An 89,897-nucleotide genomic window follows, 5' to 3' on the forward strand; every position below is an offset into this window, starting at 1 on the left:
GGAGCGGGAAACGAGATTCGAACTCGCGACCCCGACCTTGGCAAGGTCGTGCTCTACCAACTGAGCTATTCCCGCATGTCTTAATCGACCATTTCGTTTGGTTGATGTCCTCTCGAAATGTGGGATGCATTCTACCTACCCATTCAAAACTGTCAACACAAAAAAGCGTTTAAATTGAGATAAATGCAGCTTTTTATGATCGTTTGCTATATTTTTATTCACTTTGATTAATGTACGATCAATTTCACTTAATTGCGCCGGTGCGAAGGTGTGGCCATGCCGCTTTTGTATAAACAAACATTGACCAAATTGACAGCACTGCTGAGAAATATAAAAGAATATAACCTAAAGAAACCCAATAAATAGTTACACCCATAAAAGTTTCTAAGCCCGAAAGCAGGCCAATTAAGGCTAACATTTGCGCAGTTGTTTTTGCTTTGCCTATAAAAGACACTTTTACTGCGTCTCTTACCCCATTTGAACCCATCCATTCGCGTAGCGCTGACACATAAATTTCACGTACTAAAAGTGCAATGGATGGCAAGGTGATCCATAGATTCGCATAACTATGTGTAATCATGAGCAAGGCAGCGCCTACTATGAGTTTATCTGCCACAGGGTCTAAAAAGGCACCAAAAGGCGTAGATTGCTGAAGTTTTCTTGCTAAATAGCCATCGAACCAATCGGTTATAGCGGCAAGCCAGAAAATAAAAGCACCCGCTTCATGTGCCCAACGCCAATCAAGAAAATAAACAACTACAAAAACAGGAATAAGGATTACTCGGAATAAAGTAATACAGTTTGGAACAGTCCACATAAAAAGTACGTCTCGGTGTTATGCCTTTAAGGGCGTTTTAGCGCGTTAGCTTTGAAGCTCTGCATCTTTCATTTTTGTAACACATTACCTCAATTTGTAATGTATTGCTTGTTACTCATTCATTTATTGGTGAAGATGGTCATAAATAGTATCGGCTAATTCAGCGCTAATACCTGGCACACTGGCTATCTCATCTTTACTGGCTTTTTTAAGGCCCTGCAAGCCTCCCATAAATTTAAGCAGCGTTTGTCTTCGTTTTGCACCAATGCCAGGAATACTTTCCAAACTTGAGGTGGTTTTCACTTTCTGACGTCGGTTTCGATGTCCAGTTATAGCAAAACGGTGTGACTCGTCACGAATATGCTGAATAAGGTGGAGACCGGGCGAATGGCTGTCCATTGGAAGCACTTGGTGACTGCCTGCTAAAATGAGTGTTTCTAACCCCGGCTTACGAGTAGTGCCCTTTGCCACACCTAGCAGCATAGGTTTTTTATCATGCGGCCAATCTTCAAAAAAAGCTTCTGCCTGTGCAAGTTGTCCCTTTCCGCCATCTATTAGTAGAAGATCAGGAATTTTTTGCACCTCTTTCACAGATTTATAGCGCCGCTTTAGTGCTTGAGCCATGGCTGCGTAATCATCACCTGGCGTAATGCCCTCTATATTGTAACGGCGATAGTCGCTTTTATGAGGCCCCTCTCGATTAAATACCACACACGATGCAACCGTTTGTTGACCCGACGTGTGAGAAATATCAAAACACTCCATACGCTGTATTGGCGCATCTACTTCTAGCGCCGATTCTAAATCGAGGTAACGTGCGAAGACAGATTTCTGCTGACTGTATTGTGCATCAAGTGCATTTTGTGCATTTGACTGGGCAAGCTGCAAATACTTACGCTTCTCTTCCCTTGCCCCTTTGAAGAATTGCACTTTGTGTCCAGCTTCAGTGGCAAGCACATCAGCAATGGCTTCCTCATCACTTAACGTATTACTTAACACAATTTGTTTCGGTATAACTTTGTTGCCCGCCAAATAGAATTGTAAAAAGAATGACTCGAAAACTTCTTGCTCATCTGCGGTATTGGGCACTTTAGGGAAGTAAGCCTTACTGCCCAACAGTTGCCCCTCGCGAATAAACATCACCTGAATGCACGCCATATTGCCTTTGAACGCAAAACCAAACACATCCATTTCGTCTTGGGTACCTGCAACCCATTGGCGTTCTTGTACTTTCCTTAAGGCGTTTATTTGATCGCGATACCGCGCGGCGGCTTCAAAGTTTAATGCTTCGCTGGCCTTTTCCATTTTTTCCACCAGCCCACCAATCACCTGTTGGTTTTTGCCCTTTAAAAACAAACGAGCGAAATTGACCTGCTCTTTGTATTCTTCGTCACTCACATAACCTTCAACACAGGGGGCGCTGCATCGCTGCATCTGGTATTGAAGACACGGCCTACTTCGAGCGCGATAGTAGCTATCTTCACATTGACGGACCGGGAAAATACGCTGCATAGAGCGCAAGCTTTCTCGCACTGACCATGCGCTAGGATAAGGGCCGAAGTATTCGCCTTTCTTTTTTTGTGGGCCACGATGAAAAGACAACCGTGGATGCTCGTGGTCTGACAGAAAAATAAAGGGATAAGATTTATCGTCACGCATAACCACGTTGTAACGTGGCTTGTATTTTTTGATGAAGTTGTTTTCTAGTAAGAACGCTTCGGTCTCACTGTTTACAACAGTGACGTCCATGTTCGCAATCTGGCTGACTAACGAACGGGTTTTAGCATTATCTACGTTAGTTCGAAAATAACTCGATACGCGCTTTTTTAGGTTTTTGGCTTTTCCTACGTAAATCACCTCTTCCTGGCTATTGTACATTCGGTACACACCAGGTTGAGAGGTTAGATTTTTAAGAAATGCTGCTGAATCAAATGCAGACATAATCACTTTGACGTTGTGCGTCTAGTGACGCTTAAAAGGTATTAGGATTAATTAGCTTATGACGATAGGCTAAATGCGTTAACTCTACGTCAGAATTCACGCCTAACTTTTGAAACATTCGATAACGATAGGTATTAACGGTTTTCGAGTTAATACTAAGTTCACGAGCTATATCAGGCACTTTATGGCCTTCAGTTAAACGCATAGCAATAGTAAGTTCTCTACTTGAAAGCTCGTCAAATGGATTATCCGAACTAGGTAATAATTTACCAATGGCAATACTGTTAGCCACTTCGCTATCGATATACTTTTGCCCTGCGGCCACTTTGTGAATGGCAAGTATCACTTCTTCAGGCTCTGCGTCTTTGGTCAAAAAGCCGTAAGCGCCCGCATCCATTACTTGCATAGGTATAGGGCTTTCTTTGTGCATTGAAACACAAATAACGCGTGTATTTTCAGACATGCGAACAATTTTTTTCGTCGCTTCTAGTCCACCAATACCGGGCATGTTCACGTCCATGAGTACCACATCTGGCGCATTTTTGCGGCACAATTGTACCGCGTCTTCACCATTTTTCGCCTCTGCGAGAATGGTGAAATCACTTACATCTTCCAGAATCCGGCGTATCCCTGTTCTGACCAAATCATGATCATCTGCTAGGATTATTTTTATCACTCTAGTATCTCACTGACTTCGGTTTTATATACAACAGGATCTAAAGCTGCTTAACTCTTACAAATTGTAAATATAAACAGCTTTAAACCTCAACCAAGTCATCATACCACGAGATACGCTTTCGTGAAGTGAAGATACACACTTTGTAAATAAATTATTGATATAGATTACTTTTAGCTAATTTATTTTGGCAAATCAAACCATAGTGCAATCACATCTTCTGTTGCAGTTACGTGTATGCCATCCTGCTCGAAAATGCCAACTGCATCGCCTCTACTAAGTTGCACGCTACCGTCTTCGCTTTGCACCGTAATTTCAGCATTGCCCGAAATAATATGAAGATAGCCTTTTCTCTCACGAGTTAAATGCTGCCAAGTATCATCTGCGTTCAACGTTAATCGGCCAATTGACGCATTTTGCTTGATTTGTAACGAACCATCTCTACAATCATCGCTTACCAGTAGCTCTAACTGATGGCTTTCATTACGTCCGCCAGCGTTACCACCAAACGTTTTTTGCGCATAACTTGGCAGCCCGCCTGTTTCATTAGGCACAATCCATATTTGCAAAAAATTTACGGGCTCTTCTGTTGATGGGTTAAATTCTGAATGCATGATGCCCTTGCCTGCACTCATAACTTGCACGTCACCCGCTGGCACTACATACTCATTGCCAGTACTGTCTTTATGTTTCAGTGCACCACTCACAACGTAAGATATGATCTCCATATCTCGGTGCCCGTGGGTTTCAAAGCCTCTTCCTGCTTGCACCACGTCGTCGTTTATCACACGTAGCGCAGAAAATCCCATGTGCTTCGCGTCATAGTAGTGTCCGAACGAAAAGCTGTGTTGGCTTTCTAACCAGCCCAAATTAACCTTTCCACGTTCGTCTGCTTTTCTCAAATACATCATATTGCTCTCCTAAATTTAGGTAGCCAGGCCTTTTGCTATGAACGTTGTTTCATTCACGCGTTGTTAGTGACGTTGGCAAATTTCAATGATGTCTATTTTAATTCTCTTTATTAGAAATAAAATGTCAGATATTTGAGCTTAACGTTCTATTAATTAGATTAAATAAAAAGACAAGTTTAAGGGCAAGAAACAAAACACAAGCGTTGTAACGCACTTTCAATAACTGCAGGATGGCAAGCCAAATTCAGCCTAATATGATGTGCAGCACCAAATGGCGCGCCGTCGTTTCCAATGACGCCCCGTTCTATGCACTCTTCTACGCTTTTAACGGGGGAGTATTGCTGTGAATCTAATTGTGACTGATTTGACGTGCTTTGCTTGTTAGGTTTTTCTGACAAGCGGCGTTGTGTCAGTTTATCTTTGACAGCATTTTGCAACCTTGACGTCGGAATTTGTGACGGAAACGATTGAAGATCTAACCAAAGAAAATACCCAGCATTTCCCATGGTATAAGTAGCCGTAATACCGTAGTACTCAAAAAAACGAGAAACCAGTTTTCGGTTAAAACCAAGAGCACTTTTAACGTCATCTAGCCATGTGCTGCCCTGCTCATAAGCAGCAATCAACGCCACCTTTCCTACATTACTAGCATATAAGTGCCGTGCGTTAATGGCCTCTCTAAATTTTTCCCTTGTTTGCTTGTCTTTAATAATTGCGTAAGACGCACCGGGAACACTTGCTAAATTAAACGCTTTCGACACACTGTTGATATGAATGATTCGAGGGAGAGAGTGCAAACCTGGCTGTCGTTCATCTTTTCGATTCCCGCTTAGAGCCCCAACACCAAACAGAGGAATAAGCGTTGGCTCGTTAAACGTATTAAACGCAAATTCGCTATGCACTTCATCAGTGATAAGCAAAATATTATGACGAGCGCAAAAATCAGTAATAGCAATCTGCTCTTCTGTGCTTAACACGGTTCCTGTTGGATTGTTAGGATGGCAAATAACAAACGCGGCAGCAGATTCATCTAACGCCGACATGTCGAAACGAGCATTTGATGACTCAACACTTTTTAATTGCTTTGAGGCAGAATTACTCGCGCTTTCACAAGGCACCGTTGCTTCAAACAGAGTGTGCTGTTTTAAAGGAATAAAAACCGGTATTAATGCATTATTTGTAATAGCTTCTGTTAATGGCGCATAAGTAGGAGTAAATACCATTACTTTTTGTTTCGGCCGACAAAAAGTTCTCAACGCCACGTCTACTGCACCAATAACACTGGTAACATCAACAATGTCACTGGCTTCTACTGTAAAACGACTATTCTTAGGCAAGCTTCTTTCATACCACTGAGCTACCGCATCACCAATATAAAGCGACTGATACCCGTATGTTGTACGAAGGTTGTGAGTGATGACACTTAATATGTGTTCGCAAGGCGGAATATCTATATCCGCAATCCACATCGCAATGGGGTTTTGCTCATGCTTTACCACTGTTGCTTGGCTAGACGAAGCCCCTTGAAAGCGACGAAAAATTGCAGAGTATTTCAAACGGGTTTGATCAAGCTTTAGGCAAGACGGGGCCTGCCATACATTCTTGTATGGCATAAATTCACTTTGAAGCGACGAAAACAGAGGAAGTTGATTTTCACTTAAACTCACTCTTTCTTTCCTTATTTTTCCTCAACGCTTTCTCTGACCATTTATTTACGACGATACAAATATTGACATTTGCCTTTAGTTGCACAAGAAAAGTACCACCTTGTATAGTTCAAGGTGTACTTCATGTAAGTTGCTAATCTAACTTTTCAAAAACATTAAACTCAGACAGAGTATGCTGATATTTGCGTTTTGTTTCGCGAATAACAAAAGGTATTTCTGTAGGATTACCTACCCGATTGAAACTATCGCCTAAGGCAGCTTCTAATGCTTGGGTAGAGCTTAACGTTTCGCCATTTTCATCTTTGTAGCCACCCAGCCATTCGCTTCTGTCGGTATACTCCTCAAGCCAAGTAAATGGGCTCGCTACAACTAAAAGGCCTCCCTTATTTAAACGCTTTGCCATATCGTTTAATACTTTTCGAGGGCTGTATACACGGTCAATTAAATTACCCATAAAGATGAGGTCATACCCCGTAAACTGCGGCTTTAAGTTACACGCATCTCCTTGTGCAAACGCCACTTTCTCAGCGCTATTTTCTAAGCCCAGAGCAGACAGCTTTCGCGCTTTAAATGAGGTTAATTCACCCTCTTCAATAAGGTTATAGCGTATTTCACCGCGCTCCTGCATATCAAATGCGGTTTTGATAAAGCGTGCAGAAAAGTCGATACCATCTACATGATCAAAGTGTTTTGCTAATTCAAAAGTTGAACGGCCAACTGCGCACCCTAAATCCAGCGCTTTGGTATGGTTACGCCCTTGCATAGCGTCAATACAGAACTGCGCACTGGCTTTAGCAAAATTGGGCACATTGTAGTATTCATCGCCGTAGTGAAATTCACTGTATTGTGAAACTTGTGTATCACTTTCATAATCAAAATCGTTCACAGCAATTACTCGCTTTCCTTGTACGTATCTAAACCCAGCATGTTGAAAAAAGTGTCGTCTAAACGCATAGCGACTATCTTTCATTGCTTCGTTACCCGTTGAAATCCAGCTTCCGCCTTTAATTAAGTTGTGCTTATTATCGAACGTTGGCGTGGTAAAGTCGTCATAAAGCGGGTGAACCTTAAACCCTTCAAAAGGGTAAATGGGTGTTTCGGTCCACTGCCATACATTCCCCACCACATCGAAAAACTCGCCCGATTGGTTAGCGGTAACAGGCTCACTAGAGGCAAACTTTTGAAGTGCTATATTAAATCCGCTGGCATAAACGGTTTGTGTAACACCTGCTTGCTGGCGAATAGCCAACCATTCGTTTTCGGTGGGAAGACGAATAAGCTCGCCTGTTTTTTCACTTTTGTAATTACAAAAGGCTTTGGCTTCATGGTAATTAACATCAACAGGCCAATCTAGTGGCAGTGGATGCTCTTCAAGCATACTACGGTATGCATAGTCGTCGGCCTTCTTAATCCAAAAAACGGGATGCTGCGTTTTCGTGTATTCGCGCCACTTGTTTCCTTCAGCTTCCCAATACTTTGCATTTTTATAGCCGCCATCCTTAACAAAAGAGAGAAATTCCCCATTGCTTACAAGAAAGGAAGACGCACTAAAATCACTTACTGTATCTTTTTGATAACCATACTCGTTATCCCAACCGTAGTAGTCGCTATCCCACTTCTTGTCGTGAACCACTTCTTGTGCTGGCACACGAATAAGCGAATTAGCCTGTAGTTTATCAAAGTGCTTCACCATAGATTGGCAAGCAGGCCATTCTGCACTGGGCCTTACAGAAGAAATGGGCAACTGCCTAATCAACACAGACGATGTTTCCAAATGAATGCGCTCGTGCTCTATCCCCATCACTACGGGCCACATTGGGCTTTCCCAATCAACAGGCATAGTGAATGACATTGTATCTATCAAATCACAAACTAGGGTGCGCACCTGATTGCGATAATGGCGCACAGCCTCTACTTCAGGCCAGTCGTAATTCGCATCATTTAAGTCATCCCAACTCATCTCATCTACACCAATGGCAAAGAGCGACTCAAATTTCGGGTTAATACGCTCGTTTATGGCTTTAGACAATACCAGCTTGTTTATGAAGAAGGTGGCCGTGTGACCAAAATAAAAAATAAGAGGATGGCGAAGTTTTTCTGGGCGCTGATAAAAGACCTCGTCAGTCGCCAGACAAGAAAATAGAGACTCATAAGTATCAAAAGAATCCAGGAAATAAGCCTTTATCTCCTGCCTTTTTTGGTCAACGGTTCCTTCCCTTAAATTAAGTGTGGGCATTGCCTGCATAATGTCCTCTCGAATTCTTGTTATTACTACCAACTGCGTAGGACCAGCGCTGCGCGTGCAAACGCAAACACCCTTTAATGCCGTAATGAATTCAGTTGATCGTTCACCCTGTTAGTTGTATCAAGCTTTTATGAAGAAAGCGCGACACTTCAGGGCTTGTATGGAATATTCAGTATTTACAAGATACAGACAGGATGAGATCAGAAAATCTTTCGGCGTACTTAAGATGATATTTAACATTCCCTTTTTCATTTCAACTCCCTCTTATGAAACGTTCGACAATAATTGCTAGTGTCTTTTAACGTTAAACTACGCGTTTTGCTGAACTTGTTCAACCTCTGGTAATAAACGGTTGTAGCATTGCCTTGCGCATAGCGGTAGTCGAAACGGAGCAAACGTATTTCGCAGGTGGATTTTAACTAAGATGAGCATGACGGAAATATTGTAGGCATAAAAAAACCCGCAACAATGTGCGGGTTTTCGTAATGTGGCGGAGAGTGAGGGATTCGAACCCCCGGTGGGTGTGACCCCACGTCTGATTTCAAGTCAGGTGCATTAAACCGGGCTCTGCCAACTCTCCTGAAGTGACGCTTATCTTAATGATTTAATTGCCGCTGTAAAGCACTAATTTCAATTAAATCAATCAACTGGTGAAATATTCATCTTTTCGCAAGCGCTATAATTATGTTTGCTTAAAATAAAATCAATTTTCGCGTTATTCGGGTTATCTTTAGTTCAAGTAAAGATAACCCAGTAAGTAATGCGATTTCGGTCGGCTTTTTCTAGATATGACGAAATGTTTTATTTAAGCCATAAAAAAACCCGCAACAATGTGCGTGTTTTCGTAATGTGGCGGAGAGTGAGGGATTCGAACCCCCGGTGGGTTTGACCCCACGTCTGATTTCAAGTCAGGTGCATTAAACCGGGCTCTGCCAACTCTCCTGAAGTGCTGCGTATCTTAATGATTTAACCAAGACTGTAAAGCACTAATTTACACTTTCACGTTTAACCGACTAATAGATAAACAAAGTGTTTAAAATTTGAATGTTAATGTGTAGGTTTGCTTATCTGGAAGTAACCGATCGCACTTTGATTTCGGTGTTTTTTAAACAAACTTAGGAATGTAGAAAAAGCCTGTACTTTAATCGTAGTAAATATTGAGTAAAGTACAGGCCCCTTCTACTAATGCAATTTCCATGTAGCGTTTATTTTGTTTCTGGCGAAAGCTTTTCACTAATTAGTGTATCTACCGAAAGCTTACCTCCACCTTGAATAGCCAGTGCACTCGTTGCCGCAAGCAGTGTTAAAGCAAACTCATAACCGTTGTTACTCATAAACAGTCCATTTGCTGCATGCACACTAAAGATAGCGATTACCATAGTGAAAGCACTGACAAGAGCGGCTGGACGCGTAAGTAAGCCAAGTATTAGTGCAATACCTCCGAAGAACTCTGCACTTCCCGCTAGCAATGCCATTAGGAAGCCAGGTGCTAATCCAATACTTTCCATCCATTGTCCTGTGCCTTCTAAACCGTATCCACCAAACCACCCGAAGAGCTTTTGTGCGCCATGAGCAGCTAAGATAATACCTACTGGCACGCGCAGAACTAAGCTTGAAAGGCTACGGTTTGAAGTAAAGATGTTTTTTAAAAATTGATTGTTCATTGTCATATCCTCTAAATATTTACATTAAAACGATTCGCGCCTGAGCTACGTTTTGCTCTACATCGTTAGCGCTAACCTGATGGATATAGAATAGTTACCAACAAGCATTGAATAAAGACGGAATTTATTGAATGATTAACAACATAATGTTGTTAATTAATTAGAGAGCTTGCTCAAAATGGACAGACTAACGTTGTTAAAAACCTTTATTGTTGTTGCCAATGAAGGAAGCTTTACAAAAGCTGCAGATAAATTAGATACGTCAAATCAGCTGGTAAGTAAATACGTAGCGGAATTGGAAAGGCAGTTAGACACGCGGTTATTCAATCGTACAACGCGAAAAATTCATTTAACCGAGGCAGGGCAACAGTGTTTACAACACGCAAACCATATTATTGAAAGCATCAACGACATGGAAAGCCAGCTTGGTCTTTTTAATACCGAGGCTAAAGGCGTTCTTCACGTAAGCGCGCCTGTCTCTTTTTCTACGCTGCACTTAGCAGATGCGATAGGCGCATTCCAACAAGCACACCCGCAGGTGTCGATCAATTTGCAGCTTAACGACAGAAAAATTGATGTTATTGATGAAGGGTTTGATGTGGCAATACGTGCGGGACACCTTGCAAACAGCACACTGGTGGCAAAAAAAATAACCACAATAAACTTAGCGCTTTTTGCGTCTCCGACATATTTAAAAAAATATGGTACGCCAAGCCGCCCTAGCGAACTTAACCCTGAGCACTATCTTGAATACTCATATATAAATTACGACGGTGACAAATCAGAACTTGTTTGTGCGCTCAAAGCGAACGCACAAAAAAGAACACCAAAACTCACGGCTAATAACGGAGAGGTACTCACTAATGTGGCAAAGCAAGGAGAAGGATATGTTTTACAACCTACTTTTATTGCTGGCGAAGCGCTTAAAAAAGGAGAGCTGGTTTCTTTTCTCGATGAATACCTACCTCAACCCATAACGTTATACGCTGTGTATCCTCACCGTAAGCTTATATCTAGCAAACTAAGAGTCTTTATCGACTTTTTATCTGAATATTTTGAAGGCACACCCCGTTGGGATAGGTAGTAATACGAGAAAGGGCCTAAAGTAAACGCTTTACGCCCACACCTAATGAACCCTTATAAGTAACCCGTGCTAAACAATAAGCACCAAGTTCCTGCTGATGTTGCTATTTGCTCATACATTGCCAGCGCTTTAGCTATACCCTAAATGCTTCCATAATAGCGGGCACACCCGGGAACATCCCAATTAGCGCCATTACTGTGCACAATACTAAAAACGTGATACCAGGAATTAGCCAGCGCCCTGCCTTACCTAGCTCTCCTGCTCTATCTTTACAACCCACTAAGCCCAAGTTATCTAACAGCATGGTAAACGACCAACCAAATACTGGATTAACCAGTACCGATGAAATCACAACTAATGCGATAGCCCTAGCGGCGCAGCAAACGCCCCCACTACGGCGGCAACCATAACAATTTTTCCTATGGTAGCAGCCATTCCAGGCACAAAGTCTTCCCACTCAATGCGGTAATCTTTTCCCGGCATATTAATACGCCAGCGTTTAGGTGAGAGTATTTGTAGCTCGTGATTTAAATAGTCTTCTCGAGTTTTGAAACTAGAGCTTGGCTTGTGGAGATTTTGATAAGAGGCACTTTCTTGTGACACATAACACCTTTAGATTACGCGAAGAAGACGCAAGCCTAAACATGAGAACGGAATGTAACAATGCGACTGTGGTCTTATACTCAGGTAGGAATTGAACAAAAGGCATAAAAAAACCCGCAACAATGTGCGGGTTTTCGTAATATGGCGGAGAGTGAGGGATTCGAACCCCCGGTGGGTTTGACCCCACGTCTGATTTCAAGTCAGGTGCATTAAACCGGGCTCTGCCAACTCTCCTGAAGTGCTGCGTATCTTAATGATATTTTGATAACTGTAAAGCGAAAAATTAAAAAAGTTGTTTAAGTGTCGAGAATTCAAACAAATACGTGATTTTCGGCGTATCAACGATGTTTTTATATCCACCTGACATCATTTTCATTTGAAACTACTTGAAAATGGGAACTAAAAGCCATACAACATACACTAAATAATTGTGTACCATTTTGGTCATATTATAAGTCCTATTGGAGGAAACAATGGATCAACGTTCGATGTATTCAAGTGCATCTCAACCATCGGTATTGCAGACGAACAAGGTTCTACGCAACACCTACATGCTGCTTGCGATGACACTAGCGTTTAGTGCAGTTTGTGCTGGTATAGCAATGGCAGTAGGCATTTCTCCTATGATGTCTCTTGTTATGACTATCGGCGCTTTTATCACGCTGTTTGTCGTTCAGAAAAAAGCAGATTCAGCATCAGGCATTTACTGGGTATTTGCTTTCACCGGCTTGCTGGGAGCCTCTTTAGGTTACACGCTTAATTTTTACTTAGGCGTTGCTGGCCCAGGGTTGATAATGGAAGCACTAGGCGCAACTGCGCTTGTATTCTTCGCGTTGTCTGGCTATGCCCTAACCACTAAGAAAGACTTCTCGTTTATGGGCGGTTTCCTAGTAGTGGGTTTGGTTGTTGTTTTAGTAGCGGCTATTGCAAACATCTTCTTTGCTGTACCTGCGGTAAGCCTAGCAATCAGCGCTGCGATTGTGTTCATCATGTCAGGTTTTATCCTGTTTGACACAAGCCGTATTATTCACGGTGGTGAAACAAACTACATTCGCGCCACAGTTTCGCTATACTTGAACATATACAACTTGTTCACGTCTATCCTTCACCTACTAGGTGCATTCGGTGGCGACGATTAATTTAGCGTTTAAGGTTTAAGAAGAAACACCCCTTAACCGGGGTGTTTTTATTTGTATGGCAGAATATTCAATCCTTATCACATCTTCACCTTTTCAAGGTGATTCAGCGTTACGCGCCCTATCCTTCGTGCAGGCTGCAATCGAAAACGGTGATACAGTAAACAACGTTTTCTTTTACAGCGAAGGTGTGCACCACACTAACAGTTTGATGCTTCATACAGGCGATGAACTGTTTGCGTATGACGCTTGGAAAGCGCTCGCCGTTAGTCATAATGTTAAACTGTTAGTCTGCATTACTGCCGCCGTGAAGCGCGGTATTGTGAGTGAACTAGAAGCGAAGGAGAATGGTTTAGCCCATGCCAACTTAGCGCCCCCCTTTGAACAAGCAGGGTTGGGTGAGTTTTTTACTGCGCTTCACGATTGTAACAGACTGGTACAATTTTAATGGCTACCTTATTAATAAGATTTACCCACGCCCCCTACGCAAATGCCAAAGGCCAAGACGGTTTAGACTTTGCGCTTGCTGCAACTAACTATGGTCACGACATTAAAGTGCTGTTCGAAAACGAAGGCGTTCTGCAATTGGTAAAGGCAGCTTCAACTAAAGGTTTGAAGAACCACACAAAACGTTTAGCCAGTATGCCGTTTTTTGATATTGAGGATTGCTTTGTGTGCCAAGACAGTGCGGACGCTCATAATTTAGAAGGTACACTTAACAACATAAAGGTTGCTGAAGAACTGGCGTGTCAGTGGGTGAATGCAAAGGAAAAAGTAGCGCTATTAGCCAGCGCTGATCATGTGGTGAGTTTTTAATGCTTATCAATATAACATCGTCAAACCTAAGCCATGCTGATAAAGCGTTTCTAACTGCGGCGTTTGAACAGTCTGATAGCACATATGCCGTATACGCGGTGTGCACTGGAGATGGCGTTTACGCTCCAGCACTTAACCCTGACCTTTTTGTTACACTTGCTCGGCTAGCAAAACCCAAAACAACATTACGCGTGGCCGTTGTAGACGGCGATGCTGCATCAAGGGGCGCTCGGCTACCTGAACACATTACATCAATAACTTTGAACGAATTTGCTGCGCTGTCAGCGAATTGCACGCAGTGGGTAACGCTTTAATGACACAAGAAACATACAGCTTCACTTACAACGGACAAGAAATCCCGACTGATAAAGCTGGCTATCTACTCGACTACACCCTTTGGGAAGAAGGCATGGTCGAATTGCTCGCTCAAGAAGAAAATATAGAACTTACCGAAGCGCATTGGGAAGTGGTTCGATTTGTACGAGCATTTTACGAAGAATACGAAACTAGCCCAGCTATTCGCGCTTTGGTAAAAGCAATGGCAAATAAATTCGGGCCAGAAAAAGGTAACAGTCGCTACCTACAACGACTTTTTAAGAAAGGCCCAGCTAAACAAGCAACCAAGCTTGCGGGCTTGCCGAAACCGGCTAAGTGTCTTTAAGCATTTAGCGATGCACCATTAATCACGTTTTCTGGTGTCAATATTGCAGCCACTTTCTCACATACGCGCTGAAGCGAAGTTTTACGCCCACTTTTCGTGTAAATAATGAAATCTCTTCGGTAAGCGTGAAAGTTTTACATACATGGGAACAGGAGGCTGTATGACAGTTCAACGAAACTACGTGTTAGTTGCAAACCACGATGAAGCTGTGGCATACACATATGCTAATCACGGGTCAGAACTTGATGAAGTCAATACGTGGAACAACGAGTTTAGCGACGCACGAGATCAAGACATTTACACCGACAGACCAGGCCGACAGTCTGCACCAGCAACACAGGTGCAAGGTGTTGATAGTATGAACCGAAAGGATGCTGCAGAGCTAGAGGACGAGCGCTTTGCTCACGATATCGCAGACTGGTTCGATGACCAGCGAAAGAAAGGTGTTGTCGCTTCAATTGACATTATTAGTGGCCCGGGCTTTCTCGGTAAGCTTAGAAATGTGATGACATCTCAATGTGCCGATCTGATTGACAAAGAAGTTAATAAAAACGTTTTGGGTTCGGATAAAGAAACGCTTTTAGGTTATCTTAAGTAGTACAGCGTTCTCTATAAGCGTTATAACCAGCCTAATCTATCTTTGAAGCGCAGCATTCACTTGAGCTGCGCTTTTTGTTGGGCAACCTCTACGTTTATACGCACTTGGCCATCACCTTGCTTTTAAGATGGCCGGTGCACCCATACTTTGTGCATTTTTAAATGTCTTCACTTGCGTAACTTCAAGGTCAGTATAAAGCTGCGGATTTTCCAACATATAGGCTACCTCTGGGTTAAGGCTTCCTTGTGTGTCAGTTGAAAGCCATACGTCAATCGCGTGTTTATTGTGAGGTAGAAAGCACGGTATAGACTTTTCGTGGTATTGGCTAAAACCTTCAATGGGTGGCCGCGTAACGACGGCACATGAATACTTTCCGTTGCTGAATCGACGGTACACTGCACCAATTAAAAGGGCTCCCGTTACCGGTTTCATGAGGTAATGCGCCTTACCCTTGCCTACCGGATTCGATTCCCCAACCGCGGTTGCAATAACAATGGCTCTTCTTTGGTGAATGAATTTCTTCCAGTAAGGGCTATCAAGGTTTCGTGCATTAAACGTGGTTCTGTCACCAATTCTAAGGGATTCACCCTCGGGCTTCGCATCGAACCACCATGTCGCATCCACGGTTTCTTTGCTGGAAATGATTAAATTAGATATTTGCCGTTCAGGCGCTCTGCCAAAGGCTGGATAAAAGTTAAGCACATTGCTGTGCGAAGACTCTTGCACGAAAAGGTCGATAGTTTGAGTAAGCCCTACCTCTTCTAACAGGGCAATGACATCAGGTGAGTCGGTTATACGTTGAATAAAGCCACAAATGATGAGTCTCCTCAACACTTTGGAAAATTAAAAAACAAATCCGGTACTTCGCAGCACCGGATCCTACTTACTTATTGCATAGCGCGTTAACAAACAGCGACACACTTTTTCATGTGTGCCAGTAAACTGCTTTTATGCGCTAGCTTTAATGATTTCTTGGCCAGCCATATAAGGCACCAGCGCTTTTGGAATAGTTACACTACCATCAGCTTGCTGATTATTTTCTAGAATGGCAACAAGCGTGCGTCCGACTGCCAAACCCGAACCGTTCAGAGTGTGAAGCAATTCTGGCTTATTGGTTTCTGGGCTGCGGAATCTTGCTTGCATACGTCTAGCTTGGAAATCCAACATGTTTGAACATGAAGAAATTTCGCGGTACGTGTTTTGCGCAGGAAGCCACACTTCAAGGTCATACGTTTTACATGCACCAAAGCCCATATCGCCCGTACAAAGCAGTACTTTACGGTACGGTAACTCTAGCTTTTGCAGAATAACTTCAGCGTGGCCTGTTAGCGCTTCTAGCGCATCAAAACTATCTTCCGGCTTTACTAGCTGTACAAGTTCAATTTTATCGAACTGATGCTGACGAATAAGACCACGTGTATCACGACCGTAAGACCCCGCTTCTGAACGGAAACACGGTGTATGCGCCGTCATTTTCACTGGCAACGTTTTCGCATCTAAGATTTCATCACGCGCAATATTCGTTAGCGGCACTTCTGCCGTTGGAATAAGGCTAAGCCCTTGACCTTCTTCGGTTGCTGGCTGAGTGTGAAACAAATCTTCACCGAACTTAGGTAATTGTCCTGTTCCGTACAAGCTATCTGCATTCACCAAATAAGGCACATACATTTCCTGATACCCATGCTCTTGAGTATGAGTATCAAGCATAAACTGAGCAATAGCACGATTGAGGCGCGCAATATCGCCGCGCATCACTACAAAGCGGCTTCCGGTAAGCTTACTTGCCGTGGCAAAATCCAGACCGTTGTTAAGGCCTTCTGCTAAATCGACGTGATCTTTAACGTCAAAGTCAAAAGTGCGCGGCTCACCCCAACGAGAAATCTCGACGTTGTCGTCCTCGTCTTTGCCTTCTGGAACAGATTCGTGAGGGAGATTCGGAATGCCCTGAGTAAGAATATTAATTTCTTCTAACAGTTCGCTAAGCTCTGCTTTAGCGGCATCAAGCTCATCGCCAAGCTTACCCACTTCAGCAAGTAAAGGCGCAATGTCTTGACCCTGTGCTTTTGCTTTACCAATGGATTTACTTCGTACGTTACGCTCGTTTTGCAGATCCTGTGTTCTGGACTGAAGTGTTTTTCTTTTTTCTTCAAGCGAACTAAAAGCTGCTACATCGAGGTTAAAACCACGGGCAGCCAATCGCTTAGCTGTTTGTTCTATATCGCTTCGCAAACACTTTGGATCTAACATGTGTTTCTAATTATCCTTTCATTAGTTCAATTGCCAGCCAACCCGCTAATAAACAGGCGCCAACATTAAGAAGTACATTTGCTGCAGCTTTATGCCACAGCCCATTTTCTAGCAAAGTTAACGTTTCAACAGAAAATGTTGAAAATGTGGTAAAAGCACCTAACAGCCCAACACCGATGAGCGCACGGTAGGGAGAATCGCTCAGCTCGTTACGCTCAATAAAGCCGTAAAGCAATGCGAGAGCAAACGACCCAACCACATTCACCGTTAGTGTACCAAACGGCATGTGTTTTCCAAATAAGGAATCGACACTTGTGGTAACAAAATAGCGTAAACAAGCGCCAGTCGCACCGCCTGCGGCAATAAAACAATATAAAGCTAACCCTTGAGGCACGAAAAACTCCCTAGCGCGTTCTTTTTGTAAACTAATCTATACTTTTTTGATTAAGTCACTGTATACGCTTGCAACTTTACCTTTTATTGGGGCTTCTCGCATTAAGTGAATCGAGAAATTCTCGTTTTGCTTTAAGGGCTTTTTCCAAACCGCGCTCATTGGGGTTGTATAAGCGCGTTCCGGTAAGGCTTTCGGGGAAATATGACTCACCTGCGGCGAACGCATTTGGCTCGTTGTGCGCATAGCGATATCCATTACCATGACCTAACTCTTTCATCAGCGACGTAGGTGCATTGCGCAGATGCATGGGAACAGGCGCATCTGAGGTTTTTCGCGCTAGTGCTTTGGCTTCACTAAACGCCATATATACGGCGTTACTTTTTGCTGCTAGTGCGCAATACACCGCAGCTTGTGCGATAGCGCGCTCGCCTTCAGCAGGACCTACCCGATGAAACGTATCCCAAGCGTTGATGCACAGCTGCATGGCGCGTGGATCGGCATTACCGATATCTTCCGATGCAATCGCTAAAAGGCGTCTACCTACATAAAGTGCGTCGCCGCCTCCATCTAGAATTCTTGCATACCAATATAAAGCTGCATCGGGGTCTGAACCCCTAACCGATTTGTGAAATGCAGAAATTAAATCGTAGAAGGTATCGCCTTTGTTATCATAACTGGCAACTTTTTCACCTACAGCGTGTTCAATGTCGCTTACCGTGATTTCTTTAGTACTAGTAAAATCAGCGGCAAGCTCTAAATACGTTAAAAGACGTCGTGCGTCGCCACCACTTAAGTCAATCAGCGCATTTCTTGCCGTTTCATCAATACCCAGCAGTCTTTCACCAAGGCCTTTTTCGGTATCACTTAATGCTCTGTCAATAAGTTCAGATAGCGCGTGTTGTTCTAGTGTCTTTAGTACGTACACACGAACACGTGATAATAACGCTTTATTTAATTCAAACGACGGATTTTCTGTCGTAGCCCCAATAAACGTTACTACGCCAGATTCTACAAAGGGAAGAAACGCGTCCTGCTGACTTTTGTTAAATCGATGTACCTCGTCAACAAACAACAAGGTTCGCTGCTTAAAACGGGCGTTCTCTTCAGCTGTATCCATTGCCGCTCTGATGTCTTTTATCCCAGAAGTCACGGCTGAAATGCGTAAAACAGACGCATTGGTATACTGTGCGATAAGCTCTGCAAGTGTAGTTTTACCGGTGCCAGGTGGGCCCCATAAAATCATGGAGTGGCAATGACCCGCTTCTACCATTTTACGAAGTGGTTTGCCCTCGCCTAATAAATGATCTTGCCCACTGTACTGTTCAATAGTTACAGGGCGCATGCGCGCCGCTAAAGGAACAAATTCTTGATTAACGCTGGTCATCAATTATGAAGCTATCTGGAATTTCAACTGAGAAGGTGTCGGCAGGCACAGGAAAACGTGTCTCAATATTGTTGAAGACTAGGGTGCTTACTTGCTGCTGAGCATCAAGCATATCAAGCGACGTAAGCTCGTTTTCTTGATTGAACGTCAGGGTTAGCGCAACAATTTGTCCCCCTGCTTCCTTTGGCGAAATTTGATAGCGTTCTTCACTATCACTTATTGTGTTGCCAGCTGCTGACGCATGTTTTGTTTTATTGATTGAAAATGAAGACCATGTCGCCTCGTCGGTAGAAGTAAGCAAAACAATGGGGTTATCTTTAATTGCGTTTGCTTGCGACAGCACAGTCACTTGTTCTACAAACGTATCGACGTTCCAAACCGCTTCGCCATCTGCGACCAACAGTGTTTCGTCAGGAAAGGTGGTCTCCCAGCGCAATTTGTTAGGACGTGTCATGGTAAGTGTACCCTGCGCTTCGTGAACTACGTTTTGCTGGGCATCAACCACGGTTTGAGCGAAACCTGCTCTAAACTGCTTCATATTGCTAAGCAAAGCTTGCAGCGATGCGCTGGCTGCAGCACTTGAGTCCTGTTCAGCACTTGGATCCGCAAGCGCGTTATCTTCATGTTTTTTTAGATTGTTGGTATCTTGGTCTGAAAATGAAACTAACGTTGCTTCATTTGGGTTGTGCGCATCATTTTGTGCTGCATTAGCAACGTGCAAACTGTCGCCCAACATACTTACGCCAGCAATGGCACTTACTAAATAAACCGAAACTGCTTTATTCATTTATTCAATCCGTTCGTTATTCTTTGTGAGGCGGAGGTGCAAGTACCTCACGGTTACCGTTGTGCCCCTGTGCACTTACGACCCCACTCATTTCCATTTGTTCAACTAATCGCGCGGCGCGGTTGTAACCAATTCTAAATTTGCGTTGCACGCTAGACACACTTGCGCGACGTGTTTCAGTCACAAACGCCACAGCCTCATCGTAAAACGCATCGAACTCTTGGTCTTCGCCTTCAGGTTGTTCGCCTGGCAATAGTACTTCGGCTGTTGCTTCGCCATTTAGAATTTCATCAATATAATCCGGCTTGCCTCGCTTCTGCCAATCGGCAACAACGGCGTGAACTTCATGGTCATCAACAAACGCACCATGAACCCGCGTAGGTACAGGGCTACCCGGCGGTAAATACAGCATGTCACCCATACCAAGTAAGGTTTCGGCACCTTGTTGGTCCAAAATAGTTCTTGAATCAATTTTACTTGAAACTTGGAATGCACAACGGGTTGGAATATTAGCTTTAATAAGGCCGGTAATTACGTCTACAGATGGGCGCTGAGTGGCAAGAATAAGGTGAATTCCGGCGGCACGGGCTTTTTGCGCAATACGCGCAATAAGTTCTTCTACTTTTTTACCCACAATCATCATCATGTCGGCAAATTCGTCAACTACCACTACTATCGCAGGAAGTTTTTCTAGGTCCGGTGCCTCTGCATCCATACTCTCTTCATTCTTCCAAAGTGGGTCTTTAATTGGCGTACCATTTGCAATGGCTTCGGTAACTTTGGCGTTATAGCCCTTAAGATTACGCACCCCTAAAGCGCTCATTAAGCGATAGCGGCGCTCCATCTCACCCACACACCAACGAAGCGCATTCGCGGCTTCTTTCATGTCTGTCACCACTTCAGCGAGCAAGTGAGGAATACCTTCATACACTGAAAGCTCAAGCATTTTGGGGTCGATCATGATCATGCGCACGTCTTCAGGCGTGCTCTTGTAAAGCAAGCTAAGAATCATGACGTTTACACCCACTGACTTACCCGAGCCCGTTGTACCCGCTACAAGTAAGTGAGGCATTTTCGCCAAATCAACAACCACTGGCTTGCCTGATATATCTGCGCCCAGCACCATGGTAAGAGGTGACTTGTTCGACTGGAATGTGTCGCAACTTATTACTTCACTTAAGCGTACCATTTCGCGCTTTTTGTTAGGAAGTTCAAGGCCGATAACTGACTTGCCAGGAATTACTTCTACCACACGTACTGAAATTGCTGACATGGCACGTGCTAAATCTTTAGAAAGCCCAGTAATTTTGCTTACTTTTACGCCAGGCGCCAAATCAAGCTCAAATCGGGTGATTACAGGCCCAGGGAAAACTCCCACCACAGTCGCTTCAATATTAAAGTCAGCAAGCTTTTCTTCTACAAGGCGAGAAATACCGTCTATTTCTTCTTGCGTTAGCGGGTTCTCGTGTTTATCAGCACGTTCCAATAAATCAAATGAAGGCATAGGGGGAAGGTCGTGATCAATCTCCCCTGCCCTCGCTTTTACGGGTTTTGCCCCTAACGCGGCTGAAGTAAATGTTTGAGCTGCTTGTGTTTGCGCTGGTGGCGTAGCCGAAGATGTTTGCTGCACTTCGCTTTTTTCGTAAGCATATTCAGCGTTGCTTGTATCGCTAACGTCTATCTTGTTAGAAGCGGCTGGGGGCTTACTTCCCGTTTCATACGGTAAGTCTTCGTCAAACTCTTCGAAGTCGTCAAAATTGATGTGGGGGCTTTGTTGAACCTGACTGCTTGGCTCTTCGTCTTGATGACTATCGCTTTGTAAAGGCGCAGGCTCTTCTTGATTAGATTTGCCAAACCCGACTTTGTCTTTCAAACTGCCTGTAACCGCATCACGCATTCCAGATAAAGAAAAGCCCGCCTTCTTTGTATCAGGCTCTGTGTCACTGATATCAGTCTGAACTTCACTTTCTGGCAAATGCGTAGATGCATTTTCAGGTGCTGTAGCATTACTTGCTGAATCGTATGTGTAGAACGGTGGCTCATCATTCAGATCATCAATACCAAACGTTGGTTCATTACGGGTATTAACAACGTTTTGAGCATGTGGCTGCTGAACATCTGTGGTCGATGCTAAAGGCTCCGCTCGCATGCTTGTTATATCAAGCTCGGCGCTATCGCTACCTTCTTGGACCGTAGACTTGTTAGACAATGCCAAACGAGGCATTTCCAGGGCTAAAAGATTTTGTGGTGCAGATAAGGTCTTACGGCCTAACCACAACGCTCCTTCACCCAATCGATCTATAATGGTTAACCAGCTAATGCCGGTGAGTAAAGTGAAGCCTGTACAAAAAAAGCAAAGCAGCAATAATATTGTGCCTGCAGTGTTGAAGTACGGCACTAGCGCTGAACTAATGACGTCTCCAACGAAGCCGCCAGCGGAAAAGTTGTAAATGTCATCAAAATTAATGCTAGCGATTCCCGAGGCTCCAAGCGCCATTAGCAAGCCACCGATTATACGCAAACCAATTGTAAGGTAGTCGAACTCATCTAACTCTTTAATATGCTGAAATAAAAACCAGCCCAAAAACGCTGAGCCAAACGGCAGCAAAAATGCCAAAAATCCGAATGAAAAGAGCAATAGGTCGGCTACCCATGCGCCGGTTGCACCAACCCAGTTGTGTACGTCAAGTTGCAGGCCAGCTTGGCTCCAACCTGGATCCCCTGGATGAAAAGATACTAGTGCCAGCAATAAGAAAAAGGCGAAAACACAGGCGATAATCATACCTGCTTCCCACACTCGCTGAACCCCTGTTAATCGCGCCATAACCCTAAAAAACCTTCAAAATTCCATCGCATGTGCTATCACATTAAACGATGTGCTAAAAGCAACAAAGAGCTTAGCGAACTCTTTGCTATTCCTACATAATTGTTATTATTTGTTTAATTTTTCAATGAGTGAATGAGCACTATGAGCAATAACTCACTCATCTAAACTGTATTTATGCTAGCTGTATTTTCCTAAGCCAAACACAAACACTGTATTTTTGCACAGCCTACCACAAAAACACGCTAATGAGCCATGCTTTCATTACTTCAAATTAATGCGTAACGACGACGTACTTTTTACTTCTTCCATCACCACGTAGGTACGAGACTCACTTACGCCTGGCAGTCGCAACAGAGTATCACCGAGCAGTTTTCGATAACTTCCCATATCTGCCACGCGCGCCTTCAATAGAAAATCAAAGTCGCCAGACACCAAATGGCATTCTTGTATATCGTCATGCAACTTCACCGCAGCAGAAAATTCTGCAAAGATATCTACAGAAGTTTTTGTAAGTGTTATCTCTACAAATACCAACATAGCCGCACCCAGTTTTTCGGGGTCAACAACAGCATGATAACCTTTAATATATCCCTGAGCCTCTAGTCTCTTCACTCTTTCAAGGCAAGGGCTTGGGCTTAAACCAACTTCTTTCGCAAGTTCAACGTTTGAAATACGGCCATTCTTCTGCAGCTGTACCAAGATATTCCTGTCTATACGGTCAAGGTGCTTGGGGGTCTTTACCAACATATTTAATATTTCATAAATGACATTTTAAAGAATTATATTCTACAAATGCCTTTTCTTCAGCAGATAGTTCGTTTTTTAATGGCGTATACTCCGCGAATATGTTTATGGGTTGTAAAAAATCTAAAACAAAGTTCAACCAGAGCCGTTTAGAAGCTCGCGATAAAATTGAGGACTATGCATGTTAGTTGGTGTACCTAAAGAGATTAAGAACCACGAGTACCGCGTTGGCTTGACGCCAGCAGCGGTAAAAGAATTCGTTAGCCATGGTCACAGCGTTTTAGTAGAAACTAAAGCTGGCGACGCTATTGGTTTCACCGACGAAATGTATGTAGAAGCAGGCGCAGCGATCGCTTCAAATGCTGAGCAGGTATTTGCCGACGCTGAAATGATTGTGAAAGTGAAAGAGCCGCAGCCTAACGAATGTAAAATGCTTCGCAAAGGCCAAACGCTTTACACTTACCTGCACCTTGCTCCAGACCCAACGCAAACCAAGCTGCTTGTTGAATCTGGTGCTACTTGTATCGCGTATGAAACGGTAACCGACGATCGCGGCGGCCTTCCATTACTAGCGCCAATGAGTGAAGTAGCGGGTCGTATGTCTGTTCAAGCAGGTGCGCACTACTTAGAAAAGGCTCACGGTGGTAGCGGCACCCTTCTAGGCGGCGTACCAGGTGTAGCCCCAGGCAAAGTACTGGTAATTGGTGGTGGTGTTGTTGGTATTAATGCAGCGAAGATGGCACTTGGCCTTGGCGCTGATGTGACACTTCTAGACCGTTCACTACCTCGCCTTCGTCAATTAGACGATATATTTAATGGCCAAGTAAAGACCGTTTACTCGACAGTGGACGCCATTGAACACTACTCGTCGAAAGCTGATCTTGTTATAGGTGCAGTACTTATTCCTGGCGCAGCAGCGCCTAAATTGCTAACCCGTGAGCACATTGTCGCAATGAAACCAGGCTCAGTTCTTGTTGATGTCGCAATTGACCAAGGCGGTTGTTTTGAAACGTCTAAAGCCACAACGCACCAAGACCCAGTTTATATGGTTGACGATGTAGTACATTACTGTGTTGCTAACATGCCAGGTGGCGTTGCTCGCACGTCTACTATGGCGCTTAACAACGCAACGTTACCATTTGGACTAGCGCTTGCTAACAAAGGCCCAGCTAAAGCTATGCTTGAAGACAAGCACTTGCTTAATGGTCTAAACGTTCATGAAGGTAAAGTAACGTACAAAGCGGTTGTAGACGCGCTAGGTGAAGAGTTAGGTCTAACTTATACTCCAGCAGAAGTCGCGCTTAAGGGCGAATAATCTCGGACTGAGATAATGTAACCTATAATCTGAATGCACAAAAAAAGCTCGGTATGTGAGAACCACATCCGAGCTTTTTTGTACGTGAGGCTTTTTTTGGCCACTATTCCCTGCTAAAAGGCTTAGCCATTAATTGACGCGTTTACGTCTTTTAATACTGCAATTGGGTCGTCAGCTTTAGTGATAGGACGGCCCATTACTAAGTAACTTACACCCGCTTTCATGGCATCTGGCGGTGTCATTACACGTTTTTGATCGCCTGCATCTACCCCTACAGGACGAATCCCTGGGGTTACCAATAAGAAATCGTCATTGTGTCTTTCACGCAACGCAATGGCTTCTTGTGCAGAACACACAATACCGTCTAGCCCCGCTTTTTCCGTTAGTGCAGCAAGGCGCAGCACTTGCTGTTCTGGCGTTACGCCGCTTACAACATCTGCTAGCTGAGATTCATCCATGCTAGTTAACACAGTAACAGCAATTAGCTTGGTTTGAGGGTTACTGCTGTTTGCAATTGCCTCTTTGGCAGCTTGCATCATTGGCAAACCGCCAGAGGCATGTACATTTACCATCCAAACACCTAACTCTGCCGCTGCTTTGCAGGCTTTAGCTACAGTATTTGGAATATCGTGAAATTTAAGGTCTAAGAAAACGTCAAAACCTTTTTCAATTAGCGCTTTGACAAATTCTGGACCAAACAAGGTGAACATCTCTTTGCCCACTTTTAGCTTGCACAAGCTTGAGTCTAATCTGTCTACAAACGCCAATGCAGCGTCTTTATTGTCATAGTCTAAAGCAACAATAACGCGTGGGTCATGCATGTTCTTTTATTCTCCGTCTAGCCCTTTGATAGGTTTCACTACGCCCCACTTTTTACAGCTCGGACATAACCAATATAATTTTCGGCCTGAAAAGCCACAGCTGCCGCAGCGGTATTTAGGGCGCTGTAACATCTGCTTTTCAACTAATTCTTTTAATAGGCGTAAACTGTCTGCCGTGGTTTTATCTGACAATTGATCGATATAAAGCCCCATCAGGGTTTTAAAACCGCGCATTGTCGGGCGTTTACGCAATTGCTCTAGCAGATATTCTGCTGCTTGCGCTGTTTCACCACGCTTCATTAACACATCGACCATGGCGAGATAAGATGTCGCACACTCTTGCCAATGCGCTTCCAAGTTTTTTTGGAAGCTTTCCCAGTCGCCCGTTTCTTCTGCTATTTTTTCAAGACTCGGCACAGCTTCGCTAAACCAGTTAATGTCACGCTCGGCTACTTGGGTGAAATAAGCGTTGGCGTCGGTAAAACGTTTTTGATTCAGTGCAATATCGCCTAGCATCAACCACGGTCTCACCGCATGTTCATCAGCATTAACGGCTTTCTGAAGTAAGGTTAGTGCAGCGCCTTGGCTATCATTTTTTAACTCAACCGAAGCTTGTTCACAATAAAAATGCGCCAAACGTTCACACACATCGTCGTTGTCACCATGACACTGTACCATGCGCTCTGCCAGCTCTATGGCCCTGTCCCACTCTTTGGTCGTTTGGTAAATACTGAAAAGTTGTTGTTGTGCAACTAGGTAATGCTTTTCGCTGTTTAATAATTGAAGAAAAGCGTTCTCGGCTCGCTCTAAAAAACCAGCCTGGGTGTAGTCGTGACCGAGTTCTCTTAGCGCGTTTTCACGTTGGGCAGGTTGAAGTTCATCACGGCTAACTAAGTTTTGATGCACTTTAATCGCGCGGTCTATTTCACCGCGATGACGAAAAAAGCTACCCATCGCAATGTGTGTCTCTACCGTATCGCTGTTCACGTTGATCATCTTTATTAACGTGTCGACCGCCTTGTCGGGCTGATCTGAAAGGAGAAAATTAAGGCCCTTATAATAGTGCTTAGAAAGGATGCTGGACTGTTTTCGCTGCGCTTGGCGGACACTATTACGGCCCATTATCCAACCGTATCCTGCCGCAACAGGCAAAAGGAGAAACAGCAGTTCGAGCATTAGTGTTCTTGTTCCAATCTCTGTATTTTAGATTGCGCAGACATAAGCTGAACGCGTAAGCGTAGCCAACTCATCAGCATGATTAGGATTCCAATCCCAACGCCAATAGACAGTGTAATAGCAATTAGTGTTGATAAGCGTATGTTTGCCTGCGCTATCAGATAATTAACTGTGATTTGCATTTCATTTTGCGAACCCACAACAAAAGCGATGGCAAGCAACAATAAAACGATAAGAAAAACTAAGATCCCTTTCAACACTAAGCCCTTTTTATTGATTTATTTACAAGAATAGCAAAATGCGAAAAGAGATAACACAAAAAGCGTGTGCGATTTGATGTTATGCGGACTGGTATTAAGCCGCGCCTTCGCCATCTAGGTCTTTTCGTTCGGCTTTGGCGATTAAATTGTCTATCACCAAGTCGTGATGTAGGGCAGACATGTTGGTAATGAATATGCAGTGGGTGTAGCCAGCTTGCATCGTTTCTAACTTGTCATACATGGCTTTATCTAGTTTTGACAACTGAGCTAAGCGTTTTTTTGTTAAAGGCGTCGTTGCACCGTGGCATCGAACAGCAGTCACATCAGTAGCGCTTAACTGAATTTTTTCATCGTCTAGCTGGCTTTTAATCTGTGTGCGTAGTTTAGAAAATAAAAAATCCCGCTCTTTAATATACACTAATCTGCTGTCGCTTTTTCTCACGCAGTGAATCACTAACGCTTGTTCGGATGTTTCTTTAAACATCGCTTCTAAAATTTGAGATTTGGGCTTAGCCTGCCCTTTATCGGCAAAAAAACCATGAAGCGGAATTATGTTTTGTGTACGGGAAAAAGGGTATAGGTCGTCTGACGTTTCACTTTGATATACTGTTTTTAGCCTGTCTAACGTGAAACGATTCATCACACAAAGTACCGACAATGACGGCATATGTCGCACCGCTAATTCCCATATATACCTATGCGTCGAGCGTTGGATACGAGCAATATCTCTCACTTTAAAATAAGCGGTATTCTCTTCCACCATATGATCGACATTAGAGCTCACCTTTGCTTTTCGTGTATCTTCGACAAGACAAAGCCTTACAACACCGGTTTCTGCTTGGTAGTTTACTACTTTGTACTTTTCGCCCTTAATCCTAAGGTCTGGCACTGAAACGCGAATTTCGTTTTGTAAATCGCTATGCGGTGGCACGAGCAATTTCATCCCGCTTGCGCTTAAATCCGATACTCGTGCATCAATAGATGTTAGCAGACCAACTCTTATCGAAGCAGGTTTATCTATGACGTAGCGCGTTTCACAACGTCTATCTAAATCCTCCTCCATCACGTAATCGATATGCCAGTTGTTACCGCTCGCCTTTAACGTTTTCGATAGAGGTTTAAAATCGCACTTTGCTGAGAGCGTTAAATTTGTTAAATACGCCGAGACATCTTTGCAGTAAAGTACGTGAGAAATTTGCGCAAGCTGCTCAAATTCCTTACTGGCAATATCGTGAATAGCAAAGGCCTTTTGTTTATCTTCACGCGTAACGGCATCTAAACGGCAATGCGTGCAAATAAAATCGCCACTTTTTGCAAGTAAGTAAACCAGCGCATTGAGCTGTTTTAAACCAAGAAGCTGTCTATGGGTTGCGGTTATTTGCACGTTACCATTTTTGGTTTTGATAATACCGTGAAATACGTACGCTTCGTTGTATTTGCGCAATTCATCTGCAAGTGTCGCAAATATTGGCTTGTCTTGCAGACTCTTTAATAGCTTTTCAGTGTCATTGTGTTCAACGTTTGCTTTAGTAAAGAGTGCAATAACAGGCTTTAGAGACTTTTTCTCAGGGGCAAGAAAAACGGGTAACCATGGGCTGTTTTCGAGAATTCGATCGCGTTCAAGCTCTTGCATGGCACGCTCTATTTCCAAATCTCTTTGTAGCGGCTGTTTATGGGCTGTAATTGCTACGTAGCGCTTTAGCGTTGCAATAAACGCTTCGTCAATATCATCTTGGAATACAAATGATGTCTCATATTTCCCTAGATGCTTATTATACTTTACCGATTCAAGCTCTAACGTAATTTCAGTGGGCTCTTTTGTTAAGCCTTTCACTTCAGGAAAAGTAAACGTAATGATATCGCCCGTTGAAGCATTGGGCGGCCTTTTTGTTTCAAGCGCAATGCCTCTATTCGACATAGAGCTTATGGAGCAATGTCGGCCTTTCTCAAAATCTGGCGAAGAAATGGTGAAATTGGGGCGTATGGCAATGTCATCCCCAAAGTCAATGTCGGTGAAAGATTGACTCTCTACATTAAATGCATCGACTATCTTTTTGAATTGTTCTTTCTTGATTTGATTTTGATAGAAGTCTGAGTTCATAACTGACTCAAACACCCCGACGGTATATCTATCTTGATAAAGTGACGTTTCGTTTTTAAGTATTTGAGCACCCACTTTATCAAGGCGCATTTGAACCCCGAAATGTTTAAATTTCATCACGGGAAATTGGGCGAAGGCAGAATTATCAGCAGGAGCGTCCGTTAGAGAAGTCAATCGGACGACCTCTTCTTTCACTATTTTACGGACACTACTAGGGAGGCGCTTCGAAAACTTATTAATTCCTTCTAGCAGCTTATTTTGCTGTTCGTAAGGAATCAACGCGCGAATGAGCGGCTGGTACTGTTTAATTATTGCTTGGTCATCGCCGGCTGACATTACTTCTGTGAATACCGTTTTTTATTATTTGAACAATATATAACCCTATTTAAGCCGGGGTCAACAGGTATTAAAAATTAAACTAAAGTATAGTGAAATTTTTACTGAGTTTTTATCACACCAAGGTGAGGTCACTTCGCGCGTTCAATGGAGAGCTTTATATTTCAGACACAAAAAAGCCGCTTTGCAGCGGCTTTTAAAAATGCATTATGCGATTGAGGCGTCTACCCTCTCGCGAAGCTCTTTACCTGGTTTGAAGTGCGGTACATATTTACCGTCTAGCTTAACCGTTTCACCCGTCTTAGGGTTTCTACCAACGCGCGGAGCGCGGTAGTGAAGAGAAAAGCTACCGAACCCTCTAATTTCAATACGCTCGCCTTTTTGAAGGGTTTGCGCCATTTGTTCAAGAAGTTCTTTTATCGCCAGTTCGAGTTCTTTCGCCGGAATGTGACGCGCTTGATCCGCGAGCCGTTCAATTAATTCAGACTTGGTCATGTTTAACCTCATTGTCAATATTATTGTTTAAACAGCTATCGCGAATTGGGTGTGCAATTGCACACCCACAAAAGCATTATTCGCCTTTAGCAGCTTTGAATGCTTCTGCCATCGCGTTAGCGAAACCAACATCTTCTTGTTGGTTAACTTTATCGATAGCTTCTTTTTCGTCAGCCTGATCTTTCGCTTTAACAGATAGGTTAACAGTGCGGTTCTTACGGTCAACGCCCATGAACTTCGCTTCAATGCTATCACCAACGCTTGCTACTTCAGTTGCGTCTTCAACACGCTCAACAGCAAGATCTGCAACGCGGATGTAGCCGTCAACTTCTTCAGCTAGGTTTACAGTAACGCCTTTCGCATCAACTGCTGTTACTGTACCAGTAACGATAGCACCTTTCTTGTTATCTGTCAGATACTTGTTGAAAGGATCTTCTTCAATTTGCTTAACGCCAAGAGAGATACGCTCACGCTCTGGGTCGACTTGTAGTACAACTGCAGAGATTTCATCGCCTTTCTTGTAGTCGCGAACTGCGTCTTCACCAGACTTGTTCCAGCTGATGTCAGAAAGGTGAACTAGACCGTCGATGCCGCCGTCAAGACCGATGAAGATACCGAAGTCAGTGATTGACTTGATCTTACCAGACACTTTGTCACCTTTTTCGTGTGACTCAGCAAATGTTTCCCAAGGGTTAGCAATGCACTGCTTAAGACCTAGAGAAATACGACGACGCTCTTCGTCAATTTCAAGAACCATTACATCTACAGTGTCACCTAGGTTAACAACTTTAGATGGGTGGATGTTCTTGTTAGTCCAATCCATTTCAGAAACGTGTACAAGACCTTCAACGCCGTCTTCGATTTCAACGAAGCAGCCGTAATCAGTAAGGTTAGTAACCTGACCGTTGATCTTAGTACCTTCTGGGTAACGAGACGCAATTTCTTGCCATGGATCGTTGCCCATTTGCTTCATTCCAAGAGAAACACGTTGCTTCTCTTTGTCGAACTTAAGTACTTTAACGTTGATTTCGTCACCAACATTCACGATTTCACTTGGGTGCTTAACGCGCTTCCAAGCCATATCTGTGATGTGTAGAAGACCGTCTACGCCACCAAGGTCAACGAACGCACCGTAATCGGTAAGGTTCTTAACGATACCCTTGATTTCATGACCTTCTTCAAGGTTAGCAAGAAGCGTTTCGCGCTCTGCGCTGCTTTCTGCTTCGATAACTGCACGACGAGAAACAACAACGTTGTTACGCTTAGCGTCTAGCTTGATAACTTTGAACTCAAGCTCTTTGCCTTCAAGGTGCGTAGTGTCACGTACTGGACGTACGTCAACAAGAGAACCAGGTAGGAACGCGCGTACACTGTTAACTTCAACAGTGAAACCGCCTTTAACTTTACCGTTGATAACGCCTTTAATAGTAGCTTTATCTTCGTAAGCTTTTTCCAGCTCAACCCACGCTTCGTGACGCTTCGCTTTTTCGCGAGAAAGGATAGTTTCACCGAAACCATCTTCAACTGCATCTAGTGCAACGTCTACTTGGTCACCGATAGCGATTTCTAGTTCGCCTTCAGCGTTTTTGAATTGGTCAGCTGGGATAGCACTTTCTGATTTCAAGCCTGCGTCAACAAGAACGATGTCTTTGTCGATAGAAACAACAGTACCTTTTACAATTGAACCAGGACGTGTTTCTAGTTCTTGTAAGCTTTCTTCAAAAAGTTGTGCAAAATTTTCAGTCATAAGTCTCAAATAACTTTTAAGTTGATATCCACGCTTCTTATCCGGATAACGCGGGGTTATTAAAATTAGTCGCCACTTCCTGTAGCAACACTGCTTTGGATGCGATCAGCTCTCGTCATTAAAGGCGTGAGGAAATAATATCCATCGCTTTTTCAAAGACTTGGTCAATATCCAAGTCTGTTGAATCTATAATTACTGCATCTTCAGCCGGTACCAAAGGAGCAACCGCACGTTGTGTATCGCGCTCGTCTCTCGCCTTAATATCGGTTAAAAGGCGCGCAATATTAACATCCATGCCCTTTGCTTTCAACTGGCTATACCGGCGTTCAGCACGAGCTTCTGCGCTTGCCGTTAGGAAAATCTTAACGGGCGCATCTGTAAATACCACTGTCCCCATGTCGCGACCATCGGCAACAAGACCGGGGTCCTGTTGGAAAGCGCGTTGTCTACGAAGCAATGCTTCACGAACACGAGGTAGGGCTGCAACTTTTGACGCTACCGCGCCAACTTCTTCAGTGCGAATATCGTCAGTAACGTCTTCGCCTTCCAATATTATACGCGTGGTATCGCCATTCGTCTCAAAGCTAACGTCGAGACCGGTTGCTAGAGGAACAACACATTCTTCATCATCACACGGGAGGTCGTGGTGAAGTGCAGCAACTGCTAAAACGCGGTAAATTGCGCCGCTATCTAGAAAGTGCCACCCTAATTTCTTTGCCAGCAAACTACTCAATGTACCTTTGCCTGCACCACTAGGACCGTCAACCGTGACTACGGGTGTGGAATGCATACCTGCTCCATCATTTAAATTACTAAAAATCGCGCGCAATTATACGCTTTAGTTCAAGATAAGCAATGCCACCGCTAATTGGTGGCATCGTACGTTAAGATAATTATATCGCGCATCAACGTTCATTCAGCGATAAGTTAACGCCGTATTTCATTGACTTCCACTAAGTTTATTGTGCGTCGTAAAGTGTTTTAAAGCGCGTAAAATAGTCTGGAAATGTTTTACGTGTGCAGCCGGGATCGTTGATGGTAACTGGGGTGTCGCTTAGTGCAACAAGCGAGAAACACATCGCAATGCGGTGGTCGTTATACGTATCTATTTCAGCATGTCTAAGCGAATCCGTAGGCCACACCTTAATGTAGTCATGCCCCTCTTCCACTTTGGCCCCTAGCTTTTGAAGCTCAGCCGCCATTGCTGCAAGTCGGTCTGTTTCTTTAACACGCCAGTTGTAGATGTTAGTCATGGTCGTTGGACCGTCGGCAAATAACGCGGTGGTCGCAATAGTCATAGCTGCATCAGGGATATGGTTCATATCCATGTCCACGCCTTTAAGCGGTGCACCCGTCACTTCCACATATTCATCACTCCACACTACTTTCGCGCCCATGGCTTCGAGCACGTCAGCAAAGCGAATGTCGCCTTGAATACTGTTTTTTCCAATTCCGGTTACGCGTACCGTACCACCTTTAATGGCGCCGGCTGCAAGGAAGTAAGAAGCTGATGATGCATCGCCTTCTACCATAAATTTACTCGGTGCCACGTACTTTGCGTCACCAGAAACCGTAAAGGTTTGGTAGTTGTCGTTATCGACCGTCACACCAAACTTCGCCATGGTGTCTAGCGTAATATCGATATATGGCTTAGAGACCAATTCGCCTTTAATACGAATAGTCACATCACCTGAAAATAGCGGTGCAGCCATTAAAAGTGCAGTTAAGAACTGGCTAGAAACACTGCCATCTACCGATATTTCACCGCCATTTAAGGTCTTACCCTTAATTTGAAGCGGCGGGAAGCCATCGTTTTTCAGATAGGTAACTTCTGCATCGGCTTCGCGCAGTGCATCTACCAAATCGCCAATTGGGCGCTCTTCCATACGTGGCTCACCCGTTAGCACAGTATCCACATTGCTGGCAGCAAGTGCCGCACATAATGGGCGCATAGCGGTACCGGCATTCCCTAGGAAAAGCTCTAGTGGCTCTGCCACTTCAAATGCACCGCCGTTACCTTGCACAACGCACTGGGTTTTATCTTCGCTAAGGCGATAGCTAATGCCTAACTTCGTTAGTGCGTTTAGCATATGCTCAATGTCTTCGCTGTCTAACAAGTTTGTAAGTTCAGTTTCACCTTCTGCTAACGCAGCAAGTAGTAATGCACGGTTAGACAGACTTTTTGAGCCAGGTACATTGACCTCTCCCGATACTTTTGCAATCGGGTCTAATGTTAACTGCTCCATTTTATCCATTCACTCTTTCAAATTCGCGCATAAACTCAACTAGCGCAACAATGCCTTCTATCGGCATTGCGTTATAAATACTGGCACGCATGCCCCCAACCGAACGATGCCCTTTCAATGCAAGCAATCCTGCGTCTTGTGACTGCTGAAGGAATAATTTATCTAATTCAGGGTTAGCTAAATGGAACGGCACATTCATTTTTGAACGGTTATCTGGGTGTACTTTACTTGAGTAAAAATCAGAACTATCGATGGCAGAATACAATAGCGCGGCTTTTTCAGCGTTGCGTTTCGCCATAGCATCCACTCCCCCCATATCTTTTAACCACTCAAAAACAAGCCCGGCCAGATACCATGAAAAAGTTGGCGGTGTGTTGTACATAGAGTCTGATTTTGCAGCCAACGCATAATCAAAGATAGATGGCGTTTCTTTACGCGCTTTGCCTACTAAGTCTTCACGCACAATGACTACTGACAAACCACTTGGGCCAATATTCTTTTGTGCGCCAGCGTAAATCACGCCGTGTTTTGCCACATCCAAAGGTTGTGACAATATGGTAGAGGACATATCTGATACCAAAGGCACCTTGCCCGACTCAGGTAGCCAATCAAAGGCAATGCCATCAACCGTTTCATTCGGGCAGAAATGGTAATACGCAGCAGATTGGTCAATATCGCTTAACTGTGGCTGCGCAATGTAGTGACAGCCATCTTTTTCAGACACTTCGCCCACAACTTTAGCAGTATTGTATTTGTTCGCCTCGTCAACGGCACCTTTTGACCATGAGCCACTGACTAAATGAAGACTAGTATCGTTGGCGTTTGATAAATTGAGTGGAATGGCGGCAAATTGCCCGCGCCCACCACCATGAGTGAAAAGCACATGGTAATTTGAGGGTATGGACAGCAACTCGCGTAAGTCTTGCTCCGCTTTCGCCGCTATCTCAATGAAGTCTTTGCCGCGATGACTCACTTCCATTACAGAACAGCCAAGGTCGCGCCAGTTTGTGAATTCAGCTTGGGCTTTCTGCATCACTTCTTTTGGAAGCATTGCAGGGCCTGCACAAAAGTTAAAAACCTCTTTCATTGCGTTTTTCAACACCTGTAAAAATAACAAGCGGCAAAAGCCGCTTGTTTGAAAGAACACTGATAATGCGCAGGGCATCAAGCCTGCGCGCTACCCCTACTCTTCTGTCGTTGAGCTATCACCATCTTGTGCGGTGTTTTCTTGCTCTTGAACAGCAGTTTCTGCTTGTTCTGGTGCATCTTCTGAGATGATAGGGTTGCCGTCTTCATCGAATTCCTGCAACTCTTCCACTTCTTCAATGCGTTGTAACCCAACAACGTGTTCACCTTCTACGGTACGTATTAAGCGAACGCCTTGCGTGTTACGGCCTACTACCGACACTTCTCCAACACGGGTACGAACCAGTGTGCCTTGGTCACTAATAAGCATTATTTCGTTGGTTTCGTCTACTTGAACAGCGCCAACCACTTTACCGTTGCGCTCAGAGACCTTGATAGATACAACACCCTGTGTCGCGCGGCTCTTCGCTGGATAGTCTTCTAGCGGCGTACGCTTACCGAAACCATTTTCAGTTGCGGTCAGGATTGGACCATCGCCTTTAGGAACAATAAGTGATACCACTTTTTGACCGTCTTGCAAGCGAATACCACGAACTCCGGTTGCCGTTCTTCCCATAGGACGAAGAGCCAGAAGCTCTTCACCCGTTTCTGGGTCGCGCTTCACTTCACCTGTTTCGCTGTCGCGAAGCTTTTCGTTAAAGCGAACCACTTTACCTGCATCAGAGAAAAGCATGATGTCGTCATCACCGTGGGTGATATCAACGCCAATCAGCTCATCGCCTTCGTTAAGGTTAACGGCGATAATACCGCTTGAACGAGGTCGAGAATATAGGCTTAGATCAGTCTTCTTCACTGTACCATTCGCCGTCGCCATCAATACAAACTTGCCTTCTTCAAATTCTTTAATAGGAAGAATTGCAGTAATACGTTCATTTTCTTCTAGCGGAAGAATGTTAACAATTGGACGTCCGCGTGCGTTACGGCTAGCAAACGGCAATTGATACACTTTCAGCCAATATAAACGGCCACGGGTAGAGAAACACAGAATGTGATCGTGGGTGTTAGCCACAAGCAATTTCTCGATGAAATCTTCATCTTTCATCTTCGTTGCAGACTTACCACGCCCGCCACGGCGCTGTGCTTCGTAGTCTGTTAGTTTTTGATACTTCACATACCCTTCACGAGAAAGCGTAACAACAACGTCTTCCTGCTCAATGAGGTCTTCAATATCAATATCGTGACTTGCTGCTGTAATTTCTGTACGGCGCTCATCACCAAATTCATCGCGAACTTCTTCAAGCTCTTCTTGAATTACTTCCATCAAACGCTCGGGGCTGTTAAGAATGTGAAGTAGCTCAGCAATGATTTCTAGAAGCTGTTTGTATTCTTCAAGGATCTTTTCGTGCTCTAGACCTGTTAGCTTGTGAAGGCGTAGGTCAAGAATGGCTTGTGCTTGCTGCTCGGTAAGATAGTACTTGCCATCGCGAATACCAAATTCTGGCATCAACCAGTCTGGACGTGCAGCGTCATCGCCGGCACGCTCAAGCATTTGAGCAACGTCACCTAAGTCCCAACCTTGTGCAACAAGCGATTTCTTCGCATCCGCAGGGCTTTGCGAAGCTTTAATCAACTCAATAATTGGGTCGATATTGGCAAGCGCAATCGCCAAACCTTCAAGGATATGAGTACGGTCACGTGCTTTGCGTAATTCAAATACAGTACGGCGTGTTACCACTTCACGGCGGTGAAGAATAAAACATTCTAGCGTTTCTTTAAGGTTAAATACCTTAGGCTGACCGTTATCAAGCGCAACCATATTAATACCAAATACCGTTTGAAGTTGGGTATTGGCATATAAATGGTTAAGCAGAACTTCGGCTGATTCATTGCGTTTTACTTCAATGACAATGCGCATGCCGTCTTTATCAGACTCATCACGTAGCGCCGAAATACCTTCGATACGCTTTTCTTTTACTAGTTCAGCGATCTTTTCAATAAGACGCGCTTTATTAACCTGATAAGGAATTTCATTTACAACAATGGTTTCTTTGCCGTTGCCGTCTGTCTCAATTTCCGCTTTAGCACGAAGATAAATTTTACCGCGACCTGTGCGGTAGGCGTCTTCAATACCTTTACGACCGCTGATCATGGCAGCCGTTGGGAAGTCTGGACCTGGGATGTGAGTCATTAGATCGTCAATAGTAATAGACGGATCTTGTATCAATGCAACACAGCCATTAATAACTTCTGTAAGGTTATGCGGCGGAATGTTAGTCGCCATACCTACAGCGATACCTGAAGAGCCGTTTACAAGTAGGTTGGGTACCTTCGTTGGCAATACTTCAGGAATGTGTTCTGTACCATCGTAGTTAGGCACAAAATCAACGGTTTCTTTATCTAAATCGGCTAGAAGTTCGTGTGCAATTTTTGCCATGCGAACTTCGGTATAACGCATCGCAGCAGCTGAGTCGCCATCTACCGATCCGAAGTTACCTTGTCCGTCTACTAGCATATAGCGAAGTGAGAACGGTTGCGCCATACGAACAATAGTGTCGTAAACTGCAGAGTCACCGTGAGGGTGATATTTACCAATTACGTCACCTACCACACGGGCAGATTTTTTATATGGCTTGTTGAAGTCGTTTTTCAGTTCGTTCATTGCGAACAGCACACGACGGTGCACTGGCTTCAAGCCATCTCTTACATCAGGCAAGGCTCGCCCGACAATAACGCTCATCGCGTAATCGAGGTACGAGTTCTTTAACTCTTCCTCAATATTAACGGGGAGGATTTCTTTAGCGTTATCAGACATAAACTGCTTAATCCCTTTATCTTGGTTTGTTCTGCGTTATCCAGCACATTGCTTCACATCATTGTAAAAACAAGGTGTGGGAGCGCACTATTATTATTATGTGGGTCATAATCGTGCTTCGAGTGTACCACTTGATGACAGAATTATGTAGCGCTTAATTACGCTTATTAAGCAACTAAAACACAAGCGATTATTTTTCGTTCACCTAGTGTTATAAAAAGACTAAATCTGCCTAAAAACAGTGAAACACAGACTTAATTTGCGATATCTTAAAAAGAGATAAGTTAAGGATTGTTTTAATCATGACAAACGTCGACCAACAAGAAATAAATAAATTTTCTGAACTTGCCTCACGCTGGTGGGATCCAGAGGGTGAATTCAAACCACTGCACCTAATTAACCCTTTGCGCTTAGACTTCATCAACCAGCACAGTGAAGGGTTATTTGATAAAAAGGTGATTGATATTGGTTGTGGCGGCGGCATCTTAGCGGAATCGATGGCACGTGCAGGTGCAAAGGTCACGGGTTTAGATATGGCAGAAGCGTCGTTAGAAGTGGCCAATCTTCACGGCCTGGAATCAGGGGTTAGCGTTGAGTACGTTTGTTCAACTGCCGAAACATTCGCAGAGGCCAACGCGGGCCAGTTTGACGTGGTAACGTGTATGGAAATGCTTGAACATGTTCCTGACCCTGCATCAGTAGTAATGGCGTGCGCTAAATTAGTAAAACCTGGCGGTCACGTTTTCTTTTCTACATTAAACAGAAATTTGAAATCATACTTAATGGGGATAGTGGGTGCAGAATACGTGCTTAAATTAGTTCCAAAAGGCACGCACGACCACAGCAAGTTCATAAAGCCTTCAGAGCTTATGGCAATGACTGACCAAGCAGGTCTGTTACCAAGAGATATGACAGGCTTACATATGGACCCTATTTCTCAGGGTTTTTATCTTTCGTCTAATAATGTGGACGTTAACTACTTACTATATACAGTAGCGCAAAGTTAATTTAACACTACATATTGGGTTGCGGCGATAATTTAAACACCATATATCGTGTTCACATAAAAATATGTTTCTAAGAATAAATTAATTTTTATGTCGAAGAATTTATTAAAAACGCTTGCATTCCCGATATTTTACGCTTGTAGAACGCTAAAAAGTTAGTTGTTACTAACATAAATTTCATGCCAGATTGAGTGCTTGAAATACCACCAGATATTGGGTTGCATTACGACTAAAACCTCACTATCTTGTGCTTAATTCAGCACGCGATCCCAACCTTTAAATTCGGGATCGCAATGATCACAACCTAGCGAAAGCCTAACGATATTAATTCGATTAACGGCGGGTTGTGACAACAACCTCGCTGAAAGACAAAAAGAGTTAAAAATTTATAAGCTGTCTCTACTTTTTACTTTCGGTATTGGTTTAGGCCGCTTTTTGTGTGTGTTCTTACCTGGCGTGAGCCAGCAAAAACAAAGTACTCACAGTAAACAAATTAAAAATGAAAATGGGCGGTATGAAGCCCACGCATCAAGCGCTAACAGACAAACGGCCAGTAACATGAACAACAACTTATTCGTCACCAAACGCAACGGTGAAAAAGAAACCATCGACTTAGAAAAGATTCATAAAGTTGTCACTTGGGCAGCCAAAGGACTTAAAAATGTTTCTGTTTCACAAGTAGAGATAAAAGCACAAATTCAGTTTTACGATGGGATCAACACCAGCGAGATCCATGAAACACTGATCAAGTCTGCGGCAGACCTTATTTCTACCGACGCACCAGATTATCAATACCTTGCTGCGCGCTTAGCTATTTTCCACCTTCGCAAAAAAGCTTACGGCCAATTTGAGCCGCCTGCGTTGTTCGAGCACGTAGGCAATATGGTTGAAATGGGCAAATATGACAAGCACTTGCTTGAAGACTACACGCCTGAAGAGTTCGCAGAAATGGACTCTTATATTGACCATTGGCGCGATATGAACTTCAGTTACGCCGCGGTAAAACAACTTGAAGGTAAGTACCTTGTTCAAAACCGCGTATCTGGTGAAATTTACGAGAGTGCACAATTCCTCTATATCCTAGTAGCGGCATGCCTTTTCGCAAATTACGACAAAGCGACTCGTATGGACTACATCCGTCGCTTCTACGATGCGGCGTCAACATTTAAGCTGTCGCTACCTACACCTATTATGGCTGGTGTTCGTACGCCAACACGTCAGTTTAGCTCATGCGTACTTATTGAAACAGGCGACAGTCTTGATTCTATTAATGCGACAGCAAGCGCCATAGTAAAATATGTAAGCCAACGCGCGGGTATCGGTGTAAATGCGGGTCGCATTCGCGCACTAGGTAGTCCAATTCGCGGTGGCGAAGCTTTCCATACAGGTTGTATTCCATTTTATAAATACTTCCAAACGGCGGTTAAAAGCTGTTCTCAAGGTGGTGTTCGCGGTGGTGCTGCTACCCTTTTCTACCCTATCTGGCATATGGAAATTGAGTCGCTACTGGTGCTTAAAAACAACCGTGGTGTAGAAGAAAACCGTGTTCGTCATTTAGATTACGGCGTGCAGTTTAACAAGCTTATGTATCAGCGCATGATGAAAGATGGTTATATTTCATTGTTTAGCCCGTCTGACGTGCCTGGCTTGTACGATGCATTCTTTGCAGATCAAGAAAAGTTCGAAGAACTTTACGTTAAATACGAAAATGACGACAACATTCGTAAGAAGCAAATAAAAGCGATGGAACTGTTCAGCTTGTTTATGCAAGAACGTGCAAGCACTGGTCGTATCTATCTTCAGAATGTTGACCACTGCAATACACACAGTCCATTTAACCCAGAGGTCGCACCTGTTCGTCAAAGTAACCTTTGTCTTGAAATTGCGCTTCCTACAAAGCCGCTACAGCATGTAAATGATGAAAACGGCGAGATTGCGCTTTGTACATTGTCTGCCTTTAACCTAGGGGCTATTGAGTCGCTAGACGAATTTGAAGAGCTTTCGGATCTTGCCGTTCGCGCTCTTGATAACTTGCTTGATTACCAAGATTACCCTGTTCCGGCTGCATACAATGCAACAATGGGGCGCCGTACATTGGGTGTGGGCGTGATTAACTTTGCCTATTACCTTGCTAAAAACGGTGTTAAATACTCGGATCACAGCGCGAATGCCTTGGTACACCGCACGTTTGAAGCGATGCAATACTATCTGTTGAAAGCCTCAAACAACCTTGCGAAAGAAAAAGGTGCGTGTCCTAAGTTTAACGAGACCACTTATTCGCAAGGCGTTATGCCAATTGACAGCTACAAGAAAGATCTTGATAGCGTATGTAATGAGCCGCTTCATTACGACTGGGATGCATTGCGCGAAGAGATTAAAACACACGGTTTACGCAACTCAACGCTATCAGCATTGATGCCGTCAGAAACGTCTTCACAGATTTCTAACGCGACTAATGGTATTGAGCCACCGCGCGGTTTCATCAGTATCAAATCAAGTAAAGACGGCGTACTTAAGCAAGTAGTACCTGAATACGAAACGTTAAGAGACCAGTATGAGTTACTTTGGGACATTCCTTCAAACGATGGTTACCTACAACTTGTTGGTATCATGCAGAAGTTTATCGACCAAACTATCTCAGCGAATACAAACTACGATCCAAGCCGTTACGAAGGTAACAAAGTACCAATGAAGCTTCTTCTTAAAGATCTTCTTACTACTTACAAGCTTGGCGTTAAAACACTTTACTATCATAATACCCGTGACGGCGCATCTGATACGTCAGCACTTGACGCAAAAGCAAATGAACCAATGCCGCGTCAAGAGGAAGTGATTGTCGAGGAAGACGATGATTGTGCAGGCGGCGCGTGTAAAATATAAAACACGCCCTACTGTTTAAGTGGCAAGTGTGTAAAGGATATACCTGCACTTGCCATTAAAAGTTTCGCAGCAAGAACACAAACAATAATACGCGTTAATCATTAAGTTTTTAGTTAGGCCATCATGAAATACACTACGTTTAATCAGCAAAGTACAAATCCATTGATCGAGCCGATGTTTTTCGGTAACCCCGTAAACGTTGCACGCTACGACCAACAAAAGCATGCCATTTTCGAAAAGCTTATTGAGAAGCAAATTAGCTTTTTTTGGCGCCCGGAAGAAGTTGATGTGTCTCGCGACCGTGTTGATTTTCAAAAATTGACCGACCCAGAAAAGCACATCTTTATTTCAAACCTTAAGTACCAAACTCTGCTAGATTCGGTACAAGGCCGTAGCCCGAATATCGCGTTCTTGCCTATCATTTCTCTTCCTGAGTTAGAAACTTGGGTTGAGACATGGTCATTCTTTGAAACCATACACTCGCGTTCATACACGCACATTCTGCGTAACCTATTTTCAGACCCGAGCGAGATTTTCGAAGACATCGTTGTTAATGACGAAATTAAGCGCCGTGCAGCTGATATTTCTAAATACTACGATGACCTTATTTTTGCTACTCAGCTGTGGCAAACACAAGGCGAAGGTGTTCACACCGTGAATGGTACTGCGTACACAATTAATATGTACGAGCTTAAGAAGAAGCTTTACCTTTGCATGAACTCGGTAAACGCGCTGGAAGCGATTCGTTTCTATGTGTCTTTCGCTTGTACGTTCGCATTTGCTGAACGCAAGTTAATGGAAGGTAATTCAAAGATCATTCGTTTGATTGCTCGTGATGAAAACCTTCATCTGTCTTCAACACAGCACATTCTAAACTTGTGGGCCAAGGGTAAAGATGACCCTGAAATGGCGCAAATTGCAGAAGAATGTAAAGAAGAAGCTCGCGCCATCTTTATGAATGCGGTTGAGCAAGAAAAGCAATGGGCTGACTACTTGTTCCAAAACGGCTCGATGATTGGCCTAAACAAAGAAATTCTTTGCCAATACGTTGAGTACATTGCGAATCAGCGTATGTCTGCCATTGGTCTAGACACCCCGTTCGAGATAAGCAGCAACCCACTTCCTTGGATGAACAACTATCTGAATTCAGACAATGTTCAAGTGGCACCTCAAGAGTCTGAAATTAGCTCTTATCTTGTTGGCCAAATTGATTCTGCGGTAAGCGAAGACGATTTCGCTGATTTTGAGCTGTAAAAATACAGCTCAATGTGCAGTAAAGACAAATCACTCCACATCGACGTTGTCGATGTGGGGGCGGTTGTTGCCCCTTCCGATACAACCATCCTAAGCGCCCTTGAAGCGGCAAATGTTAATATTCACTACCATTGTCGTGAAGGCTTTTGTGGTGCGTGCAGAACAAAGCTACTACAAGGTGAAGTAGAATATATAACGGATCCCCTCGCCTTTATTGACGACGATGAAATTCTTCCTTGTTGCTGTGTCGCAAAGTCTGCTCTGAAGATTAAAGTGCCGCTATAGCGTTTAGATTGAGTGGCAAACTGCCCTCGTTCTTAAAGCCTCCCTTAATATTAGCACTGTGCCTTTTTCTAGAAACAGATCATTTTTCTATTGCATACAGGTCTTCATCTATTGACTGTATGCGTCTTTCAAGCACAGCTCGTGCATCGGATATTCCTTGGTTGTAAACCGCAGGACCGACTTTTTCAATTATGAAATCAAGCAAAAACTCTCCATCGAACTGCCCTAACTCTACGTTTAATTCAGAATCAAAATAATTTTGTAGCTCTCTGACAATGGTTTCTTTAATCGTTCTTTCTAGCGTAATGTTGCTCAAATCAACGTGCCCTCATTTTTCCATTTTTGCGAAATTTAATAATCCAGTTAAGCATTTACACGTAGCAATTTATCATCAATCAAACGTAAGGATAGTGTTATGAGTGAAATTTCTGGAAAAGTAGTCATTATTACAGGTGCAAGCAGCGGTCTTGGCGAAGCAACTGCTAAAATGCTGGCCAACAAAGGCGCTAAACTAGTATTAGGTGCGCGTAGAGAAGAGCGCTTGAAGAAGCTGGTTGACGACATAGAAAGCGCTGATGGCTCAGCCATTTATAAAACTGTAGATGTCACAAACAAAGATGAATTTAAACAGCTTGCTGACGCTGCAGTTAATGAATTTGGTCGCATAGATGTGCTAGTTAATAACGCAGGTTTAATGCCGTTGGCACCACTAGATGAATTAAAGGTAGACGAGTGGGACCAAATGATTGACGTCAATATAAAGGGGGTGATGTACGGTGTCGCTGCAGTGCTAAAAACGATGCGAGAGCAAAAAAGCGGTCATATTATTAATTTATCTTCCGTTGCAGGCCATGTAGTGTTCCCCGGCGCTACCGTATACTGTGCTACAAAATTCGCCGTTAAAGCCATCAGTGAAGGTATTAGGAAAGAATCTAATGGCCAGATTAGGGCCACAAACATTTCTCCAGGTGCTGTGGCCACAGAACTTACCGACCATATTTCTCATGAAGACTCGAAGCAAATGGCAGACGATATGTACGACGACGCTATCGACGCTGATGCCATCGCTCGTGCCATCACATTTGCCATTGAGCAACCAGGCGATGTCGACATTAATGAAATGATCATCAGGCCAACCAGCCAAGAGCTTTAAACGCATCATTGAACCAATCGCTTAGCCTGTAATTTAAAAAAATACAGGCTAAGTTATTTCTTTAACGTAGTACCTAAACGTCAAGCGCGTGAATGAAGATCGTGAACGCGCTATTTATATTTAGACGGTGGAACCTTGAACCAACTAACAAAAGCTCGACGAAAATTCGATGGGTCTGCATAACCTAGCTCTTCAGCCACCTGCCGTACACTCATTTTCCTAACATGTAATAGCTCGTAAGCCCGAAGTTTAAGAAAAGCATCACGTTCACACTTAAAGTTTGTCCCCTCTTTCAACAGTTGTCGATGCAGTGTTCGCTTACTCATATTAAGTGCAGAAGCGGCTTCGGTTAATGACGGGAACGCGTTAAGGTTTTTTTCGAAATAACAACGCAGTTTGCTTTTTACTTTGTCTTGAGACAATCGTTCTCTTTCTTTTTCACACAGCGCAACCGCATATTCATAGCTTACTGGATCACTTCCTTTTAGCGGTGCTGTCGCACTGCATTTGTCTAAAACTACGCTACACACGGGTTGAGAAAAACGATAGGTTATATCGCCACAAATTCGCTGTATAAGCGTCTCATCGAAATTAGGATAATCAAAAGAAAATTGCTTTATGATAGGACAATTACCCGCCTCTACAATGCTGCGTTGTAAATTGGCAAATGCCGCCGTTAGCGCATCGATAAAAAATCGATGAGACGCTTGTGTCCAGTATTCATCGAATACCGCTACCACTATCTCTTGTTTAGTTTCGCTAACCTTCAGAGTAATACCAGGGATAAGCAAGCTAATAAACCGTTGTACCAACCGCAGACTATCTAATCCTGTCGGGCTATTCATGATTGCAAGGCCAAAAGAACCATGATGGATGGGTTTAAGCGCATTACCAAGTAGTAGGCCAGGTGATGCAATTTCTTTGTCGCAAACAAGGTGAGATATCAAGGCATCAAACGTATCTGAAGGCATCACTGCGTTTGGAGTCGAAAGAGTTTGAATTTCTGCGTCCAACGCACAAAGACAGTCACTAAGTGAGAGTCCGAGCTCTGCCAATACATTACTAAATTGCATAATGTAAAAAGTGGGTACGTTACAAACCTGGCCGCTCATGTTGTTTACCCTGTGGAAATAGTCACGGTAAAAAGAGTAATGTAAAGACCTACCGTTGGCAATAAATGACCGAACTTTGGCCATTTATACGCTCTTGTAACGCGTTAAATTCTGTCACTCTATAACTTCGTAATTATGAGGGGATGACGGTGTGGCATTATCTTAAATTCTTTAATTTTTATATCGCCGTCTTGCTGGGCTTATCAGCGATATGGCTTGGTGGTGTTTACATCATTTATGGTTATCTGCTCTATCTTGCGTTTTATATTTTGGGTGACGCACTGTTAGGCGATGATGTTTCACAGCCGCCATTACTCAATCAACGATTGCTCAGATACATGCTGTATGGCGCCCTACCGATAAGTATAACGATATATTTGTCTGCACTATGGCTGGTATTGCCACTTCAAAGTGTAATAGGCCAGTGGATAACGCCTTTTCTTCCAATATTCTTAGTAGATGCCAGACAAAATACAACGTGGTGGCAAGTCGTCATTGCTATTCCTTTTTTAGGTTTAATGTTGGGCGGCGTTGCCACTGTTGTTGCCCACGAACTTGTTCACAAGGTAGGTAACCCCAAAGCAGTCATTATCGGAAGATGGCTACTGGCATTTAGCTTTGACGTTAACTTTTCTATTGAGCATGTATATAACCACCACACTAAAGTAGGCACGCCTGACGACCCTGCAACCGCTCCAAGGGGCCGCAATGTTTATGTTCATTTTGTAAAAGCATTTATTGGAACACAAAAAGCCGGATGGAAAATTGAAAAAAAACGCCTTACTCGTAAACAGTTATCAATCTTAAGCTGGCATAACGCTTTTCTTCGAGGCTGGCTTATGAGCGCACTTCTGCTTTCATTAGCTTACACTCTAGCCGGTGCCTTTGGCGCACTTATGTTCATTGCAGTAGGTTTAAGTGCGAAATTCACTCTCGAAGTGGTTAACTACATGGAGCATTACGGTCTTGTGCGCCACCCAAGACAACCTGTACAGCCGCGCCACTCGTGGAACTCAAACCGCCGTGTGAGTTGCTGGACTATGTTCAACTTACCACGCCATAGTCACCATCATGCGCAGGGCGCCGTTCCATTTGAAAAGCTCAAAGCGATGCCAGATTCTCCAGAAATGATTAGTGGCTATATTTCAACAATGGCGATCGCACTTATTCCCCCGCTGTGGTTTAAATTAATGGACAAAAAGTTAGCGCACTGGGATGCACACTATGCAAACAAAGAAGAGTTAGAAATAATTCAACGGTTGCAGGTCTCTAGAACTTAAAGGTGTTTTGTTTATACCACTGTATCAATAAAGGTAAATTGACTGATATGCACCATTTAATACACTTGACATAACTTACCAATAACAAAGTGGAATGTTTATGCATAAAGCCACCCTCTTTTCTGATTTTAAATGCAAGAGTCTTTCCTTAGACAATCGCATTGTTATGGCGCCAATGACGCGACAGTTTTCACCAAAAGGCGTACCAACCCCTGATGTTGCTGCATATTACAAACGCCGAGCTGAAGGCGGCACTGGCCTCATCATAACTGAAGGCACTACAGTAAACGACAGCGTCGCCACGATGGATGCAAATATTCCACAGTTTCATGGTGAACAAGCGCTCGGTGGTTGGAAAAAAGTTGTTGAACAAGTTCACAGCGTAGGTGGTAAAATAATGCCGCAGCTTTGGCATGTTGGAATGGCACGTGTTGCCGAAAAAGCCCCCTACCCCGAAATACCTAGCGCTGGCCCTTCGGGTTTATTTAAGCCTGGTAAGCAAGGCGCAGAACCAATGAGTGTTTCGCACATTGAATCAGTAATTGAGGCTTTTGCTCAAGCTGCATCTGATGCAAAAAATATCGGGATGGACGGTATCGAAATTCATGGTGCTCATGGATATTTGATTGATCAGTTCTTTTGGGAAGGGACCAATCAGCGCGACGATAACTGGGGTGGTAGCATGGAAAACCGTGGTCGCTTTGCGGTTGAGATTATTAAAGCTATCCGCGCATCAACTGGGCCTGACTTCCCAATTGTTTTGCGCTACTCACAGTGGAAGCAGCAAGACTATACAGCTAGACTCGCTACATCACCCAAGGAACTAGAGCAGTTTTTACTTCCATTAAGTGAAGCTGGTGTTGATATTTTTCACTGCTCACAACGCCGATATTGGGAAAGTGAGTTTGAAAATAGCCCGCTTAACCTTGCTGGCTGGACGAAAAAGATCACGGGGAAACCAACGATTACCGTTGGGTCTGTGGGATTGAACGATGACTTTTTTGGTGCATTTAAGGGCCAAGATTCTTCGACGCGTTCAGTCGACGATCTGCTTGACCGTTTAGATGCTGGTGAGTTTGATTTAGTCGCGGTTGGCAGAGCACTGTTGCAAGACCCAAACTGGGCGTTAAAAATAAAAGAAAATCGAACTGATGAGCTGGAAACCTATTCAGGCAAAGCCCTCGCAACGTTGTCTTGAGTAAAAAATTACTGTTATTAGCGTAACGATTGTTGCGCTAATGCTTTGCTAGAAAAGCTTCAAAGTCTGACTTCCCTAGAGGCTTTGCGATAAAAAAACCCTGAGCATAATCACACCCCATACCTTTCAAAATCTCAAACTGCTCACGAGTCTCAACACCTTCTGCAACAACCTTTATGCCTAACTTTTTAGCCATTACGATTATTGCTTCACAAAGGACCTTATCATTGTTGACATCGGTCATTGATTTAACAAAGCTCCTGTCTATCTTGATAATATCTGTTGGGAATTTTTTCAGATAAGAAATTGAAGAAAACCCTGTTCCAAAATCATCAAGTGCAATGTCAACACCTGCTTGCCTGAACTGAAAAAGCTTTTTTGTCACCATCTCATTGGCTTCCATCAATAAGCTTTCAGTGACTTCGAGCATTAGCGAGCGCGCTGAAATCCCCTTTTTCAGAAGCGTGTTAAGCCATTCAGTAATGTTCATCTCTACGTTGAAATAATGACTTGGCGATGTATTAATGCTGATTTGTAAATCGCTACTAAAATTCAACTGCCAGTGTTTTACGTTGGCACACACCTCGTTAAAAACCCAGTTGCTAACATCAATAATCAATCCCGATTCTTCCGCGAGTGAGATGAACTCATTAGGTGGCACTCTACCCTTTGTAGGATGCTGCCACCTTAGCAAAGCTTCTGCCTTTACAACTTCGCGAGTTTCAAAACATAAGATGGGTTGGTATTCTATAAACAGTTCATTGTTGTTGATTGCATACCGCAGATCGTTGAGAAGCGTTATCCTCTTAATAGCCGAAGACTGCATATCCTGGGTGTAATACTGATAACTGTTCTTACCTTGGTTTTTCGCGCCATACATTGCTTGGTCAGCATTTTTGATTAAGCTTTTCGCATCATTTGCATCATCAGGATACAACGTTATACCTAAGCTTGCACTGGTGTGTACTCGTTCATACTCCAGTACATAGGGTTCGTTAATCGAACCGAGAAGCTTTTCAACCACATGTTCAATTGAATTCAAGCTCTTTATGCCATTTAAGATAATAACGAATTCGTCCCCACCCAACCTAGACACCGTATCGTCTGCGCGCAAGCACTGTTTAATGCGCGCTGAACATTCAATTAATAACTTATCCCCCATGTCGTGACCAAGCGTATCGTTGATATCTTTAAAATTATCTAAATCGAGGAAGATTACAGCAACTTTGTCTTCGTCACGTTCTGAAGAACTCATTGCTAGCTGCAAATGCTCAAGCATAAGATTTCGGTTAGGTAACCCCGTTAAAGCATCGAAGTTTGCTTGACGCCAGATAAGCTGGCTAGCCTTTTCGCGCTCAATCGCAATGCTAGCAATATGGGCAAATTGTTCGATAAGCACCATTTTATCGGCAGTTGGCACCGCTTTTCCCTTATGGTAAATGGCAAAAGAGCCTATCACGCCACCATTAGCGCCATGAATTGGTTGAGACCAACACGAGCCTACACCGGCACGTGCTGCTAGCTCTCGCCATGGCTCCCAGAAAGGATGGGTTGAAATATCCTCAACAATTGTCGGCGCATTGATAGCCGCTGTGTTTCCGCATGAGCCCACGCCTACTCCAACTTCTACTCCATCTATTGCATCGTTGTAGAAGTCTGGTAGCGAAGGAGCGGCGCCTTTTCTTAGCTTTCCATCTTCTAACAGTAAGATACTGCAGATTTGCTCAGGATATTCTGTTTCAATGGCATACACGATATCATGAAGCACAGTATAAAGAGATTCAGCATTTACTACCCTCTCTAAAATAGCACTTCTCACACGTGTAATTTTTTGCGTTTGCGCTAAGCGGAGTTGATATTCTTCTAACTGGTTAGAAAGCGCGTTATATTCCTGTTTATGCAGCTCTGCCTCAGCAATCTTAGCTACACTTTCCAGTTCGGAAATTTGCTTTGATGAAAATGTCCTAGGCTTATCATCAAAAACACACAAGGTACCAACAGCAAACCCATCAATTACCAGCGGCACCCCCGCATAAAAGCGGATGTGTGGCCTACCCTGTACGAATGGATTGTTTTTAAATCGCGTGTCCTCTAGTGTATCTGGGACAATAAGTGTGGTTTGCTGTGCAACAGTATGAGCACAAAAAGCATCTTCTCTAGATGTTTCTGAAATATCTAGATTTATTGCAGATTTAAACCATTGTCTGTATTCATCAATGAGAGAAATGCTAGAAAAATTGCAGTCAAGGATACTACACACAAGTCGTGTGATTCTGTCGAATCGTTCTTCGGGCGGTGTATCAAGAATATCTAGACGTTTAAGCGTCCTAATCCTCTCTCGCTCGTTTGTGATTGGGGGTGGTGCACGCAAAATCCGCTCCTATAAAAAACGGCCTAATTGTACACTTCATTTATATAACAACTATTTTTATAAGGCCATAGCAAGTCGCAAAATCAAGCCATCTGTACGTAATTTCTACCATTTTCTTTAGCTTTATACAGCGCATCGTCTGCTTTTGAAAGTGCTGACTCTATAGACTCGTGTTCTTCGCTAATACAAAAAACACCAGCACTCACCGTAATATTAATAAGCTTTCCATCTATATCGAGTGGATTTTCACTAATTCGCTCTCTTAATTTGTCAGCCAATTTAAAAGCACCCGGGCCGTCGGTATCCAGTAATAATAAGGCAAACTCTTCTCCGCCAATTCGAGCAACACTGTCTGCATTTCGACACGACATTTTGAGAAGTTTTGCGACATGACAAATAGCTTTGTCGCCGACTTCGTGCCCGTAGGTGTCGTTAATTTGTTTAAAAAAGTCGATGTCAATCATTACCACTGAAACAGGGCGTTTGAGTCGGTGTTGTGTAGCAATAGCCTGCTCTGCAACAACATGAAATGCACGCCGGTTTAGTAACCCTGACAGATAGTCAAAATTTGCGTCATATTGTAGTTTTGTGGCAAATCGACTTACTTTTGACACCATGGGACGAAAAATAAAAAGTGCCTCAGCGAAGATAGTGAGAATAATAATACCCAATACAATGTTCTGTGCGTTCCTTAGAGCATTCACTTTTTCTAGGCTTTCTTTTTCATATTGCTCAACAATATTGTGAAGCGGTGTCAAAAGATCATTTTCTGCAAGTTGCAAAAACATTAAGCTTCCGCTCGAGAAATTTCCAGACACGAGGTCTCCGCTTTCCGATAAGGCTGCACTAATTTCACCTTCAAAAAGCCTAATTTTTTTATCTACATCGGCTGGTGGCATAAAATACAATTCAAAAAGCGCTGCCGACAGCGGACTCGGCTCATTTTTACCTATTGCTTCAAAGTGGGGGGCTAAGAGAAATCGATGGTTTTGCTTCATTTTCTCAATCGCTGCAATAGAAAGCCTTTTAGAGTTCTGTGAGCCAGTTTGTAGGAAGTCAACGGCGAACATGCTGGCCCGTTGAGAAAGCATTCTTTGTTGTCCACTGATGTTAAGAATTCTGCCTGTATAGTTTTGCTCTGTTATGACTTCATCTAACATTAAGAGAATAGCAAGTGATAACACTGCAATGACTGACAACGAAAAAACATAAGTGAGCGTCATTAGACGCCCGGGGTTTTTGATTACAATTGGCTCGTCAGCTTTCATCAATTGCTTCTCACAAGAAGTAGACCTATTCAAGTTAGCACTCTTGAGAAATACCAGTATTACCCTTTAGTCTAGAAGTAAAAGAAGAAAGCGCGACTTTCAAAAATTAGGGGTTGGGCAGATTAACTTTCTTTATTACAAGATAAATGCCGCCAAGCGTCATTATTGATGCTATCGCCATTTGTGTGCTGAGGTGTTCTGCTAGCATTATTCCACCCATAATTGCTGCAAGAACAGGAACACTTAACTGAACCGTCGCAGCGGTAGTCGATTTGATAAATGGCAATGTGCTGTACCAAATAGCATAGCCACAACCCGATGCGAAAATGCCGGAAGCAAGTGCATAAATCACACCTTTGCTATCCCATATAATAAGGTTTGTATTAAATAGTAGCAGTGCAATGATGAACACAATACAGAGCAATGATGCATAAATGAAATTGCCTGTGGTGGCCAATAACGCAAACTTATTTTTTTTGCCCAAAAGAGAATATATGCCCCACGCGATGCCCGCAGCGACCATGATGACGGCGGAGGAAAGCGAAGGCGTTGTAGCACTAGGCAAAAGCAACACAACTATTCCTAAAAACGCTAAAATAAAACCCACCCACTGATGTGATGTAAAGCGCTCACCACTTAATATCCCAACGAAAATCATCGTGAGTTGAACCGCACCAAATAGAAGTAATGCTCCAGTACCTGTCGACATTGCAATGTATGCGTACGAGAAGCAGATAGCATAAAGAAATAGTGTAATGCCTCCTAAGATGTTGGCATTTTTTTTAAGTCTCGAATACAAAACTTTATGTGGTGTTCTTAATGCAGTTTTACGCAATGAGAAAAAAGAAAGCAGAACCAATGCAATCGCCCCACTTGCTAGGCGCAGAACAGTAAAGGTAGCCGGGTCAATTGTGGTTTGCGCTAGCGCCATTCGGCACAAAAGCGAATTAGCAGCAAAAGCTACCATGGCAGTGGCAACTAATGAAATTGTCCTTATCAAGGTTATCTCTCCGTATTGAGTACGTCTACAATAAGTTGTGAACGCTTAATAAGCAATTTGGGCTAGTGCAAGTCCTCAAAATTGCAGTGTTAAAGATTTGAACACATTTCGTAGAGCACCACTCACTTTAACGATATTCTGAGTACAACGAAAAAGAGGACCGATAAGGTCCTCTTTAGTTTTTCAACAACTTCGCTGCTTCGCTATAGCGATAAGCCTAAACGTTCGGCCACTTCAATATAGGTTTCAACAACAGAGCCAAGGCCTTGTCTGAAGCGATCTTTGTCCATCTTCTTACGGGTTTCTTTGTCCCATAAACGACAGCCATCGGGCGTAAATTCATCACCCAAAACAATATTGCCATCTTTATCAACGCCAAACTCTAGTTTGTAGTCAACAAGCAACATACCCGCTTCATCAAACAACGATTTCAAAACGCTGTTCACTTTAAACGTTAGTGTCTTCATTTCAGCGATTTGTTCTTCCGTCGCCCAGCCAAATGACAATATATGATAGTCGTTGACCATAGGGTCGTGAAGTGCATCGTTTTTAAGGAAAAACTCGAAAATAGGTGGGTTAAGTTCTTTGCCCTCTTCCACACCTAGTCTGCGAACCAAAGAGCCAGCAGATAAGTTTCTCACCACACACTCAACAGGGATCATGTCGAGCTTCTTAACCAAAGACTCAGTATCAGAAACCAGCGCTTCAACTTGCGTTGCAATACCCGCTTCTTCAAGCTTTGTCATAATAAAGTGATTGAACTTGTTGTTTACTTCACCTTTGCGATCAAGCTGTTCAATTTTTTCACCGTCGAACGCAGAAGTGTCGTTTCTAAAGTGAAGAATTAGTTTATCGCTATCATCGGTGTAATAAACAGTTTTTGCTTTACCGCGGTAAAGCTCGTCGCGTTTTTCCATTCTCAGTCTCAGTTATATATCAAGGTTATCTTCTGACATGACCTCAGCAAATGCACTGTAAAGGTCGGAAACCTGATTTGCTTCAAACGGTACACTTTCATTATTCATGAAAGTAACTGACGTGCGTTCTGCACCCGCTTTTGCAACTTTCAAACGATAATCACCCTTTTTAAGAAGTTGTTTATCGCTTGAGAATAAACCATCCCACCAACTACCTTGGTCACCGTTGTAGGTAACAAATAGTAGGCCGTTTGATTTGTCTAAATCTTTAACATTGAAACCAAGCTTTCGAAGTACCAACAGCATTCTTGGCCACGCTACATCATATTTGGCATCTAAGATGTAAGCGGCATCGCCATCGGCATTGAAGCCCATTTCAGCATTAATACCTTGTCGAATACGCGCTATTCTTCGCGTTTCAGCTAACTGAATTTGATATTCGTAATGACCAATGACCTGATTAAGTACTTCAACTTCTTCTCGACGCTCTTCCATCGAAGAAACTTCTGAAACTACTTCATCACCCAACGTCTGTAAGTAATCTTTAAGCTCAACGGTTAACGCTGCACTTCTCCCGTGCGGTTTAACGGCAAGGCTGAATTCAAAACGCTCACCAATTTCACTTTCTTCATCAGTGAAACTATACCAAGGTCCTTCGATCTCTTTAGTAATGACAATCCAATCAGTGATTAGAATTTTTTCTTCAGGATCAAAGCTGTCAACACCAATTCCTTGTTCGTCTAAGAAGCTTAACAATGAATTCCAAATAGCCTGGCTAAGTGGTTGACTGTCATCAACTTGGTCGAACCAAATAGTGGCTGAGTTTTTACCTTCTTCAACGTGTGACCCTGTTACTAAAGGTAAAACTAATGCGGGCGATCTAACTACCAACGACTTACCTACAAGGCTTTCTTCAGCCCCTTCGCCTAGCTCAGGTACTGTAAACTCGCGAGAAAATTCAGGCGCATCTAGCTCGTCAGGAACTTCAATCAATTTTTGTTCTTTTGTTTTTAAGTATTCGTAGCTACCTGACGCGGTCTTTCTATCTAATTGGCTTGAACAACCTGCAAGTACAACCATCGCCACTGAACTTGCTATAGCCAGCGTTCTTTTCATCTGTATTCCTTATTACCCAGAAATCAATGCGTATTTTTTTAATAGTTCTTCGATACGTTTTTGGCTTGATAGTTCCGGTAAAACCATTGGTAAACGCATAACGGCGCTTTCCATCATGCCCATTTTGTATAATGCCCATTTAGGCATTACTGGATTTGGCTCAATAAACAGCTCGCTATGGAGCAATTCAATTGTTTCATCGATTTCTCGACACTTATCATAATTTTTATTGAGAGCCGACTCGCACATCTGTGCTATGGCTTTCGGCACAATATTGGCTGTCACTGAGATTACGCCATGTCCGCCCTCGCACATGAACTCACAGCTAGAGCCGTCGTCTCCGCTAAGCAGAACAAAATCATCGGGGACTAAAGATCGTGTTGCTTTAAGACGCGCAATTTCACCCGTTGCGTCTTTAAGACCAACAATGTTCTTATGTGTCGCGAGCTCAGCCACCGTTTCTGGAAGCATGTCTGCTACTGTTCGGCCCGGCACATTGTAAAGAATAACAGGTAACTCGCTGGCATCTGCAATGGCATTGAAATGCGCAACCATGCCGGCTTGCTGAGGCTTATTGTAGTAAGGCACTACACTCAAGAAGCCATCTATACCCGTAGAACCTAGCTGTTCTGTTAGAAAAATAGCTTCGGCAGTAGAGTTAGCGCCACTCCCTGCAATGATGGGGATTGCGCCTGACGCCATCGCCACAGTTTCTTTAACCACATTGATGTGTTCATCGAAAGGTAGGGTTGCTGACTCACCAGTAGTTCCAACCGACACTATTCCGTGGGTGCCCTGCTCTACATGAAACTTCACAAGTTTCTCTAAAGACTTGTAATCAATATCGCCGTTTTCGAACATCGGCGTGACGAGTGCTACGTAACTACCAGTAAACATAATCTCTCCGAAAAATGTGAGCGCACATGGTAAATATGTCGGTGCTTAAACACAAGTAATAGCGCACGTTAAATGACAAGAATTTGACAATATCTTATTCAAACGCAAGAAAAAGGCGCTGACTTCTAAAAAAACTCTGTGCTAACATCGCGATATCATTAACATTGAAGTGAAGTAGATGTCGAAACACCAACTTATCGTCACCATTTTGGGGACAGACAAAAGTGGCATTTTAAGCGAAATTGCCACGACGGTATCAGAAGCTCAGTGCAACATCCTTGATAGCAGACAAGCGATTTACGGCAAAGAGTTCTCGCTGACTATGATAATAGAGGGCTCGCAAAGTGCTATCACCAAGGCAGAGTGCATTTTACCTGCTTTGTTTCAGCGTCTTGATTTGCTGTCTATGATGAAGCGTACCAGCCATCACGAAAAGCAAAACTTGGCCCACTTATTCAACGTAGAATTCAGTGGTGAAGATGCCGCTGGTCTGATTAAGGCGGTTACTGGCTTTTTCGCACAACGACACGCGATGATAAGTGCTTTTAGGCAGCGCACATTTAAAGATAAATCCACAGGGAAGGATAATATGAGGTGTAAATTTGTCGTCTCCCTTCCCTCTGATGAAAATCTAGACGCATTAGAATCTGATCTAATGACCCTGTTCGACACGTTAAACGTGACAGGCAAAGTAGTAGATAAACAAAAAAAGGATCCCAATGAAAACGTTACAAGCTGGTGATAATGCCCCGCAATTCTCATTGCAGAACCAAAACGACGAAACTGTTTCTTTAACTGATTATTCCGGCAAAAAAGTGCTTGTGTATTTTTACCCTAAAGCGATGACACCTGGGTGTACGGTTCAAGCTCAAGGTTTGCGAGACGTAAATGACGAGCTTAAAGCAAAAAACGTGGTTGTATTAGGCGTAAGCCCAGATGCCGTAAAGCGCTTGCCTAAATTCATCGAAAAAGAGAATCTGAATTTTACCCTTCTTTCTGACGAAGACCACGCGGTAGCTGATGCATTCGGCGTGTGGGGGCCTAAAAAGTTCATGGGTAAAGAATACGACGGTATCCATCGCCAAACGTTTCTAATAGATGAAAACGGTGTTATTGAACACGTATTTAACAAGTTTAAAACGAAAGAACACCATACGGTAGTATTAGATTATTTGAATAGTTAACACTTTTGAAAATCGTATAAAAAAGCCCCGACAACGCATTGTTATCGGGGCTTTTTTTTACGTGCAGCGATTAAGGTTTATGTTTGAACTCTAGCCAGCTCATTCGCAATAAACGCTATTTGATCTCTTCTGGCACGGCAACTGGGTTACTAGACCACGCTGTTACCACCGCTTTCACTAAGGTTGCCAAAGGAATAGCGAAAAACACGCCCCAGAACCCCCAAAGACCACCAAATACTAGTACAGCCACAATGATATAAAGCGGATGTAAACTCACCGCTTCCGAGAAGAGCAGCGGAACCAGTAAATTTCCATCGAGTGCTTGAATAATGCCGTAGGCAATCATGAGATACCAAAACTCAGGCGATATGCCCCACTGAAACATAGCAACTACAGCTACAGGAATAGTCACGACTGCCGCGCCGATGTAAGGGATGAGTACCGAGAAGCCCACTAATACACCAAGCAATATGGCATAGCGTAAATCCATTAAAACAAATGTGACACAGCTCACTGCGCCAACGATAATGATCTCAATCACTTTTCCGCGAATGTAGTTGGCAATTTGAGCGTTCATTTCATGCCCGACTTGAGTAATTAAGCGGCGTTCTTTCGGAAGCAACCTAGAAATACTGTCTAAAAAGAACAGCTTGTCCTTCAACATGAAAAAAACCATCAACGGTACTAAAATCATGTACACAAGCAGTGCGGCTAAGTTTGCAATATTGCTAAACGAGGCGGAAATAAGTGTTTCCCCCACTTCAACCAACCTATCATTAAGCCCTTCCATCATCTGATGAATTTGATAAACCTGCACGTAATCTGGGTATTTATCAGGCAGCGTTAAAATCCACTCTTGCGCTTTTTGCCAAATAAGCGGCGTCTCTTGAATAAGATTTACACTTTGTTTGGAAATAACAGGCACAAGCCCAATGAGGGTAAGTATAGTGATTGTAATAAACCCAAGCATTACAACACCGCACGCCAAGGTTCTTCCTACGCCAATATTTACTAGCCGACTCACAGGCCAGTCAAGCAGGTAGGCAATAACGGCCGCCACTAGTACGGGCATGATTAACCCGCCCCACAGCAGCAGTACTGCAGTGGTTATCAATATTAAAATCAGCAGCATAGCTGCATCAGGATCGGAGAATTTGCGTCGGTACCATCGACCAAAAACGCTAAACATAAAATCGCCCAGAAATTGCAAAAGAATAGGACACGCATCATAGTTGATAGCGCTGGTAATTAGCAATAAGTACCACTTAAGAATCTTTCAAAATCAAACTGGTATGATGTTTTTGACGTACAACTTACATGAGCATTTCGGTAAATGATTAGCAAACTGCGTTAGTTTGCTCTAAATAACGTAGAATAAACGTAACGACTTGGGCATTATACCCGTTGCATAAGAAATTAATAAAAAATGAAACTGTTTAGCAACTTAGCGCTCTAAGCGTTATGCCAATATAAAACGCGTACAATGATTATAGGTTCATGAGAATAAAGTTTTCAGCATCGTTGGTAGCCCTTTCTTTCATGCTCACATCGAGCTTAGCGGCTGTTGCACAAGATGCCAATTTTAGTAACAAAAATGCGCTGCCAGAGATTGGCGTTGTCGCCTCGGATGCAATTTCACTTGATAAGGAAATGATTGTCGGCGATGCCGTTATGCGTCAAATGCGCGGGCAAAGCCCCGTAATATCCGACCCTGTTCTTGATGAATATCTTCAGGACGTTGGAAATCGTTTAGTGGTTCATGCAGACAATGCCAAATTTCCCTTTGAGTTTTTCTGGGTAAACAACGATGCCATTAACGCTTTCGCGTTTTTCGGAGGCCACATTGGCGTGCACACTGGGCTGATGCGCCGCACCGAAAATGAAAGTGAACTTGCTTCAGTGTTAGCTCACGAAATTTCCCACGTTACACAACGCCACATTGCAAGGCGAATGCAGGCTCAACAGCGGTCATCGCCTTTGGCACTAGCATCACTGATTGGCGGAATACTCATTGCTATCGCTAACCCTGAAGCAGGTATAGCGGCTATGCAAGCTGGCACGGCGACGTCAGCGCAGCTACAAATTGACTATACCCGCTCAAACGAGCAAGAAGCAGATAGAATTGGTATAGCCATGTTGGCCAGAGCGGGTTTTGACCCTACCGCCGCTGCTTCGTTTTTTTCAACTATGGCAGAAGAATATCGCATGGTATCTCGTCCGCCAGCTAGGTTGCTAACTCACCCATTAACCGAAACCCGTATTGCCGATGCTCGTAACCGCGCGCGAGATTACCCTCGCCGATATTTGCCAATAAATAAGCAGTTCGAGCTGGCCAAAGCGCGAGTTAAAGCTCGCTATTCGTTCAAACCAGACTACGCAATTGAGTATTATGAGGCTGCGGTGAATGAAAATGTTCAGCGTAACAGAGAAGCGTCATTATATGGCCTAGCACTGGCTTATATGCGCAGTGAAAAAACTGAAAAAGCTCAAGAAATTATGAACAAACTGTTAGCCAGCGACAGCAGTAATTTGTTTTACCTTGACGCCATGACAGACATTTATATTTCTTTGGGTGAGCCGCTTAAAGCGGTAAAAATGCTTGAACCACATGTTACGCATAACCCAAGGAATCAAGTGTTAGCGCTTAATCAGGCCAATGCATTAATTAGTGCGAACAAGTTTGACGAAGCTATTTCTTTGCTAAAGGACTTTCTGTTAGTTAAGAAAGACTATCAAATCGCTCACCAATTAATGAGTGAAGCCTACCAAAAATCTAAACGCTTCTCTCAAATGCACCAAAGCAAAGCAGAAGTTTATGCGCTGTACGGGGCCTATAACCGCGCAGTTGACGAACTTCAATATGCCTATAATTTTGCAGGCGAAAACCACCTTCAAAAGCAGAGAATTAGAGCCAGAATCAAACAGTTCAGAGACCAAGAAGAACGACTACAGCGTTTGTAAAACGCTAGGTCGAGTTAGTACGCAGTGTATTTAGCGCTGGGTTATTCAGCCTTTTTTAATGTAGAAAGGCGCTGACGCAAATGCGCTGCGGTCACCTCACCCATTACTGTGTCTTTTATTTGTCCATCAGGGCCAAGGATAAAAGTAGCCGGTAGGAAAGGCGGTTTTTTCATAGGCAGTTTAGTACTTTCGCTGCTGACAATAACCGGCACCTCAATGCTGAATTTTTCAACCATTGCCTTTAATTCAGGCTTGGATTTTGGGTCGTAGTTAATTGCGAAAAGCGAAGTATTTTCAGGTGGCGCTGCGTGAAAGTTTGCGAGTTCTGGCATTTCTCTAAGGCAGGGCGCGCACCATGGCGCAAAGTAGTTCACCACGACCCATTGCCCTTTGAGCTCTTCCCAGCGATACGATGTCCCATCTAAAGTTTCAAAATCATACTGAAGGCGCTGATACGTAAATACACCCGCCAACACAGCAGCAACAAGCAATAACATAAATAAAATCGGTTTCGCTTTATTTGAATTAACTTGTACATTGGCCTGTGACTTCGATGACGACATGCAACCCTCTGAATTATTCGTTTTTTTCATAGTGCCAGATTCCAATACCCTTCTCTATTTTTTATTTCAAAGTGCGAACAGTTAAAATTTGTACGGTTCTGTAAAACAACGCTTTAGAAAATTGCGCAATTTGTCTGCAGATGAAGGTAAACTGCTTGATATTCGAAAGCAAAAACGCAATAGTTCGCGCCGAATGAAAAGATCATGAAAATGGGGCTATCCATGACAGACATTATTATTATCCACAACCCTCGTTGTTCCAAAAGTCGACAAACCCTTGCCTTAATTGAAGAACAAGGGGTTAAACCAGTAGTCGTTGAGTATTTAAAACAACCTCTCGCCGTGCAGGAACTCAAAGAAATATTTAAAAAACTTAACGTTGAATCAGTTAGACAGATGATGCGTACAAAAGAGGCAGAATATAAGGCGGCTAATTTAGCCGATGATACGTTATCAGACGAAGAGCTTTTTGAAGCGATGGCGACCACGCCGAAGCTGATAGAACGTCCTATCGTTGTGAATGGTGACAAAGCGCGAATTGGCCGACCGCCTGAATCTGTTTTGGAAATTTTGTAGTGCAACCTATTCTCGTACTTTATTACAGCCGCCATGGCAGCACCAAACGACTCGCTGACGCCATTGCACAGGGTGTTTCGTCGCAAGATGTGCCTGTGATAGTACGTACGGTGAAAAGTATTAATGATGAGCATTCAAATTCAGCTACACAAGATGCTACTGCTAACGTTCCACAAGTTACACTACAAGAGCTAGAGCAGTGTAGCGCGCTTGCCTTGGGCAGCCCAACTCGATTTGGCAATATGGCAGCATCGGTGAAGCACTTTTTAGACTCTACCAGCAGTCAGTGGCTAAAGGGCGCGCTCATCGACAAACCTGCCTGTGTGTTCACATCATCGTCATCTATGCATGGTGGCCAAGAGTCTACGCTGCTATCAATGATGATACCGCTAATTCACCATGGCATGGTGATTTGCGGATTGCCTTATAGCGAACCTGAGCTGCACAATACCACCACAGGTGGTAGCCCCTATGGCGTCACTCACGTTGCACATCACAATCAATCTGCCCCAGAACAGTTAAGCGCAGACGAAAAAGCCTTATGTTTTGCACAAGGCAAACGATTAGCGATGTTTGCCAAAAGGCTTTCGAGCGAGGCTTAAAATAAATTTAGTCGATAAGATTTCACCGGAGATTTAACATGGCACCAGATACGCGCTTCTTTCGCTATCTTGCACTAATTAGCCACACTGGGTTAATTGTATGGATAACGTTATGGCAATTTACATTTACTAAAGCGCACACTTACTCGCCGCTTTTCATTGCCTTGTTCTATATTTTACCTCTATTGTTACCGTACTGGGGGGTATTAAAAGGCAAGCCTTACACCCATGCATGGGCGAACTTCATCGTTTTGTTCTACCTAATTCACGGCTGTACGGTCGCGTATGCAGTGCCCGCCGAGCGTTGGTATGCTGTAGTTGAAATTATCTTGTGTACAGGAATGTTTGTAGGCTGCAGCGCATTTGCAAGAAAGCGCGGACGTGAGCTTGGACTTGGTCTCAAAAAGCTTAAAGAAGAGATGCAGGAAGAAAAAGCGCGCTTTGAGCAAGGCCAGAATTAAAAAATTGTAAGGCCACGCCTAGCCAATACTGCGGTATAACAAAGCAAGCGTCATGCATTAAGGGGGGGGAAATGACACGACAGTTACGCGAACTCTCAGTATTTTTAGTCTCGTTACTGATGTTTTCTGCGTGTGGAGGGTCGAGCTCAAGTAATGATACGCAGCCGCCTTCCTCGCCACAGGCCCCCTCACCTGATCCAGTAGTAGTTAATATTTCTGGCTCTCAAAACGCCGTTGTAGGCGATGCAGTCGACTTTGCGGTCACTGCACCGACTGGTTATTCCATTGAAGAAATTGAGTGGCAAATTTCTGGTATTTCACGTCAACCTCTCAACGCACACACTCAAGCTATTGGTTTTGACATTGAAACTTCTGGTAGCTTTGACGTTACGGTTAATGTTCGCCTTGATAACGGCGCTAGACTTACAGATTCTATCGTATTGCAGGTTGACGAGAACACCTCACCTTTAGCCGCACTGCGATTGGGCCACGAAACGACAGAAGGTGGCAGAGTGTCGCTTCGCGTCGACACAATCAATGTGCAAAGCACGGATATTAGCGATATTCAATGGCGCCAGACGTCTGGGCCAACGGTGAGCAGCTTTGAATTTAATACTGGCGATTATTCTCATGCCATTTACTTTCAAGCCCCGCGTGTGAATAACGATGAAATTATTGAAATTGAAAGTACGGTAACACTCTCCAGTGGCCAAACATTAACCGACACCGCGCAAGTGCTGGTAAAAAATATAGCAATTAATAATAACGGCTTTTTTGTTGATGATGAGGTATCCCCTGCTGCAACTGTGAGCGCGCACATGAGACCTTACCGTTCAGATAGTCCATACGCTTCGGCGTTGATCGACTGTGTCTACAACAATCAGATAGCAAACAGCTGCACTTTTTCTAGGCTACCGCTTATCGGGCAGCGCACGGAAAACCCTACAATAGATGACATTTTGGACAGAACACTCGTCTCCCATCCTTGGATGGGAGATGCGTTCAGGACGTTTTTAGAAACCTCTGCTACTCGCGACGACATGCTACAGCTTCTACGTGCTACTACTGCGGTAGTGATATCGTACGATATACGCCCTTCATTTTACTGGGTAGCAACGGGCGCTATTTACCTTGACGCCAATAATTTTTGGCGTACGCCACAAGAGCGTGACACGCTAAATACGCGGCCTGATTATAGAAGCGGTTTTGGAAGTGAGCTCGATTTTACGACCTCATGGCGTTATGTAAAAAACGGAGCATACTATTTCCCTATAATTAGCACATCAAGTGCCGCTGCAAGGCAGACTCGCAGCGCACGCGATGTGGAAGCTGCGCTTAGCTACTTGCTTTATCACGAGTTGGCCCACGCAAACGATTTTTTTGATTATACTGAATGGGCGCAGTTGCCCAACAACGCAAGCCCGCTTTCAACATATGATGACAGCTCCCCCATCTCAACCGGATTAGCAGCGTCCCTTCCCTTGAACTCTTCTCAGTTACATGCGCTGGCCGAGGTAAGGTTTGGTGGCGCAACGGCGTCTGATGCTGAGCGTAACTATACCGCACAACAAGTTGCAAATTGGTTCGAAAATGATGGTGCTGTAGCCTTTTACGCTTATTTTACCGAACGTGAAGATCTTGCCATGCTCTTTGAACGCTTCATGATGTTATATCGACTTGATGCAGAAGCCGACATTGGGGTGTTTACACAAGAAACCCTTAAAGATGGGAGCTTTACACCGACATGGGCGCAGCGCAACCGAGTGAGTGACGACCGTGTCACCATGCGAGTGGACTACGTTGTGAGTAGAATACTACCAGATTTAAATGTGCCAAGTATTCAAGCTTCTCTACCCGGCCCATTTATGCTTCCAACTGGCATAACATGGCGAGAATCTGCCTCTAGTCCAAACCCTAATGAGCAAAATATTACTAGTGGTTTGGTAGAAAATGGATTCAAAACTGACGCGATATCAACAATTGAGAATGGGCTTTCTGTTTTAGAAGAATTTAGAACAATTGCTGAGATTAACAACAGAAGGGAAAACCCCTAACGATGGCGTTTCGGGAACTACATGCAAACGACATAAGCCACTTAAGGGTTCGAAGTTGACCGATACATTGTGTTTGTAACGTTCACGCTTGGCTAAATTATGCATTGTGAAGCGATGTTTGCTCGTTCTTGTCTAGTTTAAGCTTCCGCTCGTTCGCTTTAATTCAAGTTAAGCTCTCGCTTACTTTCTAACTTAGTTTAAGCTCTCGCTTAACCATGGCCACCGACAAGCGTTTCTGTTCTTGCAAAGAGCGTGTGTCTAACCGCGCTAATAACGACATTAAGCTTTTCAGGTCTCGTTCGCTATGATGCAAAAGAAACTGTAGTGCTTGATTTGACAACGTCAAACCGCGCTCTGCGGCACGTAAACGTAGCGCTTCTTCACGGCCATTATCATCCAGCTGATTTACGTGATAAATCACGCCCCACGCCAAGCGAGAGCGTAAGTCAGGTAAAACAAACGCAGGGTTTGAAGGCCCTAGTTGGCTTGTACACATGACTAACGCATGCTTCGTCTCAAAAACACGATTCAATAAGTCGAACAGTGCTTCTTCCCAATGAAGGTCACCCGCGATTGCATGTATATTATCTAGCGCAATTAGTGAAAGATTTTCTAATCCTTCGAAAATATCCAGTGACCACGCCCTGTAATTGTTTAAATTAAGATAGAGATGGCTAACTGACTTATTAGCCAAATGGTGACATGTGGCAAATAGCAAATGACTCTTTCCAATGGCAGAGCTGCCAAGCAAAGTAAGTAGTGGAAGCTGCAGTGATGCTAACGGTGCTAATTCAGGAGCCTGACGCCAATGCGGCAGCGCTTCTGCAATCTGTTTTAAAACAGAGACCACTTCTTCGTTACCGGAGTTTACGAAACTATCGAAATTTTCGTCTACGGGTAACGTTACGGGCAGAGGCAGTTGCATACTAAACTAATTGCTCCAATAAAAGCTGTGCCCTTTCACGGTTTGACCGTAAGCATCGGTCACCGGACGTAATTTGCTTTCTAATTTTATGCTGTTTAGCAAATCATCTATTGTACCGATTAAGGTTAGGGAGTAAGTGGCTACGGTCCCAGACTGTTCCACTAGCGTCGCACTTTCAATTACACTCAAACTATTTAAATATTCTGTCGCATTGGCATAACTGTTTATCGAGCCTATATTGGCAATCGATACTTTTATCACTTCGCGCTCAGACGCTTCTATGCCAACAATAGCATAAAGAGAAGACAAGTAGTTTGAGTAGGCGTCAACCAATTGGTTTCCGAGGATCTCAGGTGTCTCGCCATAAATGCTTCCGTAACTCACCTTACCGCCACCAATAAATACCCAGTCAAGGGCGTAATCGCCTTCGTCAGCACGTTTAGCGTAATCGGCGAATTCATTCATGGTAAAGGGAACAGTTGCGTTTTCTGTTTCTGGAATGTTTATAAGTTCCGCATTTTTCGGTTGGCCTTCATAGCCAAGCGACGCGTTTCGCACATCACGTATTGAATCGTTTAATTCATTATTGATTGTTGCCGAACTATCAGATGAACCTGTCGTCGGATCGTCAACAAGAACCTGGGATGAGCGTGGCTGAGAGCTTGTTAGTGCTTCTTCATTTACAACATCGTCCAGTGACTCGATAGTACCTGAAGGCACCACATTTTCAGGTAAATCAGGAATTGCGCTAGGACCGTTTCGATAGACTCGCGCACCAATAATATTGTCTACTCCATATCGTACTGATGCTTTTCGCAATGGCCCTACAAACCTCCCCCATACATCGTAAGTGGAAATAGTAACATTATCAGTAAGGTCCATAAGCGGTAAGCTTAAAGGTACACCGCGCTCTTTCGCGGTCTGTTTAAGAACGTACTGTAGCTCTGAATTAAGTGACTCATCCAAAATAACGCGCGCTTCGCGTTCATCTTCTTTTGCTAACCAAACAATTGTCTCCGGTCGTCTGTCACCCCATAGTGGAAGCATTTCACGCTGCAATATTTCACTGAGTTTTGCTTGGTCAAATTCTGCCACGTAATAAGTTTTGCCGTTGTCATAGTCAAATTGATAGGAACGAAGTAAAGATTGGGGAGAGGTTATTGCGGCTCTAACACCCGCATTGTCGAGCACGCTGGTACTACCAGACATTTTAACAAACACCTGCCTTAGCGCCCTTTTAAGTGCGGCTTGTTGCGTTCGCTGCGATTGATCATCAACTTGAATTTGCGCTTCATTTACAACAACGCGCTGAGCAGCGTGTGAGAACGCCGCAACGTTTAACAACGCGATTAAAGAGACACTTAAAACGCGCTTCAAACGAAGTCTCTGTTTAGTTTTTCCAATGGTGTTGCGCTTTACTGCCGTTAACATTGACACTCCATACTCTCTTAAAACCCATTCCTTACCTACTGAATCGTCAGTTAAACCTGATGCAATGTGCATTCGAAATACGGCCTAACATGCGCACTACGTGCCCTGCTATATGGTGCAAGACATTTTATTAAGCAAGATGTTCACCAAAAGATAGCCTTCTATTGTCATTTATATTGTGTTGAATTTCACCCCTAAAATAAAAAAGATCAAAAAGCGCAGAAAATAGCCGTCACAAATTGGACTTGTGCCGACTTGCTGGTAGAATCCGCGGTTTTCTACCTCTTAGTTTCAGGGCCCAACCGTGAGCGAAAATAAAACCTCTTTAAGTTACAAAGATGCAGGCGTAGATATCGATGCAGGTAATCAACTTGTTGAACGCATTAAATCTGTTACCAAGAAAACCCACAGACCTGAAGTAAAAGGTAATTTGGGTGGGTTTGGTGCTCTTTGTGAACTGCCTACCAAATATAAAAAGCCGCTACTTGTTTCAGGTACTGACGGCGTGGGTACAAAGCTAAGAGTTGCTATGGATGCTAACCGCCATGACGGTGTTGGCATCGACCTAGTAGCAATGTGTGTTAACGACCTTATCGTGCAAGGTGCCGAACCCCTATTTTTCCTTGACTACTACGCGACTGGAAAGCTTAACGTTGACGTCGCCGCCTCGGTTGTGACAGGTATTGGTGCGGGCTGCGAACAAGCAGGTTGTGCGTTAATTGGCGGCGAAACGGCGGAAATGCCAGGCATGTATCACGATGGTGACTACGATATTGCCGGCTTCTGCGTAGGCGTAGTTGAAGCCGATAAAGTTATTGATGGCACAAACGTTAAGCCAGGTCAAAAATTGATTGCGCTGGGCTCATCAGGTCCACACTCAAATGGTTATTCTTTAGTAAGAAAGATTATTGAAGTAAGTGGCGCAGACGTTAATGCCGATTTAAACGGCAAGCCAATCATCGACCAGCTTCTTGAACCTACTCGCATCTATGTTAAGTCGGTACTGGCTCTACTTGAAGAAGTACAAGTAAGCGCTATTTCTCACATTACAGGCGGCGGTTTTTGGGAAAATATTCCACGCGTGCTTCCAGAAGATGCGAAAGTGGTTATTGACGAAAGCACTTGGGAATGGCCTGCTATTTTCTCTTGGTTACAAGAAAACGGTAACGTAACACGTCATGAAATGTACCGTACATATAACTGTGGCGTTGGTTTAGTAATTGTTGTAGACGAGAGCGACACAGACACAGCCCTGACCATTCTTAAAGAGCACGGTGAAAATGCGTGGGTTATTGGTGACATCGCAGCGAAAGACGGCGAAGAGCAAGTAGAGATAAACGCGTGAGTGATAGTGTAACCAAACTATGCGTACTTATTTCAGGTAACGGAAGTAACTTACAAGCCATTATCGATGAGATAAAAGCGGGTCGCTTAAATGCGCAAATAAGTGGTGTGATAAGCAATAGACCTAACGCTTTTGGCCTTGAACGTGCGCGCGAAGCAGGCATCGAAGCAATCTGTTTAGATCACAACAAGTATGATTCACGTGAGTCTTATGATGAAGCCTTAAGAGCACAAATTGAAGCGATAGGCGCTGACTGTGTTGTTCTTGCTGGCTTCATGCGTATCCTGACACCTGAGTTCGTTGATAATTTTGCTGGAAAATTAGTGAACATTCATCCTTCTTTGTTGCCAAAGTACAAAGGTTTGAATACACACCAGCGAGCAATTGACAATGGTGATAAAGAGCACGGTGTGAGTGTGCACTTTGTAACGCCTGAACTCGATGGCGGCCCCGTTATCATTCAAAGTCGCGTGCCAGTGTTTGAAGAAGACACTGCTAGCGACTTAGCTGAACGTGTTCAGGAACAAGAACGTCGAATTTATCCACTTGTGCTATCTTGGTTTAGTGCAGGTAGACTTTCGATGAGAAACAATAAGGCAGTTTTAGATGAGCAAGAACTTCCAGAATCTGGTTATGCAAGCGACTAAGCCTTTTGCTTTAGGTGCACTGTTAGCAGTAACGCTAGCAGTGCCCGTTCAGGCAAACGAAATTGCTGAGTTGCCGCTTCAGCCCTATAAAGCCACCTACACCGCTTACAAATGGGGCGACGATGTAGGTGAAGCAAACATTGAGCTTTCAAAGCTGGGCGAACACCAATATTCTTTGCTTTACACGTCCAAAGTTTCTAAGTTTTTCCTGTCTGACAAACGCAGTGAACACTCTATTTTCACTATTGATGAAAATACGGTTGTTCCTTCAGAATATTATTACAACCGTTCTGGTACAGGCCCCGATAAAGAACTTAAAGTTACGTTTAGTCAACAAGGCGAAGGAAAGATTGCTGTAGAAAACGGCGAGACGTTCGACTGGAATGGCGAGTTTGATAATCAGATATATCGCATTGACCTTGCAAAGCAACTGGCCGAAGGTAAAACATCGCTAGACTATAAATTTATAAATTACCGCGGTGAACTTAGGCATTACGGTGTACAAGTTGTCGACGAAGAAGTGTTGTCGTTGCCCTTTGGTAAGATAGAAGCTGTGAAAGTTAAGCTTATTCGAGATTCTAAGAAACGAGAAACGTTTGCATGGTTCGCACCTTCATTAAATTACACATTGGTTAGACTACAACAGTTTAAAGAGGGCGACGAACAAGGCGATATCAAATTGAAATCGTTTGAAACTCAGTAGTTCGGCCTCAAGCCCACCAAATTTAATTTTAATAATTATTTAACATATCAAAATAATGCGCGCCATAAACGCTCAAAATGGCGTGCATTTTTAGCTATTATTACACCTATTCCTCTCTCATTTTATCGCGGCTTGTTCCGAGTTAAATTCACATTCTAAATCAGTATTTATAAGCAACGACTATACTTATAAGGCAGGTAATGCTTTACCCTATTATTTACATCGTTGTTAATAGAATATTCATGTAAAAATCTTGATCTTTGCCCTATTAAATAATAGGTTTACAGCATGCTGGTCTGACCTCGTTTCCATGCCCGATAATTTTTTAAACGAGTGTGGGTCGTCGTTCAGATAAGTGTAACGTTCAACGCCTTTCAGGAGTGAAGTATGGCAGATTTTATATGGTTTTTACTGGTTGTTCTGACACTAGCGGTTGCTAGCTATCAGCGTACCAGCTTGGTAACAGCAGTTACCATGGGCGCAGGTGTTATGATTTTAGGCACCTTATTCGGTGATATTGGCCTGCTAGGTTGGGTAGTGTTTCTTGCATTAACACTGCCATTCACACTTGCAAACATTAGACAACAGCACATCTCTAAGAAGCTCCTTGCTTTCTATCGCAGAGTCATGCCAGAAATGTCGAGCACCGAGCAGGAAGCTATCGACGCGGGAACCGTGTGGTGGGACGGCGATATCTTTAGCGGTAAGCCTGACTGGGATAAACTGCACAGAATTCCAAAGGGTCGTTTAACTGCTGAAGAACAAGCGTTTTTAGATGGTCCATGTGACGAAGTTTGTTCGATGGTGGATGAATGGCAGATTAACCACAAAGATGCTGACCTATCACCTGAAATTTGGCAGTTCCTAAAAGAGCACAAATTCTTCGCCATGATCATTAAGAAAGAATATGGTGGTCTAGAGTTTTCTGCGTATGCACAATCACGCGTTCTGCAAAAACTTGCTGGTGTTAGTGCCGTATTATCGAGCACCGTTGGTGTACCTAACTCATTAGGCCCTGGCGAATTGCTTCAGCACTATGGCACGAAAGAACAGCAAGACCACTATCTACCTCGCTTAGCTGCGGGTGAAGAGATCCCTTGTTTTGCACTGACTGGACCAGAGGCAGGCTCTGACGCCGGTGCTATTCCTGATGTGGGTGTGGTGTGTAAAGGTGAATGGAACGGTGAAGAAGTATTGGGTATGCGCCTAACTTTCAACAAGCGCTACATTACGCTTGCGCCTGTTGCTACCGTTATTGGTCTTGCATTTAAGCTTCAAGACCCTGACGGCCTTCTTGGTGACAATAAAGAGCCAGGCATTACCTGTGCACTTATCCCACGTGACACAAAAGGCTTAGAAATTGGTCGTCGCCACTTCCCTCTTAATACTCCATTCCAAAATGGTCCAATTAAAGGTGAAGATATCTTCGTACCGATTGATTACATTATTGGTGGCCCGAAAATGGCGGGTCGCGGATGGCGTATGCTTGTTGAATGTTTGTCAGTTGGTCGCTGTATAACCCTTCCTTCTTCGGCAGCTGGTGGAGCGAAATCAGTTTCGCTTGCAACGGGTGCGTACGCACGTATTCGTCGTCAATTCCGTATGCCTGTTGGTCATATGGAAGGCGTTGAAGAAATGCTCGCTAGAATCGGCGGTAACGCCTACTTGATGGATGGCGTGACTCGCTTCTCTACAGTGGGTGTTGATCTAGGCGAGAAACCTTCTGTTATCTCGGCTATCTGTAAGTACCATCTAACCGAGAAGATGCGTCAAATCATCAATGATTCGATGGACGTTCACGGCGGTAAAGGCGTAATGCTTGGGCCAAATAACTACCTGGGTCGCGGCTATCAAGGCGTGCCGGTTTCTATTACGGTAGAAGGTGCAAACATTCTAACCCGTAACATGATGATCTTTGGTCAAGGAGCAATGCGTTGCCACCCTTACGTACTTAAAGAAATTGAAGCCGCGTCGATTGAAGACAAGAAAGAAGCACTGAAAGCATTTGATAAAGCGGTATTTGGTCACATTGGCTTTGCCGTTGCCAATACGGTTAGGAGTATTTGGTTCTCGTTAACTAACGGCGCATTCAGCAGCGCACCGTTTACCGACGAAACGGCTCGTTACTACAAGCTTCTACAAGGTTACAGTGCAAACTTAGCACTACTTACCGACGTATCTATGGGTGTTCTTGGCGGTGATCTAAAACGTCGTGAACGTTTGTCAGCGCGTTTAGGTGATATTTTAAGTGGCCTTTACATGGGCAGTACAACACTTAAGCGCTTCGACGAAGAAGGCCGTTTAAAAGAAGACTTACCGCTTTTACATTGGGCAATGCAAACCACTTTGCATGATATTGAAACGGCAATTGATGACTTCTTGGCGAACTTCCCTAACCGAGCAATTGCCGCAGCGCTTCGCGTAATGGTAATTCCATTTGGCCGTCGTATTGGCAAGCCGTCTGATAAAACTGAGCATGCTATTGCCCAAATGCTTCAAACACCATCAACAGCTCGTAGCCGTTTAGGTTATGGTCAGTATTTGACACGCGAAGACGGCAGCTTATTTGGCGATCTTGAGCAAACGCTTGACGACGTATTGGCATGTGAGCCTATATTCGAGCGCATTTGCAAGCACAAGAAAGCTAAATTGCCATTCACGCGTTTAGATGTACTTGCTGATGAAGCACTGGCAGAAGGTGTAATCAACGAGGAAGAAGCCAACCTACTTCGCAAGACTGAAGCAGGAAGACTTCGCACTATCAACGTTGATGACTTCGACCACGAAGAGCTAGTAGCGAAAGTAAATTCGAGTAGTTCAGCTAAGAAAAGAAGTGGTAAAGCCGCTTAATTAAACGCAGGCTAATCTAAAATCGTTAAGTAGCAACCTTAGTTGGGAGCTGCTTTCACTGTAAAAAGGCGTAATTTCGATAACCTTTCGAAATCACGCCTTTTTTGTTACCTATTTCTCTCACATAACGCTTCACGTCATGAATACTAGTACTTGCGATAATAGAAGCGTTTTACCGCTTGTTAGCCGATAAGGTTAGATATGTAGGTAATGTTGTTAGCGCGCTTGCATTTACAAAGCCATGTACATGATAAAAACAAGTCGGGATGTGCCTCTAGCGATAATGTGCAAACTAGAGGAAAGCGCAGGAGAGAAAACATAGAAACAAAAAAACCGGGTACAAACCCGGTTTTTTAGTAAAAAGATTTCTGGGAATTAGCTAAGCTGTAGCTTATCCATTAACAATACTGCTTGAGTACGCGTGTTTATCTCTAGCTTACGTAAAATCGCGCTAATGTGCGCTTTAATGGTTGCCTCAGTGACATTCATTTCATGGGCAATTTGCTTGTTCATCAAGCCAGCGCGCAAGTATGAAAGCACCTGAATTTGTTTAGGTGTAAGTTCGCGAAAACGCTGAAGAAGCACTTTTAGCTCGTCATCAACTTTCTCGAGCTCTTCTTCCATTCCTTCTGGAAGCCATTTCTTACCGCCAATGATATCGACAATAGCTTGTGCAATTTCTCGAGTTTGAGAAACTTTAGGTATAAAGCCCTGCGCACCTAAACTCATCACTTGAGCAACAACTTCAACCGTATCGCTTCCAGAAACAACGCCAATAGGAATATTCGGGTATTGTTCGCGCAGCGTGATTAGACCATTAAAATATTCACCGCCTGGCATATTTAGGTCAAGAAGCACTAATTCAACACCGTCGAATTCATTCAGTTTTTCCAACGCATCATCCAAACTTTCTGCTTGAATAATTTGTGCATTCTCAAAGTAAGGCTCCAACGCGCCGCTTAAGGCTTCACGAAACAATGGGTGATCGTCTGCTACTAGAATTCTCGTCATTAGCGTTACTGCTTCCTTTTTGTATTGTAACTATAGGTTAATACGTTAGTTCATTTACGAAAAGCCCTAATCCAGAAAAATCACGTAAAATATAACAAATTTAGCGTTTTCCATTGGCATTTACGTACCAAACGGTAAAATTGCGCTCCTATTTAGCTAAGCGAAGATTCACAGTGAAGAAACACGACAATATATATGCAAAGGCACTCAATAAAGTAGATGACTTTAAATTTGACGAGTCTGTCGTTGATGTGTTTCCCGATATGATACAAAGGTCAGTACCCGGGTACGAAACCATAGTGCACACTATAGGCGAACTTGCAAAAACAGCTGTTACACCTAAATCTGTGGTCTATGACCTTGGTTGTAGTTTAGGTGCGGCCAGTTTGTCGGTAGCCAGAGCAGTGCCAAGCAACACCTGTAAAATAATTGGGGTTGATGCCTCTGAAGCTATGGTTGAACGCTGTAAGCGAGTTGTTCAAACATTTACTTTACCCAACCCGATTTCTATTGAGCAAGATTTCGCTCAAAACGTAGATATTCAAAATGCGTCCATGGTCGTGATGAACTTTACTTTGCAATTCATCCCACCTGCCGATCGCGAAGCACTTTTAAAACGCATCTTCGACGGATTAAACCCTGGTGGCCTGTTAGTGCTATCAGAGAAAATACGCCACCCCACCCTATCTGGCAACGAGCTGCTGGTTGACTTACACCACCAGTTTAAACGCGATAATGGGTATAGCGAGTTAGAAGTTAGTCAAAAACGCGCTGCATTAGAAAAAGTGATGTTGACCGACACATTCAGCGAACACGAATCGCGGTTAAAGCATGTTGGCTTTGCCGACGTTGTGATGTGGTACAAATGCTATAACTTTACCTCGATGGTTGCCATCAAATCCTAAATCTCGAAACGCAAAAAATTCGCCGCTTTTTTTGAGACTCCAATAACACATAGAGATAGCTATGAGTAAATTAGAACAGACTTGGTTTAATGACTGTTACAAATCGTTGTTAGACAGCCCGCTTTCACACTGGCTTCAAACATTGCCAGCATTAATGGATACGTGGCAACGCACCGCAAAACACGGCGAGTTCGATAAATGGTGCCGATTACTAAACAAATTACCAGCTACACAGCCAAGCCTTGTCGAATTATCATCGAGCGTTTCGATAGGAAATGAAAGCGATATAGACCAGTATACTCGCAAGCAAATTGAAGGTTTGCTAAAGCAATTTATGCCTTGGCGCAAAGGGCCATTTAACTTGCACGGCATTCATATTGACACAGAATGGCGTTCAGATTGGAAATGGGATCGCGTAGCGCCTCACATCGCCTCACTTGAAGGGCGAAACGTACTAGATGTGGGCTGCGGAAGTGGCTACCACATGTGGCGAATGCTGGGTGAAGGTGCCAATAAGGTGATTGGTATCGATCCAACCCAGTTGTTCCTAATTCAGTTTCACGCCATCAAGCAATTTATTAGCAAAAGCAGCGTATCTTCTGAAAATATTCATTTTCTGCCTATGGGTATTGAAGACATGCAGCCGCTTAAGGCCTTTGATACTGTGTTTTCAATGGGTGTGCTTTACCACCGCAAAGACCCCATGTCGTTTTTACAGCAGCTTAAAGATCAGCTGAGAAAAGGTGGTGAATTAGTGCTTGAAACCTTAGTTGTAGACGGCGATGAAAATACTGTTCTAATGGCGGGCGAGCGCTATGCACAAATGCGAAACGTTTGGTTTCTGCCGAGCACCGATGCCCTCGGCGTGTGGTTAAGCCGTTTGGGTTTTGAAAATATTCGCGTAGTTGATGTTAATCACACAACCTTAGATGAGCAGCGCTCAACGTCATGGATGGAGTCACAATCTTTGAAAGATTTTCTCGATCCGGAAGATATTACCCGCACAATCGAAGGCTACCCTGCACCACAAAGGGCCGTAATTGTCGCCAATAAGAAGTAACCGTTAGGAACGCGTAACCGTTACCTGATTGGCACAAATGTTGTTATCTTAATCAATAAGAACGTGCGAATTCTGCATTGATTAAGGTGACAACATGGATATACATGGCTTTCTAACTACGCATCAATTGCCAAGTAGTTACGCAGAAACTGCACAAAAATGGTTCATGCCATTATGTGAGCAGCTACTTAAGCACCAAAATAGTGCAAACAAGCCGTTTATTGTTGGTATAAATGGCTGCCAGGGATCGGGCAAATCTACTCTGACCAGTTTTATCGAGAGCTTTCTTTCATCGGTGCACGGAAAACGTGTGGTATCGCTGTCGATAGATGACTTTTATTACGACCAGACAAAGCGGAATGCCCTTGCAATAAAAGTTCACCCACTTTTAGCAACGCGCGGCGTTCCAGGAACTCACGACATCCCTCTGGCGCTAAATACACTTCGTAATCTCGATAAAGGTAATCGCACATCGTTACCTCGCTTTAACAAAGCGACTGACAACCCTTTTCCAACTAAGCAATGGCCCGTTATCACGTCGTCACCCGACTTCATCATACTTGAAGGTTGGTGTGTAGGCGCTTCCGCTCAGGCATCTGTGGAGCTTAAACGCCCTGTTAATCACCTAGAGGAAGTAGAAGACCCATTAGGTATTTGGCGATCGTTTGTGAATACTGAATTAGCAGGTGATTACCAAGCGCTTTTTGAAAAAATTGATTACCGCATCATGCTTAAAGCTCCTAGCTTTGATTGCGTATACCAATGGCGTTTAGAACAAGAGCACAAGCTGGCCCAAAAATCCTCAGGCAACGACAACGGCATTATGTCTGATGAAGAAGTGGCAAACTTTGTGCAACACTACCAGCGAATTACTGAACACGCATTGCAACATTTGCCTGAAAAATGCGACACGGTGTTCTATCTTGATAATAAAAGAACGATAACTAAACAGGATGTAAAAAGATGACGAAAACGCTTGTTTTCACCGATATGGACGGCACGTTGTTAGACCACCATACCTACTCATTTGAGGCGGCGAAACCGGCTTTAACGGCATTAGAAGAAAAAGATATTCCGGTTATTCCTACCACCAGTAAAACATTTGCTGAGCTACAGCCATTGCGGGAAAACATGGCGTTGGATGGTCCTTTTATTATAGAAAACGGAGCGGCCATTTTCATTCCTCATGGTTTTTTCAAGCAAAAGCCCAGCGGTACGGTTTGGGTAGATGGCTACTGGTGTAAGGCGTTTATTTCAAACAAAAACTACTGGATCAAGCTTCTAGAAAAAGTAGGGAGTGAATTTGACGGAAAGTATAAACAGTTCTCTAAAATGTCGATTGACGAGATACAGGAATGTACTGGGCTTGATGAGCGCTCTGCCTCACTTGCTGCAAAGCGTCAATTCGGTGAGCCAGTTCTATGGCTTGGTACTGATGAAGAAAAGCAGCAATTCTTAAAAGTGGTAAAAGATCGGGGTGCTTTTCCGTTAGAAGGCGGTCGTTTCATTCATATTTCAGGTAATTGCGACAAAGGCCAAGCGCTTAAGTGGCTGGCCAGTGAATACCAAAAACAACATACCACCAAAGTTAAAACCATTGCCCTTGGCGATGGTAAAAATGACGTAGCAATGCTTGAAGCGGCGCACGTCCCTATACGCATTTTATCACAGGTAAACCCTCCACCAGCAGTAAAAAAAGAAGAGGTTTATACCAGCACCCTAACCGGCCCTGAAGGCTGGAACGAAATGCTTACTCAATTGCTATCGCTATAATCTGGAGGACACATGGCTGATTTTTATCAAAATGGTGTGATTACTACGTTACATAACTTAGCTCGTCGTCCTACCGAAGAGCTAGAAGCAGAGCTTCTGCAATTTTCACAAAAGCGCCCCATGGCACTTATTCTTCCGTCACTTTTTTCTGAATTAGAGGGTGACGCACTTCCGCATATCGTTAATGAATTAACTGAAGTTCCTTACCTTTCAGAAATTGTTATCGGGTTAGATCGTGCAAACGAAGAGCAATACAAGCACGCCCTTAAGTTTTTTGGAAAGCTTCCACAGCACCACAGAGTACTTTGGAATGATGGCCCTCGCCTTAAAGCACTGGATGAAGAGCTTCAGGCACAAGGCTTGGCACCAAAAGAATTGGGTAAAGGTCGAAACGTATGGTATTGCATGGGGTATGTGCTTGCGTCTAACCGCGCAGAGTCTGTAGCTTTGCACGACTGTGATATTGTGACCTACAATAAAGACTTACTTGCCAAACTTATCTACCCTGTAGCCAATCCGATGTTTAACTACGAGTTTTGTAAGGGCTACTATGCGCGTGTTGCCAGCGGGAAAATAAACGGTCGCGTTTCGCGCCTACTGGTAACGCCTTTACTTCGCGCATTAAAGCGCATTATGGGCGACAACGAATACTTAGAGTATATGGACAGCTTCCGCTACCCATTGGCTGGTGAATTTTCATTCAGACGAGACGTATTAAACGACATTCGCATTCCTAGCGACTGGGGTTTAGAAATTGGCGTGCTGTCAGAGATGCACCGCAATTATTCGCACAATCGCCTGTGCCAAGCCGATATTTGTGATATTTACGATCACAAGCACCAAGATTTGTCGCTAAATAACGACCAAGGTGGCTTGTCGAAAATGTCTATTGATATCACCAAAGCCATCTTCAGAAAGCTGGCTACTCAGGGCTATACGTTTAGTAATGAAATGTTTCGTTCAATTAAAGCGACCTATTTCCGTATTGCGCTAGACTTTATAGAAACCTATCACAATGACGCTGTGATGAATGGTTTGAACTTAGACATTCACAGCGAAGAAAAAGCGGTTGAGATGTTTGCCAGCAACATTATGAAAGCGGGTCAAAACTTCTTAGAAAACCCGATGGAAACACCGTTTATTCCTAGCTGGAACCGTGTAACCAGTGCCGTACCTGATATTTTAGAACGATTATTGGAAGCGGTTGAAGCCGATACTGCAGAATATATGGAGTAAGTGATATGGCATGGGACCTTCTCCATGACAAAGTAAAGCACCATTTAGAAAGCATTTACGCCGATGTAGAGCTAGATGTCTCGTATGAGGCACTAGCCACTGACTTGTTGAATACCATTGGCATTGCGCAGCAAACGGATATTGCTTCACCTCTATCACACCACAACTATTGGGATGAAGACGACATTGTCATGATCACCTATGGTGATAGTGTCATCGACGATGATGAGCGCCCGCTTATTACGTTAAATAGGTTTTTGCATCGATATTGTAAGAACACAATAAACAATGTGCACATTCTTCCTTTTTTTCCTTATAGCTCGGACGATGGGTTTTCGGTCATCGATTATTCTACCGTTAACGAGGCACTGGGTTCTTGGGATGACATAGAAGCCATTGCAAAAGACTACGGATTAATGACCGACTTAGTGATCAACCACTGCTCCGCAAGAAGTGTATGGTTTGATAACTTTATAAAAGGCGAAGGGCCGGGTTCTGACTTTTTCTTTACTGCAGACCCTGCCGATGATCTTTCTATGGTTACCCGACCCCGCGTGTCACCTTTACTTAGGGAGACGGAAACCGCCAATGGCACTAAACACGTGTGGTGTACTTTTAGTCACGACCAGGTCGATTTTGATTTTAGAAACCCCAAAGTACTGCTGGCGTTTATTGACATCATTAAGCAATATATTGACAAAGGCGCTAAAATTTTCCGCTTAGATGCCGTGGCGTTCTTGTGGAAAATTGTAGGAACCAACTGCATCAATTTGTTCCAAACACACGAAGTTATCCGTTTAATTCGAACGTTAATTGAACATGTAGATCCATCCATAATAATCATCACCGAAACTAACATTCCAAATAGGGAAAACCTCACCTATTTCGGTAATGCTAACGAAGCGCACGCTATTTATAACTTTTCATTGCCCCCTTTGTTGGTAAACACACTTGTTACCGGTGACTGTACCTACTTAAAAAGCTGGATGATGAGTATGCCACCCGCACAAAACGGTACAGCCTACTTCAACTTTATTGCCTCTCACGATGGTATTGGATTGCGTCCTGCTGAAGGGTTGTTGTCTGACGAGGAAATTTCAGAGCTTGTGCATACCATGCAGCACTTTGGCGGCAAAGTGTCGTGGCGCGCTTCTGATCATGGCCAGCAAAAGCCCTACGAGATTAATATTACGCTGTTCGACGCACTGCAAGGCACCACAAAAGGCCCTGATAAATATCAGGTCGATCGCTTTATTTGTGCTCATGCCATTATGCTAGGCATGGAAGGAATTCCGGGTATTTATATTCACAGTTTGCTTGGCACGTCTAACGACTATGAAAAAGTGGCAAACACTGGTCAGAACCGCTCTATTAATAGAAGACGTTGGGACTTTAACGAACTTGAAGCGCTGTTAGACTCGCCGTTCTCGCAGCATCACAAGGTACTTACCCGACTATCTCAGCTTATTCGCATCCGAAAAGCACAGCCAGCCTTTCACCCGAACGCAACACAGTTTACGCTGCACTTAGGCAACCAACTGTTTGGGTATTGGCGACAAAGCCTTGATAGAAAGCAGGGTATTTTCTGTATTAGCAACATATCTGATGAGGAGCAAACGGTCTTATTGTCTGACATTAACTTAATTGGCACAGATAATTGGATAGACCTTATTTCCCGCGATGAAATTTCACTTTCAAGTGGATTCTTGCAAATGAAACCTTATCAGGTACTTTGGATTAGTAATCAAGATTTTGAGTAAATTTCACTAGCCGATAATTCTACCGCGGAATGGATACTGCGGTATCGGTACTACGATGTTACTCTTGCTCAACACACAGTCAAAACACGTTAATAATGCAAAAAATCGATACCTTTCTTTTTGACCTTGACGGAACACTGGTAGATTCGGTGCCCGATTTAGCAAAAGCTTTAAACCTAATGTTAAACGATTATCAGCTTCCTACCTTTGACGAGCAAACCATTAGGCATTGGGTTGGGAATGGCGCTCGCATGCTTGTTGAAAGGGGCTTACGTGGTACCTCGGATTTAAAAAGCAGTGACAAACAAGGTGAAATTGATAAGGCGCTAGAAAAATTTCTCTTTTATTACAGAACGTTAAAAACCAAAAGCACAGTGCTTTATGAAGGCGTGCATTCCACGCTAAATACACTACACGAAAAAGGTTATTCACTTGCACTGGTCACCAATAAACCGTCGGAGTTTATAGATCCTATTCTTTCATCCTTCTCCTTGTCGTCGTTGTTTTCAATTACTATCGGTGGCGATTCACTGTCAGAGAAAAAGCCCTCCCCTTTGCCGCTTTTACATGTTTGCAAGCAGTTAGGTGTATTGCCCTCGCAATGCGTAATGGTAGGCGATTCTAAGAATGATATTCTTGCCGCTAAAGCCGCAAATATGCAAAGTATTGGTCTTACTTATGGTTATAATTACGGCGAAAACATTGCTACATATAATCCCGATTGGGTGTTAAATAGCTTCAGCGAAATACTGAAACTTAACCCTAACCCGCAAACTAAGGAAAGTGCTCTACTGTAAGGCTACCATTTACAACAATTCGCCAACTGCCTGCTAAAGACCTTGCGTTTCAAATGCTTCCTTTTTGCCTACTTTCTTTTATTTCACGTTATAACCTTTGGTATAACGTCGCTTTTTCTGTAATATCCGCGTGTTAATTCATTTAAAGGAGTTGTTGGTATGTCATCTCATTGGCTTTCACTTGAAGAGGCCCTCACTAAAGCGTTAGACGCTGCAAAAGCGATAGCCGACACTGAGCAGGTGAGCACTTTTGACGCCAACAATCGAGTTCTGGCACAAGATGTAATTGCACACATTGACGTACCACCGTGGAACAATTCGGCAATGGACGGCTACGCCATAAACGTTGAAGATTTAAAGGACGATTGTTCCCCTAGGCTTGAAGTACAAGGTGTTATTACAGCGGGAATGAAAGCTGATGAGCCGCTTCAAAAAGGCAAAGCTTTTAAAATTATGACTGGCGCCCCCATGCCGGCAAATGCAAACGCTGTGGTTATGGTGGAAAATACTTCCAGCGAGAACGGCGCCGTGCTAATTAACAAAGTGCCCCGTTTACAGGAAAATATTCGCAAAAAAGCCAACGACATTGCCTGTGGCGATACACTGATAAGCAAAGGTACACGGCTTCACGCCGAGCACCTTATGCTGCTTTCTTCTCAGGGCAGCAGCACAGTAGAGGTTTTCAGAAAACTTCGCGTTGGGGTAGTAGCAACAGGCTCAGAGCTTGCTGCGCCAGGTGAAACCCGAGAAGCGACGCAAATTTTTGAATCGAACCGAGTTGGCGTTAGCAGTATCTTGCAAAACGAAAACGTAGAGCTTATAGATTTTGGGATTGTAGCAGATGACGAAGCATCCTTACGTGCGCTATTTGTTGAAGCGAGCGAACGCGTTGATGTAATGGTAAGTAGCGGTGGCGTGTCTGTAGGTGATGCTGACTATGTTAAAGATATCATTGCGGAATTGGGCGCCATTGACTTTTGGAAAGTGGCCGTAAAACCAGGCAAACCCTTCGCGCTAGGACAAATAAATAACGCATTGTTTTGTGGCCTACCAGGAAACCCAGTGTCGTCATTCGTTACGGCGAAGCTACTCGTTGTGCCAATAATTAAGAAGATGCAAGGGGAATCAAAGGTTCACGAACCTTTCCTAGTAAATGCAAGCATTACCACGTCTTTAAAACGACGTGCAGGCCGACGAGACTTTCAGCGTGCAACCATGGTTAAAAATGCACAAGGCGGCTGGGACGTTACTCCCTTCAAAACGCAAAGCTCTGGTGTAATGACCTCTATCACTTCAGCAAACTGCTTGATGATAGTTCACGAAAACGTGAGCGAGTTAAAGAAAGGCGATACCGTTCAAGTTATGCCTCTTCATTTTTAAACTAATATAGTTACACAATTCGCACTAACTCATTACCTTAGGTTTTGCATTTAGATTTGACCAATCGAGAAGTATTGGAACTTTGTAGCACACGCACAGCCCGCCTTTTATTTAAGTGCCTGTGGCGATAATTTAAGAGACACATTACCGTGAATAAAAAACGCTTTCTTTTAGAAGGTAGAGATGTACTAAAGCTAGCTTGGCCTTTGTTAGTGGCCCAAATTACTCAAATGCTCATGGGAGTGAGCGATACCATCATGGCTGGGCGTTACAGTGCCACCGATATGGCAGCCGTAGCGCTTGGATTTAGCATTACAATACCCTTATTGTGTTTTATTCAGGGTATTGCACTGGCGCTTCCCCCTATTATTTCTCGTTTACAGGGCAATAAAAATTTAGGTGGCATTGCCGATGCTAGCCAACAAGCAGGATATCTAGTTTTCTTTGTGGGGTTAGCGGTTGCAGGCTTAATTCCGTTTACTGAGAGCATTGTTGCGTTGTTTCCAATGGCGCCGGTTCTATTCAGTATTACCGTTGATTACGTGCTTTACGTATTGTTTGCCATGCCTGGATTTGCTCTGTATCAATGGCTTAGAAATTACTGTGAAGGCCTAGGAAAAACAAAGCCGACAATGACCATTACGGTTATTGGGTTAATGGCAAACGTGGTGGGTAACTACTTATTTATTTATGGTGTGGGTCCAATTCCCGCAATGGGTGGCGCTGGCTGCGGTATTGCCACGGCCATAGTTATTTACACTATGTTAATTGCCACTGTTGTTTATGTTCGCTTTGCGCCTGCGCTGCAAAAGTACAACTTATTCGGCCAAATTTACAAACCCAACATGGCGACCATAAATCGCTCCTTTAAAATGGGGTTGCCTATTGCCATGACCATTCTGTTCGAAGTTACCTTATTCTCACTGGTAGCGTTGTTGCTTGCTCCCTTTGGTGCAACCACGGTAGCTGCTCACCAAGTGGCTTTGAACTTCTCTGCGCTTATGTTCATGTTTCCAATGAGTATTGGTATGGCTGCAGCAATTCGCATAGGCTATCGCATTGGTCAAAACAACCATCGCCAAGCCAAAATAGCCGCTCGAACGGCCATACTCATCGGCTTTTTTACCGCGGCATGTACCGCAACGTTCACCTTGTTAGCGAAGGGATTCATAATTGGCTTGTACACCAGTGATGAAGCCGTATACACCTTAGCTAATGCGCTTTTAATTTATGCAGCGCTGTTTCAGTTGTCTGATGCGGTTCAGGTGATCTCAGCCAACGCACTTCGCGGCTATAAAGACACTACGGCCATGTTTATCATTACGTTTATTTCGTATTGGTTAATAGGCCTACCTACTGGTGTTATCTTAGGTAGAACGAACTGGATTACTGCAGAGCCCATGGCGGCAGCAGGTTTCTGGATAGGTTTCATTGTAGGCTTAAGCGCTGCCGCTATTATGTTAGGCACGCGCCTACTTTACATCCAAAGGCCAGATGCTGAACAACGTTTGAAAGCGGCTTAATTAATTTACTGGGTTTTATCTACGCAAGCCCAGTCTTGCGGCGTGTCTATATCAAATTGTGCATTTGGTATAGACACTGTGGTTACCTTCCCTGCTTTAGCGAAGTTCTTAATGACAGCTTTTGCACCTGTGTCCCCCTTAAGTGCTAAAAGTTCGTTAAACATAACGTTAGGGAATACCGCTGGCACCGTTAAGCGATTGCTAGTCTTTCCCTCGACGCCCCATTCACAGCACACTATGTTATTTGGATTTTCTTTAGACGCATTAATGAGGCGAGCAAGGTCTTGAGCGTTCAGGCGAGGCAAATCGGCAAGTGTAAATAACACATGGCTGGGTAAAGGGTTTAACTGGGCGTTATTTTTTTGATTACACTCACGTTTTTCATGGTTAACACTACGTTCGAAGGAAGAAGCACTATTGCCGCTGATTCTATCGGCCTTGTTGTAAAGGCGAGTTTGTGGGGCTTGTAATGTTGGTGATGGTAAATTGAGAACATGCAGAAGCCCAGAACGGATGCTTGACGCAATCCCCTCTTTCCAAGACGTGTTGTGAACAATACTTACCGGTAAATTCGATAGCCGATGTTCAATGCTTTCGTGCCATTTGCCAGTGACCACGTTGATTAGTTTCCGGGAAAATGACTGGCCTGAAGCTTCCGGCTCAGCACCTTCGTATGGCGCGAAACCATTAGCCACATTGAGTTGTTCACACACCTTTGTCAATTCACGAATACTGTGTTCAATAAGTGGCACTTTTGAGCTCGGATGCTTAGACAATAGCTTATTGCCTTTGTAGCGTGCACTTTGGCCGCCAGCTAATAATACAATCGCTAAGTAATAAGCATCTGAATTCAATTTAACAACAACCATAACGTACTTGGACAAACTGCGAGAAGGGCTTAACGACTTCTACTAAGCCCTTTAATAGCTGCGGTTAAACCTTCAAGGGTTAAACCATACATTCTGTCTTCCATAATCTCGCGCATTATTTTTACCGATGAATAATACGGCCAGTAGTTCTCAGGCTGCGGGTTAAGCCACACCGCATTACTGAAATGGTTTAATAAACGCTGCATCCACACGCTGCCCGGCTCCTCATTCCAATGTTCTACGCTGCCACCTGGGTAAGTAATTTCGTACGGCCCCATGGTGGCATCGCCCACAAAAATCACCTTGTAGTCTTTTCCATAGCGATGAATGATATCCCAAATAGGTATGCGTTCTTTATTGCGTCGTAAGTTGTCTTTCCACACTTCTTCATACACACAGTTGTGAAAGTAAAAGTACTCTAAATACTTAAATTCGCTTTGCACTGCGGAGAAAAGCTCTTGGGTGCTTTTTACGTGTGGGTCCATAGAGCCGCCCACATCAAAAAACATTAACACTTTTACCGCATTGTGACGCTCTGGCGCCATATGTATATCAAGCAGCCCGCCTTTTTTGGCGGTTTCGCCTATGGTAGTAGGAACATCCAGCTGTTCGCTAGCGCCAGTGCGGGCAAATTTACGTAGCTTTCTAAGCGCAATTTTAATGTTACGCGTACCCAGCTCCACATCGGAACTTAAGTTTTTAAATTCGCGCTTGTCCCACACTTTTACTGCTGAAAACTTTCTATTGCCCTTCTGCCCTATTCGAACGCCTTCTGGGTTGTCGCCATAAGCGCCAAAAGGCGAAGTACCGCCTGTGCCAACCCATTTATTTCCACCTTGGTGACGCTTTTCTTGCTCTTCTAAGCGTTTCTTCAAGGTTTCCATCAGCTCATCAAGGCCGCCGGCTTTGCGCAGCGCTTCACGCTCTTCAGGGCTTAAGTTTTTTTCAATCTCTTTGCGAAGCCATTCTTCAGGTATGTCTTTGCCGAATAAATCGATAGATTCAACCCCTTCAAAATACTCAGCAAATGCCCTATCGAACTTGTCGTACTGGGTTTCGTCTTTCACCATAATAGTACGAGACAAGCTGTAGAAAGCTTCGATATCGGCATACACCACGTGCTTTTCAAGCGCGCTAAGCAAATCAAGTAACTCGCGCAGCGTGGTTTTAACCTGATATTTTCGCAGTGTATAAAAAAACTGGATAAGCATTAGCGGCGCGCCATAAAGACCAGTTTTTCGAACAAGTGAATGTCTTGTTCGTTTTTAAGCAGCGCGCCGTAAAGCGGCGGTATAGCAGCTTTGCCATCTTTAGAATGCAGTGCTTCAGGTGGAATATCTTCAGCGACCAATAGCTTCAACCAGTCGATCAGCTCTGACGTCGACGGCTTCTTCTTAAGCCCTGGTATATTGCGTAATTCAAAAAAGGCTTTTAATGCTTCATCAAGCAGCTTTTTCTTTAAATCTGGGAAATGTACATTCACGATTTCTTGCATTTCATCTGGGTTCGGAAACTGGATGTAATGGAAGAAACAACGGCGCAAGAAGGCATCTGGCAGCTCTTTTTCGTTATTCGATGTGATAATCACAATAGGACGTTGCTTCGCGACTACACGTTCTTGGGTTTCGTATACGAAGAATTCCATTTTATCGAGCTCTAAAAGCAAGTCATTGGGGAACTCGATGTCGGCTTTATCAATTTCGTCAATTAATAGTACCGGGCGCTTTTCAGCACTAAAGGCTTCCCACAATTTACCTTTCACAATGTAGTTGCCGATATCGTGAACGCGGTCATCGCCTAGTTGAGAGTCGCGAAGACGCGATACTGCGTCATATTCATACAAACCTTGTTGCGCTTTCGTGGTTGATTTAATGTGCCACTGAATTAATTCAGTGCCCAAGCTTTCGGCCAATTCTTCAGCAAGCATGGTTTTACCCGTGCCCGGCTCGCCTTTAATCAGAAGCGGGCGCTCTAGCGTAATGGCGGCGTTAACTGCCAACTGTAGGTCTTTGGTTGCGATATAATTAGACGTACCACTAAAAGCCATTATTATTGTACTCCGTATATTTTTTCGTCTTTGCAGAATTAGCTATAATATCAAGGCCTTCAAATGATTGCCCATAGATATAACATATAGCTAAAAAGCACTTTGCATTTTACTGTTTGGGACCAATGATATAGGGGTATGACGAAATCCCCTAATTCAGGCTGTGAATTATTAACTATTACACGCCTTGAATTATTAACTATTAAAAAGGTCGTACAGATCACGACAGACGGGGTTTCCTGTAAAATAAGGAACGAGGTAAGGATTTATAATGAACGTATTTGACGACAATTCCCTATCTATTGGCCGCACGCCACTAGTTAAGCTAAATCGCGTAACATCAGGTAATGTATACGCAAAAATTGAATCGCGTAACCCAAGTTTTAGCGTTAAGTGCCGTATTGGCGCAAACATGATTTGGGATGCTGAAAAGCGCGGTGTCCTTACCGAGGGTAAAGAAATTGTAGAGCCTACCAGTGGTAACACTGGTATTGCTTTGGCATTTGTTGCGGCGTCGCGTGGCTACAAGCTAACGCTTACCATGCCAAGCAGCATGAGCTTAGAACGCCGTAAGCTATTAAAAGCACTGGGCGCAAACCTTGTTCTTACTGAAGCGCCTAAGGGCATGAAAGGTGCGGTTGCTGCTGCTCAAGAGATTGTTGCCTCAGATCCAGAAAAATATGTGTTGCTTCAGCAGTTCGATAACCCTGCTAACCCAGCTATTCACGAAAAAACTACTGGCCCTGAAATTTGGGAAGACACCGACGGTAAAGTTGATGCCTTCGTAGCTGGTGTAGGTACTGGTGGTACTATTACAGGTGTTAGCCGTTACCTTAAGAACACCAAGGGCAAAGCAATTACCTCTATTGCTGTTGAACCAACAGACTCGCCAGTAATAACACAAGCGCTAGCAGGTGAAGAGCTAACGCCAGGGCCACACAAAATTCAAGGTATTGGCGCAGGCTTCATTCCAGGTAACCTTGACCTAAACTTAATTGACGAAGTTGAGCAAGTTACTAACGAAGAGTGCATGGACATGGCGCGTAAGCTAATGACCGACGAAGGTATTCTTGCGGGTATTTCATCTGGTGCAGCAGTTGTTGCAGCTAAACGTTTTGCGGAACGCCCTGAAAACAAAGACAAAGTAGTTGTAGTATTGCTAGCAAGTGGTACAGAGCGTTACCTAAGCAGCCCGCTGTTTGCCGGTGCGTTTGACGAACAAGAAGAAGTTCAGTAAAAAAATTCTTTCTTTTTTACATTCCAAAACGAGGCTTAACGCCTCGTTTTTTTGATTCTGGCTAAAGCATCTACTGTGACTTTTCTAGCTAGTTACCTTCAGCTTTCGTTCTATTGCTTTGCTTTTCAACTCAATATTGTGAATAATCGAGTTGTAAATTATTGAAGCGCGTAGCTCTTTAGCTTCAATAAAATACTACAGCATTAATAAGAAACGGACCTCTTTGCATAAGGTATAGCTAATGAGAACGCGTATGTGGTACGCCCTTCTAGGGCTTTTTACAGTTTTGATTTTATCAGGATGCGGCGGAAAAGAAGAAGGCATTGGAAGATACGGAATGCTAGATGAAAGCACACCTGAATACACAACGGTTGCCTTTTTAACAAGCGTTTATGAAGACGACAACCTTGATACCGCTATTCGCCTTTCAAGTAAAAAATTGTCACGCATTCTTACGAGATATCACACCAACAGCAACGTTCAGCGCCACCTACTAAATTTAAAGTACGACAGCGTAACCATTACCCCACAAAGTGCAGCGCGCGTTGGAAGAAATGAGTTCGCAGAGAAGTCTACAATTACCGTTTTTTTAAGCGGTACCTACAACGACGCCAAAATTGAAGACTTACGTAGCCTAGATTTAATTAAAGAAGACGGTGAGTGGAAAGTTAATAAAATTCACCCCGATGCTTACCTTTAATGAGTTACAACAAACCACTGTATTTATATACACCAAGACAACAAAGTTGAACCTTTAAAAATAAAAAGGAAAGTTTCCGGCTTTCACACGAGAAAGCTTTTTAGGTTCTGTTAACGGGTTGATTGTGTTGAGTTAGTGTAGTTTTAGGAAAAAGGATATACGGACTTTTCCCACCTTGCATAAAGGATTTTTTCCGTACATTAAATTGTTATGCACTGAGGGAATTTCAAGACTAAACGATATGAATAAGAAACCATTCTTTGACAGTTTTTGGAAGTATTCGGTCTTAATTGGCTTAGCATTGTTACTGATAGCTGCAATAAAAGTATTGTTTGGTGGACAGTTAAACGATGTATCTCTGCTCACTTTAGCCAAAGGCTTTTTACTTCTTCTTTTAAGTTCAGTAGTAATTGGTTTCTTCTGCGCACTATGGGAGAAGCATGGAGAAAGCTAATAGCAACTAGCTTTTCATTCAGATTTATTACTTTGCTTACTAGATTTTTTAAAGCTCAAGTGCATAACAAGTCAATAAACTTGCTCACTTCGTTCGCTGGGACGCATACACGCTGGGCGGCTTCGCCATTATGCCCTGCGTGCCTGCGCCCGTTATTGAAAAGTTATATGACATGGAGGTAGCCAAATGGATCGGAAGACTGCTGACAATATTCTTGAAGAACTAGCAATTATTTCAGTAACAATAGAAAACTTATCTAGAAAAATTTCTAAGGAATCGAGGAAAGAGATTGCAAAGGATTTGGGTACTTTGTTGAAAGCTTGTACCAGTATCGAATCAGAAATAGGATTTAAAATTCCTGATATTCATCCGCATTATCTGGGGTGGGAGAATTATTCTCAGTTACGTAAAAAACACGAAGACCCTGAACATCCTGTAGTTCTTCCAACAGAGGAACAACTAGAACAAGCGCGTGAGCAATGGTCTAAAATCCAAAATTTTCTGCGTAGTTAGAATGTCATATAACAAAAAAATTAAGTCACTCACTTCGTTCGCTGGGACGCATACACGTGGGCTGCTTCGCATTTTAGCCCACGCGCCTGCGCCCCTTATTTAAAAGTTATGTTTCTAGGGAGAGAACACATGTTTTATAAACAACTTCTAAAGCTCACACTAACATGCACACTAGCTATAGCCTGCTTTCCAATCAGTGCAGATAACCAAATTAAAAGAAAGATGTATAACCCTTGGGAAGCAGAGATTGGGTATTCTCAAGTTGTCATTGCAGGTAACAATGTCTATTTATCTGGCATCGCTAGTAATAAACCGACCATGGAAGAACAGGTTAGAGAAATTTATTCTTTAATAGAAAATACATTACGTGAAAATGATTTAGGTATGGAGAACATTGTTAAACAAGTTATATATACAACAGATATTGAAGCGTTCAAAAAATTGGGTAATGTTCGCAAAGAAAAATTCACTAATAACCAATACCCTAGCTCTACATTAGTCGAAGTAAGGCGTCTTTATAGTCCTAGGCATCTAGTAGAAATAGAAGTTATTGCATTCAGTGATAAAACATAACAACCCAATTAACACACTCACTGCGTTCGCTGGGACGCATACACGCGGGGCGGCTGCGCCATTATGCCCCACATGCCTGCGCCCGTTATTGGAAAGTTAGGCGTCATTTACTTGCCACTTCAAAAGGTGGGTTCAGCCGTGACATTACAGCAATAAGGTTGTTTCACTAGGTAGTCTTTACCGCTTGCTTTTCCGGTAGTTTCAACGGCTTTAGCAACGCGGTTTTTATCAACACCGAAACGCCAACATTCAACATCACCAGTTTTCTAAACTCGCTCTTTTATCCAGCATTACCGCTAACATCTGGCTTTTCGCACAGGGTTGTTTTATCTTGAATTCAATAAATTAAACACGCGGTCTATTTGGCTAGTGGTGGCAGCAAAGCTGCGTACGTTCCTTTGTACGCCTAACAAAACGCTGTT

The 89,897-nt window shown here is 43.6% G+C and carries 81 protein-coding genes, 4 tRNA genes and 1 pseudogene; 40 read left to right on the forward strand and 46 right to left on the reverse strand.

Features of this window, described 5'->3' with window-relative positions:
• Positions 1-2: 2 nt before the first annotated feature.
• From ACHUFN_RS17990 to ACHUFN_RS18035, 10 genes are all read right to left on the reverse strand, one after another.
• Positions 3-75, reverse strand: a tRNA-Gly gene (locus ACHUFN_RS17990).
• A 169-nt stretch (positions 76-244) separates the two neighbouring features.
• The gene (pgsA, locus tag ACHUFN_RS17995) at positions 245-817 is read right to left on the reverse strand and encodes a CDP-diacylglycerol--glycerol-3-phosphate 3-phosphatidyltransferase (protein ID WP_394224049.1); all 573 of its coding nucleotides are present in this window, start codon (positions 815-817) and stop codon (positions 245-247) included.
• A 123-nt stretch (positions 818-940) separates the two neighbouring features.
• Positions 941-2,758 (reverse strand): excinuclease ABC subunit UvrC, encoded by a 1,818-nt coding sequence (gene uvrC / locus ACHUFN_RS18000; RefSeq protein ID WP_394224051.1) that lies wholly within the window; start codon positions 2,756-2,758, stop codon positions 941-943.
• Positions 2,759-2,789: 31 nt separating this feature from the next.
• Entirely contained in the window at positions 2,790-3,434 is a 645-nt protein-coding gene (gene uvrY / locus ACHUFN_RS18005; protein ID WP_394224053.1) for a UvrY/SirA/GacA family response regulator transcription factor, read from the reverse strand.
• A gap of 182 nt (positions 3,435-3,616) precedes the next feature.
• Positions 3,617-4,345, reverse strand: coding sequence for a pirin family protein (locus tag ACHUFN_RS18010; RefSeq protein WP_394224055.1), 729 nt, complete (start codon positions 4,343-4,345; stop codon positions 3,617-3,619).
• A 176-nt stretch (positions 4,346-4,521) separates the two neighbouring features.
• Entirely contained in the window at positions 4,522-5,958 is a 1,437-nt protein-coding gene (locus ACHUFN_RS18015) for an aminotransferase class I/II-fold pyridoxal phosphate-dependent enzyme (protein ID WP_394224178.1), read from the reverse strand.
• 187 nt (positions 5,959-6,145) lie between these two features.
• Entirely contained in the window at positions 6,146-8,257 is a 2,112-nt protein-coding gene (gene ovoA, locus ACHUFN_RS18020) for a 5-histidylcysteine sulfoxide synthase (RefSeq protein ID WP_394224057.1), read from the reverse strand.
• A 488-nt stretch (positions 8,258-8,745) separates the two neighbouring features.
• Positions 8,746-8,837, reverse strand: a tRNA-Ser gene (locus ACHUFN_RS18025).
• A 270-nt stretch (positions 8,838-9,107) separates the two neighbouring features.
• A tRNA-Ser gene (locus ACHUFN_RS18030) sits at positions 9,108-9,199 on the reverse strand.
• Positions 9,200-9,462: 263 nt separating this feature from the next.
• A complete protein-coding gene (locus ACHUFN_RS18035) occupies positions 9,463-9,921 on the reverse strand; it encodes a DoxX family protein (protein ID WP_394224059.1) in 459 nt (152 codons plus the stop codon).
• Between the two features lie 178 nt (positions 9,922-10,099).
• Between ACHUFN_RS18035 and ACHUFN_RS18040 the strand changes: the two genes are divergently transcribed.
• The gene (locus ACHUFN_RS18040) at positions 10,100-11,005 is read left to right on the forward strand and encodes a LysR family transcriptional regulator (RefSeq protein WP_394224061.1); all 906 of its coding nucleotides are present in this window, start codon (positions 10,100-10,102) and stop codon (positions 11,003-11,005) included.
• A gap of 133 nt (positions 11,006-11,138) precedes the next feature.
• On the opposite strand, the gene ACHUFN_RS18045 is transcribed toward ACHUFN_RS18040, so the two are convergent.
• The 3 genes and pseudogenes from ACHUFN_RS18045 to ACHUFN_RS18055 form a co-directional block, all read right to left on the reverse strand.
• Positions 11,139-11,357 carry a DUF3360 family protein gene (locus ACHUFN_RS18045; protein WP_394224063.1) on the reverse strand — a complete coding sequence of 73 codons (219 nt, stop codon included), beginning with the start codon at positions 11,355-11,357 and terminating at the stop codon, positions 11,139-11,141.
• A gap of 8 nt (positions 11,358-11,365) precedes the next feature.
• Positions 11,366-11,608 (reverse strand): annotated as a pseudogene (locus ACHUFN_RS18050) (DUF3360 family protein); the annotation flags it as partial.
• Between the two features lie 142 nt (positions 11,609-11,750).
• Positions 11,751-11,842, reverse strand: a tRNA-Ser gene (locus tag ACHUFN_RS18055).
• A 239-nt stretch (positions 11,843-12,081) separates the two neighbouring features.
• Between ACHUFN_RS18055 and ACHUFN_RS18060 the strand changes: the two genes are divergently transcribed.
• The 6 genes from ACHUFN_RS18060 to ACHUFN_RS18085 all read left to right on the forward strand — a co-directional run bounded on the left by ACHUFN_RS18060 (position 12,082) and on the right by ACHUFN_RS18085 (position 14,819).
• Positions 12,082-12,747: a Bax inhibitor-1/YccA family protein gene (locus tag ACHUFN_RS18060; protein ID WP_394224065.1), complete on the forward strand. Its 666-nt coding sequence runs from the start codon at positions 12,082-12,084 to the stop codon at positions 12,745-12,747.
• Positions 12,748-12,802: 55 nt separating this feature from the next.
• Complete coding sequence (tusD, locus tag ACHUFN_RS18065) at positions 12,803-13,192, forward strand: sulfurtransferase complex subunit TusD (RefSeq protein ID WP_394224067.1); 390 nt, start codon at positions 12,803-12,805, stop codon at positions 13,190-13,192.
• Positions 13,192-13,560 carry a DsrE family protein gene (locus tag ACHUFN_RS18070; protein ID WP_394224069.1) on the forward strand — a complete coding sequence of 123 codons (369 nt, stop codon included), beginning with the start codon at positions 13,192-13,194 and terminating at the stop codon, positions 13,558-13,560. The genes tusD and ACHUFN_RS18070 overlap by 1 nt, the downstream gene beginning before the upstream one ends.
• Entirely contained in the window at positions 13,560-13,874 is a 315-nt protein-coding gene (locus ACHUFN_RS18075) for a hypothetical protein (protein WP_394224071.1), read from the forward strand. The genes ACHUFN_RS18070 and ACHUFN_RS18075 overlap by 1 nt, the downstream gene beginning before the upstream one ends.
• Positions 13,874-14,221 carry a TusE/DsrC/DsvC family sulfur relay protein gene (locus ACHUFN_RS18080; protein WP_394224073.1) on the forward strand — a complete coding sequence of 116 codons (348 nt, stop codon included), beginning with the start codon at positions 13,874-13,876 and terminating at the stop codon, positions 14,219-14,221. Before ACHUFN_RS18075 ends, ACHUFN_RS18080 begins: the two co-directional genes overlap by 1 nt.
• A 160-nt stretch (positions 14,222-14,381) precedes the next feature.
• Positions 14,382-14,819, forward strand: a complete 438-nt coding sequence (locus tag ACHUFN_RS18085) for a host attachment protein (RefSeq protein WP_394224075.1) — start codon at positions 14,382-14,384, stop codon at positions 14,817-14,819.
• Positions 14,820-14,930: 111 nt separating this feature from the next.
• Here the strand turns inward: ACHUFN_RS18085 and ACHUFN_RS18090 are convergent, their stop codons facing one another.
• From ACHUFN_RS18090 to lrp, 7 genes are all read right to left on the reverse strand, one after another.
• Complete coding sequence (locus ACHUFN_RS18090) at positions 14,931-15,635, reverse strand: SOS response-associated peptidase family protein (protein ID WP_394224179.1); 705 nt, start codon at positions 15,633-15,635, stop codon at positions 14,931-14,933.
• Between the two features lie 132 nt (positions 15,636-15,767).
• Complete coding sequence (serS, locus tag ACHUFN_RS18095; protein WP_394224077.1) at positions 15,768-17,066, reverse strand: serine--tRNA ligase; 1,299 nt, start codon at positions 17,064-17,066, stop codon at positions 15,768-15,770.
• 10 nt (positions 17,067-17,076) lie between these two features.
• Positions 17,077-17,460: a fluoride efflux transporter CrcB gene (crcB, locus tag ACHUFN_RS18100; protein WP_394224079.1), complete on the reverse strand. Its 384-nt coding sequence runs from the start codon at positions 17,458-17,460 to the stop codon at positions 17,077-17,079.
• A 76-nt stretch (positions 17,461-17,536) separates the two neighbouring features.
• Positions 17,537-18,844, reverse strand: coding sequence for a replication-associated recombination protein A (locus ACHUFN_RS18105; protein WP_394224081.1), 1,308 nt, complete (start codon positions 18,842-18,844; stop codon positions 17,537-17,539).
• Positions 18,831-19,631, reverse strand: coding sequence for an outer membrane lipoprotein periplasmic chaperone LolA (gene lolA / locus ACHUFN_RS18110; protein WP_394224083.1), 801 nt, complete (start codon positions 19,629-19,631; stop codon positions 18,831-18,833). Before lolA ends, ACHUFN_RS18105 begins: the two co-directional genes overlap by 14 nt.
• Positions 19,632-19,647: 16 nt before the next feature.
• Positions 19,648-22,455, reverse strand: a complete 2,808-nt coding sequence (locus ACHUFN_RS18115) for a DNA translocase FtsK (RefSeq protein ID WP_394224085.1) — start codon at positions 22,453-22,455, stop codon at positions 19,648-19,650.
• Between the two features lie 264 nt (positions 22,456-22,719).
• Complete coding sequence (gene lrp, locus ACHUFN_RS18120; protein ID WP_014949635.1) at positions 22,720-23,205, reverse strand: leucine-responsive transcriptional regulator Lrp; 486 nt, start codon at positions 23,203-23,205, stop codon at positions 22,720-22,722.
• Between the two features lie 178 nt (positions 23,206-23,383).
• On the opposite strand from lrp, the gene ald reads away from it, so the two are divergent.
• A complete protein-coding gene (gene ald, locus ACHUFN_RS18125; RefSeq protein ID WP_394224087.1) occupies positions 23,384-24,517 on the forward strand; it encodes an alanine dehydrogenase in 1,134 nt (377 codons plus the stop codon).
• A gap of 122 nt (positions 24,518-24,639) precedes the next feature.
• Here ald and pyrF read toward each other — a convergent pair whose 3' ends face one another.
• From pyrF to gyrA, 10 genes are all read right to left on the reverse strand, one after another.
• Positions 24,640-25,338, reverse strand: a complete 699-nt coding sequence (gene pyrF, locus ACHUFN_RS18130; protein WP_394224089.1) for an orotidine-5'-phosphate decarboxylase — start codon at positions 25,336-25,338, stop codon at positions 24,640-24,642.
• A 6-nt stretch (positions 25,339-25,344) separates the two neighbouring features.
• Positions 25,345-26,514: a lipopolysaccharide assembly protein LapB gene (gene lapB, locus ACHUFN_RS18135; protein WP_394224090.1), complete on the reverse strand. Its 1,170-nt coding sequence runs from the start codon at positions 26,512-26,514 to the stop codon at positions 25,345-25,347.
• Positions 26,514-26,774 (reverse strand): LapA family protein, encoded by a 261-nt coding sequence (locus ACHUFN_RS18140; protein WP_394224091.1) that lies wholly within the window; start codon positions 26,772-26,774, stop codon positions 26,514-26,516. The genes lapB and ACHUFN_RS18140 overlap by 1 nt, the downstream gene beginning before the upstream one ends.
• 94 nt (positions 26,775-26,868) lie before the next feature.
• Positions 26,869-29,211 carry a PilZ domain-containing protein gene (locus ACHUFN_RS18145; protein ID WP_394224093.1) on the reverse strand — a complete coding sequence of 781 codons (2,343 nt, stop codon included), beginning with the start codon at positions 29,209-29,211 and terminating at the stop codon, positions 26,869-26,871.
• Between the two features lie 207 nt (positions 29,212-29,418).
• Entirely contained in the window at positions 29,419-29,706 is a 288-nt protein-coding gene (gene ihfB / locus ACHUFN_RS18150; protein WP_014949641.1) for an integration host factor subunit beta, read from the reverse strand.
• Between the two features lie 76 nt (positions 29,707-29,782).
• A complete protein-coding gene (gene rpsA / locus ACHUFN_RS18155; protein ID WP_014949642.1) occupies positions 29,783-31,453 on the reverse strand; it encodes a 30S ribosomal protein S1 in 1,671 nt (556 codons plus the stop codon).
• Positions 31,454-31,571: 118 nt separating this feature from the next.
• Entirely contained in the window at positions 31,572-32,243 is a 672-nt protein-coding gene (gene cmk, locus ACHUFN_RS18160; protein ID WP_394224094.1) for a (d)CMP kinase, read from the reverse strand.
• Positions 32,244-32,412: 169 nt separating this feature from the next.
• The gene (gene aroA, locus ACHUFN_RS18165) at positions 32,413-33,699 is read right to left on the reverse strand and encodes a 3-phosphoshikimate 1-carboxyvinyltransferase (RefSeq protein WP_394224096.1); all 1,287 of its coding nucleotides are present in this window, start codon (positions 33,697-33,699) and stop codon (positions 32,413-32,415) included.
• Position 33,700: 1 nt separating this feature from the next.
• Positions 33,701-34,786, reverse strand: coding sequence for a 3-phosphoserine/phosphohydroxythreonine transaminase (gene serC, locus ACHUFN_RS18170; protein ID WP_394224098.1), 1,086 nt, complete (start codon positions 34,784-34,786; stop codon positions 33,701-33,703).
• A 96-nt stretch (positions 34,787-34,882) separates the two neighbouring features.
• Positions 34,883-37,597, reverse strand: coding sequence for a DNA topoisomerase (ATP-hydrolyzing) subunit A (gene gyrA, locus ACHUFN_RS18175; protein WP_394224100.1), 2,715 nt, complete (start codon positions 37,595-37,597; stop codon positions 34,883-34,885).
• A 302-nt stretch (positions 37,598-37,899) separates the two neighbouring features.
• Here gyrA and ubiG point away from each other — a divergent pair, with 302 nt between their 5' ends.
• From ubiG to yfaE, 4 genes are all read left to right on the forward strand, one after another.
• Positions 37,900-38,604, forward strand: coding sequence for a bifunctional 2-polyprenyl-6-hydroxyphenol methylase/3-demethylubiquinol 3-O-methyltransferase UbiG (ubiG, locus tag ACHUFN_RS18180; RefSeq protein WP_394224102.1), 705 nt, complete (start codon positions 37,900-37,902; stop codon positions 38,602-38,604).
• A gap of 558 nt (positions 38,605-39,162) precedes the next feature.
• Complete coding sequence (gene nrdA, locus ACHUFN_RS18185) at positions 39,163-41,484, forward strand: class 1a ribonucleoside-diphosphate reductase subunit alpha (protein ID WP_394224104.1); 2,322 nt, start codon at positions 39,163-39,165, stop codon at positions 41,482-41,484.
• 123 nt (positions 41,485-41,607) lie between these two features.
• Positions 41,608-42,738, forward strand: coding sequence for a class Ia ribonucleoside-diphosphate reductase subunit beta (nrdB, locus tag ACHUFN_RS18190; protein ID WP_269916991.1), 1,131 nt, complete (start codon positions 41,608-41,610; stop codon positions 42,736-42,738).
• Between the two features lie 12 nt (positions 42,739-42,750).
• Positions 42,751-43,023: a class I ribonucleotide reductase maintenance protein YfaE gene (gene yfaE / locus ACHUFN_RS18195; protein ID WP_394224106.1), complete on the forward strand. Its 273-nt coding sequence runs from the start codon at positions 42,751-42,753 to the stop codon at positions 43,021-43,023.
• A gap of 79 nt (positions 43,024-43,102) precedes the next feature.
• On the opposite strand, the gene ACHUFN_RS18200 is transcribed toward yfaE, so the two are convergent.
• The gene (locus tag ACHUFN_RS18200) at positions 43,103-43,339 is read right to left on the reverse strand and encodes a DUF2164 domain-containing protein (protein WP_394224108.1); all 237 of its coding nucleotides are present in this window, start codon (positions 43,337-43,339) and stop codon (positions 43,103-43,105) included.
• 99 nt (positions 43,340-43,438) lie between these two features.
• Here ACHUFN_RS18200 and ACHUFN_RS18205 point away from each other — a divergent pair, with 99 nt between their 5' ends.
• The gene (locus ACHUFN_RS18205; protein WP_394224110.1) at positions 43,439-44,176 is read left to right on the forward strand and encodes an SDR family oxidoreductase; all 738 of its coding nucleotides are present in this window, start codon (positions 43,439-43,441) and stop codon (positions 44,174-44,176) included.
• 110 nt (positions 44,177-44,286) lie between these two features.
• Here ACHUFN_RS18205 and ACHUFN_RS18210 read toward each other — a convergent pair whose 3' ends face one another.
• Entirely contained in the window at positions 44,287-45,288 is a 1,002-nt protein-coding gene (locus ACHUFN_RS18210; protein ID WP_394224112.1) for an AraC family transcriptional regulator, read from the reverse strand.
• 149 nt (positions 45,289-45,437) lie between these two features.
• On the opposite strand from ACHUFN_RS18210, the gene ACHUFN_RS18215 reads away from it, so the two are divergent.
• Complete coding sequence (locus tag ACHUFN_RS18215; protein ID WP_394224114.1) at positions 45,438-46,568, forward strand: alkane 1-monooxygenase; 1,131 nt, start codon at positions 45,438-45,440, stop codon at positions 46,566-46,568.
• A gap of 100 nt (positions 46,569-46,668) precedes the next feature.
• Positions 46,669-47,766 carry an NADH:flavin oxidoreductase gene (locus ACHUFN_RS18220; protein ID WP_394224116.1) on the forward strand — a complete coding sequence of 366 codons (1,098 nt, stop codon included), beginning with the start codon at positions 46,669-46,671 and terminating at the stop codon, positions 47,764-47,766.
• A 37-nt stretch (positions 47,767-47,803) separates the two neighbouring features.
• On the opposite strand, the gene ACHUFN_RS18225 is transcribed toward ACHUFN_RS18220, so the two are convergent.
• The 6 genes from ACHUFN_RS18225 to dapA all read right to left on the reverse strand — a co-directional run bounded on the left by ACHUFN_RS18225 (position 47,804) and on the right by dapA (position 55,335).
• Positions 47,804-50,137 (reverse strand): sensor domain-containing phosphodiesterase, encoded by a 2,334-nt coding sequence (locus ACHUFN_RS18225; protein WP_394224118.1) that lies wholly within the window; start codon positions 50,135-50,137, stop codon positions 47,804-47,806.
• Between the two features lie 83 nt (positions 50,138-50,220).
• The gene (locus ACHUFN_RS18230; RefSeq protein WP_394224120.1) at positions 50,221-51,405 is read right to left on the reverse strand and encodes a diguanylate cyclase; all 1,185 of its coding nucleotides are present in this window, start codon (positions 51,403-51,405) and stop codon (positions 50,221-50,223) included.
• A gap of 106 nt (positions 51,406-51,511) precedes the next feature.
• Positions 51,512-52,405, reverse strand: coding sequence for a DMT family transporter (locus ACHUFN_RS18235; RefSeq protein WP_394224122.1), 894 nt, complete (start codon positions 52,403-52,405; stop codon positions 51,512-51,514).
• 203 nt (positions 52,406-52,608) lie between these two features.
• Positions 52,609-53,322 carry a phosphoribosylaminoimidazolesuccinocarboxamide synthase gene (gene purC / locus ACHUFN_RS18240; RefSeq protein WP_394224124.1) on the reverse strand — a complete coding sequence of 238 codons (714 nt, stop codon included), beginning with the start codon at positions 53,320-53,322 and terminating at the stop codon, positions 52,609-52,611.
• A gap of 12 nt (positions 53,323-53,334) precedes the next feature.
• On the reverse strand, positions 53,335-54,438 hold the full coding sequence (gene bamC / locus ACHUFN_RS18245) for an outer membrane protein assembly factor BamC (protein WP_394224126.1): 1,104 nt from the start codon (positions 54,436-54,438) through the stop codon (positions 53,335-53,337).
• A gap of 12 nt (positions 54,439-54,450) precedes the next feature.
• On the reverse strand, positions 54,451-55,335 hold the full coding sequence (gene dapA / locus ACHUFN_RS18250) for a 4-hydroxy-tetrahydrodipicolinate synthase (protein WP_394224128.1): 885 nt from the start codon (positions 55,333-55,335) through the stop codon (positions 54,451-54,453).
• 178 nt (positions 55,336-55,513) lie between these two features.
• Here dapA and ACHUFN_RS18255 point away from each other — a divergent pair, with 178 nt between their 5' ends.
• Both ACHUFN_RS18255 and bcp read left to right on the forward strand, forming a co-directional pair.
• Positions 55,514-56,077, forward strand: a complete 564-nt coding sequence (locus ACHUFN_RS18255; RefSeq protein WP_394224130.1) for a glycine cleavage system transcriptional repressor — start codon at positions 55,514-55,516, stop codon at positions 56,075-56,077.
• The gene (bcp, locus tag ACHUFN_RS18260) at positions 56,055-56,519 is read left to right on the forward strand and encodes a thioredoxin-dependent thiol peroxidase (protein WP_394224132.1); all 465 of its coding nucleotides are present in this window, start codon (positions 56,055-56,057) and stop codon (positions 56,517-56,519) included. Before ACHUFN_RS18255 ends, bcp begins: the two co-directional genes overlap by 23 nt.
• Before the next feature lie 115 nt (positions 56,520-56,634).
• Here the strand turns inward: bcp and ACHUFN_RS18265 are convergent, their stop codons facing one another.
• Positions 56,635-57,708 carry an AI-2E family transporter gene (locus tag ACHUFN_RS18265; protein WP_394224133.1) on the reverse strand — a complete coding sequence of 358 codons (1,074 nt, stop codon included), beginning with the start codon at positions 57,706-57,708 and terminating at the stop codon, positions 56,635-56,637.
• Positions 57,709-58,016: 308 nt separating this feature from the next.
• Between ACHUFN_RS18265 and bepA the strand changes: the two genes are divergently transcribed.
• Positions 58,017-59,480 carry a beta-barrel assembly-enhancing protease gene (gene bepA, locus ACHUFN_RS18270; RefSeq protein ID WP_394224135.1) on the forward strand — a complete coding sequence of 488 codons (1,464 nt, stop codon included), beginning with the start codon at positions 58,017-58,019 and terminating at the stop codon, positions 59,478-59,480.
• A 41-nt stretch (positions 59,481-59,521) separates the two neighbouring features.
• Here the strand turns inward: bepA and ACHUFN_RS18275 are convergent, their stop codons facing one another.
• Complete coding sequence (locus tag ACHUFN_RS18275; protein WP_394224180.1) at positions 59,522-59,977, reverse strand: TlpA family protein disulfide reductase; 456 nt, start codon at positions 59,975-59,977, stop codon at positions 59,522-59,524.
• A gap of 288 nt (positions 59,978-60,265) precedes the next feature.
• Between ACHUFN_RS18275 and arsC the strand changes: the two genes are divergently transcribed.
• The 4 genes from arsC (at position 60,266) to ACHUFN_RS18295 (ending at position 63,736) form a co-directional block, all read left to right on the forward strand.
• Positions 60,266-60,619, forward strand: coding sequence for an arsenate reductase (glutaredoxin) (gene arsC, locus ACHUFN_RS18280; RefSeq protein WP_394224137.1), 354 nt, complete (start codon positions 60,266-60,268; stop codon positions 60,617-60,619).
• Positions 60,619-61,221: an NAD(P)H:quinone oxidoreductase gene (gene wrbA / locus ACHUFN_RS18285; RefSeq protein WP_394224138.1), complete on the forward strand. Its 603-nt coding sequence runs from the start codon at positions 60,619-60,621 to the stop codon at positions 61,219-61,221. Before arsC ends, wrbA begins: the two co-directional genes overlap by 1 nt.
• Positions 61,222-61,259: 38 nt before the next feature.
• Positions 61,260-61,682 (forward strand): DUF2069 domain-containing protein, encoded by a 423-nt coding sequence (locus ACHUFN_RS18290; protein WP_394224140.1) that lies wholly within the window; start codon positions 61,260-61,262, stop codon positions 61,680-61,682.
• Between the two features lie 71 nt (positions 61,683-61,753).
• Positions 61,754-63,736 (forward strand): hypothetical protein, encoded by a 1,983-nt coding sequence (locus ACHUFN_RS18295; RefSeq protein WP_394224142.1) that lies wholly within the window; start codon positions 61,754-61,756, stop codon positions 63,734-63,736.
• 187 nt (positions 63,737-63,923) lie between these two features.
• On the opposite strand, the gene hda is transcribed toward ACHUFN_RS18295, so the two are convergent.
• Positions 63,924-64,661, reverse strand: coding sequence for a DnaA regulatory inactivator Hda (hda, locus tag ACHUFN_RS18300; RefSeq protein ID WP_394224144.1), 738 nt, complete (start codon positions 64,659-64,661; stop codon positions 63,924-63,926).
• Positions 64,662-64,667: 6 nt separating this feature from the next.
• Entirely contained in the window at positions 64,668-66,092 is a 1,425-nt protein-coding gene (locus ACHUFN_RS18305; RefSeq protein ID WP_394224181.1) for a DUF2066 domain-containing protein, read from the reverse strand.
• Positions 66,093-66,396: 304 nt separating this feature from the next.
• Here ACHUFN_RS18305 and purM point away from each other — a divergent pair, with 304 nt between their 5' ends.
• The 4 genes from purM (at position 66,397) to fadE (ending at position 71,637) form a co-directional block, all read left to right on the forward strand.
• Positions 66,397-67,437 (forward strand): phosphoribosylformylglycinamidine cyclo-ligase, encoded by a 1,041-nt coding sequence (gene purM, locus ACHUFN_RS18310; protein ID WP_394224145.1) that lies wholly within the window; start codon positions 66,397-66,399, stop codon positions 67,435-67,437.
• Positions 67,434-68,084, forward strand: a complete 651-nt coding sequence (purN, locus tag ACHUFN_RS18315) for a phosphoribosylglycinamide formyltransferase (RefSeq protein WP_394224146.1) — start codon at positions 67,434-67,436, stop codon at positions 68,082-68,084. Before purM ends, purN begins: the two co-directional genes overlap by 4 nt.
• Positions 68,044-68,787 carry a DUF3108 domain-containing protein gene (locus ACHUFN_RS18320; protein WP_394224147.1) on the forward strand — a complete coding sequence of 248 codons (744 nt, stop codon included), beginning with the start codon at positions 68,044-68,046 and terminating at the stop codon, positions 68,785-68,787. The genes purN and ACHUFN_RS18320 overlap by 41 nt, the downstream gene beginning before the upstream one ends.
• A 387-nt stretch (positions 68,788-69,174) precedes the next feature.
• Entirely contained in the window at positions 69,175-71,637 is a 2,463-nt protein-coding gene (gene fadE, locus ACHUFN_RS18325; protein WP_394224149.1) for an acyl-CoA dehydrogenase FadE, read from the forward strand.
• Positions 71,638-72,012: 375 nt separating this feature from the next.
• On the opposite strand, the gene ACHUFN_RS18330 is transcribed toward fadE, so the two are convergent.
• Entirely contained in the window at positions 72,013-72,648 is a 636-nt protein-coding gene (locus ACHUFN_RS18330; protein WP_394224151.1) for a response regulator transcription factor, read from the reverse strand.
• A 173-nt stretch (positions 72,649-72,821) separates the two neighbouring features.
• On the opposite strand from ACHUFN_RS18330, the gene cmoA reads away from it, so the two are divergent.
• The 9 genes from cmoA to ACHUFN_RS18375 all read left to right on the forward strand — a co-directional run bounded on the left by cmoA (position 72,822) and on the right by ACHUFN_RS18375 (position 83,082).
• Positions 72,822-73,553 (forward strand): carboxy-S-adenosyl-L-methionine synthase CmoA, encoded by a 732-nt coding sequence (gene cmoA / locus ACHUFN_RS18335; protein ID WP_394224152.1) that lies wholly within the window; start codon positions 72,822-72,824, stop codon positions 73,551-73,553.
• 61 nt (positions 73,554-73,614) lie between these two features.
• A complete protein-coding gene (gene cmoB / locus ACHUFN_RS18340; RefSeq protein ID WP_394224154.1) occupies positions 73,615-74,613 on the forward strand; it encodes a tRNA 5-methoxyuridine(34)/uridine 5-oxyacetic acid(34) synthase CmoB in 999 nt (332 codons plus the stop codon).
• A gap of 94 nt (positions 74,614-74,707) precedes the next feature.
• Positions 74,708-75,580: a kinase gene (locus ACHUFN_RS18345; protein ID WP_394224156.1), complete on the forward strand. Its 873-nt coding sequence runs from the start codon at positions 74,708-74,710 to the stop codon at positions 75,578-75,580.
• Entirely contained in the window at positions 75,577-76,386 is an 810-nt protein-coding gene (locus ACHUFN_RS18350; protein ID WP_394224158.1) for an HAD-IIB family hydrolase, read from the forward strand. Before ACHUFN_RS18345 ends, ACHUFN_RS18350 begins: the two co-directional genes overlap by 4 nt.
• 12 nt (positions 76,387-76,398) lie before the next feature.
• Positions 76,399-77,622: a glycosyltransferase family protein gene (locus ACHUFN_RS18355; RefSeq protein ID WP_394224160.1), complete on the forward strand. Its 1,224-nt coding sequence runs from the start codon at positions 76,399-76,401 to the stop codon at positions 77,620-77,622.
• 5 nt (positions 77,623-77,627) lie between these two features.
• Positions 77,628-79,382, forward strand: a complete 1,755-nt coding sequence (locus tag ACHUFN_RS18360; RefSeq protein WP_394224161.1) for a sugar phosphorylase — start codon at positions 77,628-77,630, stop codon at positions 79,380-79,382.
• 95 nt (positions 79,383-79,477) lie between these two features.
• Entirely contained in the window at positions 79,478-80,179 is a 702-nt protein-coding gene (locus tag ACHUFN_RS18365) for a phosphoglycolate phosphatase (protein ID WP_394224162.1), read from the forward strand.
• Positions 80,180-80,338: 159 nt separating this feature from the next.
• Entirely contained in the window at positions 80,339-81,559 is a 1,221-nt protein-coding gene (gene moeA / locus ACHUFN_RS18370) for a molybdopterin molybdotransferase MoeA (RefSeq protein WP_394224164.1), read from the forward strand.
• Between the two features lie 149 nt (positions 81,560-81,708).
• Entirely contained in the window at positions 81,709-83,082 is a 1,374-nt protein-coding gene (locus ACHUFN_RS18375; protein WP_394224166.1) for an MATE family efflux transporter, read from the forward strand.
• Between the two features lie 5 nt (positions 83,083-83,087).
• Here ACHUFN_RS18375 and ACHUFN_RS18380 read toward each other — a convergent pair whose 3' ends face one another.
• Genes ACHUFN_RS18380 through ACHUFN_RS18390 form a run of 3 tightly spaced genes read right to left on the reverse strand, consistent with a single transcriptional unit; the run spans position 83,088 to position 85,998 of the window.
• Entirely contained in the window at positions 83,088-83,951 is an 864-nt protein-coding gene (locus ACHUFN_RS18380) for a nucleotidyltransferase family protein (protein WP_394224168.1), read from the reverse strand.
• A gap of 29 nt (positions 83,952-83,980) precedes the next feature.
• A complete protein-coding gene (locus ACHUFN_RS18385; protein ID WP_394224169.1) occupies positions 83,981-85,162 on the reverse strand; it encodes a vWA domain-containing protein in 1,182 nt (393 codons plus the stop codon).
• Positions 85,162-85,998, reverse strand: coding sequence for an AAA family ATPase (locus ACHUFN_RS18390; RefSeq protein WP_394224170.1), 837 nt, complete (start codon positions 85,996-85,998; stop codon positions 85,162-85,164). The genes ACHUFN_RS18385 and ACHUFN_RS18390 overlap by 1 nt, the downstream gene beginning before the upstream one ends.
• A gap of 271 nt (positions 85,999-86,269) precedes the next feature.
• Here ACHUFN_RS18390 and cysK point away from each other — a divergent pair, with 271 nt between their 5' ends.
• The 5 genes from cysK (at position 86,270) to ACHUFN_RS18415 (ending at position 89,475) form a co-directional block, all read left to right on the forward strand.
• A complete protein-coding gene (cysK, locus tag ACHUFN_RS18395; protein WP_394224171.1) occupies positions 86,270-87,235 on the forward strand; it encodes a cysteine synthase A in 966 nt (321 codons plus the stop codon).
• A 241-nt stretch (positions 87,236-87,476) separates the two neighbouring features.
• Complete coding sequence (locus ACHUFN_RS18400; protein ID WP_394224172.1) at positions 87,477-87,935, forward strand: nuclear transport factor 2 family protein; 459 nt, start codon at positions 87,477-87,479, stop codon at positions 87,933-87,935.
• A gap of 241 nt (positions 87,936-88,176) precedes the next feature.
• A complete protein-coding gene (locus ACHUFN_RS18405; protein WP_394224174.1) occupies positions 88,177-88,389 on the forward strand; it encodes a hypothetical protein in 213 nt (70 codons plus the stop codon).
• A gap of 186 nt (positions 88,390-88,575) precedes the next feature.
• Positions 88,576-88,902, forward strand: a complete 327-nt coding sequence (locus ACHUFN_RS18410) for a hypothetical protein (RefSeq protein WP_394224176.1) — start codon at positions 88,576-88,578, stop codon at positions 88,900-88,902.
• Positions 88,903-89,031: 129 nt separating this feature from the next.
• A complete protein-coding gene (locus tag ACHUFN_RS18415; RefSeq protein ID WP_394224177.1) occupies positions 89,032-89,475 on the forward strand; it encodes a Rid family hydrolase in 444 nt (147 codons plus the stop codon).
• Positions 89,476-89,897: the final 422 nt, after the last annotated feature.

This window comes from Alteromonas gracilis (assembly GCF_043642145.1).
Taxonomy (GTDB): Bacteria; Pseudomonadota; Gammaproteobacteria; order Enterobacterales; family Alteromonadaceae; genus Alteromonas; species Alteromonas gracilis_B.

Bases quoted from the DNA above. Each gene is read 5' to 3' on its own strand.
- pgsA (WP_394224049.1), bottom strand. From the start codon at position 817: ATGTGGACTGTTCCAAACTGTATTACTTTATTCCGAGTAATCCTTATT.
- uvrC (WP_394224051.1), bottom strand. From the start codon at position 2,758: ATGTCTGCATTTGATTCAGCAGCATTTCTTAAAAATCTAACCTCTCAA.
- ACHUFN_RS18010 (WP_394224055.1), bottom strand. From the start codon at position 4,345: ATGATGTATTTGAGAAAAGCAGACGAACGTGGAAAGGTTAATTTGGGC.
- ACHUFN_RS18015 (WP_394224178.1), bottom strand. From the start codon at position 5,958: ATGCCATACAAGAATGTATGGCAGGCCCCGTCTTGCCTAAAGCTTGAT.
- ovoA (WP_394224057.1), bottom strand. From the start codon at position 8,257: ATGCAGGCAATGCCCACACTTAATTTAAGGGAAGGAACCGTTGACCAA.
- ACHUFN_RS18035 (WP_394224059.1), bottom strand. From the start codon at position 9,921: ATGAACAATCAATTTTTAAAAAACATCTTTACTTCAAACCGTAGCCTT.
- ACHUFN_RS18040 (WP_394224061.1), top strand. From the start codon at position 10,100: ATGGACAGACTAACGTTGTTAAAAACCTTTATTGTTGTTGCCAATGAA.
- ACHUFN_RS18060 (WP_394224065.1), top strand. From the start codon at position 12,082: ATGGATCAACGTTCGATGTATTCAAGTGCATCTCAACCATCGGTATTG.
- tusD (WP_394224067.1), top strand. From the start codon at position 12,803: ATGGCAGAATATTCAATCCTTATCACATCTTCACCTTTTCAAGGTGAT.
- ACHUFN_RS18070 (WP_394224069.1), top strand. From the start codon at position 13,192: ATGGCTACCTTATTAATAAGATTTACCCACGCCCCCTACGCAAATGCC.
- ACHUFN_RS18075 (WP_394224071.1), top strand. From the start codon at position 13,560: ATGCTTATCAATATAACATCGTCAAACCTAAGCCATGCTGATAAAGCG.
- ACHUFN_RS18080 (WP_394224073.1), top strand. From the start codon at position 13,874: ATGACACAAGAAACATACAGCTTCACTTACAACGGACAAGAAATCCCG.
- ACHUFN_RS18085 (WP_394224075.1), top strand. From the start codon at position 14,382: ATGACAGTTCAACGAAACTACGTGTTAGTTGCAAACCACGATGAAGCT.
- serS (WP_394224077.1), bottom strand. From the start codon at position 17,066: ATGTTAGATCCAAAGTGTTTGCGAAGCGATATAGAACAAACAGCTAAG.
- ACHUFN_RS18105 (WP_394224081.1), bottom strand. From the start codon at position 18,844: ATGACCAGCGTTAATCAAGAATTTGTTCCTTTAGCGGCGCGCATGCGC.
- lolA (WP_394224083.1), bottom strand. From the start codon at position 19,631: ATGAATAAAGCAGTTTCGGTTTATTTAGTAAGTGCCATTGCTGGCGTA.
- ACHUFN_RS18115 (WP_394224085.1), bottom strand. From the start codon at position 22,455: ATGGCGCGATTAACAGGGGTTCAGCGAGTGTGGGAAGCAGGTATGATT.
- lrp (WP_014949635.1), bottom strand. From the start codon at position 23,205: ATGTTGGTAAAGACCCCCAAGCACCTTGACCGTATAGACAGGAATATC.
- ald (WP_394224087.1), top strand. From the start codon at position 23,384: ATGTTAGTTGGTGTACCTAAAGAGATTAAGAACCACGAGTACCGCGTT.
- pyrF (WP_394224089.1), bottom strand. From the start codon at position 25,338: ATGCATGACCCACGCGTTATTGTTGCTTTAGACTATGACAATAAAGAC.
- lapB (WP_394224090.1), bottom strand. From the start codon at position 26,514: ATGCTCGAACTGCTGTTTCTCCTTTTGCCTGTTGCGGCAGGATACGGT.
- ACHUFN_RS18145 (WP_394224093.1), bottom strand. From the start codon at position 29,211: ATGTCAGCCGGCGATGACCAAGCAATAATTAAACAGTACCAGCCGCTC.
- ihfB (WP_014949641.1), bottom strand. From the start codon at position 29,706: ATGACCAAGTCTGAATTAATTGAACGGCTCGCGGATCAAGCGCGTCAC.
- rpsA (WP_014949642.1), bottom strand. From the start codon at position 31,453: ATGACTGAAAATTTTGCACAACTTTTTGAAGAAAGCTTACAAGAACTA.
- cmk (WP_394224094.1), bottom strand. From the start codon at position 32,243: ATGCATTCCACACCCGTAGTCACGGTTGACGGTCCTAGTGGTGCAGGC.
- aroA (WP_394224096.1), bottom strand. From the start codon at position 33,699: ATGGAGCAGTTAACATTAGACCCGATTGCAAAAGTATCGGGAGAGGTC.
- serC (WP_394224098.1), bottom strand. From the start codon at position 34,786: ATGAAAGAGGTTTTTAACTTTTGTGCAGGCCCTGCAATGCTTCCAAAA.
- gyrA (WP_394224100.1), bottom strand. From the start codon at position 37,597: ATGTCTGATAACGCTAAAGAAATCCTCCCCGTTAATATTGAGGAAGAG.
- ubiG (WP_394224102.1), top strand. From the start codon at position 37,900: ATGACAAACGTCGACCAACAAGAAATAAATAAATTTTCTGAACTTGCC.
- nrdA (WP_394224104.1), top strand. From the start codon at position 39,163: ATGAACAACAACTTATTCGTCACCAAACGCAACGGTGAAAAAGAAACC.
- nrdB (WP_269916991.1), top strand. From the start codon at position 41,608: ATGAAATACACTACGTTTAATCAGCAAAGTACAAATCCATTGATCGAG.
- yfaE (WP_394224106.1), top strand. From the start codon at position 42,751: ATGTGCAGTAAAGACAAATCACTCCACATCGACGTTGTCGATGTGGGG.
- ACHUFN_RS18205 (WP_394224110.1), top strand. From the start codon at position 43,439: ATGAGTGAAATTTCTGGAAAAGTAGTCATTATTACAGGTGCAAGCAGC.
- ACHUFN_RS18210 (WP_394224112.1), bottom strand. From the start codon at position 45,288: ATGAGCGGCCAGGTTTGTAACGTACCCACTTTTTACATTATGCAATTT.
- ACHUFN_RS18220 (WP_394224116.1), top strand. From the start codon at position 46,669: ATGCATAAAGCCACCCTCTTTTCTGATTTTAAATGCAAGAGTCTTTCC.
- ACHUFN_RS18230 (WP_394224120.1), bottom strand. From the start codon at position 51,405: ATGAAAGCTGACGAGCCAATTGTAATCAAAAACCCCGGGCGTCTAATG.
- purC (WP_394224124.1), bottom strand. From the start codon at position 53,322: ATGGAAAAACGCGACGAGCTTTACCGCGGTAAAGCAAAAACTGTTTAT.
- bamC (WP_394224126.1), bottom strand. From the start codon at position 54,438: ATGAAAAGAACGCTGGCTATAGCAAGTTCAGTGGCGATGGTTGTACTT.
- dapA (WP_394224128.1), bottom strand. From the start codon at position 55,335: ATGTTTACTGGTAGTTACGTAGCACTCGTCACGCCGATGTTCGAAAAC.
- ACHUFN_RS18255 (WP_394224130.1), top strand. From the start codon at position 55,514: ATGTCGAAACACCAACTTATCGTCACCATTTTGGGGACAGACAAAAGT.
- bcp (WP_394224132.1), top strand. From the start codon at position 56,055: ATGAAAACGTTACAAGCTGGTGATAATGCCCCGCAATTCTCATTGCAG.
- ACHUFN_RS18265 (WP_394224133.1), bottom strand. From the start codon at position 57,708: ATGTTTAGCGTTTTTGGTCGATGGTACCGACGCAAATTCTCCGATCCT.
- bepA (WP_394224135.1), top strand. From the start codon at position 58,017: ATGAGAATAAAGTTTTCAGCATCGTTGGTAGCCCTTTCTTTCATGCTC.
- ACHUFN_RS18275 (WP_394224180.1), bottom strand. From the start codon at position 59,977: ATGTTATTGCTTGTTGCTGCTGTGTTGGCGGGTGTATTTACGTATCAG.
- arsC (WP_394224137.1), top strand. From the start codon at position 60,266: ATGACAGACATTATTATTATCCACAACCCTCGTTGTTCCAAAAGTCGA.
- ACHUFN_RS18290 (WP_394224140.1), top strand. From the start codon at position 61,260: ATGGCACCAGATACGCGCTTCTTTCGCTATCTTGCACTAATTAGCCAC.
- ACHUFN_RS18295 (WP_394224142.1), top strand. From the start codon at position 61,754: ATGACACGACAGTTACGCGAACTCTCAGTATTTTTAGTCTCGTTACTG.
- hda (WP_394224144.1), bottom strand. From the start codon at position 64,661: ATGCAACTGCCTCTGCCCGTAACGTTACCCGTAGACGAAAATTTCGAT.
- ACHUFN_RS18305 (WP_394224181.1), bottom strand. From the start codon at position 66,092: ATGTTAACGGCAGTAAAGCGCAACACCATTGGAAAAACTAAACAGAGA.
- ACHUFN_RS18320 (WP_394224147.1), top strand. From the start codon at position 68,044: ATGAGCAAGAACTTCCAGAATCTGGTTATGCAAGCGACTAAGCCTTTT.
- fadE (WP_394224149.1), top strand. From the start codon at position 69,175: ATGGCAGATTTTATATGGTTTTTACTGGTTGTTCTGACACTAGCGGTT.
- ACHUFN_RS18330 (WP_394224151.1), bottom strand. From the start codon at position 72,648: ATGACGAGAATTCTAGTAGCAGACGATCACCCATTGTTTCGTGAAGCC.
- cmoB (WP_394224154.1), top strand. From the start codon at position 73,615: ATGAGTAAATTAGAACAGACTTGGTTTAATGACTGTTACAAATCGTTG.
- ACHUFN_RS18345 (WP_394224156.1), top strand. From the start codon at position 74,708: ATGGATATACATGGCTTTCTAACTACGCATCAATTGCCAAGTAGTTAC.
- ACHUFN_RS18350 (WP_394224158.1), top strand. From the start codon at position 75,577: ATGACGAAAACGCTTGTTTTCACCGATATGGACGGCACGTTGTTAGAC.
- ACHUFN_RS18355 (WP_394224160.1), top strand. From the start codon at position 76,399: ATGGCTGATTTTTATCAAAATGGTGTGATTACTACGTTACATAACTTA.
- ACHUFN_RS18360 (WP_394224161.1), top strand. From the start codon at position 77,628: ATGGCATGGGACCTTCTCCATGACAAAGTAAAGCACCATTTAGAAAGC.
- ACHUFN_RS18365 (WP_394224162.1), top strand. From the start codon at position 79,478: ATGCAAAAAATCGATACCTTTCTTTTTGACCTTGACGGAACACTGGTA.
- moeA (WP_394224164.1), top strand. From the start codon at position 80,339: ATGTCATCTCATTGGCTTTCACTTGAAGAGGCCCTCACTAAAGCGTTA.
- ACHUFN_RS18380 (WP_394224168.1), bottom strand. From the start codon at position 83,951: ATGGTTGTTGTTAAATTGAATTCAGATGCTTATTACTTAGCGATTGTA.
- ACHUFN_RS18385 (WP_394224169.1), bottom strand. From the start codon at position 85,162: ATGCTTATCCAGTTTTTTTATACACTGCGAAAATATCAGGTTAAAACC.
- ACHUFN_RS18390 (WP_394224170.1), bottom strand. From the start codon at position 85,998: ATGGCTTTTAGTGGTACGTCTAATTATATCGCAACCAAAGACCTACAG.
- cysK (WP_394224171.1), top strand. From the start codon at position 86,270: ATGAACGTATTTGACGACAATTCCCTATCTATTGGCCGCACGCCACTA.
- ACHUFN_RS18400 (WP_394224172.1), top strand. From the start codon at position 87,477: ATGAGAACGCGTATGTGGTACGCCCTTCTAGGGCTTTTTACAGTTTTG.
- ACHUFN_RS18405 (WP_394224174.1), top strand. From the start codon at position 88,177: ATGAATAAGAAACCATTCTTTGACAGTTTTTGGAAGTATTCGGTCTTA.
- ACHUFN_RS18410 (WP_394224176.1), top strand. From the start codon at position 88,576: ATGGATCGGAAGACTGCTGACAATATTCTTGAAGAACTAGCAATTATT.
- ACHUFN_RS18415 (WP_394224177.1), top strand. From the start codon at position 89,032: ATGTTTTATAAACAACTTCTAAAGCTCACACTAACATGCACACTAGCT.